The 112,658-nt window shown below is 71.4% G+C and carries 102 protein-coding genes and 4 pseudogenes (2 of these 106 only partly in view); 54 read left to right on the top strand and 52 right to left on the bottom strand.

Features of this window, described 5'->3' with window-relative positions; translation table 11 throughout:
• On the top strand, window positions 1–443 hold the end of the coding sequence (locus ACIBL4_RS02115; RefSeq protein WP_399405572.1) for an ABC transporter ATP-binding protein. Its footprint begins 1,258 nt before the window's first position; 443 of the gene's 1,701 nt are visible here — the last part of the coding sequence; its start codon lies off the left edge, out of view; its stop codon occupies window positions 441–443.
• An 83-nt stretch (window positions 444–526) separates the two neighbouring features.
• Here ACIBL4_RS02115 and ACIBL4_RS02110 read toward each other — a convergent pair whose 3' ends face one another.
• The gene (locus tag ACIBL4_RS02110) at window positions 527–1,624 is read right to left on the bottom strand and encodes an alpha/beta hydrolase-fold protein (RefSeq protein ID WP_399405570.1); all 1,098 of its coding nucleotides are present in this window, start codon (window positions 1,622–1,624) and stop codon (window positions 527–529) included.
• An 89-nt stretch (window positions 1,625–1,713) separates the two neighbouring features.
• Here ACIBL4_RS02110 and ACIBL4_RS02105 point away from each other — a divergent pair, with 89 nt between their 5' ends.
• Window positions 1,714–1,926, top strand: a complete 213-nt coding sequence (locus tag ACIBL4_RS02105; protein WP_399405568.1) for an MbtH family protein — start codon at window positions 1,714–1,716, stop codon at window positions 1,924–1,926.
• 7 nt (window positions 1,927–1,933) lie between these two features.
• Window positions 1,934–3,502 carry an amidohydrolase gene (locus ACIBL4_RS02100; protein WP_399405566.1) on the top strand — a complete coding sequence of 523 codons (1,569 nt, stop codon included), beginning with the start codon at window positions 1,934–1,936 and terminating at the stop codon, window positions 3,500–3,502.
• A gap of 73 nt (window positions 3,503–3,575) precedes the next feature.
• Here the strand turns inward: ACIBL4_RS02100 and ACIBL4_RS02095 are convergent, their stop codons facing one another.
• A complete protein-coding gene (locus ACIBL4_RS02095; RefSeq protein ID WP_399405564.1) occupies window positions 3,576–4,364 on the bottom strand; it encodes a DeoR/GlpR family DNA-binding transcription regulator in 789 nt (262 codons plus the stop codon).
• A gap of 507 nt (window positions 4,365–4,871) precedes the next feature.
• On the opposite strand from ACIBL4_RS02095, the gene ACIBL4_RS02090 reads away from it, so the two are divergent.
• Window positions 4,872–5,057 carry a hypothetical protein gene (locus ACIBL4_RS02090; protein WP_399405562.1) on the top strand — a complete coding sequence of 62 codons (186 nt, stop codon included), beginning with the start codon at window positions 4,872–4,874 and terminating at the stop codon, window positions 5,055–5,057.
• 78 nt (window positions 5,058–5,135) lie between these two features.
• Here ACIBL4_RS02090 and ACIBL4_RS02085 read toward each other — a convergent pair whose 3' ends face one another.
• Together ACIBL4_RS02085 and ACIBL4_RS02080 are read right to left on the bottom strand one after the other, a co-directional pair.
• Window positions 5,136–6,335 (bottom strand): threonine aldolase family protein, encoded by a 1,200-nt coding sequence (locus tag ACIBL4_RS02085; protein WP_399405560.1) that lies wholly within the window; start codon window positions 6,333–6,335, stop codon window positions 5,136–5,138.
• Window positions 6,332–6,796 carry a hypothetical protein gene (locus ACIBL4_RS02080; RefSeq protein ID WP_399405558.1) on the bottom strand — a complete coding sequence of 155 codons (465 nt, stop codon included), beginning with the start codon at window positions 6,794–6,796 and terminating at the stop codon, window positions 6,332–6,334. The genes ACIBL4_RS02085 and ACIBL4_RS02080 overlap by 4 nt, the downstream gene beginning before the upstream one ends.
• A gap of 81 nt (window positions 6,797–6,877) precedes the next feature.
• On the opposite strand from ACIBL4_RS02080, the gene ACIBL4_RS02075 reads away from it, so the two are divergent.
• Complete coding sequence (locus ACIBL4_RS02075; protein ID WP_399405556.1) at window positions 6,878–7,348, top strand: hypothetical protein; 471 nt, start codon at window positions 6,878–6,880, stop codon at window positions 7,346–7,348.
• Between the two features lie 365 nt (window positions 7,349–7,713).
• Here ACIBL4_RS02075 and ACIBL4_RS02070 read toward each other — a convergent pair whose 3' ends face one another.
• From ACIBL4_RS02070 to ACIBL4_RS02060, 3 genes and pseudogenes are all read right to left on the bottom strand, one after another.
• Window positions 7,714–8,118, bottom strand: a complete 405-nt coding sequence (locus tag ACIBL4_RS02070) for a type II toxin-antitoxin system PemK/MazF family toxin (RefSeq protein ID WP_399405554.1) — start codon at window positions 8,116–8,118, stop codon at window positions 7,714–7,716.
• Window positions 8,119–8,323: 205 nt separating this feature from the next.
• Window positions 8,324–8,974 (bottom strand): hypothetical protein, encoded by a 651-nt coding sequence (locus tag ACIBL4_RS02065; protein ID WP_399405552.1) that lies wholly within the window; start codon window positions 8,972–8,974, stop codon window positions 8,324–8,326.
• Window positions 8,975–9,138: 164 nt separating this feature from the next.
• Window positions 9,139–9,885, bottom strand: a pseudogene (locus ACIBL4_RS02060) (IS5 family transposase); the annotation flags it as partial.
• Between the two features lie 282 nt (window positions 9,886–10,167).
• Here ACIBL4_RS02060 and ACIBL4_RS02055 point away from each other — a divergent pair.
• From ACIBL4_RS02055 to ACIBL4_RS02045, 3 genes are all read left to right on the top strand, one after another.
• Complete coding sequence (locus tag ACIBL4_RS02055) at window positions 10,168–10,395, top strand: hypothetical protein (protein ID WP_399405550.1); 228 nt, start codon at window positions 10,168–10,170, stop codon at window positions 10,393–10,395.
• 83 nt (window positions 10,396–10,478) lie between these two features.
• On the top strand, window positions 10,479–10,736 hold the full coding sequence (locus ACIBL4_RS02050) for a hypothetical protein (protein WP_399405548.1): 258 nt from the start codon (window positions 10,479–10,481) through the stop codon (window positions 10,734–10,736).
• Window positions 10,737–12,164: 1,428 nt separating this feature from the next.
• Window positions 12,165–12,563, top strand: coding sequence for a hypothetical protein (locus ACIBL4_RS02045; RefSeq protein ID WP_399405546.1), 399 nt, complete (start codon window positions 12,165–12,167; stop codon window positions 12,561–12,563).
• Here ACIBL4_RS02045 and ACIBL4_RS02040 read toward each other — a convergent pair.
• Window positions 12,560–12,697 (bottom strand): hypothetical protein, encoded by a 138-nt coding sequence (locus ACIBL4_RS02040; protein WP_399405544.1) that lies wholly within the window; start codon window positions 12,695–12,697, stop codon window positions 12,560–12,562. The genes ACIBL4_RS02045 and ACIBL4_RS02040 overlap by 4 nt on opposite strands.
• A 610-nt stretch (window positions 12,698–13,307) precedes the next feature.
• Between ACIBL4_RS02040 and panD the strand changes: the two genes are divergently transcribed.
• Both panD and ACIBL4_RS02030 read left to right on the top strand, forming a co-directional pair.
• Entirely contained in the window at window positions 13,308–13,727 is a 420-nt protein-coding gene (panD, locus tag ACIBL4_RS02035) for an aspartate 1-decarboxylase (RefSeq protein WP_399405542.1), read from the top strand.
• A gap of 30 nt (window positions 13,728–13,757) precedes the next feature.
• Window positions 13,758–14,102: a GNAT family N-acetyltransferase gene (locus ACIBL4_RS02030; protein WP_399405539.1), complete on the top strand. Its 345-nt coding sequence runs from the start codon at window positions 13,758–13,760 to the stop codon at window positions 14,100–14,102.
• Window positions 14,103–14,666: 564 nt separating this feature from the next.
• On the opposite strand, the gene gndA is transcribed toward ACIBL4_RS02030, so the two are convergent.
• On the bottom strand, window positions 14,667–16,106 hold the full coding sequence (gene gndA / locus ACIBL4_RS02025; protein ID WP_399405537.1) for an NADP-dependent phosphogluconate dehydrogenase: 1,440 nt from the start codon (window positions 16,104–16,106) through the stop codon (window positions 14,667–14,669).
• A 371-nt stretch (window positions 16,107–16,477) separates the two neighbouring features.
• On the opposite strand from gndA, the gene ACIBL4_RS02020 reads away from it, so the two are divergent.
• Complete coding sequence (locus ACIBL4_RS02020) at window positions 16,478–17,719, top strand: transglycosylase family protein (protein ID WP_399405535.1); 1,242 nt, start codon at window positions 16,478–16,480, stop codon at window positions 17,717–17,719.
• On the opposite strand, the gene ACIBL4_RS02015 is transcribed toward ACIBL4_RS02020, so the two are convergent.
• Complete coding sequence (locus tag ACIBL4_RS02015) at window positions 17,709–18,905, bottom strand: DMT family transporter (protein WP_399405532.1); 1,197 nt, start codon at window positions 18,903–18,905, stop codon at window positions 17,709–17,711. The genes ACIBL4_RS02020 and ACIBL4_RS02015 overlap by 11 nt on opposite strands.
• Window positions 18,906–19,132: 227 nt before the next feature.
• Between ACIBL4_RS02015 and ACIBL4_RS02010 the strand changes: the two genes are divergently transcribed.
• The 8 genes from ACIBL4_RS02010 (at window position 19,133) to ACIBL4_RS01975 (ending at window position 29,263) form a co-directional block, all read left to right on the top strand.
• Window positions 19,133–19,870, top strand: a complete 738-nt coding sequence (locus ACIBL4_RS02010; protein WP_399405530.1) for a (2Fe-2S)-binding protein — start codon at window positions 19,133–19,135, stop codon at window positions 19,868–19,870.
• A 39-nt stretch (window positions 19,871–19,909) separates the two neighbouring features.
• On the top strand, window positions 19,910–21,061 hold the full coding sequence (gene glgA, locus ACIBL4_RS02005; RefSeq protein WP_399405528.1) for a glycogen synthase: 1,152 nt from the start codon (window positions 19,910–19,912) through the stop codon (window positions 21,059–21,061).
• 51 nt (window positions 21,062–21,112) lie between these two features.
• Window positions 21,113–22,333 carry a glucose-1-phosphate adenylyltransferase gene (gene glgC / locus ACIBL4_RS02000; protein WP_356922881.1) on the top strand — a complete coding sequence of 407 codons (1,221 nt, stop codon included), beginning with the start codon at window positions 21,113–21,115 and terminating at the stop codon, window positions 22,331–22,333.
• Window positions 22,334–22,455: 122 nt separating this feature from the next.
• Window positions 22,456–25,074, top strand: a complete 2,619-nt coding sequence (locus ACIBL4_RS01995; RefSeq protein WP_399405525.1) for a PA14 domain-containing protein — start codon at window positions 22,456–22,458, stop codon at window positions 25,072–25,074.
• Window positions 25,075–25,218: 144 nt separating this feature from the next.
• On the top strand, window positions 25,219–26,562 hold the full coding sequence (locus tag ACIBL4_RS01990; protein ID WP_399405523.1) for a wax ester/triacylglycerol synthase family O-acyltransferase: 1,344 nt from the start codon (window positions 25,219–25,221) through the stop codon (window positions 26,560–26,562).
• Window positions 26,563–26,667: 105 nt separating this feature from the next.
• Window positions 26,668–28,170 (top strand): SDR family NAD(P)-dependent oxidoreductase, encoded by a 1,503-nt coding sequence (locus ACIBL4_RS01985; RefSeq protein ID WP_399405521.1) that lies wholly within the window; start codon window positions 26,668–26,670, stop codon window positions 28,168–28,170.
• Window positions 28,171–28,552: 382 nt separating this feature from the next.
• Complete coding sequence (locus ACIBL4_RS01980; RefSeq protein ID WP_010037330.1) at window positions 28,553–28,726, top strand: hypothetical protein; 174 nt, start codon at window positions 28,553–28,555, stop codon at window positions 28,724–28,726.
• A 54-nt stretch (window positions 28,727–28,780) separates the two neighbouring features.
• Window positions 28,781–29,263, top strand: a complete 483-nt coding sequence (locus ACIBL4_RS01975) for a GNAT family N-acetyltransferase (protein ID WP_399405519.1) — start codon at window positions 28,781–28,783, stop codon at window positions 29,261–29,263.
• 12 nt (window positions 29,264–29,275) lie between these two features.
• Here ACIBL4_RS01975 and ACIBL4_RS01970 read toward each other — a convergent pair whose 3' ends face one another.
• The 3 genes from ACIBL4_RS01970 to ACIBL4_RS01960 form a co-directional block, all read right to left on the bottom strand.
• The gene (locus tag ACIBL4_RS01970) at window positions 29,276–29,695 is read right to left on the bottom strand and encodes a VOC family protein (RefSeq protein WP_399405517.1); all 420 of its coding nucleotides are present in this window, start codon (window positions 29,693–29,695) and stop codon (window positions 29,276–29,278) included.
• Between the two features lie 209 nt (window positions 29,696–29,904).
• Entirely contained in the window at window positions 29,905–31,248 is a 1,344-nt protein-coding gene (locus tag ACIBL4_RS01965) for an amidase (protein ID WP_399405515.1), read from the bottom strand.
• Window positions 31,249–31,357: 109 nt separating this feature from the next.
• Window positions 31,358–32,383, bottom strand: coding sequence for an alpha/beta hydrolase family protein (locus ACIBL4_RS01960; RefSeq protein WP_399405513.1), 1,026 nt, complete (start codon window positions 32,381–32,383; stop codon window positions 31,358–31,360).
• Between the two features lie 111 nt (window positions 32,384–32,494).
• On the opposite strand from ACIBL4_RS01960, the gene ACIBL4_RS01955 reads away from it, so the two are divergent.
• Window positions 32,495–32,968, top strand: a complete 474-nt coding sequence (locus ACIBL4_RS01955) for a carboxymuconolactone decarboxylase family protein (RefSeq protein WP_399405511.1) — start codon at window positions 32,495–32,497, stop codon at window positions 32,966–32,968.
• 34 nt (window positions 32,969–33,002) lie between these two features.
• Here ACIBL4_RS01955 and ACIBL4_RS01950 read toward each other — a convergent pair whose 3' ends face one another.
• Window positions 33,003–33,707 carry a FadR/GntR family transcriptional regulator gene (locus ACIBL4_RS01950; protein WP_399405509.1) on the bottom strand — a complete coding sequence of 235 codons (705 nt, stop codon included), beginning with the start codon at window positions 33,705–33,707 and terminating at the stop codon, window positions 33,003–33,005.
• Window positions 33,708–33,872: 165 nt separating this feature from the next.
• Between ACIBL4_RS01950 and ACIBL4_RS01945 the strand changes: the two genes are divergently transcribed.
• Genes ACIBL4_RS01945 through ACIBL4_RS01910 form a run of 8 tightly spaced genes read left to right on the top strand, consistent with a single transcriptional unit; the run spans window position 33,873 to window position 41,830 of the window.
• Window positions 33,873–34,946: a sugar ABC transporter substrate-binding protein gene (locus ACIBL4_RS01945; protein WP_399405507.1), complete on the top strand. Its 1,074-nt coding sequence runs from the start codon at window positions 33,873–33,875 to the stop codon at window positions 34,944–34,946.
• Complete coding sequence (locus ACIBL4_RS01940) at window positions 34,943–36,529, top strand: sugar ABC transporter ATP-binding protein (protein WP_399405505.1); 1,587 nt, start codon at window positions 34,943–34,945, stop codon at window positions 36,527–36,529. The genes ACIBL4_RS01945 and ACIBL4_RS01940 overlap by 4 nt, the downstream gene beginning before the upstream one ends.
• Window positions 36,522–37,547 (top strand): ABC transporter permease, encoded by a 1,026-nt coding sequence (locus ACIBL4_RS01935; protein ID WP_399405503.1) that lies wholly within the window; start codon window positions 36,522–36,524, stop codon window positions 37,545–37,547. The genes ACIBL4_RS01940 and ACIBL4_RS01935 overlap by 8 nt, the downstream gene beginning before the upstream one ends.
• A 36-nt stretch (window positions 37,548–37,583) precedes the next feature.
• On the top strand, window positions 37,584–38,927 hold the full coding sequence (locus tag ACIBL4_RS01930) for an L-fuconate dehydratase (RefSeq protein ID WP_399405501.1): 1,344 nt from the start codon (window positions 37,584–37,586) through the stop codon (window positions 38,925–38,927).
• Window positions 38,924–39,679 carry an SDR family NAD(P)-dependent oxidoreductase gene (locus tag ACIBL4_RS01925; RefSeq protein WP_399405499.1) on the top strand — a complete coding sequence of 252 codons (756 nt, stop codon included), beginning with the start codon at window positions 38,924–38,926 and terminating at the stop codon, window positions 39,677–39,679. Before ACIBL4_RS01930 ends, ACIBL4_RS01925 begins: the two co-directional genes overlap by 4 nt.
• Window positions 39,676–40,692 (top strand): aldo/keto reductase, encoded by a 1,017-nt coding sequence (locus ACIBL4_RS01920; protein ID WP_399405496.1) that lies wholly within the window; start codon window positions 39,676–39,678, stop codon window positions 40,690–40,692. Before ACIBL4_RS01925 ends, ACIBL4_RS01920 begins: the two co-directional genes overlap by 4 nt.
• Window positions 40,689–41,006: an L-rhamnose mutarotase gene (locus tag ACIBL4_RS01915; RefSeq protein WP_399405494.1), complete on the top strand. Its 318-nt coding sequence runs from the start codon at window positions 40,689–40,691 to the stop codon at window positions 41,004–41,006. The genes ACIBL4_RS01920 and ACIBL4_RS01915 overlap by 4 nt, the downstream gene beginning before the upstream one ends.
• The gene (locus ACIBL4_RS01910) at window positions 41,003–41,830 is read left to right on the top strand and encodes an amidohydrolase family protein (protein WP_399405492.1); all 828 of its coding nucleotides are present in this window, start codon (window positions 41,003–41,005) and stop codon (window positions 41,828–41,830) included. Before ACIBL4_RS01915 ends, ACIBL4_RS01910 begins: the two co-directional genes overlap by 4 nt.
• Here the strand turns inward: ACIBL4_RS01910 and ACIBL4_RS01905 are convergent.
• Window positions 41,818–43,239 carry a lipase maturation factor family protein gene (locus ACIBL4_RS01905; protein WP_399405490.1) on the bottom strand — a complete coding sequence of 474 codons (1,422 nt, stop codon included), beginning with the start codon at window positions 43,237–43,239 and terminating at the stop codon, window positions 41,818–41,820. The genes ACIBL4_RS01910 and ACIBL4_RS01905 overlap by 13 nt on opposite strands.
• Before the next feature lie 147 nt (window positions 43,240–43,386).
• On the opposite strand from ACIBL4_RS01905, the gene ACIBL4_RS01900 reads away from it, so the two are divergent.
• The 3 genes from ACIBL4_RS01900 to ACIBL4_RS01890 all read left to right on the top strand — a co-directional run bounded on the left by ACIBL4_RS01900 (window position 43,387) and on the right by ACIBL4_RS01890 (window position 47,583).
• On the top strand, window positions 43,387–44,532 hold the full coding sequence (locus tag ACIBL4_RS01900) for a DUF6777 domain-containing protein (RefSeq protein WP_399405488.1): 1,146 nt from the start codon (window positions 43,387–43,389) through the stop codon (window positions 44,530–44,532).
• A gap of 77 nt (window positions 44,533–44,609) precedes the next feature.
• On the top strand, window positions 44,610–46,697 hold the full coding sequence (locus ACIBL4_RS01895; protein ID WP_399405486.1) for a SpoIIE family protein phosphatase: 2,088 nt from the start codon (window positions 44,610–44,612) through the stop codon (window positions 46,695–46,697).
• A 22-nt stretch (window positions 46,698–46,719) separates the two neighbouring features.
• Window positions 46,720–47,583 carry an Fpg/Nei family DNA glycosylase gene (locus tag ACIBL4_RS01890; protein ID WP_399405484.1) on the top strand — a complete coding sequence of 288 codons (864 nt, stop codon included), beginning with the start codon at window positions 46,720–46,722 and terminating at the stop codon, window positions 47,581–47,583.
• Between the two features lie 43 nt (window positions 47,584–47,626).
• Here ACIBL4_RS01890 and ACIBL4_RS01885 read toward each other — a convergent pair whose 3' ends face one another.
• The 5 genes from ACIBL4_RS01885 to ACIBL4_RS01865 form a co-directional block, all read right to left on the bottom strand.
• Window positions 47,627–47,920: a PP2C family protein-serine/threonine phosphatase gene (locus tag ACIBL4_RS01885; RefSeq protein WP_399405482.1), complete on the bottom strand. Its 294-nt coding sequence runs from the start codon at window positions 47,918–47,920 to the stop codon at window positions 47,627–47,629.
• Window positions 47,863–48,426, bottom strand: a complete 564-nt coding sequence (locus ACIBL4_RS01880) for a PP2C family protein-serine/threonine phosphatase (RefSeq protein ID WP_399405480.1) — start codon at window positions 48,424–48,426, stop codon at window positions 47,863–47,865. Before ACIBL4_RS01880 ends, ACIBL4_RS01885 begins: the two co-directional genes overlap by 58 nt.
• A 515-nt stretch (window positions 48,427–48,941) precedes the next feature.
• Window positions 48,942–49,595, bottom strand: a complete 654-nt coding sequence (locus ACIBL4_RS01875; protein WP_399405478.1) for a zf-HC2 domain-containing protein — start codon at window positions 49,593–49,595, stop codon at window positions 48,942–48,944.
• Between the two features lie 151 nt (window positions 49,596–49,746).
• Window positions 49,747–50,259 (bottom strand): hypothetical protein, encoded by a 513-nt coding sequence (locus tag ACIBL4_RS01870; RefSeq protein WP_399405476.1) that lies wholly within the window; start codon window positions 50,257–50,259, stop codon window positions 49,747–49,749.
• Between the two features lie 151 nt (window positions 50,260–50,410).
• The gene (locus tag ACIBL4_RS01865) at window positions 50,411–50,956 is read right to left on the bottom strand and encodes a sigma-70 family RNA polymerase sigma factor (protein ID WP_381040206.1); all 546 of its coding nucleotides are present in this window, start codon (window positions 50,954–50,956) and stop codon (window positions 50,411–50,413) included.
• A 223-nt stretch (window positions 50,957–51,179) separates the two neighbouring features.
• Between ACIBL4_RS01865 and ACIBL4_RS01860 the strand changes: the two genes are divergently transcribed.
• Window positions 51,180–52,334: a CapA family protein gene (locus tag ACIBL4_RS01860; protein ID WP_399405474.1), complete on the top strand. Its 1,155-nt coding sequence runs from the start codon at window positions 51,180–51,182 to the stop codon at window positions 52,332–52,334.
• 15 nt (window positions 52,335–52,349) lie between these two features.
• Here ACIBL4_RS01860 and ACIBL4_RS01855 read toward each other — a convergent pair whose 3' ends face one another.
• Window positions 52,350–53,762 carry an amino acid permease gene (locus ACIBL4_RS01855; protein ID WP_399405472.1) on the bottom strand — a complete coding sequence of 471 codons (1,413 nt, stop codon included), beginning with the start codon at window positions 53,760–53,762 and terminating at the stop codon, window positions 52,350–52,352.
• Window positions 53,763–53,895: 133 nt separating this feature from the next.
• Window positions 53,896–54,357, bottom strand: coding sequence for a universal stress protein (locus ACIBL4_RS01850; protein ID WP_399405470.1), 462 nt, complete (start codon window positions 54,355–54,357; stop codon window positions 53,896–53,898).
• Between the two features lie 88 nt (window positions 54,358–54,445).
• On the opposite strand from ACIBL4_RS01850, the gene lysX reads away from it, so the two are divergent.
• The gene (gene lysX, locus ACIBL4_RS01845) at window positions 54,446–57,742 is read left to right on the top strand and encodes a bifunctional lysylphosphatidylglycerol synthetase/lysine--tRNA ligase LysX (RefSeq protein WP_399405468.1); all 3,297 of its coding nucleotides are present in this window, start codon (window positions 54,446–54,448) and stop codon (window positions 57,740–57,742) included.
• Between the two features lie 89 nt (window positions 57,743–57,831).
• The gene (locus tag ACIBL4_RS01840) at window positions 57,832–58,665 is read left to right on the top strand and encodes a polysaccharide deacetylase family protein (protein WP_399405466.1); all 834 of its coding nucleotides are present in this window, start codon (window positions 57,832–57,834) and stop codon (window positions 58,663–58,665) included.
• Between the two features lie 39 nt (window positions 58,666–58,704).
• Here the strand turns inward: ACIBL4_RS01840 and ACIBL4_RS01835 are convergent, their stop codons facing one another.
• Complete coding sequence (locus ACIBL4_RS01835; protein WP_399405464.1) at window positions 58,705–59,373, bottom strand: class F sortase; 669 nt, start codon at window positions 59,371–59,373, stop codon at window positions 58,705–58,707.
• Window positions 59,374–59,741: 368 nt separating this feature from the next.
• Here ACIBL4_RS01835 and ACIBL4_RS01830 point away from each other — a divergent pair, with 368 nt between their 5' ends.
• Window positions 59,742–60,233, top strand: coding sequence for a hypothetical protein (locus ACIBL4_RS01830; RefSeq protein ID WP_399405462.1), 492 nt, complete (start codon window positions 59,742–59,744; stop codon window positions 60,231–60,233).
• A 129-nt stretch (window positions 60,234–60,362) separates the two neighbouring features.
• Here the strand turns inward: ACIBL4_RS01830 and ACIBL4_RS01825 are convergent, their stop codons facing one another.
• The 3 genes from ACIBL4_RS01825 to ACIBL4_RS01815 all read right to left on the bottom strand — a co-directional run bounded on the left by ACIBL4_RS01825 (window position 60,363) and on the right by ACIBL4_RS01815 (window position 62,060).
• Window positions 60,363–60,917, bottom strand: coding sequence for a hypothetical protein (locus tag ACIBL4_RS01825; protein ID WP_399405460.1), 555 nt, complete (start codon window positions 60,915–60,917; stop codon window positions 60,363–60,365).
• A gap of 225 nt (window positions 60,918–61,142) precedes the next feature.
• A complete protein-coding gene (locus ACIBL4_RS01820) occupies window positions 61,143–61,907 on the bottom strand; it encodes a hypothetical protein (protein WP_399405458.1) in 765 nt (254 codons plus the stop codon).
• A 24-nt stretch (window positions 61,908–61,931) separates the two neighbouring features.
• Complete coding sequence (locus ACIBL4_RS01815) at window positions 61,932–62,060, bottom strand: hypothetical protein (protein WP_356922919.1); 129 nt, start codon at window positions 62,058–62,060, stop codon at window positions 61,932–61,934.
• 151 nt (window positions 62,061–62,211) lie between these two features.
• On the opposite strand from ACIBL4_RS01815, the gene ACIBL4_RS01810 reads away from it, so the two are divergent.
• The 4 genes from ACIBL4_RS01810 to ACIBL4_RS01795 all read left to right on the top strand — a co-directional run bounded on the left by ACIBL4_RS01810 (window position 62,212) and on the right by ACIBL4_RS01795 (window position 67,002).
• Entirely contained in the window at window positions 62,212–62,511 is a 300-nt protein-coding gene (locus ACIBL4_RS01810; RefSeq protein WP_399405456.1) for a hypothetical protein, read from the top strand.
• Between the two features lie 292 nt (window positions 62,512–62,803).
• On the top strand, window positions 62,804–63,781 hold the full coding sequence (locus ACIBL4_RS01805) for an SCO0930 family lipoprotein (protein ID WP_399405454.1): 978 nt from the start codon (window positions 62,804–62,806) through the stop codon (window positions 63,779–63,781).
• 267 nt (window positions 63,782–64,048) lie between these two features.
• Window positions 64,049–64,861 carry an SAM-dependent methyltransferase gene (locus ACIBL4_RS01800; RefSeq protein WP_399405452.1) on the top strand — a complete coding sequence of 271 codons (813 nt, stop codon included), beginning with the start codon at window positions 64,049–64,051 and terminating at the stop codon, window positions 64,859–64,861.
• Window positions 64,858–67,002, top strand: coding sequence for a putative bifunctional diguanylate cyclase/phosphodiesterase (locus ACIBL4_RS01795; protein ID WP_399405450.1), 2,145 nt, complete (start codon window positions 64,858–64,860; stop codon window positions 67,000–67,002). Before ACIBL4_RS01800 ends, ACIBL4_RS01795 begins: the two co-directional genes overlap by 4 nt.
• Before the next feature lie 31 nt (window positions 67,003–67,033).
• Here the strand turns inward: ACIBL4_RS01795 and ACIBL4_RS01790 are convergent, their stop codons facing one another.
• Window positions 67,034–67,648, bottom strand: a complete 615-nt coding sequence (locus ACIBL4_RS01790) for a TetR/AcrR family transcriptional regulator (protein WP_399405448.1) — start codon at window positions 67,646–67,648, stop codon at window positions 67,034–67,036.
• Between the two features lie 103 nt (window positions 67,649–67,751).
• Here ACIBL4_RS01790 and ACIBL4_RS01785 point away from each other — a divergent pair, with 103 nt between their 5' ends.
• A complete protein-coding gene (locus ACIBL4_RS01785) occupies window positions 67,752–68,363 on the top strand; it encodes a peroxiredoxin-like family protein (RefSeq protein WP_399405446.1) in 612 nt (203 codons plus the stop codon).
• A 19-nt stretch (window positions 68,364–68,382) separates the two neighbouring features.
• On the opposite strand, the gene ACIBL4_RS01780 is transcribed toward ACIBL4_RS01785, so the two are convergent.
• Complete coding sequence (locus tag ACIBL4_RS01780; protein ID WP_399405444.1) at window positions 68,383–69,267, bottom strand: LysR family transcriptional regulator; 885 nt, start codon at window positions 69,265–69,267, stop codon at window positions 68,383–68,385.
• Window positions 69,268–69,386: 119 nt separating this feature from the next.
• On the opposite strand from ACIBL4_RS01780, the gene ACIBL4_RS01775 reads away from it, so the two are divergent.
• The 5 genes from ACIBL4_RS01775 to ACIBL4_RS01755 all read left to right on the top strand — a co-directional run bounded on the left by ACIBL4_RS01775 (window position 69,387) and on the right by ACIBL4_RS01755 (window position 74,553).
• The gene (locus tag ACIBL4_RS01775; protein ID WP_399405442.1) at window positions 69,387–70,055 is read left to right on the top strand and encodes a succinate dehydrogenase; all 669 of its coding nucleotides are present in this window, start codon (window positions 69,387–69,389) and stop codon (window positions 70,053–70,055) included.
• 2 nt (window positions 70,056–70,057) lie between these two features.
• Window positions 70,058–72,007, top strand: a complete 1,950-nt coding sequence (locus tag ACIBL4_RS01770; RefSeq protein WP_399405440.1) for a fumarate reductase/succinate dehydrogenase flavoprotein subunit — start codon at window positions 70,058–70,060, stop codon at window positions 72,005–72,007.
• Window positions 72,004–72,753, top strand: coding sequence for a succinate dehydrogenase/fumarate reductase iron-sulfur subunit (locus ACIBL4_RS01765; protein ID WP_399405438.1), 750 nt, complete (start codon window positions 72,004–72,006; stop codon window positions 72,751–72,753). Before ACIBL4_RS01770 ends, ACIBL4_RS01765 begins: the two co-directional genes overlap by 4 nt.
• A gap of 217 nt (window positions 72,754–72,970) precedes the next feature.
• Window positions 72,971–73,738 carry a GNAT family N-acetyltransferase gene (locus ACIBL4_RS01760; protein ID WP_399405436.1) on the top strand — a complete coding sequence of 256 codons (768 nt, stop codon included), beginning with the start codon at window positions 72,971–72,973 and terminating at the stop codon, window positions 73,736–73,738.
• Window positions 73,738–74,553: a lysophospholipid acyltransferase family protein gene (locus tag ACIBL4_RS01755; RefSeq protein WP_399405434.1), complete on the top strand. Its 816-nt coding sequence runs from the start codon at window positions 73,738–73,740 to the stop codon at window positions 74,551–74,553. The genes ACIBL4_RS01760 and ACIBL4_RS01755 overlap by 1 nt, the downstream gene beginning before the upstream one ends.
• A 243-nt stretch (window positions 74,554–74,796) precedes the next feature.
• Here the strand turns inward: ACIBL4_RS01755 and ACIBL4_RS01750 are convergent, their stop codons facing one another.
• The 7 genes from ACIBL4_RS01750 to ACIBL4_RS01720 all read right to left on the bottom strand — a co-directional run bounded on the left by ACIBL4_RS01750 (window position 74,797) and on the right by ACIBL4_RS01720 (window position 83,248).
• Entirely contained in the window at window positions 74,797–77,145 is a 2,349-nt protein-coding gene (locus ACIBL4_RS01750; protein ID WP_399405432.1) for an ATP-binding cassette domain-containing protein, read from the bottom strand.
• An 11-nt stretch (window positions 77,146–77,156) separates the two neighbouring features.
• Window positions 77,157–78,155, bottom strand: coding sequence for an LLM class flavin-dependent oxidoreductase (locus ACIBL4_RS01745; RefSeq protein ID WP_399405430.1), 999 nt, complete (start codon window positions 78,153–78,155; stop codon window positions 77,157–77,159).
• A gap of 51 nt (window positions 78,156–78,206) precedes the next feature.
• The gene (locus ACIBL4_RS01740) at window positions 78,207–79,367 is read right to left on the bottom strand and encodes a GTP-binding protein (protein WP_399405428.1); all 1,161 of its coding nucleotides are present in this window, start codon (window positions 79,365–79,367) and stop codon (window positions 78,207–78,209) included.
• Window positions 79,368–79,371: 4 nt separating this feature from the next.
• Window positions 79,372–79,542, bottom strand: a complete 171-nt coding sequence (rpmF, locus tag ACIBL4_RS01735) for a 50S ribosomal protein L32 (protein WP_010043581.1) — start codon at window positions 79,540–79,542, stop codon at window positions 79,372–79,374.
• A gap of 102 nt (window positions 79,543–79,644) precedes the next feature.
• Window positions 79,645–81,240, bottom strand: a complete 1,596-nt coding sequence (locus ACIBL4_RS01730; RefSeq protein WP_399405425.1) for a cation acetate symporter — start codon at window positions 81,238–81,240, stop codon at window positions 79,645–79,647.
• Window positions 81,234–81,683, bottom strand: a complete 450-nt coding sequence (locus ACIBL4_RS01725) for a DUF485 domain-containing protein (RefSeq protein WP_399405423.1) — start codon at window positions 81,681–81,683, stop codon at window positions 81,234–81,236. Before ACIBL4_RS01725 ends, ACIBL4_RS01730 begins: the two co-directional genes overlap by 7 nt.
• A 356-nt stretch (window positions 81,684–82,039) precedes the next feature.
• The gene (locus tag ACIBL4_RS01720; protein ID WP_399405421.1) at window positions 82,040–83,248 is read right to left on the bottom strand and encodes a right-handed parallel beta-helix repeat-containing protein; all 1,209 of its coding nucleotides are present in this window, start codon (window positions 83,246–83,248) and stop codon (window positions 82,040–82,042) included.
• 736 nt (window positions 83,249–83,984) lie between these two features.
• Between ACIBL4_RS01720 and ACIBL4_RS01715 the strand changes: the two genes are divergently transcribed.
• Both ACIBL4_RS01715 and ACIBL4_RS01710 read left to right on the top strand, forming a co-directional pair.
• Entirely contained in the window at window positions 83,985–84,479 is a 495-nt protein-coding gene (locus ACIBL4_RS01715) for a hypothetical protein (protein ID WP_399405419.1), read from the top strand.
• Window positions 84,480–84,555: 76 nt separating this feature from the next.
• Entirely contained in the window at window positions 84,556–84,771 is a 216-nt protein-coding gene (locus ACIBL4_RS01710) for a hypothetical protein (protein ID WP_399405417.1), read from the top strand.
• Window positions 84,772–84,795: 24 nt separating this feature from the next.
• On the opposite strand, the gene ACIBL4_RS01705 is transcribed toward ACIBL4_RS01710, so the two are convergent.
• The 5 genes from ACIBL4_RS01705 to egtA all read right to left on the bottom strand — a co-directional run bounded on the left by ACIBL4_RS01705 (window position 84,796) and on the right by egtA (window position 89,519).
• Window positions 84,796–85,011, bottom strand: coding sequence for a dodecin (locus tag ACIBL4_RS01705; protein WP_399405415.1), 216 nt, complete (start codon window positions 85,009–85,011; stop codon window positions 84,796–84,798).
• 110 nt (window positions 85,012–85,121) lie between these two features.
• Complete coding sequence (egtD, locus tag ACIBL4_RS01700) at window positions 85,122–86,084, bottom strand: L-histidine N(alpha)-methyltransferase (RefSeq protein WP_399405413.1); 963 nt, start codon at window positions 86,082–86,084, stop codon at window positions 85,122–85,124.
• The gene (egtC, locus tag ACIBL4_RS01695; RefSeq protein WP_399405411.1) at window positions 86,081–86,872 is read right to left on the bottom strand and encodes an ergothioneine biosynthesis protein EgtC; all 792 of its coding nucleotides are present in this window, start codon (window positions 86,870–86,872) and stop codon (window positions 86,081–86,083) included. Before egtC ends, egtD begins: the two co-directional genes overlap by 4 nt.
• Entirely contained in the window at window positions 86,872–88,209 is a 1,338-nt protein-coding gene (gene egtB / locus ACIBL4_RS01690) for an ergothioneine biosynthesis protein EgtB (protein WP_399405409.1), read from the bottom strand. The genes egtC and egtB overlap by 1 nt, the downstream gene beginning before the upstream one ends.
• Window positions 88,206–89,519: an ergothioneine biosynthesis glutamate--cysteine ligase EgtA gene (gene egtA, locus ACIBL4_RS01685; RefSeq protein ID WP_399405407.1), complete on the bottom strand. Its 1,314-nt coding sequence runs from the start codon at window positions 89,517–89,519 to the stop codon at window positions 88,206–88,208. The genes egtB and egtA overlap by 4 nt, the downstream gene beginning before the upstream one ends.
• A 303-nt stretch (window positions 89,520–89,822) precedes the next feature.
• Between egtA and ACIBL4_RS01680 the strand changes: the two genes are divergently transcribed.
• Entirely contained in the window at window positions 89,823–90,665 is an 843-nt protein-coding gene (locus tag ACIBL4_RS01680) for a TIGR02452 family protein (RefSeq protein WP_399405405.1), read from the top strand.
• On the opposite strand, the gene ACIBL4_RS01675 is transcribed toward ACIBL4_RS01680, so the two are convergent.
• Entirely contained in the window at window positions 90,628–91,074 is a 447-nt protein-coding gene (locus tag ACIBL4_RS01675; RefSeq protein WP_399405403.1) for a type II toxin-antitoxin system PemK/MazF family toxin, read from the bottom strand. The two genes, ACIBL4_RS01680 and ACIBL4_RS01675, sit on opposite strands and share 38 nt — an antisense overlap.
• A 73-nt stretch (window positions 91,075–91,147) precedes the next feature.
• Window positions 91,148–92,572 (bottom strand): amidase, encoded by a 1,425-nt coding sequence (locus ACIBL4_RS01670; RefSeq protein WP_399405401.1) that lies wholly within the window; start codon window positions 92,570–92,572, stop codon window positions 91,148–91,150.
• A gap of 240 nt (window positions 92,573–92,812) precedes the next feature.
• Between ACIBL4_RS01670 and ACIBL4_RS01665 the strand changes: the two genes are divergently transcribed.
• A complete protein-coding gene (locus ACIBL4_RS01665; RefSeq protein ID WP_399405399.1) occupies window positions 92,813–94,201 on the top strand; it encodes a glycoside hydrolase family 43 protein in 1,389 nt (462 codons plus the stop codon).
• Between the two features lie 30 nt (window positions 94,202–94,231).
• Here the strand turns inward: ACIBL4_RS01665 and ACIBL4_RS01660 are convergent, their stop codons facing one another.
• The 4 genes and pseudogenes from ACIBL4_RS01660 to ACIBL4_RS01645 all read right to left on the bottom strand — a co-directional run.
• Complete coding sequence (locus ACIBL4_RS01660) at window positions 94,232–94,765, bottom strand: TerD family protein (RefSeq protein ID WP_399405397.1); 534 nt, start codon at window positions 94,763–94,765, stop codon at window positions 94,232–94,234.
• 114 nt (window positions 94,766–94,879) lie between these two features.
• Window positions 94,880–95,391 (bottom strand): annotated as a pseudogene (locus ACIBL4_RS01655) (sodium-independent anion transporter); the annotation flags it as partial.
• 93 nt (window positions 95,392–95,484) lie between these two features.
• Window positions 95,485–98,046, bottom strand: coding sequence for an ATP-binding protein (locus tag ACIBL4_RS01650; RefSeq protein WP_399405395.1), 2,562 nt, complete (start codon window positions 98,044–98,046; stop codon window positions 95,485–95,487).
• A 46-nt stretch (window positions 98,047–98,092) separates the two neighbouring features.
• Window positions 98,093–98,293 (bottom strand): annotated as a pseudogene (locus ACIBL4_RS01645) (winged helix-turn-helix domain-containing protein); the annotation flags it as partial.
• A gap of 59 nt (window positions 98,294–98,352) precedes the next feature.
• Here ACIBL4_RS01645 and ACIBL4_RS01640 point away from each other — a divergent pair.
• The 4 genes from ACIBL4_RS01640 (at window position 98,353) to ACIBL4_RS01625 (ending at window position 105,664) form a co-directional block, all read left to right on the top strand.
• A complete protein-coding gene (locus ACIBL4_RS01640; RefSeq protein ID WP_399405393.1) occupies window positions 98,353–98,835 on the top strand; it encodes a MarR family winged helix-turn-helix transcriptional regulator in 483 nt (160 codons plus the stop codon).
• A 110-nt stretch (window positions 98,836–98,945) separates the two neighbouring features.
• Window positions 98,946–100,787 (top strand): glycoside hydrolase family 15 protein, encoded by a 1,842-nt coding sequence (locus tag ACIBL4_RS01635; protein ID WP_399405391.1) that lies wholly within the window; start codon window positions 98,946–98,948, stop codon window positions 100,785–100,787.
• Between the two features lie 116 nt (window positions 100,788–100,903).
• On the top strand, window positions 100,904–102,019 hold the full coding sequence (locus ACIBL4_RS01630; RefSeq protein WP_399405389.1) for a hypothetical protein: 1,116 nt from the start codon (window positions 100,904–100,906) through the stop codon (window positions 102,017–102,019).
• A gap of 510 nt (window positions 102,020–102,529) precedes the next feature.
• The gene (locus ACIBL4_RS01625; RefSeq protein ID WP_399405387.1) at window positions 102,530–105,664 is read left to right on the top strand and encodes an ATP-binding protein; all 3,135 of its coding nucleotides are present in this window, start codon (window positions 102,530–102,532) and stop codon (window positions 105,662–105,664) included.
• Here ACIBL4_RS01625 and ACIBL4_RS01620 read toward each other — a convergent pair.
• From ACIBL4_RS01620 to ACIBL4_RS01610, 3 genes are all read right to left on the bottom strand, one after another.
• Window positions 105,645–106,463, bottom strand: coding sequence for an ABC transporter permease (locus ACIBL4_RS01620; RefSeq protein WP_399405385.1), 819 nt, complete (start codon window positions 106,461–106,463; stop codon window positions 105,645–105,647). The two genes, ACIBL4_RS01625 and ACIBL4_RS01620, sit on opposite strands and share 20 nt — an antisense overlap.
• Window positions 106,460–107,428: an ATP-binding cassette domain-containing protein gene (locus ACIBL4_RS01615; RefSeq protein WP_399405383.1), complete on the bottom strand. Its 969-nt coding sequence runs from the start codon at window positions 107,426–107,428 to the stop codon at window positions 106,460–106,462. Before ACIBL4_RS01615 ends, ACIBL4_RS01620 begins: the two co-directional genes overlap by 4 nt.
• 83 nt (window positions 107,429–107,511) lie before the next feature.
• Window positions 107,512–108,474, bottom strand: coding sequence for a glycoside hydrolase family 6 protein (locus tag ACIBL4_RS01610; protein WP_399405381.1), 963 nt, complete (start codon window positions 108,472–108,474; stop codon window positions 107,512–107,514).
• Window positions 108,475–108,772: 298 nt separating this feature from the next.
• Between ACIBL4_RS01610 and ACIBL4_RS01605 the strand changes: the two genes are divergently transcribed.
• A complete protein-coding gene (locus ACIBL4_RS01605; RefSeq protein WP_399405379.1) occupies window positions 108,773–109,786 on the top strand; it encodes a LacI family DNA-binding transcriptional regulator in 1,014 nt (337 codons plus the stop codon).
• Between the two features lie 156 nt (window positions 109,787–109,942).
• Here ACIBL4_RS01605 and ACIBL4_RS01600 read toward each other — a convergent pair.
• The 3 genes and pseudogenes from ACIBL4_RS01600 to icmF form a co-directional block, all read right to left on the bottom strand.
• A pseudogene (locus tag ACIBL4_RS01600) lies at window positions 109,943–110,694 on the bottom strand (carboxypeptidase regulatory-like domain-containing protein); the annotation flags it as partial.
• A 36-nt stretch (window positions 110,695–110,730) separates the two neighbouring features.
• Window positions 110,731–111,591, bottom strand: coding sequence for a 3-hydroxybutyryl-CoA dehydrogenase (locus ACIBL4_RS01595; protein WP_399405377.1), 861 nt, complete (start codon window positions 111,589–111,591; stop codon window positions 110,731–110,733).
• A gap of 55 nt (window positions 111,592–111,646) precedes the next feature.
• Window positions 111,647–112,658, bottom strand: partial view of a fused isobutyryl-CoA mutase/GTPase IcmF gene (gene icmF / locus ACIBL4_RS01590; protein ID WP_399405375.1) — the 3' end only. It continues 2,216 nt past the right edge of the window; 1,012 of the gene's 3,228 nt are visible here — the last part of the coding sequence; the start codon falls outside the window, past its right edge; its stop codon occupies window positions 111,647–111,649.

Raw genomic sequence — 112,658 nt, 5'->3', positions numbered from 1 at the left:
TCTTCGCGGGGACGCTCCGCTCGAACATCGACCCGTCCGGCACGAGCCGCATGGTCCCCGAGGCGGTCGAGGCGTCCATGCTGACCGACGTCGTCGCCCTGCACCGCGAAGGCCTCGACTACGCCGTCCGCGACCGCGGCGCCAACCTCTCCGGAGGACAGCGCCAACGACTCTCCCTGGCCCGCGCCCTGGCCGCCGACAGCGACGTGCTCGTCCTGCACGATCCGACGACGGCTGTCGACGCGGTCACGGAACAGCTCATCGCCCGCAACGTCGCGAAGCTGCGCCGGGGTCGCACCACCATCGTCCTCACCAGCAGCCCGGCCCTCCTGGACGCCGCCGACCGGGTCCTCGTCCTGGACGACGGGGTCGTCACGGCCGAGGACACGCACCGGAACTTGCTCGCGACGGACGAGAACTATTGCTCGGCGGTGGCTCGTTGACGCGCTCCTTCAGGGGCGCGGGGCTGTTTCGATTCGCGGCTCCGCCGCGCGGGCGCGACCAGCCCCCACCGCCCCGCAGACGACTACGGAGCCCTCAATGTCCAAGCGACATCCCTCAGCAGGGCATGCCGCCACCCCGCCCGATCATGCCCGGAGGCCGACCGTGAAACCCGCACGGCCGCCCCGGCCCGCTCGGCCAAAACCTCCACCGCTTCGCAATGCGGCAGCATCCGCGACTCGTGTTCCCCCACATCGAACGCGACCCGCGCCCCCGACAGATCAGCCCCCTCCCGCAGCCGCGCCGCGATCGCCCCACCCACCGGCCCCCCCAACGGATCCGCCGCACCCATCGCATCCGGCGTCCACCAGAACGACCCCGACTGACAGGCCACACGCGACACCAACTCCGGAAACTCCAGCGCCGCGTACACCGCACTCAACCCCCCGAGGCTCTGCCCGGCGACCACCAGTCGGTCAAGGTCGGCGTTCACGCCCGACTCCGTCACCAGCGGCAGCAGTTCGTCCCGGACCGCCTCCCACAGCTCGGGTCGGCACGCGAACTCCGCCTCCCTGTCCCTGGCCGGCAGAAAGACGAGCGTGACCGGCGGCATCTCCCCACGGGCGACCGCCGAGTCGAACGCGGTCATGGCCGGGTGCAGATACAGCCAGTCGTCCCCGTCGAGCAGCAGGACCACCGGCCCGCCACCACCCGCAGGATGCACTCGCACGGTCCGCCGCCCGGCCAGCCGTTCACCGGCCCAGCGGATCCGGGTACGGGGGAGGGGCAGCACACCCTCGGCGCCGACGGCGGGCCAGTGCGGCTGGGCCGGCGCGTCCGGCGTCGCGGCGATGGACCGGTCGCCGCCGGCCCCGACCCGGTTGAGCGGATCGGCGTACGCCTCCTCGCCCACGCGGAACTGGTACGTCACCCGCAGCCGCGCGGGCATGCGCACCTCGGCGTACCAGCAGTCCGTGTCTCCGAACCGGGCCAGCGGCACGGGCTCGGACCAGCTCTCGAAGTCGACGGTCGCCGCACCGGTCCCACGCCACAGGAAGAGGGTGGTCCAGCCGCCGCCGTCGGGTATCGACGCGGGTGACCGCGCGGCCGCCCAGAACGCGTCGGTGCCAGGTGTGCCGGGCAGTCCGAACGCGGCGAACGTGTCGTCCCCCACCAACCTCATGGACGTCTCCTTGTGGAGCGAAAAGGCAGAAGGCTAAGCTCACTTGCGATTAGGCGAGCCTAACCTAATGTTCACAGGAGGTACGGCACATGAGCACCAACCCCTTCGACGACGCCGACGGCCGTTTCCTCGTCCTCGTGAACGACGAGGGCCAGCACTCGCTCTGGCCGTCCTTCGCGGATGTGCCCGGGGGGTGGACCATCGCCTTCGGGGAGAACACCCGGGACGCCTGCCTGGAGTACGTCGAGGCCAACTGGACGGATCTGCGCCCCCGTTCCCTCGCCGAGTCCATGGACGCCTGACGCCCCGATGCTCTGCACCAGACTGACGAACGCCCGCTTCGTCACCATGGACCCGGCCCACCCCGTCGCCCGTGACCTGGGCATCTGGCGGGGCCGGATCGTCGGCCTGGACGAGGCCGTGACCTCGCTGCCCGCGCGGGAGGTGATCGACCTTCAGGGCGCCACCGTTCTGCCCGGGTTCATCGACGCCCATGTGCATCTTGCCTGGACGGGCTTCAAGCAGAACACGCCGAGCATCGCGGGCCGCACGCGGATCGACGACGTGCTCGCCATCGTGGCGGATGCCGTCCGCCGTACGGCTTCGCCCGACGCCTGGGTCAGCATCGCCGGCTACGACCAGCGGGCCCTGGGCCGCCATCTGACCGCCGCCGAACTCGACCGGGTGAGCCACGGGCGCAAGGTGTTCGTGCTGCACGACTCCGGACACGGCTGCGTCGTCAACACCGCGGTCCTGGACCGGCTCCCCGCCGGCATCCCCCACGACAACGGCTTCCTCGCCGAGGGCGCGATGGGCGCCGCCCGCGCACTGCGCCTGCCGTACTCCCAGGAGGAACTCGCCGAGGCCATCGGACGCGCCGCCCGGACCTGCGTCACCGAAGGCGTCACCGCCTGCGCCGAGGCAGGCATCGGCGGCGCCCTCTTCGGGCACAGTCCCGTCGAACTCGGCGCCTACCAACTCGCCCGCGAAAGAGGTCTGTTGCCGCTGCGAGTGCAGCTCATGGTCGCCGCGGACCGCCTGCGGCCCGTCGCCACGCACGAGGCCGACGGCATTCCCCGGGCCCTCGACCTCGGCCTGCGCACGGGCTTCGGCGACGACTGGCTCTCCGTCGGCGCCCTGAAGATCTACACCGACGGCGGGATGATGGCCCGCACCGCCGCGCTGAGCAGCCCGTACGAAGGGCTGGAGCACACGGGCCAGTTGCAGGACGACCCGGAGACGCTCACCGAGACGATCGTGGCCGGCCACCTCGCCGGCTGGCAGCTCGCCGTGCACGCCATCGGCGACCGCGCCGCCGACGTCGCCCTCGACGCCCTGGAACGGGCCCAGCGCCTCCGGCCCCGCCACGGCGTCCGGCACCGTGTCGAACACGCGGGCCTCATCCGCCCCGACCAGCTCTCCCGCATGGCGCGGCTCGGCGTGAGCGCGGTCGTCCAGCCCAACTTCCTGCGCTACTTCGGCGACGACTACGCGGCGATCATGGGCGAGGAGCGGGTGCCGTGGCTGTACCGGGGCAAGGCGTTCCTGGACCACGGCATCACCCTCGTCGGCAGCTCCGACCGGCCGGTCACCGACGGATCCCCGCTGCGCGCCGTCCAGTTCATGGTCGAGCGCGCCTCCGCGTCCGGCCAGCTGATCGGCCCCGACGAGGGCGTCACCGTGGAGGAGGCGCTGCGCGCCTACACTGTGGCCGGTGCCTACTCCTGCCACTGGGAGGACAGCGCAGGCAGCCTCTCCCCGGGCAAGCGCGCCGACCTGGTCGTGCTCGGCGACGACCCGCGGAGCGTCGACACCTCCCGCATCGGCGACATCGAGGTGGTGGCGACGTACGTCGACGGCACAGCGGCGGCCCGGTGACCGACGCGACGCCGGAAGGCGATTCCCGGCTCCGTGGAGCGCCACCTCGTCGCCGGCCGGACCGCGGGTGGTGTCAGGCGCGGATGACCTCCACGCCGGCCGCCGTGAACGCCTCGGTCAGCTCGTCCGAGGCGGCCTTGTCGGTGACCAGGACGTCGATGTCCTCCACCGGGCAGATGCGGGCGAAGGCCCGCCGGCCCAGCTTGGAGGAGTCCGCGACCGCGACGACCTGCTGCGCGCGGCGGGCCAGCGCCCGGTTGATGCTTGCCTCGCCCTCGTGGTGCGCGGTCGCCCCGTGCGTCACGTCGATGGCATCCACCCCGATGAAGACCTGGTCCAGTGCGATCTCCGCGAGCAGTTCGGTGGCCAGCGGACCGATCAGCTCGTAGGACGCCGGCCTGGCCACCCCGCCCGTCACCACGAGCTTCACATGGCGCCGTACGACCAGTTCGTTGGCGATGTTCAGGGCGTTGGTCACCACGGTGACCGCCGTCTCCGTGCTGCCGGAACTCAGGTCGGCTCGGGTGGCCAGCGCCCGCGCCACCTCGGTGGTCGTGGTGCCGCCGTTGAGCCCCACCACGGCGCCGGCCTTGACCAGCCCGGCGGCCGCGTTCGCGATCCGCTCCTTCTCCGGAGCCTTGCGCGCGGCCTTGTAACGCAGGGGCAGGTCGTAGGCGATCGCGTTGATCACGGCGCCGCCGTGGGTGCGGGTGACCATCTGCTGGCGGGCAAGCTCGTCGAGGTCGCGCCTGATCGTCGCGGCGGAGACCCCCAACTCCTCGGCAGCCGGTTCGACTTCGATCCGCCCGTCGCGCGTCAGCATCTCCAGCAGCGCGCTCCACCGGGCCTGCGGTGCCGCCATCTCTCACAACTCCCTGTCGACGATTTGCGCCACGATGTGCGCACTTCCATGGAACCACAGCGCTTGATTGCGTGTTTTATGGCCCTCAAACGAGCAAAATCCAGCACGTTCCGCACGCCCTCCCCGCTGCCGCTGTCTGCAGGAACCTCTTGGCTTCCTCAAGGGGAGATTGAAGTCGCCAGGGCGGGGGGCATGGTCCGGGCAACCGGTGCGCCTGGCCCGGTGAAGGGGGGAAGTGATCGTGACTGCTTTGATCGTGGTGGCCGTTGTCATGCCACTGATGGCTGTTCTGTGTACCTGGCTCGTGCGTCGGGCTTGGCGGCGTGCCTGGGCCGATCTGGGTTGGCAGGCGGCCGGGTACGGCCGGGGGAGTGGGCAGCGGTACGGGGCGGGGCCGGCGATCAGCGGTACGGGTGCGGCATCAGCGACAGCAGGCGTCGGCACGGCGTCCAGCAGCTCGTCCTGGTACGCCGCGGGTGACGCCTGCGACCCCTCGCCGTCCGGTTCGTGCGGCGGTTCCTCCTCCTGCTCCGGCAGCGACTCGTCATCCTGCGGCAGCTCGTCGTCCTGCGGAAGCAGTTCGTCGTCCTGTGGCAGCAGTTCGTCGTCCTGTGGCAGCAGTTCGTCATCCTGCGGCAGTTCCTGTTGACGGCTGGGGTGTGCCAGCAGGCCGGGCGGTGTCCGGCCTGCTGACCTGCACCTACGGCAGGGGCCTCGCGCGCCGCCTATCGCCCTGGGGTGCTCGCGTGCCCCCCGGGCTTCCGCCGCCGGCTACTTCGTCCCGCGGTTCGCGGAGAAGGCAGGCTCTTTCCCCAGCGCTTCGATCGTCTCTTCCATTTCGCGGACCTTGCGGCGCAGTCGCACCAGCTCCTCGCGCTCGGCCGTGGTCAGCGCGCCCGCCGACCCTTGGCCTCGCTCCGCCGCCAGCTCTTCCGCAATCGCCGCCGCGAACGCGTCCACGTCGCCCTCGGTGGTGTCGAAGGAGGTCATCCAGCGGACCTCACCGGCCTGCTCGTCCCAGGTGTAGAAGCGGAAACGCTTCTGGAGACGCTCGGTGACGGCCGGCGGCAGGACGGCGAAGACCTGGTTGGCCTGCACCGGGCGGGGGATCTCGATGCCCGGCAGTTGGCGCACCGCCTCGTACAGCCGCTGGGCCATCGCGTTGGAGCGGGCCGCCGAGCGCAGCCAGAGGTCGCCGCCCAGCAGCGCCTCGAACTGCACCGACATGAAACGCATCTTGGAGCCAAGCTGCATGCTCGTCTTGCGCAGGTGAGCCATGCCGCGCACCGCGTCCTCGTTGAGCACGATCACCGCCTCGCCGAAGAGCAGCCCGTTCTTGGTCCCGCCGAGCGAGAGGACGTCCACGCCGGAGTCGGTGGTCATCTCACGCAGGGACACGCCGAGGGTGGCTGCGGCGTTGGCGAGCCGGGCGCCGTCCAGGTAGACGAGCATGCCGAGGTCGTGCGCGTGGTCGCAGATCGCACGGATCTCATCAGGCGTGTAGCAGGTGCCGAGCTCGGTGGACTGGGCGATCGAGACGACCCTGGGCCGGGCCCGGTGCTCGTCCTCGAAGCCCCATGCCTGACGGTCGATCAGCTCAGGGGTGAGCTTGCCGTCCCATGCGGGCACCGTCAGGAGTTTGATCCCGGCGACCTTCTCGGGCGCCCCGCCCTCGTCGACGTTGATGTGGGCCGACTCGGCGCAGACCACGGCGTCCCAGCGGTCGAGCATGGTCTGCAGCGCGACCACGTTCGCGCCGGTGCCGTTGAAGACCGGGTACGTGTGCGCGGTGGGGCCGAAGTGGCCGCGCACCACTTCCTGGAGGCGCTCGGTGTAGACGTCGGCGCCGTAGCTGACCTGGTGGCCGCCGTTGGCCAGGGCGATCGCCGCAAGGATCTCGGGGTGCGCACCCGCGTAGTTGTCGCTGGCGAAGCCGCGCTCGTCCGGGTCGTGTCGTCGCTGTACGGTCATGGTGCTCGCCTACTTGTTTCGGTCGGACGGGTGTGACGCATGTGGTCCGGACGGGCGCCGGCCGGTCCGCTCAGGCCGGCGCCGGCTCCGTCCGCGCGCGGGCCTTCTCCAGGCCGCGCACCAACGGCGGCGCGGCGAGCCCGAGCAGGGCGAAGAGCGCCGCGAGGACCCAGCCAGCCGGTCGCCGCCGCGCCGACGACCAGGGAGGTCATCAGCCATGGCCCGGCGAACTGCTGGAGCCCGCGCCCCAGGGAGAACACCGCCTGGTACTCCCCCTGCCGGCCCGCCGGGGCGAGCCCGAAGGACAGGCCCCAGCTCGCCGACGCCTGGCACAGCTCGCCGAGGACGAGCACCAGCGCACCGCCCAGCAGGGCCGCGCTGTCCAGGAGCACGCCGTGGCCCCCGCTCACCGCGAAGACCAGGCAGGACGCCCTCAGCGCCCACCCCGCCCAGCGCAGCATACGTGCCGCTCCCGCCGGGGTACGCGCGCCCCTGCTGACGGCGACCCAGCGCGGCGCGTCATCCGCACCAGCACAGACCTCTTGGACGTGGTACAGGAGGCCCTTGAGGATGTGAGCCGGGCGCTTCCCTCACACTGCGAACTGCTATGGGACCGTACACCGGGCAAGAGCCCTCGAAAGCCGACCGCAGACAACCCAGCCATCCCGGATGAATGGCGCCCCAAACCCGAAGCAGCCCTGTGCGCCTACCTCACACACGAGCTGACTCTGCGGCTGGCCGGCCACCGTGTCGCGGTCAACCGGGAGGTGCTGATCCATCCCACCGATCCATACGGCGCGGGCGACCGCACCGACATTCTCGTCGAGGCGATGCCCTCACCGGGTGACGACGCCTACATCACTTCAAGCGGGTCCGTAAAACTGGTCATCGAGGTCAAGGGTGCCTGGAACGACGAAGTTCCGACGGCGCAAGATGAACAGCTGGCGGGCCGGTATCTGCCCGAAGCTGGAACGGATGCAGGCATCTACATCGTTGGCTGGTATCCGATCTAGCTTTGGAATGCCAAGAGGGACAGCCGCAAGACCCAGGCGAAAAAGCTCCATCCTGACACGCTCCTGGTCGATCTACGGGACCAAGCTGCGAGCCTCTCCAAGGCGGGCCCATGTCACCTTCGATCCATGGTGATCAACGTTGCGCGGCCGTACAGACAGCAGGTGTGATGGGCAGGGCTTGGTGCGGCGCTCCCGGAGCTGCGGGACGGGAACGGACGCAGTCATCTGAGGCGCAACCTCCAGGCGACGCCCAGCGCGTCCTCCCTAGTACTCCAGCCGTAGATCGTGATCTTGTTGCTGGAGTGCGGTGGAGAGAGGCCGCCGTCGGTCGTCGACGAGATCGAGCTGGGCGGCAGAGGCGTCCGCTACTCGAGTCCTTCGAGACGGCGGGCATCTTTGATCTCGCTGATCCTGGCAGCTGTCATCGGGGTCCACTCCCTCCTCTGTCCAGCGGCATGGAGGGCTTCTCCAACCTCGCTGAGCTTCGCGGAGGACAACACGCCCGCCCGCTCGATCAGGTCGTCCCGGGCCACGGTGGTCAGCCATGTGCACGGAGTAAAGCCTGGACGCGGGAACGCGAACCGCAGCACGCCTTTGAAGGGCAGTCCTTCCGGGGCTCCTACGGCCACTTCAACGCCCAGGCCGCTGATGTCGACGCCCGCTGGTGCAACGACCTGCATCGCCTGAAACCCGGATGGCTCCTCGTCCGAAAGCAGCACGACCGGGCGTCGCTCGTCGAAGTCGACCCACCAGACTTCGCCGCGTTGCATGTGTCCTCCTGGCACGAGACGGCGGGCGAACGCTGCGTGCCCCGTGCGGGACACGGAAGGGATGCGGCCCCGTCTTCGCACGTCGTGACCGAGGGGGCCGTGAAGACGGGTGCGGCCACCGGTGATCATCGGTGTGTGAAGACTGAATATCATGCGATGACCGCGCGTCACAGCGTAGACCCATACTCCAGTGCGGTTTCGTGATCTATCCAGCAGGTTCGTCGGCTGATCGTCGTCGGTAGTGGCTGCGTCGGGCTGTTGCCTGGTGGCGTCTGCGCCAGTTGGACCAGTGCAGCAGTCTGGTCGCGGAGGTGGCTGGTGTGTTGAACGCGACGGAGAGTAGGTGGCGGATCTCCGGGACGGTCACCGTGATCGGGTCGTTGCTGCGGGTGGGGTGGTGCGGATCGGCGGGCTGGCCCGTGGCTGTGCTGGCGGCGACGGCGGTCAGGAAGGCCAGGGCGAACATGGCAAGGGTGATGTGCCGGTGCCATAAGGTCCAGTGCCTGACCTGGTAGTGGTCGAGTCCGACCTGGCTCTTGGCGGCCTGGAAGCACTCCTCGACGCTCCAGCGGGTGCCGGCCACGCGGACCAGTTCCGCCAGCGTGGCCTCGGTGGGTGACCAGCATAGGTAGAAGGCGGGTTCACCGGTGGTCCGGTTGCGGCGGATGAGCAGGTGGCGGTGGTAGCCGGTGCCGATGTGGATCCAGGCCCAGTCGTAGTAGCGCGGGCCCTTCGCACCGATCCCGGCGCTGTGCCGCTGCCAGGCCGTGGCGGGCAGACGGCTTGCGAGGACATCGGCGCGGATGGGAGTGCGGCCTTGGTTGATCCGGACCCGGGTGGAACAGGCGACGGCCATCACGTAGCCGATGCCGCGTGTCTCCTGGGCGGTGCGCAGGTGCGGGTCCTGGCCGTAGGCTTAGTCGCCGGTCACCCAGGAAGCGGTGATGCCGGCGTCCAGCGCGGCCTCGATCATCTGGCCGGCCAGGCGGGGCTTGGTCGCGAACTTCACATCGCCGGGTATCCCGGCAGCCTGGCGATGGCCGACTCGGCAACCCAACGCACACGGCCCAGGCCCGAGCCATGTGGCTGTCCGCGCCGGGCGATCTTCGGGACGATGCCGCGCTCGCGCAGCCGACGGCGGTAGCTGTCATGGTCGTAGCCGCGGTCGGCATACAACGCCCGGGGCTTGCGCCGAGGCCGGCCCCGCTTGCCCCGCACCGGCGGCACCCCGTCGACCAGCGGCAGGAGCTGCGTGACGTCGTTGCGGTGCCCGCCCGTCAACGACACCCGCAGAGGGATACCGTGCGCCTCGGTCAGCACGTGGTGCTTCGAGCCCGGCCGTGCACGGTCAGCCGGACTCGGACCGGCTTTTGGGCTGCTTCGCCCCCGCTTGGCCTGCACATGGGAAGCGTCAACGGCGACGCGGGAGAAATCCAGGCGGTCCGCCGCCCGCAACCGGTCCAGCAGCACCCGCTGGGGTTCCTCCCACACCCCGGCCTCCTGCCACTCGGCCAACCGCCGCCAGCAGGTAGGACCGGAACCGAACCCCGACTCCTGCGGCAGGTACTCCCACTGGATGCCGGTGCAGAGGACGAACAGCACACCCTGCAGGGTCTTGCGGTCATCGATCCGCTTGCGTCCCGGATGGCGGAACCGCCGCTCATGCTTCGGCAGCAGCGGCTCGATCACCGCCCACAGCTCGTCACTGATCTCCCACGGCTTCCGCCGTGCCACGGGCCACTCCCACAAAGACGGAATCACTTCCATCTCCACCGTGCCACAGGAAGATCATTCTGCAAGGACCCCTAACTCCGCTGACACAAGCTTGCCGAGGCCGAAACCGGCGGCGTCACCTTCTACCGCACCCTCCTGCATCGGCTCAGCGGTGGCGACGTCGCCCACGACTCCGGACTGACGCGAGCCGGGCCGTCCCCACCGCCGCCAGCCGCGGCCTGGCACGGACCCCCTCACAGGGCGCCGCTCCGCCCGGGATATGGCCCGGTGCCGCACCGCCCGGCCTCTGGCTCTGCACGCTTACCGAGAGGATCTATGCCTTCATCCGAACTGGACCTACGCCTGGATGGCGATGCCGCCGACGAGCGGACCGAAGAGGCGTTCTGGCACGCGATTGCAATCGAGCAGGACATGCTCACCGCGCTCGCCGAACACCACACCCCAGACGGATCCGACAGCTGGTGTGTTAACTGCACCTTCTCTGGCTTGTTGAGTGGTGGAACTGAACGCCAGGGAGGCAGAGTTGCAGGAGCGACATCGTGAGCTGATCGAGGGGCGGGCCAGCGTGCCCCGTGTCGGCTCTGTCGTCGAGCTGGAGACCGTGCATCCCCGATATGCCGTCCTCGATGCCTCCGGCGTCGTCGTCGAACACGTTGCGTCGTACCTGCGCGAGCTCGATCATCCAGCCGTCCCTGCCGGGATTCAGGGCCAACAAGTTCACGGACTACGCCGAGCCGTTCCGAATCATTCAGAAGGACCCGCGGTTGGACGAGTTCTTCAAGACGGTCGACGCCCAGCCGCACCTGCACCTAATCCACCGCCGGCGGGCGAAGTTCGACCTCACTGCGCGCTCACCACGCAGGGCATCGCACTGGAACACCTGACGCCGTCCGCCCTGCTGCACTACTCGCTGGAGAACAAGCAGCTCGGCCTCACTCCCGGCGCCATCAATAACACCACCCGCTTCGCAGCCCTGGGCGCCTGGGAGATCTTGCATCGCATGGGGCACTTCCCGGCCGCCGACCCGGGCTCAACCACCTGGCCGTCCACGTCGAGGACGCCGCCGCCATCGAGAAGCTGGTCATCGAGGCGGCCCAGCACGGGTGGAGCCTGATGTTCCCCGAGCTCCACCCGCACGCCGGCGGAGACCAGCACTTCGCGGCCTACCTGGAGAACGACGACGGCTTCGAGGTCGAGCTCGTCGCGATCAACTCACCCAAGTGATGGTGAGCTCAACTGATCCACAGGTATTGACAATTACTCGTGATCGCAGCGGCTTAAAGCGCATGTACGAGGAGCGTCAGGATAGAGCCACGCAGGACCGTCCTGGCTGAACAGTGCACTGGCCCCCATCTGATGTCTCGAACGCTGTGGTACTTACCGTCGCCACGAGATACCTGGCGTCGATAGACTGTCATCTCCCAAGTTGCAGGGTGGACCGAGATGGCCATGCACCGAAGAGCCATACTCTTCAGCGTCGTTGTCGGAGTTGTGATCGCTTGCCTGTCGATCCTTTCGGCGACTGCGAGCCAGGACGCTCGTGACGGAGATGGGCAAGGGGGGCGGTTCGAGGTGACAGATGGCCAGGGACGCACTCCCTCGGCCAACCCTCGCACCGCCGGGGAGCGCGAAGCCTGGACTCAGGACGAGACGCCCGAACAGGCGCGGAGGCGAATTGATTACCTTCAGAGTCTTGAGTCGAGTCGTCCAAGCGGCAGTCGCTAAGCCCCGGCGATACAACGCTGAGGCGGTGCACCGCCAGTCTCTGATGACGCGAGTCCCAGCGGCGCCGCGATTGAGACAATTTCCCGGTGTGCTCGCGTACCGGGAGGGCGCGGGCTCGATGTGACGGCCCCTCCCCAGAGGTTGGCCAGTCGGCCCCAAGGGTGCTACTCAACACCAGTGGGCCACCCGCCTGACGTGCGGCCGGGTGAGTCGATCACCCGGCCCGCTTCAGTTGCCGACCGGGACGCCTGGCAGGTAATCGAGCCTGGTGAAGGCCGAGCGTTGCACCTCAGCACCAGACCTTGGCCGACGCCCGTGACCTGGCCGTAGCCAACGCTGCCACCCCTTGATCTCAATGCGCGGGCGGTCTGCGCCTTCTCCATGGTGATCTTGCAAACCCGAGCCATATAAGTCTGCGTGAATTCGATCAACCCTTCCGTCTTTGTGGCGCTCTTGTGTGAAGATCAGCTCGCGTCATCGGCATTTGCCTATGGCGTACTTCGGCTTGCCTGAAAAGTGTGGAGGGATTCCGCTTGCGAAGATCCAGAACGCTCGAGAACCGAAGATCGACATGGCTGACTGTGATCATGTTCTCCGTCCTGTTATCCCTGATGGCCCCTGCGGCTCACGCACGGGAAGAAGGGAAGCACGCCGGCCAGTTCACCGTCACAAACCTTGATGGGAGCCCCATCAAGTGGCCGGAAGCTCCGCACAACCTCAAGGAGCGCGCCAAGCGATCCCAGCAGGAGGCGCCAGCGCGACTCCTGAAGAGGAACAAGTATGTGGAGAATATCCAGCAAGACAAGGAATTCGGACCTCGGAGCGCGGGAGACTTCCCCTCCGCGTCGATGACGGACTGCTATAACGCTCCGTACGATGGCAGGACATTCCTCACCATGAGCCACTGGCAGTGGTGTAGCACATTCATCGGCAGCTACTCCTCCTACGAAAACCGACGCCGCGCCGGAACTGTGGCGCAGATCTAGTGGATCTTCTGCTGCTCCAGCCACTTGAAGACGTCGGTCTTCTTGTAAAGAACCTTGGCATTCCTGCCACGACCGAGCTTGTAGCCCTTCAGCCCCAGCTTCGACGCTTCTCCGCAGACCCAGCTGGTGGACATGCTGAGCAGCCTTGCAACCTCAGACGTGTCGATGAGGACAGGCTCCACTCGGCGGCCATCGCACGGCGGAATGGATCGGCGGGAGACTTCGTCGGCAGCGTCGCGGGGCTTCAAGGCCGGCTTGCTCCCTGACATCGGCCGGAAGCGCAATTGTGGCTTCGGCTCGACATTTGTTTCTCGAGGTTGGGTGGCGCCCGTCGTGTGCCATCGCCAAGCGTCACCGCGAGGGCGAAACAATGATCAGGAACATCTCCGGTTTGGCTAACCGGCGATGCGCGGCTATGTCGCGCGCCGCCGGATCAGACGACGGATCTTGTTCGACCTGATGGTCGGGTGGTCGAGCCCTGCTGTGGCGATCGTCACGAGAGTCTTCGGGGGCTGTTGCGTACCCTGATCGCGGCCGTTCGTGAGGGGCGGCCCCGGGGAGTGAGGGCGACCCCGGCCGCTCCTCCAGGCGCCTGATACATCGTCAGAAAAGTCAGCATTGGGTCAGCAGGAGTCCTGAAAAACCTAGGGAAAGCTGCCCGAGGATGCGACTCGTTGTAGGGTATGGAAACAGCCCTTGACCTGCAAAAACGCAGGCAGGGAGCCTACTTGTGGGAGTACCCCGATGTTGCGTACCATGTTCAAGTCCAAGATCCACCGCGCCACCGTCACCCAGGCCGACCTGCACTACGTGGGATCGGTGACCATCGACGCCGACCTGCTCGACGCCGCCGACCTCCTGCCCGGCGAGCTCGTTCACATCGTGGACATCACCAACGGCGCCCGGCTGGAGACGTACGTCATCGAGGGCGAGCGCGGGTCCGGCGTGATCGGGATCAACGGGGCCGCCGCCCATCTGGTCCACCCCGGCGATCTGGTGATCATCATCAGTTACGCCCAGGTGACGGACGCCGAGGCCCGGGCACTCACCCCCCGGGTCGTGCACGTGGACAGCGGCAACCGGATCGTGGACCTCGGCGCCGACCCGTCCGAGCCGGTACCTGGTTCGGACCAGCAGCGCAGTCCGCAGGCCGTCCGGGCCTGACCGGCGTAGAGGGGACAGGAGCGTGTCCATATGAGGGACCTGGTGATCCGCGACGACCGCGAGGCGGGCCGCCTGGAGGCGGTGTCCGGCGGTGAAGTCGTCGGCCGCGTCGAGTACTTCGTCCTCGACAGCCCCGAACGCGCGCTCGTGCCCGTGCACACGATCGTCGAACCGGCCCACGAAGGTCAGGGCATCGCGCGTGCGCTGGCGCGAGAGCTCTACGGCATCGCGGCCCGCGAGCACAGCGCCGTCGCCCCGCTCTGCCCCTATGTCGCCAAGTGGTCCGAACGCCACCCCGACGAGGCCCCACCGGCAGATCAGGCCCTCCTGTCCGCGGCGAAGGACTGGCTGGCCGAACACCCCGGCCGTTTCTGACTCCCGGATCCGGACTCCCGGATCCGGACTCCCGAGCCGGGACACGTGGTGCCCGGACCCGCCCCCCGCTACCTCCACCTGGCCGCTCCCCGTCCTGCGCGGGGGTGACTGGGGAAGGAGCCGACGGGTAGGCGGGGGAGTAGTCCAGAGCCGGAGTCGAGCGACTGGCTGGAGGACCTCATGACGAATCCGTATCCCGACCCCGTTCCGCCGGGGCCGACGCCGGGCCCCGAGCCCCAGCCCCCGGAGCCGCACCCCGATCCGGTGCCGAACCCGCAGCCGCCGCCGGGCCCGGAGCCGACCCCGCCGCCCCCGGCCCCGGTCCCGCCCCCGGGTCCGACGCCCCCCGGGCCGACTCCACCGACACCCCCGGGCCCCGACCCGGTGCCGGGACCCGACCCGTCCCCGATCCCGCCGGGACCGGAACCCGTACCGAACCCCGAACCGGGCCCGCCGCTGTCCTGAGCGGCGGCAGGAGAACCCGCACGAGAACGGGGCCGGTGGACAGCCGTCGCAGCTGTCCACCGGCCCCGTGCCGTTTCCGTCAGCGCGGAAGCGCCTGCGCTACGCGGAGACCTCCGACCGGTCCCCGCCCCACAGCGTGTGGAACGACCCGTCCCGGTCCACCCTCCGATAGGTGTGCGCACCGAAGTAGTCCCGCTGCCCCTGCGTCAGCGCCGCCGGCAGCCGCTCCGCGCGCAGGGCGTCGTAGTAGGCGAGCGCCGCGGCGAAACCGGGCGTCGGCACGCCCTGACGGGTGGCCGCGACCAGCACCTCGCGCCAGTCGTCCTGGGCGTCCGCGATCTCCCGCGCGAACGTCGCGTCCGACAGCAGGCTCGGCAGATCCGGCCGGGTGTCGTAGGCGGAGCGGATCCGGTCAAGGAAGGCCGCGCGGATGATGCAGCCGCCACGCCACAGCGCGGACACCGCACCGAGGTCGATGTCCCAGCCGTACTCGTCGCGCGCCGCGTCGATCTCGTGGAAGCCCTGCGTGTACGACACGATCTTCGACGCGTACAGCGCCTGCTCCACCCGGTCGGCGAAGGCTCGGGCCTCCGCCTCGCTGAGCGGCTTCGCCGTCGGGCCGGCCAGCCCGCGCGAGGCCTCGCGCAGCGCCGCGTGGCCCGACAGCGAACGGGCGAAGACCGCCTCGGCGATACCGGACACCGGCACACCCAGGTCGAGCGCGATCTGCACGGTCCAGCGGCCGGTGCCCTTCTGCTCGGCCTGGTCCACCACCACGTCCACGAACGGCTCGCCCGTCTGCGCGTCGACGTGCGAGAGCACCTCGGCCGTGATCTCGATCAGGTACGAGTCGAGGCGGCCCTGGTTCCAGGTGCGGAAGATCTCCGCGATCTGGGCGGGGGAGTACCCGGCGACATCGCGCAGCAGCTGGTACGCCTCGCCGATGAGCTGCATGTCCGCGTACTCGATGCCGTTGTGCACCATCTTCACGAAGTGCCCGGCACCGTCCGGACCGACGTGCGAGACGCACGGCGAACCGTCGGCCGCCTTGGCCGAGATCTTCTCCAGCATCGGGCCCAGCGAGTCGTACGACTCCTTCGGGCCGCCCGGCATGATGCTCGGCCCGTTGAGCGCGCCCTCCTCACCGCCGGACACTCCCATGCCGACGAAGTGGATGCCCTGCTCGCGCAGGTCGCGCTCCCGGCGCCGGGTGTCCGCGAAGTGCGCGTTGCCGCCGTCGATGATCATGTCGCCGGGCTCCAGCAGCGGGGCGAACTCCTGGATCACCGCGTCCGTCGGCTCACCGGCCTTCACCATCACGACCAGCCGCCGCGGCCGCTCCAGCGCGGCCACGAACTCCTTGGCGGTCTCGCACGCGACGAACTCCCCCTCCCCGCCGAACTCCTCGACCAGGGCGCGCGTGCGCGAGGGCGTCCGGTTGTGCACCGCCACCGTGTAGCCGTTGCGGGCGAAGTTGCGGGCGAGGTTGCGGCCCATGACCGCGAGACCCGTGACGCCGATCTGCGCTGTACTGCTCATTCGGTTGGCTCCTAAAGACCTCGGTATCGGTGCTGCGGACGGTGTCGACCAGCGTGTCCACCAGCGTCCACCAGCATGCCCCCGTCGCCCATCCTGACGTGCCGCTCCTACGTCCGCACGCGCGGGTCGTACGACGTCGCGCCCGCAGATACGCACAAGAGCCCCCGTCGCACTCACCCGAGGTACGCGTCCCCGCGTGCGCCGCACCCGCGCACCGGGTGACGTACACGGTGCACCGCCGAGGCGCACGACGCGCAACAGGGGCCTCATCCCGGCCATTTGGGCAACCGGGCGGCCGATAGCCGCCTTGTCCTGGCCGGTTCGCAGCGCTTACTTTTGCCCCTCCTGACGCATGTCTAGGGGGGCTCTCGATGGCCGTACGCGGCCGGCATCGCCGGCATCAGCCGAACAGGATCAACCGCGCCTCACTCACCGTCACGGCGGGCGGCGCGGGCATGGCGCTCCCGTTCATGGGCGCCGGCACCGCCCAGGCGGCGGACGTGGACACCTGGAACAAGGTCGCCGCCTGCGAGTCGAGCAACGACTGGAACATCAACACCGGCAACGGGTTCTACGGCGGGCTCCAGTTCACGCAGTCCACCTGGGAGGCGTACGGGGGCCGGGCCTACGCGGCGCGCGCGGACCTGGCCACCAAGAACCAGCAGATCGCCGTCGCCGAGAAGGTGCTCGACGGGCAGGGCCCGGGCGCCTGGCCGGTGTGCTCCGCACGGGCCGGACTGACCCGGGGCGGAGCCGAGCCCGACATCCGGCCGGCCGCCGAGGGCACGAGGAAGAGCGAGAAGGCGGACCGGAAGCAGAGGCCGAAGACCTCCATCGAGGACGTACGGCCGCAGTCCACGCCGCAGTCGCGGGCCGGCAGCGCCGAGATGTACACGGTGGTGCGGGGCGACACGCTCTCCGGGATCGCGGAGGAGCGTCAGGTGCGGGGCGGCTGGCGAGGTCTGTACGCCGCCAACCGCGCGGCCATAGGGGGCGATCCCGATCTGATCGTGCCCGGCCAGCGGCTCGCGCTGCGCGGCGAGGGCGCCACGAAGACGCGTCCCGCGCCCGAGCGTGCCGCGACCCCGTCGGCCGAGCCGTCGACGAAGAAGCCGGCGAAGAAACCGTCATCGAAAGCCCCGGACCGTGCCGAGGACCGTTCCAAGGCGGAGAGCAAGGAGCGCGCCGCACGGTCCACGGCCACCCGGGAAGGCCTGGTCGCCCCCGTCAACGCCTCCCTGGGGACGCCCTACCGCAAGGCGGGCTCGTCCTGGTCGAAGGGCTACCACACCGGCGTCGACTTCCCCGTGCCCACCGGCACGTCCGTGAAGTCGGTCGCCTCGGGCAGTGTCGTCAGCGCGGGGTGGGGCGGCTCGTACGGCTACCAGGTCGTGATCCGGCACGGCGACGGCCGCTACAGCCAGTACGCCCACCTGTCGGCGATCTCCGTGCGGGACGGGCAGACAGTGAGCGCGGGCCAGCGCATCGGCCGCTCCGGCTCCACCGGGAACAGCTCGGGCCCGCATCTGCACTTCGAAGTGCGGACGGGGCCCGGTTTCGGCTCGGACGTCGACCCCATCGCCTACCTGAGGGCCGGCGGCGTCAGGATCTGATACGCGTGCGGTGCCGGTCCACCGTGGGCATCGGCACGTACGGGATGCCGTAGGAGACAGCGTAGGAGAGCGGGCGTTCCCCGCTCTCGTACGCGACGTCCGGTCCTCCGGCCTCGGTCTCACCAGTACCGGCACCGGCAACCGCAGGCACCGGCACGTCCCCTGACGCCCCTCGGCCGGCCTCGGCACCCATCGCCCTGGGCGGCGCCCCCACGGCGACGGGCGGCGCACCCACGGTCCCGGGCAGCGACGCGCCCACGGGCTCGGGAAGCAGCGAGTCCACGGTCTCGGGAAGCAGCGCGTCCACCGGCGACCCGGCGACCTCCAGCCCGGCGGCTCCCGCACGCTCCGGCTGGGCGTGGGCGAGCCGTTCCGTCGTCAGCAGGATCAGGCCGCCCGCCGCCACCACGCCGCAGCTGAGGGCCAGCGCCGTGCCCGTCGTGCCGTAGCGGAAGGTTTCGCCGAACATCGTGATGCCGACCGCGGCCGCCACCACCGGGTTCACGACCGTCAGCGTGGCCAGCGGGGCCGCGAGGCCGGCACCCCGGTACGCGGCCTGCGACAGCAGCATGCCCGCCGTGGCCAGGACACCGATCACGGCGAGGGACGGCACGTCCGCCGCCGACACACCGCCGGTCCAGTCGACCGCGACGGTCTTGGTGAACACCGAGGACATGCCGAACGCGATACCCGAGGCCGTCGCCAGCAGCATGCTGCGGACCGCCGCGTGCCGGTGCGCGGCCCGGCCGGCGATCATCAGCGCCACGACCACACCCGCCGTGACCAGGGCCACGGCCACCCGCTGCGCCGTGTCCAGCGACCGCGCGTCGGACGCGGCGACCAGGGACAGCAGACCCGCGAGCCCCACCGTCGCCATGATCGCGCCCCGCCACGCCGTGGCACCGGCCCTGCGGCCGACGAACAGCGCAGCCATCGGCAGGGCCACCACGATGGTCAGCGCGCCGAGCGGCTGCACCAGACTGAGCGGACCGTACGCCAGCGCCACCACGTGCAGCAGACCGCCGAGGCCGTTCAGCGCGACCGCCGCCCACCAGCCCGGCCGCCGCAGCGGCGCGTACTGCTCGTCCGGCGAGGACTCCGCCACCCGCTCCTGCACGATCGCCCCGCCCGCGTAGGCGAACGCGGACACCAGAGACAGCAGCACGGACAACGCGAGGGCGCTCATCGGCTGCTCCTCTGCGTCAGGCGGGGGCGCTCGGCCCGGCGCGGCGAAAGGTGGGCTTTCATGACCAACACCCTGCCGTGTCCGGGTCTTCCCGTCGTCGTCCCTGAGCACTCATTGGGTCCTACTGCCGATGGAGTACGAGGGAACCCCCGTCATCCCCAGGGTGGGCGCCCCGGTCGGGGGTCACCGGGTCGCATCCCTTAGGGGCCTTGCTACTACTGATCTCCGTGGACCTCGACCCCGACCTTGCCGCGCTCCGCCCGCTCGGCGGCTACTTCGTGCTGCGCACGGGAGGAGCGGCGGCGGGGCCTCTTCCCACTCTCGCACAGGCCTATGCCTCCATGGCACCGGATGTATGCGGAAATCCCCTGATTTTCCGTGTCGGAAAGGTCGCGACCGCCCTGCAGGCCTCGGAGTTGCGCGTCGCGGCGTCCGTGGCCCACCTGGGACTCGCGGCCCGCCTCTGGTCCGTGGCACTCGGCTGCGCCGCGCTCTACGGCCGTGTCCCCGACCTCGACCCCCGGCTGCTGCACTGGGACGCCGACGCGGGCACCCCCGACGACCTGTGGCTCTCGGACGTACGGCCGCTCCCCGGGAACGCGCAGACCCTCGCGGACCTCATCCTTCACGGCCACCTCGACCCCCTCTCGGCCGCCCTGCGCGCCCACCACCGCCTCGCCCCGGGCCTGCTGCGGGGCAACGCCGCCTCCGCGCTGGCGGGCGCCGCCCGGGAACTCGACCGCTGGGCCCTGCGGCACGGCCGTGCGGACACCGCCGCCCGGGCCCGTTCCCTGACCGCGGAACTCCTCGCGCACCCCCTGCTGACCGGCGCCGGAACCCTCACCGGTACGGCCTTCCGGCGCCGCAGCTGCTGCCTCTACTACCGCGTGCCCGGCGGGGGCCTGTGTGGTGACTGTTGCTTCACACGGCCGCCCCGCTCTTCCCCACAGGCCCCATCTGGGTGACCATGAAAGGGAACGGCCGCTGAGAGCAGGGAGTTGCGGGTGCGCGTCGGACTGCTGACCCGGGAGTACCCGCCGGATGTGTACGGCGGTGCAGGCGTCCATGTGGAGTTCCTCGCCCGGGAGCTCAGACCACTGGTCGACCTCGACGTGCACTGCTGGGGCGAGGGCCGCACCGACGGCGTGCTGCGCCACCGCCCCTGGTCCGCGCTCGACGGCGCGAACGACGCGCTGCGGACGTTCTCCGTCGACCTGGCCATGGCCGCCGCCCTCGAAGGCCGCGAGCTGGTCCACACCCACACCTGGTACGCCAACCTCGGCGGCCACCTCGCCAAGATGCTCCACGGCATCCCGCACGTGATGACCGCCCACTCCCTGGAGCCCCTGCGCCCCTGGAAGGCCGAGCAGCTCGGCGGCGGCTACGAGCTGTCGAGCTGGGCCGAGCGCACCGCGATCGAGGCCGCCGACGCGGTGGTCGCCGTGTCGGGCGCCATGCGCGAGGACATCCTCGGCTGCTACCCGGCCCTGGACCCGGAGAGGGTCCACGTCATCCACAACGGCATCGACACGAGCCTGTACCGGCCCGACCACGGCACGGACGCCCTGGACCGGATCGGCCTCGACCGCTCCCGTCCGTACGTGCTGTTCGTCGGACGCATCACCCGCCAGAAGGGCGTGCCCCACCTTCTGCGGGCGGTGCGCGACATCGACCCGGCCGCGCAGGTCGTGCTGTGCGCGGGCGCACCGGACACGCCGGAGATCGACCAGGAGTTCCGCGAGCTGTTCGGGGAGCTGAGCCGGGTCCGGGACGGCGTGTTCTGGATTCCGAGGATGCTGCCGCGCCCGGAGGTGATCCAGCTCCTCACGCACGCCGCCCTGTTCGTCTGCCCCTCGGTGTACGAGCCGCTCGGCATCGTGAACCTGGAGGCGATGGCCTGCGGCACGCCCGTGGTGGCCTCGGCGGTCGGCGGCATCCCCGAGGTCGTGGACGACGGCAGGACGGGCCTGCTGGTCCCGCCCGGCGACGGCTTCGAGGCGGGACTCGCCCGGGCCATGGACTCCGTCCTGGGCGACCCGGCGGCCGCCCGGCGGATGGGTGAGGCCGGGCGGGAACGCGCGGTCGGCGAGTTCGGCTGGGACGCGGTGGCCCGCCGCACGGTCCGGCTCTACGAGGAGATCCTGAAACAGGCTTAGTACGAGCTGCTCAGGGGCAGGCATCGGGAAATCTGCGTGAGGGGAGCGGCCATGCGTCGTGGTGGTCCTTCGGTCCTGGGGATCGTGCTGGCGGGCGGAGAGGGCAAGCGTCTGATGCCCCTGACCGCGGACCGGGCGAAACCCGCGGTGACCTTCGGCGGTACGTACCGCCTGGTCGACTTCGTCCTGTCCAACCTGGTGAACGCCGACGTGCTGCGCATCTGCGTCCTGACGCAGTACAAGTCGCACTCGCTGGACCGGCACATCACCACCACCTGGCGGATGTCCAGCCTGCTCGGCAACTACGTCACACCCGTGCCCGCCCAGCAGCGCCTGGGCCCTCGCTGGTACCTGGGCAGCGCCGACGCGATCCTGCAGTCGCTGAACCTGATCTACGACGAGCGCCCCGAGTACGTGGCCGTCTTCGGCGCCGACCACGTCTACCGCATGGACCCCCGCCAGATGCTCACCCAGCACATCGACAGCGGAGCGGGCGTCACGGTGGCCGGGATCCGGGTGCCGCGCACCGAGTCCTCCGCGTTCGGCGTGATCACGCCGGGCTCGGACGGCCAGACGGTGGAGCGCTTCCTGGAGAAGCCGACGGACCCGCCCGGCCTGGCCGACGACCCCGAGATGGTCTTCGCCTCCATGGGCAACTACATCTTCAGCACGAAGGCCCTCATCGAGGCGCTCCAGCGGGACGCGGAGGACGAGCACTCCGTGCACGACATGGGCGGCTCGATCCTGCCCCAGCTCACCGACCGGGGCGAGGCCGCGCTGTACGACTTCAGCGCCAACCACGTGCCCGGCGAGACCACCCGCGACCAGGGCTACTGGCGGGACGTCGGCACGCTGGACGCCTACTACGAGGCGCACATGGACCTGATCGCCGAGCGCCCGGCCTTCAACCTGTTCAACCGCAGCTGGCCCATCTACACGCACTCGTACCAGCTCTCGCCGGCCCGCTTCAACGCCGGGGGCATCGCCAGCGAGTCCATCATCAGCGCCGGCTGCCTCATCCGCGGGCAGGTCACGCGGTCCGTGCTGTCGCCGGGTGTGGTGGTCGACCCCGGGGCCGTCGTGCAGGGGTCCGTGCTGCACGACAACGTGCACATCGGCCGGGGCGCGGTGGTGCGCGGCGCCGTGCTCGACAAGAACGTCGAGGTGCCGCCGGGCGCGACGATCGGCGTCAACCCGGAGCGCGACGCGGAGCTGTACACGGTGTCCAAGGGCGGCGTCATCGCCCTCGGAAAGGGGCAGCTGGTCACCTGACGAGGAGCGCGTCACCTGACGAGGAGCGCCCGGGGGACTTTGTCCTGCCTCTGGACGAAGAACGGAATCCGTGATGTTGTCATGCCGACTCCTGTCCATGACAACGTTGTTATGGAGGTTCCGTGCGTACCAGACGCCTCAGAGCCCGACTCGCGTTACTGCTCGCCGCGCTCCTCGCGCTCACCGGCCTGACCGCGGCACCCGCCCTCGCGGACGACCCGGCCGAGATCCACGGCCTCAAGGGCGAGTACTACACGCACTCCGCCCCCGGCGCCTTCGACTTCCACACCCTCAAGGCGACGACCTTCGACCAGGACCTCGACTTCGACAACCTGGAACCGCGCCTGAACTTCACCACCGGCCAGTCCGACGACGTCAGCGTCCGCTGGACCGGCAAGCTCGTCCCGGAGAAGACCGGCCCCCACACCTTCTCGGTCATCGGCGACAACGGCTTCCGCCTCTGGATCGACGGCAGGCTCGCCATCGACCACTGGGTCGACGACTGGGACCGCGAGCAGACCGCGCAGCCCGTCGAGCTGACCGCCGGCACGCCCTACGACATCAAGCTCGAGTACTTCGAGCACTACGGCGGCTCCAACCTCCACCTCCGCTGGACCCAGCCCGGCGGCGGCAAGGAACCCGTCCCGCAGTCGGCGTTCCGCCTCCCCGGCGGCTTCGACTACGACGGCGCCCTCGCGGCCACGGTCCAGCCCTCCGGCCGCACCCTCAAGCTCGACTTCGCCCAGCCCCTCGCCGCGCCCCCGGCGAGCTTCACCGACCACCTCAAGGCGGTGATCGGCGGCGCCGTGTGGCCCCTGGGCGCGGCACGGCCGGACCCGTCCGACCCCACGTCCCTCCTGGTCACCCTCGAGGAACCGGTCGTCGGCAACAAGACCGGCACGGCCCGCGGCACCGCCGACGTCCGCTACGACGGCCGGGGCGGCCTGACCGACGCCGACGGCAACGTTGTCAAGGAGTTCTGGACCAGCGGCCCCAACCGCTCGACCTACCAGCTGCGCACCCGCTGGGCCGACGAGGTCGGACCGGGCAACGCCCTCCCGGAGTACCCGCGCCCGCAGCTGACGCGGGACGCCTGGCAGAGCCTCAACGGCCGCTGGCAGTTCGCCGCCGCCGAACCGGGCGAGCAGCCGCCCGTGGGCAGGACGCTGAAGGAGCGCATCCTCGTCCCGTACCCGGTGGAGTCCCAGCTCTCCGGCATCGAACGGCACGAGGACCGCATGTGGTACCGCCGCACCTTCACGGTCCCGCCCGACTGGCACATCGGCTCCGGCAAGCGGCTCAAGCTCAACTTCGGAGCCGTGGACTGGCGCTCCGAGGTGTACGTCAACGGCACGAAGGTCGCCGAGCACGAGGGCGGCTACGACAAGTTCAGCGCGGACATCACCGACGCGCTCAAGCCAGGCCGTACCCAGGAGCTGATCGTCGGCGTCTACGATCCGACCGACGCCGCCTCCGGTGAGAACCCGCCGCTCGGCAAGCAGCGCCTGGACCCCAGCGGCATCTGGTACACCCCGTCCTCCGGCATCTGGCAGACGGTCTGGATGGAGCCGGTGGCCCGCGACCACGTCGACTCCCTGAAGCTCGTCCCCGACGTGGCCGGGGAGAAGCTGACCGTTCAGGTCCGGGGCGTCCGGGACGGCGTACCGATCACGGCGACGGCGTACGACGGCCGGCGCGAGGTGGCCACGGCGAGCGGCCGCACCGGCAGCCCGCTGACGCTGACCATCCGTGACCCGCACCTGTGGTCGCCCGACGACCCGTTCCTCTACGGCCTGAAGGTGAAGGTCGGCGCCGACCGCGTGGGCAGCTACTTCGGGATGCGCTCGATCGCCGTCGAGAAGGTCAACGGCGTCCCGCGCACGGTCCTCAACAGCGAGCCGGTCTTCATGATGGCCACCCTCGACCAGGGCTTCTGGCCGGACGGCCTGCACACCGCGCCCACCGACGAGGCCCTCGCCTACGACCTGAAGGCGCACAAGCGGCTCGGCTTCAACTCCGTCCGCAAGCACATCAAGGTCGAGCCGGACCGCTGGTTCTACTGGGCCGACCGGCTCGGGCTGCTGGTGTGGCAGGACATGCCCGCGATGACGGCCGGGGTGAACCCGAGCCCCGCCTCCCGCGCGCGCTACGAGCGCGAGCTGAAGGAGATGATCGACGAGCACGTCAGCAGCCCGTCGGTCGTCATGTGGGTGACCTTCAACGAGGGCTGGGGCCAGTACGACGTGGGCCGGATAGCCGAGCAGGCCAAGGCGTGGGACCCCACCCGGCTGGTCAACGGTCAGTCCGGGCTGAACCTCGGCGCCGACGGCGGCACCGGCGACATCATGGACGAGCACGGCTACCCGAGCCCGGCCCTGCCGCCCCGCCCCGACGGCGAGCGCGCTCTGGTCAGCGGCGAGTACGGCGGCCTGGGCCTCGCGGTGCCCGGCCACGCCTGGTCGGTCCAGCAGTCGTACGTCGACGTCGACCCCGCCACCTACACGGACGACTACCTGGCGAAGCTGGACGAGGTCCGGGCGCTGGTGTGCCGGGGCGGCAACGGGGCCGTGTACACCCAGATCGCCGACGTGGAGGGCGAGCTGAACGGCTTCCTGACGTACGACCGGGCCGTACTCAAACCGGACACCGCCCGGCTGAAGTCAGCCCACCAGGCGCTGATCCGTGACGCCTCCCGGGTGACTCCCACGGGGTGCCCGGCGCCGCGTCCTGTGCTGGACTGACCCCACATGCACCATAAGTCCCGCCCCTTTCATCGGGGCGGGACTTAATCTGCTGTTAACTGTACGTAGCCTGATCGTACTTGACCGTAATCGGCTGAGGGCGATTGACTGCTGGCCCACCCGTCGTCGACGCGAGGCAAGCCCTTGACTGCTGACCTGCTCGCTCCTCTCGACCTGGCGTTCTGGAACATCGAGTCCGCGGACCACCCGATGCACCTCGGCGCACTCGGGATCTTCTCGGCCCACTCGCCCGCCGCCGGTGCCCACGCGGCCGACCTGCTCGCGGCCCGCGCCGCCGGCGTGCCCGGACTGCGGATGCGGATCCGCAACGTGTGGCAGCCGCTGCCCGCCGCGCTGCGCCGGCCCCTCGCCTTCGGCGGCGCCGCCCGCGAACCCGACCCGGACTTCGACCCCCTGAACCATGTGCGGCTGCACGCCCCGACCGGTGACTTCCACACGGTCGCGGGCCGGCTCATGGGACGTCCGCTGAAGCGTGGCCGGCCGCCGTGGGAGGCCCATGTGCTGCCCGGCGAGGACGGGGTCTCCTTCGCGGTGCTGTTCAAGTTCCACCACGCCCTGGCCGACGGGCTGCGGGCGCTGACCCTCGCCGCGGGCGTCATGGACCCGATGGACATGCCCGCGCCCCGGCCCCGCCCGGCCGAGCCCGCGCGCGGCCTGGTGCCGGACGTGCGCGAGCTGCCGGGGATGGTGCGCGGCGCCCTGTCCGACGCCGCCCGGGCCCTCGACATCGGTGCCTCCGTCGCCCGCTCCTCCCTCGACGTGCGCTCCGCCCCCGCGCTCACCTGCGAGCCGAGCGGCACCCGCCGCACCGCCGGAGTGCTGCTCGACATCGACGACGTGCACCGCGTCCGCAAGACCGTCGGCGGCACCGTCAACGACGTCCTGATCGCGGTCGTCGCGGGCGCGCTGCGCCGCTGGCTCGACGAGCGCGGCGACGGCAGCGAGGACGTCGCGCCCCGCGCCCTGATCCCCGTCTCCAAGCGCCGCCCGCGCACCGCGTACCCGCAGGGCAACCGGCTCTCCGGTTACCTGATACGGCTTCCGGTGGACGATCCGGACCCGCTGGCCCGCCTCGCCTCGGTCCGCACCGCCATGGACCGCAACAAGGACGCCGGCCCCAACCGGGGCGCGGGCGCCGTCGCCCTGCTCGCCGACCACGTCCCGGCCCTGGCCCACCGGCTGGGCGGCCCTCTGGTCGGCCAGGCGGCCCGGCTCTGGTTCGACATCCTGGTCACCAGCGTGCCGCTGCCCAGTCTCGGCCTGAAGCTCGGCGGCAACCCGCTCACCGCCGTCTTCCCGTTCGCCCCGCTGGCCCCCGGCCACTCCCTGGCGGTGGCGGTCTCGACGTACCGGGGGAGCGTCCACTACGGGCTCGTCGCCGACGGCCATGCCGTGCCGGACCTCGACCGGCTCGCCGCGGCCGTCACTGACGAGGTGCGCACGCTGATCATCGCCTGCCGGTCCTGAATGGGGCGGGTTTGGCGGTGTGGCCCGCCGCTCGCGTAAAATTCGCCCTTCGAAAGCGGGCGCGACCGGCGCGCCACCACAGCAGAGCAGGGAACGACAGCGGCGATGACGGTGACAGAGGACGGCCCGCAGGCCATGGACGAGGCGAGCGGGCTCTCGTACGGACCCGGCATCGACCCGGAGCGGCTGGCCGTCTGCCTCAGCGTGCTCGAGGAGCTCGACAAGCTGGAGATCGACCACCCGGACGCCGTCGCCGTGCGCCGGGCCACCGCGGGCGTCTACCGCACGGTCAAGCAGCGCCGCCGCCAGGAGCGCCGGGCCGCCAAGACCGCCCACGACAAGGCGGTCACGGAGGCCACGGCAACCGGCTCCGCCCAGCGCATCGACGACGAGACCGAGGGCCTGCTGCCCTCCTCGCGCACCGAGGAGGGCCGGATCGCGGGGATACTCCAGCGCCCGCGCTCCTGCTACACCTGCAAGACCCGGTACGTGGAAGTCGACTACTTCTACCACCAGCTCTGTCCGGACTGCGCCCGCGTGAACCGCGAGAAGCGCGATGTCCGGGCCGACCTCAGCGGCAAGCGCGCGCTGCTCACCGGTGGCCGCGCCAAGATCGGCATGTACATCGCGCTGCGGCTGCTGCGCGACGGCGCGCACACCACGATCACCACGCGCTTCCCCAAGGACGCGATCCGCCGCTTCAAGGCGATGGACGACTCCGCGGACTGGATCCACCGCCTGGAGGTCGTCGGCATCGACCTGCGCGACCCGGCCCAGGCCGTGGCCCTCGCGGAGCAGGTCGCCGAGGCGGGCCCGCTCGACATCCTCGTCAACAACGCGACCCAGACCGTGCGCCGCCTGCCCTCCGCCTACGCGGCGCTGGTCGAGGGCGAGAGCGCCCCGCTGCCCGCCGGTGAGCTGCCCGCCCACCACGTCATCGGCGCGTTCAACTCCGGCGCGGTCGACGGCCTGGCCGCGCTGCCCCTGGGCACCAGCGGCCTCGACGCCCAGCAGGTCGCCGACCTCGCCCTGGTCGCGGGCAACGCCAGCGTCGAGCGGCACCTGGACGGCACGGCGATCGACGCGGGCGGGCTGGTCCCCGACGTCGTCGACTCCAACACCTGGGTGCAGACGATCGAGCAGATCTCCCCGGTGGAGCTGCTGGAGACCCAGCTGTGCAACTACACGGCGCCGTTCATCCTGATCAGCCGGCTCCGCCCGGTCATGGCCGAGGCCGCGAAGAAGGCGGCGAGCGGACGCGCGTACGTCGTGAACGTCTCGGCGATGGAGGGCGTGTTCGGCCGCGGCTACAAGGGTGCGGGACATCCGAACACCAACGCCGCCAAGGCCGCGATGAACATGGTGACGCGGACCAGTGCGCAGGAGATGTTCGAGACCGACGGGATCCTGATGACCTCGGTCGACACGGGGTGGATCACGGACGAGCGGCCGCACTACGACAAGCTGCGGCTCGCGGAGGCCGGGTTCCACGCGCCGCTGGACCTGGTCGACGGTGCTGCCCGGGTGTACGACCCGATCGTGCGGGGTGAGGCCGGGGAGGATCTGTACGGGGTCTTTCTGAAGGACTACGCGCCGGGCAAGTGGTAGGGCTTCCCGGCTTCCCGGCTCACGTCTGGAAACCGCCGGTGCGGGTCTACCCCGTTCGGGTGACCCGCAAAACGTCCTTCCGTGGGCAAATCAGTGCGTAAACCCGAGCTGAACACGGGGTGACGCGCGATCGTTACCGCTTGTTTTCAGCCCCATCGAGCGGGGGGCCGCTCATTTGGTTAACCTGAGGCGGACGGACAGCAGGACGGGACCCACACCCACGGTCCGTCATGGGACTAGCCGGTACACCACGGCCTGCGCTCCCGCGAGTTACCGGCGCCACCGCGTCCGAACTGCATTTGGATCAGACCCGAGCGGGCGTCAGGCGCAGAGCAGGATGGCGCACACGTCCCGAGGGTGACCGACACATAAGGAGTGCGCGGTGACACCGGAGAAGACGAATCGCGAGCAACGCCCCAAGGAACGCACGGAGCGCAAGGGCCGCCGGTCCGACGAGCTCGGCAGCCTCGACGTGTGGGCCCGTTCGGCCCCCATCCGCCTCGCGGGCTACGAGGAGGACCTCGCCGAGCCCCACATCCTGCCCAGCGTCGACTGACCGCGCGCGGCCCCTCCGCGTTCGCGAGCGCATGAGCGTGCCAGACTCACGCCCATGCTGATCAGGGAAGCAACGGCTGACGACTGGCCGCGCATCTGGCCGTTCTGGCACCGCATCGTCGCCGCGGGCGAGACCTACGCATGGGACCCGGGCACCTCCGAGGAGGAGGCCCGGGTCCTGTGGATGAATCCGGCGAAACGCGTCTACGTCGTCGAGGACGACGCCGGCAGTGTCGTCGCCTCCGCGTACCTCACCCCCAACTACGGCGGGCCCGCCGCCCGTATCGCCAACGCCGGCTTCATGGTCGACCCGGAGCGGGGCGGCCGGGGCTACGGCAGTGCCCTGGCCGAACACCTCCTGACCGAGGCCCGGGCCGCCGGCTACCGGGGCATGGTGTTCAACGCCGTCGTCGAGACCAACCCGGCCGTGAAGCTGTGGACCTCACTGGGCTTCACGATCCTCGGCACGGTGCCCGACGCGTTCGAACATCCCCGGCACGGCCTCGTGGGGCTGCACATCATGTACCGGGCGCTGTGATCCGGGCGGCCGTCAGGGACGGACGTACGGCCGCGTCATGATCTCCATGTTGTGGCCGTCCGGGTCGTCGAAGTAGGCGCCCCGGCCGCCGAAGAGGTCGTTGACCCGGCCGGGCTCGGTGTGGCTCGGGTCGGCGTAGTAGGTGACCCCCAGCGCCTCCAGCCGGGCGATCATGCTGACGAACTGGTCCTCGGGCACGAGGAACGCGTAGTGCTGCCCTTGGATCGGCTCGTCGCGCCTCTCGTAGTAGTCGAGGGTCACGCCGTTGCCCAGGTCGACCGGCAGGAACGGCCCGAAGGGAGCGCCCACCTTCAGGCCCAGGACCGCCGCCAGGAACTCCGCCGACAGTTGGCGGTCCGAGGCGAAGACGACAGTGTGGTCGAGACGGGCGACATTGGCCGGAAGTTCGGGTGTGTGCTGTGCGTGGGACATGAGTCTGAAAGGTCTCCGGGTCTCGGGATCCGTGGTGAAGCGCCGCAGCGGGCGCGAGGGGACGAGGACACGGAGACGGGAGGCGGGGCTCGTGCCCTCTCCGGCTCTCGGGCGGACCCGGGCGGGGTCACCCCCGCCGCGCTCACTCCGAGGCCGGGCGCCTCACTCGTGCATGGCCTAGGGCCGACCCGGCAGTCACCCGGCCGACTCTAGTTCATCGGCGCCGTACGCCGCCACGGATTACGTTCCTGCAACTGCTGGGCCACTTCCAGGAGTTGGTACTCCGTGCCGGGGCGTCCCACGAGCTGCACGGCGCAGGGGGCGCCGGAGGGGAGGGTTCCGCAGGGGACCGACATCGCGGGCCAGCCGGTCAGGTTCCACGGGGGCGTCAGCGGCGAGTAGTTCGTGTTCGCCAGGACGTTCATCAGCCAGCCCCGCTCGTGCCAGGGCGCGGCCTTGGGGGAGCGGCGGGCGAGGGCGGGGGTGAGCAGCACGTCGTACTCGGTGAAGAACGGCTCCAGCCGCCGGCGCAGTTGCTCCCGGGCCTCCCCGGAGCGCACCCTGCCCATGACGAGTCGGCCGAGTCTCGCGTGGGTCCGGGTGCGCCGGGTCAGCAGACGGGCGTCGAGGTGCTGGGCGTCCGCGGCGGTGCCTGCCGCCCAGTGGGCCAGTGAGGTCGTGGCGAGCGACATCGGGTAGGGCGGGTCGGCGCGCCGGACCTGGTGACCGGCCTTCATCAGCACCCCGGCCGCCTCCCGCGCGGCCGCCGCGTACGGCCGGCTGATGGTGACACCGGCGACCGGACTGCGCAGCGACACGGCGACCCTGAGGGGGCCGGGCTCGGCGCGGAGGGCGGGCTCGTCGTCCGCGAGCACCGAGAGCATCAGACGGGCGTCCTCGACGGTCGTGGCGAGCGGTCCGTTCTCCGACAAGCCGAACCAGCCGCCGTCACCGTCACCCGCCGGGACCACTCCGTGTCCCGGCTTGATGGTGACGAGGCCGCAGTTGGCGGCGGGTATGCGCAGCGAGCCCATGCCGTCGTTGCCGAGGGCGATCGGCACCATCCCGGCGGCGACCGCGGCGGCGCTGCCGCCCGACGAGCCGCCCGCCGAGCGCGTCGGGTCCCAGGGGTTGCGGGCGATGCCCAGCACGCCGTCCGTCGTGCCGAAGACGCACAGCTCGGGCACGTTCGTCAGACCCACGACCACCGCGCCCGCCGCCCGCAACCGGGCCACCGTCACATGGTCCCGGTCGGCCGGAGTGTCCGGTGTCGCGGCCGAGCCGACACGCGTGGACTCGCCGCGCACGGCGAGGTTGTCCTTGACGGCCACGGGCACTCCGGCCAGGGGCAGGCGGTCGAAGTCGCCGCGTGCGGCCACCTCCTCGGCCTCGGCCAGCGCCGCCTCGGCGCGCACGGTGCGGAAGGCCCCGACACGGCCGTCGAGCCGCTCGATCCGTGCGAGGTGCTCGGCGGCCACCTCGCGCGGGGTGACCCGCTTCTCGCGTACGGCGGCGGATATCTCGGCGGCGGTGCGGCCGGCCCAGGTGGTCACAGAGGCTCCCCGGAGTGGAAGGACGGGCTTACTGGCGAGTACGTAGGAGAACTCTGCACCGGCCGGGGGCGCACGTCGAGGCCCTCGGCGGCTCGATGATCCGAGCGGTTCAGCGCAAGTGGCGTGCGAAGAAGGTCTCGGTGAGGTCCATCGAGGCCGGCCACCGCGGACCGAAGGTGTGTCCCTCGCCGGCGTGGGTGCGCAGTTCCACGTCCTTGCCCGCCTTCTCGAACGCGGCCGCGACCTGCCGTGACCAGGTGAGGGGGCAGGTGTCGTCCGCCGTGCCGTGCTGGATCAGCAGGGGTTCGGTGACACGGTCGACGTACGTCAGGGGCGACACGGCGCGCCAGAACGCCGGGTTCTCCTCGGGCGTGCCGTGCCTGTCCTCGATCTCGGCCACGACGGGGTCGCCGTCGGGTCGCTGGAAGTGGTCGATGTTCTCCTCCGGGCGGGCACTCACCGGCGCGTACACCACCGCGGCGTCGAACAGGCCGGGCGCCACGACCAGGGTGTTGTACACGACCCCGCCGCCCATCGACCGGCCGAACAGGCCGATCCGGTCGCCGTCGATCTCCGGGCGCCCGGAGTCCCGCAGGGCCAGGGCCGCGCCGATGACGTCCTCGGTGTAGCCGAGGCGGAGGTCCACGTCGTTGTCCGGGTCGTCGTCGGAGCGGGCGTGGTTGCGGTAGTCGGTGTGCAGGACGACGTAGCCGCTGCGGGCCAGGCGGTCCTGTTCCCGGGGCATGCCCTGGCCGCTGACGTAGACGTCCGGGTCGATGTACCCGTGCGCCAGCACCAGCGCCGGGAACGGGCCCTTGCCCTCCGGGATGTTCATGATCCCGGAGATGGTCAGACCGTTCGCCTCGTACGTGACCGCGTAGCGGGTGTAGGCGGAGGTCCGGTCGAGCACGTTCCCGAGCCGCAGGTCGGAGCCGGTGTGCTCGCGCTGCATCAGGGCCGGGAGGGAGACGGGGTCGGCCGCGGTGGGGGAGGGCGTGGTGCGAGGCCGCTCGCTCGTGGCCCGGGTGGACGTCGGAGAGGCCCCGGGCGCGCTTTCGTCCCCGCCGCCGGTACAGCCGATCGCGACGGCCGCCAGCAGTCCGGCGGTGGCCCAGGCCGTGCCCCGCAGTCGCATACGGCCCATTGTCGCCCTGCGGGAGACGCACGTCACATTCCGTGATGTCACATCGGGCCGTGCCGCCGACTCATAAGGGCGTAAGCACCGACAACGACACAGGAGTTCACCATGAACGCGCGACTGGACGTCTTCGCCATCCCGAGCGCCGGCAAGGTCATCAAGCAGTTCATGTCCCTGGGGCGGCTGGTCGTGGACTCACCCCTGCCGGCCGCCACCCGGGAGCTGGTCTCGCTCCGGGTCAGCCAGATCAACGGCTGCGCGGTCTGCATCGACATGCACACCAAGGAGGCCGCGGCGGCCGGCGAGAGTTCCGTACGCATCAACCTGGTCGCCGCGTGGCGCGAGGCCACGGTCTACACCGAGGCCGAGCGTGCCGCTCTGGAGCTGGCCGAGCAGGCGACCCGGATCGCGGACGGCGCCGGCGGGGTGCCGGACGAGGTGTGGGAGCGGGCCGCCAAGCACTACGACGAGGAGCAGCTCGTCGCGCTGGTGACCCTGATCGCCTTCATGAACACGGCGAACCGGCTGAACGTCGTCCTCCAGCAGCCGGCGGGCGACTACCAGCCCGGTCAGTTCAAGTAGCCGCGGCACATAGGGTCCTGGGAACTGTCTGTCCCTAGGACCCGAGTTGTGCGCGCAGCCACTCCTCCACCTCGCCCACGTGCGCGGCCGCCGCCGTGCGGGCCGCCTCCGGGTCGCGGGCGGCCAAGGCGCGGTGGATCGCGGCGTGTTCGCGGCGGGTGCGGGCGAAGGCGCCCTCCTCCTGGTAGCCGCGCCAGACCCGGGCGCGGAACGTCCGCGACGACAGGCCCTCCAGGATCGCGGCCATGGTCTCGTTGCCCGCGGCCGCCGCGATCTCGCGGTGGAAAGCCAGGTCGTGGGCGAGGATCTCCTCCGGATCGTCCGTGGCGTTCATCGCCGCCAGGTGCTTCTCGACCTCGGCCAGCTGGTCCGCGGTGATCCGGGCGGCGGCCAGTGCCGTCGCCGTCGACTCCAGGATCCGCCGGATCTCCAGCAGCTCCACCAGACGCGGGCCGCGCGACAGGTCCGCCACGACCCCGAAGGTCTCCAGCAGGTCGCCGGCCTCCAACTGCGTGACGTAGATGCCCGATCCGTGCCGCGCCTCCAGCACGCCCAGCACCGTGAGCGCGCGGATCGCCTCCCGCATCGAGCTGCGGGACATGCCGAGCTGCGCGGCCAGGTCACGTTCGGTCGGCAGCCGCTGGCCCGGCTCCAGCCGGCCCTCGCCGATCATCGCCTTGATCCGCTCGATGGCGCGCTGCGTCACGGTGCCCTTCTGCGGGGCTGTCTCGTCGTCCACGCCATTCCTCCGATCACCGGCTGCGCGCAGTCTAATCGGCGAGGTGGTCGGACCACTACGCGCCAGAAGCACGAAAATCTGGTGCCGCAGGGTGTTCTGGCGGGCGAGTGGTCTGATAAGTATGCGGGCATCTGCTGGAACACCGGTCGATGGGAGCACCCTCGGATGCCCGGAAGCACAGTGCCCAAGCGCAACAGGTCCCGGATCGTCGGCACGGTGGCCCTGGCCGCCGGTGCCTGTCTCGTGCTCGCCGCGTGCGGCAGCACCAAGGACACCGGCGCCTCCAGTACCGGCGGTGGTGACGGCAGCGGCAAGGTCGGGGTCGTCCTGCCCCTGCTGACCTCGCCGTTCTGGCAGTCGTACAACGACTACGTGCCCAAGATGGCGAAGTCCGAGGGCGTGGACGCGATGAAGACCGTCAACTCCAACAGTGATCCCTCGCAGCAGATCACCGACATCAACAACCAGCTCAACCAGGGCGTCAAGGGCCTGGTCGTCGCGCCGCTGGACAGCGCCGCCATCGAGGCGGGCCTCGACCAGGCCGAGCGCAAGGGCGTGCCGGTCGTCGCCGTGGACGTGGCGCCCGACAAGGGCAAGGTCGCGATGGTGGTCCGGGCGAACAACGTGGCGTACGGCGAGAAGGCCTGCCAGTACCTCGGCGAGCACATCACCTCCGGCAAGGTCGTGCAGATCATGGGCGACCTCGCCTCGGTCAACGGCCGCGACCGCTCCGAGGCGTTCCGCGCCTGCGTGAAGAAGAACTTCCCGAAGCTGAAGGTCCTGGAGATCCCCGCCAAGTGGGAGTCCGACACGGCGGCCTCGAAACTCGACACCCTCCTCAACGCCAACCCCGACATCAAGGGCATCTACATGCAGGCGGGCGGCGTCTACCTCGCGCCCACCCTCCAGACCCTCAAGTCGAAGGGCATGCTGAAGAAGGCCGGACAGCCGGGCCACATCGCCATCGTCTCCAACGACGGCATCCCGCAGGAGTTCGACGCGATCCGCAAGGGCGAGATCGACGCGACCGTCTCCCAGCCCGCCGACGCCTACGCCAAGTACGGCATGTACTACATCAAGGCGGCGATGCAGGGGAAGACGTTCAAGCCCGGCCCGACGGACCACGACTCGACCATCGTCAAACTGCCCAGCGGCATCCTGGAGGACCAGCTGCCCGCGCCGCTGGTGACGAAGGACAACGTCGACGACCCCAAGCTCTGGGGCAACACGGTCGAATGAGCACCCCACGCACCCCACTGGCTGAAGCGCGGGGCGTCGTCAAGCGGTACGGCCCCACCACCGCCCTCGCCGACGGGCAGCTCACCGTCCTGCCGGGCGAGTCCCACGGCCTCGTCGGGCGCAACGGCGCGGGCAAGTCGACCCTCGTCAGGATCCTCACCGGCCTTCAGGCCCCCGACGAGGGCACCGTCCGCTTCGACGGCGACCCCGCGCCCCCGCTCACCGACCGCGACGCCTGGCGCCGCAAGGTCGCCTGCGTCTACCAGCACCCGACTCTCGTCCCGCAACTGTCGGTGGCCGAAAACCTGTTCATGGCCGAGCTCCACGCCGTCCGGCCGACGAGGCGGAATCGCAGCTCCGGCCGGGGGGCCGGGGGTTGGCCCCCGGATGAACGCAGTATCAACCGGCAGCCGCTCCGGCGCGGGTTCATCAGCTGGCGCCGCCTGCAGACCGAGGCGGCCCGGCTCCTCGACACCTGGGACGTGCGCGTCGACCCCGAGGCCCGCACCGCCGACCTCAAGGTCGAGGACCGGCAGATGGTGGAGATCGCCCGGGCCCTCAGCTTCGGCGCCCGCTTCATCATCCTCGACGAACCCACCGCCCAGCTCGACAACCGCGAGATCGAGCGGCTGTTCACGCGCATGCGCGCCCTCCAGGACTCGGGCGTCACCTTCCTGTTCATCTCCCACCACCTCCAGGAGGTGTACGAGGTCTGCCAGACCGTCACGGTCCTGCGCGACGCCCGCTGGATCACCACCGCGCCGGTCGCCGACCTGCCCCGCCAGGCCCTGGTGGAGGCCATGGCGGGGGAGACGACCGCCGAACAGGCCGAGCGGCGAAGGACCGTCGCGGCCGCCGGGCCCGTCCTCCTCGACGTCCACGGCCTCACCTCGCCGGCGTACCAGGACGTCGACCTCACCGTTCGCCGCGGCGAGGTCGTCGGACTCGCCGGATCCAGCGCCAGCGGCAAGATCGAACTCGCCGAGTCGTTCACCGGACTGCACACCCCCACCGGCGGGACGGCCCGGATCGACGGCGCCCCGCTGCCGTTCGGCGACGTCCAGGCCGCGCTGAAGGCCGGTGTCGGCTTCGTCCCCCGCGACCGGCACCACGAGGGCCTGGTGTTCGGCATGTCCATCGGCGACAACGCCACCCTCAGCGTCCTGGACCGGCTCGGCCGGTTCGGCTTCGTCGGCACCGACCGCAAGCGCGGTGTCGCCACGGCGCTGATCGACCGCCTCGACATCCACGCGGAGGGCCCCGACCAGCCCGTCTCGGACCTGTCCGGCGGCAACGCGCAGAAGGTCGTCATGGCCCGGGCCCTCGCCTCCGACCCACGGCTCCTCGTCCTCGTCAACCCGACCGCGGGCGTCGACGTGAAGTCCAAGGAGTCCCTGCTCGCCCGGGTGGACAGCGCCCGCGAGGACGGCACCGCCGTGCTCGTCGTCTCCGACGAACTCGACGACCTCAGGCGCTGCGACCGGGTCCTCGTCCTCTTCCACGGCCGTGTCGTCGCCGAGCACCCGGCGGGCTGGCGCGACCACGAGCTCATCGCCTCCATCGAAGGAGTGGACCATGGCTGACACCAAGGCCCCGCCGGTGAAGCCGGTGCTCGTGACCGGCACCGGGTCGGCGAGGACCGTGCTGTTGCGCAGGGCCCGCGAACTGGCCCTCGTACCGGCCCTGTTGCTCCTCATCGTGCTCGGGACGATCGTCAACGACTCGTTCCTCACCGAGCGCAACCTGATCTCGATCCTCGGTGCCTCCGCCGCGCTCGCGATGGTCGTGCTCGCCGAGTCCCTCGTGCTGATCACCGGCAAGTTCGACCTGTCCCTGGAATCGGTCGTCGGCATCGCCCCCGCCGTCGGCGCCCTGCTCGTGCTGCCCGCCGCCCAGTCCGGCTGGGGCACCGAACTCCCGGCAGCACTCGCGTTGTCGGCAGTCCTGGTCGCGGGTGCCGCCGTCGGCGCCTTCAACGGCGTCCTGGTCGTGAAGTTCAAACTCAACGCGTTCATCGTGACGCTCGCCATGCTGATCGTGCTGCGTGGCCTGCTGGTCGGCGCGACCAAGGGCAAGACGCTGTTCGGGATGCCCGACAGCTTCTACTCGCTGGCGACCACCACCTTCCTCACCGTGCCGCTGTCGGTGTGGCTCGCCGCGATCGCCTTCGCGGTGGCCGGGCTGGTCCTGAGGTACCACCGGGTGGGCCGCGCCCTGTACGCCATCGGCGGCAACGCGGACGCGGCCCGGACGGCGGGCATCCGCGTGGAGCGCGTCATGCTCGGCGTGTTCGTCGTCGCCGGCGTCCTCGCCGCCGTCGGCGGCATCATGCAGACCGGGTACGTCGGCGCGATCAGCGCCAACCAGGGCCAGAACATGATCTTCACGGTGTTCGCGGCCGCGGTGATCGGCGGCATCGCCCTCGACGGCGGCAAGGGCACCATGTTCGGCGCCCTGACCGGCGTGCTCCTGCTGGGCGTCGTGCAGAACCTGCTCACCCTCGCCCAGGTGCCGTCGTTCTGGATCCAGGCCATCTACGGCGGGATCATCCTGGTCGCCCTCATGATCGCCCGGGTCACCACCGGCCGCGCCCAGGACTGAACCGCCCGTCTCCGCACCCGACCCGAAAGGCCCTCCGTGTCCCCGACGCCCGCCCGCATCATCGCGGTCGACACCCACGACATCCGCTTCCCCACCTCGCGCGAGCTCGACGGCTCCGACGCGATGAACCCGGACCCCGACTACTCGGCGGCCTACGTCGTCCTGCGCACGGACGCCGCCGACGGGCACGAGGGGCACGGATTCGCCTTCACCATCGGGCGGGGCAACGAGGTGCAGGTCGCCGCGATCGAAGCGCTGCGCGGACACCTGACCGGCCGCTCCGTCGACGACCTGTGCGCCGACCCGTCCACTCTGAACCGCGACCTGATCGGCGACAGCCAACTGCGCTGGCTCGGCCCCGAGAAGGGCGTGATGCACATGGCGATCGGCGCGGTCGTCAACGCCGTGTGGGACCTGGCCGCCAAGCGCGCCGGCCTGCCGCTGTGGCGGCTGCTCGCCCAGGCCGAACCCGAATGGCTGGTCCGCCAGGTCGACTTCCGCTACCTCACCGACGCCCTCACCCCCGAGGAGGCCCTGACCCTCCTGCGCCGGGGCAGACAGGGCGCCGAGGAGCGCACGGCCCGGCTGCTGGAACACGGCTACCCGGCCTACACCACCTCGCCCGGCTGGCTCGGCTACGACGACGAGAAACTCACGCGGCTCGCGGACCGGGCCGTCGCCGACGGCTTCCGGCAGATCAAGCTCAAGGTCGGCGCCGACCTCGACGACGACATCCGCCGCTGCCGAGTGGCCCGGTCCGTCATCGGCCCGGACGTGCGCATGGCCATCGACGCCAACCAGCGCTGGGACGTCGACGAGGCCATCCGCTGGACCAAGGCCCTCGCCGAGTTCGACCCCTACTGGATCGAGGAACCCACCAGCCCCGACGACATCCTCGGCCACGCCGCGATCCGCCGGGCCGTCGCCCCCGTCAAGGTCGCCACCGGCGAGCACGTGCACAACCGGATCGTCTTCAAACAGCTCCTCCAGGCCGGCGCGCTCGATGTCGTCCAGATCGACGCGGCCCGTGTCGGCGGCGTCCCCGAGAACCTCGCGATCCTGCTGCTCGCGGCCAAGTTCGGTGTCCCGGTCTGCCCGCACGCGGGCGGCGTCGGCCTGTGCGAACTGGTCCAGCACCTGTCGATGTTCGACTACGTGGCCCTGACCGGAACCACCGAGGACCGTGTCATCGAATACGTCGATCATCTGCACGACCACTTCCTCGCCCCGGTCGTCATCAGCGAAGGTCGTTACACGGCACCCACCGCGCCGGGCTTCTCGGCCGCCATGCGGCCCGAGTCGCTGGCGCGGTACACCTACCCGGGCGGCGAGTTCTGGGCCGCCGACCTCGACGAACAGAAGAAGGGTCGGGCTGCATGAGCGACTTCGAGGGCATCAGGGCCCTGGTGACGGGCGGCGCCTCCGGCATCGGCCGGGCCACCGCGGAACTGCTGGCCGAGCGCGGCGCGCAGGTCGCCGTCCTCGACCTGGACCCGTCTCCGGTCGACAAGCCCCTGCTGGCCTACCGCGCGGACGTCAGCGACGACGCGTCCGTGCGCGAGGCCGTCGCGGCGGCCGTCGCCGGCCTCGGCGGGCTCGACGTCCTGGTCAACAACGCGGGCATCGGCGCCCAGGGCACCGTCGAGGACAACTCCGACGACGACTGGCACCGCGTCTACGACGTCAACGTCGTCGGTATGGTCCGCACCGCCCGCGCCTGCCTGCCCCACCTCCGCGCCTCCGCGCACGCGGCGATCGTCAACACCTGCTCCATCGCGGCCACCGCGGGCCTGCCGCAGCGCGCCCTGTACAGCGCCACCAAGGGCGCCGTGTACTCGCTGACCCTCGCCATGGCCGCCGACCACGTCCGCGAGGGCATCCGCGTCAACTGCGTCAACCCGGGCACGGTCGACACACCGTGGGTCGGCCGACTCCTCGACGCCGCTCCCGACCCGGCCGCCGAACGCGGCGCCCTGGAGGCCCGCCAGCCCACCGGCCGCCTGGTCGGCGCAGCCGAGGTCGCGGGCGCCATCGCCTACCTGGCGAGCCCCGTGTCCGGCGCCACCACGGGCACCGCGCTCGCCGTCGACGGCGGCATGCAGGGCCTGCGGCTGCGGCCGGTGGCCCGGTGAACCGGCTCGGCGGCAGCGGCGTCCGGGTCAGCGCCCTGTCCTTCGGCGCCGCCGCGATCGGCAACCTGTACACCGAGGTCGGCGAGGAACAGGCCCGCGAGGCCGTGGAGGCCGCCTGGCAGCGGGGCATCCGCTACTTCGACACCGCCCCGCACTACGGCCTCGGCCTGTCCGAACGCCGCCTCGGCGCCGCCCTGCGCGGCCACCCCCGCGAGCAGTACACGATCTCCACCAAGGTCGGCCGCCGCCTGGAGCCCGCGGACGGCACCGGCGACGACCTCGCCGGCGGCTTCGCCGTGCCCGCCACCCACCGGCGCGTCTGGGACTTCAGCGCCGACGGCATCCGCCGCACCCTGGAGTCCAGCCTGGAACGCCTCGGACTCGACCGGGTCGACGTCGTCTACCTCCACGACCCGGACGAGCACGCCGAGTGGGCCTTCCGGGAGGGCTACCCGACGCTGGAGAAGCTCCGCTCGCAGGGCGTGGTCGGGGCGATCGGCGCCGGGATGAACCAGGCGGAGATGCTCACCCGCTTCGTCCGCGACACCGACGTCGACGTGGTGCTGTGCGCCGGCCGCTACACCTTGCTGGACCAGAGCGCCCTCACCGGCCTGCTGCCCGCCGCCCACGAACGCGGGAAGTCCGTCGTCATCGGCGGTGCCTTCAACTCCGGCCTGCTGGCGAACCCGCAGCCGGGCGCGAAGTACAACTACACCGTCGCACCGTCCGACCTGGTCCAGCGGGCGCTGCGCCTGAAGTCCGTCGCCCACCGCCACGGCACCACGCTGCGCGCCGCCGCCCTGGCCTTCTGTGCCGCCCACCCGGCCGTCGCGAGCGTCCTCGTCGGAGCCCGCTCGGCACACGAAGTCCGCGACTGCGCCCACCAGTTCGCCGCCCGGGTGCCCGCCGGGTTCTGGCAGGATCTGCGCGCCAAGGGCCTGCTGCCCGCCGACGCCCCCGTCCCCGGTGAGGAGCCGTCCTCCACGACGGCCTCGGCCAAGGAGCCGTCATGAGAGTCGCCCTGCACACCAAGGTCCGCGCCGATCGCATCGCCGACTACGAGGCCGCCCACCGCGAGGTGCCCGTGGAGCTCACCGACGCCATCCGCGCCGCGGGCGCCACCTCCTGGACGATCTGGCGCAGCGGCACCGACCTGTTCCACGTCCTGGAGTGCGAGGACTACGCCCGTCTCCTCGCCGAGCTGGAGAAACTGCCGGTCAACGTCGCCTGGCAGGCTCGCATGGCCGAACTGCTGGACGTGGTGCACGACTACTCCGGCGACGGCGCGGACGCCGGCCTGCCCGTGGTCTGGGAGCTGCCGTCATGACCGTGGTCGACGCCCACCACCACGTGTGGGACCTGTCCGTGCGGGACCAGGACTGGATCGCGGAGGACAGCCCGCTCCGGGGTGACTTCACGATGGGGGACCTCGCACCCGAGGCCCGCGCGGCGGGCGTCGAGCGCACCGTCCTCGTCCAGACCGTCACCGTCGCCGAGGAGACCCCGGAGTTCCTGGCCCTCGCCGACGAGCACGAGCTGATCGCCGGGGTCGTCGGCTGGACCGACCTCACCCGCCCCGACGTGGCCGACGAGCTGGCCCGGCTGCGGGAACTGCCCGGCGGTCGGTACCTCAAGGGCATCCGGCACCAGGTCCAGGGCGAGCCGGACCCGGAGTGGCTGCTGCGTCCGGACGTGCGCCGGGGCCTGAACGCCGTGGCCGACGCGGGGCTGGTGTACGACCTGGTCGTGCTGCCCCACCAGCTCCCGGCCTGCACCAAGGCGGCCGTATCCCTGCCGCACCTCACCTTCGTCCTGGACCACTTGGGCAAGCCGCCCATCACCTCCGGCACCCTCGAACCCTGGGCGTCCGGCCTCCACACCCTCGCCGCGCTGCCCAACACCGTCTGCAAGCTCTCCGGCATGGTCACCGAAGCCGACATCGCGTCCTGGACGATCGACGACCTGCGCCCGTACGCCGACGCCGTGCTGGAGGCCTTCGGCCCGGACCGCCTGATGTTCGGCTCGGACTGGCCGGTGTGCACCCTCGCGGCCTCCTACGGCGAGGTGCTCGACACCGCACGCCGGCTGACCGGCCCGTCCGACCACGCAGAGATCTTCGGGGCGACCGCCACCCGCGTCTACGACCTCTGAACCACCCCGGTCAGCCGTGTCGGCGGCAGATACTCCCGTACGTACGTCCGCTCCCAGCACGCGCCCGTCTCCCGCAGCTCGCGCCAGGTCGTGTACCGGTAGCAAAACAGGCGGGCGCGCACGTACCGCGGGGGCTCGTCCGGCGGGAACGGCGAGTGGCGCAGCAGCTTCAGCGTGTCGCGGTCGTTCTCCAGCAGCCGTTCCACCAGGGCGCCGAACCACGACCCGGCGTACGCGGGGGAGAGGGCCGCGAACCACATCAGCCAGTCGAGGCGCAGATGGTACGGCGCGAACTGGCGCGGCCAGCGCCGGGGATCGCCGGGCTTGCCCTTGAACTCGTACTCCCGCCAGTCGGAGTCCTCGCGGGGCACGTCGTCGGCCGTGCCCTCGACGACCACCTCGTAGCGGACCCGGCTGACGCTGCCGAACGCGCCGTAGGTGTTGACCAGATGGAGCGGGTCGAAGGAGCGGTTCATGACCTGCCGGCGGGAGATCATGTTGCGGACCGGCTGGTAGCTGAGCCCCAGCAGCAGCGCGGCGAACGCGAGGACCACGACCTCGTACCAGAGCGGCGCCCCGGGCACCGACGGCGGATCGGTGGGGAACTGCACCGCCGACAGGGCCAGCACGATCGTGATCCAGTTCAGCCAGGAGAAGTTGCCCGACAGCACCAGCCACAGCTGGGTGACGATCATCAGCGCGGCGGCGGCCGACGCGACCGGCTGCGGGGTGAACAGCAGGAAGGGCACCACGAGTTGCGTGACGTGGTTCGCGGCCACCTCGACCCGGTGCAGGGGCCGGGGCAGATGGTGGAAGAACCAGCTCAGCGGGCCCGGCATCGGCTGCGTCTCGTGATGGTGGTCCAGGCACGTCAGCTTGCGCCAGCACTCGTCGCCGCGCATCTTGATCAGCCCCGCGCCGAACTCCACGCGGAACAGGATCCACCGCAGCAGGAACAGCACGACGACGGGCGGCGCCACCTCGTCATTACCGAGGAACACGGCGAGGAAGCCGACCTCCAGCAGCAGCGACTCCCAGCCGAACGAGTACCAGGTCTGTCCGACGTTGACGATCGACAGGTACAGCGCCCACGGCACCAGCCACAGCAGCATGCCGCCCCACAGGGGCAGAGCTGAGTCGAGCCCGGCCAGCAGAGCCGCCGACACCGCGCAGCCCGTCCACGCGCAGACGGCGAAGAAGCGGTCCGAGTAGTGCAGCTGGAACAGGCTCGGCGCCCGTTTGAAGGGCACCCGCTCGACGAACTTCGGCACCGGCAGCATGCCGCGTTCCCCGAGCAGCGCGCGGAACTGCAGCGCGGCCGTCAGGAACGCGACCAGGTACACGGCGGCCAGCGCCCGCTGGAAGACAAGCCGGCTCAGCCAGTAGTCGGATGCGGTGAACCAGTCCACGGCCGTGCGTTCCTCCCAGTGCGGCGCCGGACCCCGGTGTCACGCTCCGTGTGCCACCGCTCCGGTTGCGTAACCCGAGTGAGTGAAGCAAACAATAGTGACGAAGTGCCTATATGTGACATGTGACGAAGTGAGCTGGAGGACGAGGTGCGGACACCCACCGGGACCTTCGTCACGGCCTGCGCGCTCTTCGCGGTGGCGCTCCTCCTCTCCGGCTGCGGCGGCGACAGCGGCGGCGACGGCGACGCCGCGGGCACCCGCGGGGCACTCTTCCTCCGGCCGGCCGCGGCCCAGGGGCCGAACCCCTTCACGGACTCCACGGCCACCACGACGGCTACCCCGTCCCCCATCCCCCGAACGCCGGAGACGGCCGGCGCGGGCGACGCGGTCCCGGTCTCCGCCGACCTGAGCGGCCTGCGCTCGCTGTCCGGCGGAACACCCGGCCTGTACGGCGGAATCGAGCGGACCGGCAGCTGCGACGTCGCCCGGCAGATCGGCCACTTCGGCCGCGACCCGGCCAGGACGCGCGCCTTCGCCCGGGTCGCGGGCGTCTCCCCGACGTCCGTCCCGGACCACCTGCGCGGACTGACCCCGGTCGTGCTGCGCGCCGACACCCGCGTCACCGACCACGGCTTCCACACCGGCCGGGCCGTCGGTCACCAGGCCGTCCTCCAGGCGGGCACCGCCGTCCTGGTCGACGACCGGGGTGTGCCGCGCGTCCGGTGCGCCTGCGGCAACCCCCTCCGCCCTCCCGCGGCGCTGCGCGGCACGCCGGACACCAAGGGCACCCCCTGGCCCGGCTACCGGCCCGGCAAGGTCGTCGTGGTGACCCCCGCCCCACAGGCGATCACCACCTTCACGATCGTCGACGTCACCACCCGCACCTGGATCGAACGGCGCACCGGCCACGACGTACGCCACGACCGGGCCCTGCCGCCACCGGTCTGGGCGACGGACCCGCCGCCACCGGCTCCGGTGTCGTCGGCGTCACCGCCCCCCGTTCCGCGCGAGTCCGGCATCTCGGCGGACCCGGACAGCACGTCCCCCTGGGACGCGAGCTCCCCGCTCACCGTCACGGACGCACCACCGCCCGACGAGCCGGGCCCGCCACCCGACGAACCGTCCCCCGAAGACTCCGAAGAACCCGTCGGCCCCGACGCCGGCGAGGTCGGCGAGGTCGGCCCCGACGCCGTGCCGGACAGTCCCGATCCGCCCGACGGAGCCGGGCTGATTCCCGACGACCGGGCCGCCGACGTCATCCTCGGCAGCCCCACGGACGTCTTCGGTAACTGAGGGCCGCTTCGGCGGAGCGGCCCGTAAACTCAGCGCATCCGGTCGAAGAATCGGACGAATCCTGGCAAGGTGGGCCCATGGCTGATCGGGGAGTGAGCGCCCTGTCCGTCCCGGACGACTGGCCCGCCCACCCGGACCCGATCCTCGCGCTCAACCGGATGGGCAGCTTCGACTGGGATCTGGACACCGGCCTGATGCACATGGACGCCCAGGCCCACGAGGTCTTCGACGTGCGCCCCGACGAGTACGACGACCATCCCGAGACGCTCGCCAAGCGCGTCCCGCCCGGTGAGTCCCGGCGCCTGGACACCGCCGTCTCCCAGGCCCTGAAGGACGGCAGCGAGAACTACGGCGCCTACTTCCGCATCCGCCGTCGCGACGGCTCCCTGCGCTGGACCCACACCCAGGGCTACATCCGCCGCGACCACACCGGACGGCCCCGCCGCATCATCGGCATCGTCCGGGACGCCACCCCGGAACTCGCCGAGAGCGACGCCCGCAGCGACGAGGCCGCCCGGGGCGAGGCCCGCCGGCAGCAGACCAGCGTCGTCGAACTCACCACGGCCGCCCTCGCGCACGCCCGCACCGTCCAGGACGTCATCGACGTCCTCAAGGACACCCACGGCCTCACCCACCTGGGCGCCACCAGCCTCGTGATGGGCCTGGTCGAAGCGGGCCGCATCCGCCTGGTCGCCGAGGGCCCCGCGGACAGCTTCGTGCCCGGCACCCGCATCACCCGGATCGACGAGCCCTACCCGATGAGCGAGGCCGTACGGACCCTCGGCCCCTGCTTCATCGAGTCGCCGGAGGAGTTCGCCGAGCGCTACCCGATCCTCTGGCCGCACCTCACCGGCCTGAACATCACCTCGGCCGCCTATCTGCCGCTCATCGTCCAGGCACGTCCGATCGGCGCCATCGGCCTGCTCTACAGCGACCGGCGCGGCTTCACCCCCGAGGAGCGCAACATCCTCGTCGCCCTCGGCAGCAGCATCGCGCAGAGCCTCCAGCGGGCCATGTTCTACGAGCAGGAGATGGACCTGGCGCAAGGTCTCCAGCAGGCCATGCTGCCCCGGACCATCCCGAGCGTGCCCGGGGCCGACGTCGCCGTCCGCTACCGCGCCGCCACCATCGGCGGCTCCGTCGGCCGGGACATCGGCGGCGACTGGTACGACCTGATCCCGCTGCCCGGCGGCCGGGTCGGCGCCGTCATCGGCGACGTCCAGGGCCACGACACGCACGCGGCGGCCGTCATGGGCCAGCTGCGCATCGTGCTGCGCGCCTACGCCGCCGAGGGGCACACCCCGGCGACCGTGATGGCCCGCGCCTCCGTCTTCCTGCACGAACTCGACACCGACCGCTCCGCGACCTGCCTCTACGCGGAGGCCGACCTGTCCACCGGCGTGCTCCAGATGGTCCGGGCCGGCCACATCGATCCGCTCGTGCGGCACACCGACGGCTCCTGCCGCCGCGTCACCGTCCCGGGCGGCCTGCCGCTCGGCCTGTCCGCCGAGTTCGGCCGCCTCGACTACCCGGTGAGCACCGTGGAGCTGGACCCCGACGAGACGCTGCTGCTGTGCACCGACGGCCTGGTGGAGCAGCCCGGCGCCGACCTCGACGACGGTATGCGCACGCTCACCGCCCTCGTCGACACCGGCCCCGACGACGTACGGGACCTCGCCGACCGGCTCATCGACGTGGCCGCCGAGCGCGGCGGCGACGACGACGTGGCACTGCTCCTGCTGCGCCGGCGCGGCCCTGACACCCCGCGGTCCGGCCGGCGGCTCCAGCGGCACGTCGCCCCCGGCGACCCGGCGGCCCTGGCCGAGGCCCGGCACATGATCCGCACCGCGGTCGGCGTCTGGGGAGCCCGGGAGCGCGCCGACGACATCGAACTCGTCGCCGACGAGCTGATCACCAACGCCCTGATGCACACCGAGGGCTCCGCGATCGTCACCCTGCGGACCCTCACCGGCTCCGAGCGACGGCTGCGCGTCGAGGTCGAGGACTCCTCCAGCGCCCTGCCACGCCGCCGCGAGGCGGGCGAGTCGGGCGTCTCCGGCCGGGGCCTGCTGCTGGTCGAGCTGCTCACCGACGTGTGGGGCGTGGAGGCACGCGGCGGCGGCAAGGCCGTGTGGTGCGAGTTCGTGGTGCCCGGCCAGGACTGACCCCGCGTGGCACTCTGGTCTTATGCCGGAACTCCCCGAGGTCGAGGCGCTCAAGGACTTCCTCACCGAGCATCTCGTCGGCCACGAGATCGTACGGGTGCTGCCCGTCGCGATCAGCGTCCTGAAGACGTACGACCCGCCCCTGTCCGCGCTGGAGGGTCACGAGGTCTCCGCGGTACGCCGGTACGGCAAGTTCCTCGACATCAAGGCCGCGGACGGACCGCACTTCGTGACGCACCTGGCCCGCGCCGGCTGGCTGCACTGGAAGGACCGGCTGCCCGACGGCCCGCCCCGCCCCGGCAAGGGTCCCCTCGCGCTGCGCGTGGCCCTGGAGACCGGCGCCGGGTTCGACCTGACCGAGGCCGGCACCCAGAAGCGGCTCGCGGTGTACGTCGTGGCGGACCCGCAGGAGGTCCAGGGCATCGCCCGGCTCGGCCCGGACCCGCTGGCCGACGACTTCGACGAGCGGCGCTTCACGGAACTCCTGGCCGGTGAACGGCGGCAACTCAAGGGCGCGTTGCGCGACCAGGGCCTGATCGCGGGCGTGGGCAACGCCTACAGCGACGAGATCCTGCACGCGGCGAGGATGTCGCCCTTCAAGCTGGCCGCGTCCCTGAGCGAGGAGGAGACCGGTCGGCTGTACGCGGCCCTGCGCGACACGCTCACCGAGGCGGTCGAACGCTCCCGGGGCGTGGCGGCCGGCCGGCTGAAGGCCGAGAAGAAGAGCGGCCTGCGCGTGCACGGCCGCACCGGCGAGCCCTGCCCGGTGTGCGGCGACACCATCCGCGAGGTGTCCTTCAGCGACTCCTCGCTCCAGTACTGCCCGACCTGCCAGACGGGCGGCAAGCCGCTGGCGGACCGCAGGATGTCCCGGCTGCTGAAGTGAGCCGCGCAAGGGGGCCCGTGCCCGCCGGATCCCGTGCCCGCCCTCACCGGGGCGGGTGCGACCACTCGAACATGAGGATGGTCGCGTCGTCCCGCAGCCGGCTCGTGGACGAGTCGAGGATGGAGTGGATGAGGCGCCGCAGCGTCTCGGGCGCCAGCTCGCGCGCGGCCGTCGCCCGGATGATGTAGTCGGCGAACCGCTCCAGTCCGAACTCCGCGCCGTCGGACCCCCTGGCCTCGGTGACCCCGTCGGTGTACATCAGCACCCGGTCGCCCGGCCTCAGCGTGATCTCGTGCGTCTGCCGCTGCCGCCCGGCCAGCAGCGAGGGCAGCCCCATCGCGGCGGATCCGGCTCACCCCGCATCGCGTCGACGAGCAGCCGCTGGTCGCGGATGAGCAGCGGCGTGAGATGCCCGCAGTTGCTCCACCGCAGCGTCCCGGAGAGCAGGTCCAGCTGGGCCAGGACGCCCGTGCAGAACTGGTCGGGCAGCCAGTGCGCCAGCGCGTCGTCGACGCACTGCACGAGGTCGGGCAGGTCCGCCCCGGTCCGCCGGGCGTTGCGGCACGCGGCCAGCGCCACGGCCGTGGTGAGCCCGGAGGCCAGGTCGTGGCCCATGGCGTCGAGGACCGTGGCGTGCAGGGTCGTCTCCGTCAGGCAGTGGTCGAAGGCGTCGCCGCCGATCTCGCAGGCCGGTTCCAGCACGGCCGTGGACACGACGAGCCCGGTGCCGATCGTGCGGGGCGGCAGGAAGGCCCGCAGCATCTTTTCGGGCAGGGCCATCGGATGCGTGCGCGTACGCCGGACGAAGGAGTCCTGGGCCGCCCGGGCCGACGAGATCATCATGGCGAGCAGGGTGGCGAGAGCCCTGCCCCGGCGCAGGACGGCCGGCGTCAGCGACGGCGAGGACGCCGAGGCGTTCCGCGCCGTCCACGAGGGGGACCCAGGCGGTCATACCGCCCGCCTCGGAGTCCTCCACGCGCAGGGACCGGGTGCGGTAGGTCCAGCCGGCGAGCGAGTCGTCGACGAGCAGGGGCGGGGTGATGTCGCTGAGCGGGACGAGCCGGCGCTGCTGGATGTCGGCGAGGTAGACCACGGAGTGCTGCAGGCCCAGGGCCTTGGTGCAGCGGGCCGCCGCGGTGGTCAGGTCCAGGGCCGCGGTCTCCGGGTCGGCGAGGAACGCCTCCAGGCGGCCGTCCCCGGTCTCTGCCGTCGTCACCTCGTCTCCCCTCGCCGGGACCGCGGGCACCCGGGGCCTTCCGGCTGCGTCGTCCAGCAGTCTCATACCGGGGCGCACGGGGTGCCCGGCGACAGGGGCGTACGGACGACAGCACCTTCGCGGACGGAGGCAGGGAGACGGCCTACTGGGGCTGGAGCCTCACCAGGACCTCTCCGGACGCCGAGCGGACCTCGTAGCGGGCGGTCTCGTCGGGATGCTTGGAGGAGCTGGCCATCATCGTGCTGGGCCGGTCGTCGTGCCCGGGCCCGTGCCAGCTGGTCGCGGTCTCCTCGCTGCCGTCCCGGCCGACGATGACCAGGTGGCAGGGGCGGGGACCGGCCGCGTCCTTCACCTTCAGTTCGACCTGGCTGCCCGAGGCCTTGTCCTCGACCGTGACCTGGGCCCAGACACCCGACCGTGCGTCGGTCGCCGCGATCCGCACCGGCTCCTCGGCGCCGCCCCGCGCCATCATCGCTACGCCGGGTACCGATACGGCGATCACGACCGACGCGGCCAGGCCGAACAGCATGCGCCGGCGGCCGGCCCGGCGCCGCGTCGCCACCTCGGCCAGCAGCCGGTCCAGCATGCGCGGCCCGGGCTGGGCCATCGGGTGCACGAACCGTGGCGTCGTCCGCCGGTACAGCATCAACTGCCGTGTCGTCGGGCCGAATTCCGTCACCTCTGCGGCGCACCGAGGGCACTCCATGAGGTGGTCCTCGAAGCGGAAGGCTTCCGCCTCGTCCAGCACGCCGAGCGCGTAGGCGCCGACGTCGCGATGCCTTTCCAGGGACCTCATGCCGAATCCTCGTGCCGTTGGGTGCGGGTGGGGTTACTCCTTGCTCCCACCGGTACGGACCAGGCAGCGGAATCACTCAAGCCGGTGACACAATCGCAACCAAAGGATTCGGAGCGCTCCGGCCCGCGGATTGGTCCGGGGCCGCGGAAATCTAAAAAAGATGGATGGCGAGGTGTCCCAGCGGCAGTCCGAGCTGCCAGGCGGGCGTCCAGACCTTCGGCCCCTCGTCCTCCCCGGCCACCGGAGCGCCGCCCGGCACCGCGTTCAGATCGGGTGCGAGCAGCTCCGTCTCCTGGAGCCAGCGCCAGGCCTCCTCCGCGAGGTCCAGGTCCGGCGCGGGCCGGCCCGACTCCGCGGCCGCGGCGGCGAGCTCGGCGAGCCGCTCGCGCACCCACTCCTGCCACGGCTGGTCGTACGCCGTCAGTGACAGCCACGTCTCCAGCTGCGTGACGACCCGGATGCCGGACAGCTCTCCCTCGGTGTCGGAGAGGAAGATGGTCAGTGCCAGTGCGTCCCGCCCCGCGCGGAACTCGAAGGACGTCGGCGGCATCAGATCGCCGGTCCGCAGCAGCTCGTCGGCGATGTACTCGGCATACAACCACGCCATGGGGACGGTCAGTTCACCGTCCGCGCCGTCCGTGCCCTCTTCGCTTCTGTGCAGCATCCCTTCCTGCCTTCCTCCGCTACGTGCGCGTCGCCCGACACCGGGCCCCGGGGCGCCGGCGGCCCCATCCGGAACACGGATGGGAACAGCCGATTACTCAACCGGGGTCCTCAGCAAGGCGCTTTACGGAGGCTTGACTCGACCATTGGTTTCAGCGCAGGTCGGCGGCGTATCCCGGAAGCACCCGGCGCAGGGCGCGCAGCGCATAGTACGCGCGGGACTTCACGGTACCGGGCGGGATGCCGAGGGTCGCCGCTGCTTCCGCCACACTCGCCCCCTGGAAGTACACGAGCACCAGGACTTCACGGTGTTCCGGAGTGAGTGTCTTCACAGCCTGGCGGACGTCGAGCATCGCCGCGGCCCGCTCGGCGTGGTCGGAGATGACCCGCGCGTTCTCCAGCACCGCGTCGCCGACCTCGGCGGGACGCGCCTGCCGGGCCCGCCGGGCGTCGATCGCGAGCCGCCGCGCGACGGTCATCAGCCAGGGCCGTACGGAGTCGAAGTCGTCCGCGCGCAGGGCCTCGGGGTGCTGCCAGGCGCGCACCAGCGTCTCCTGCACCAGGTCCTCCGCGCGCTGCCGGTCGCCGTCGCAGAGCCGGAGCAGGAGTGCGAAGAGGGGCCGGCCGTGCTCCCGCTGCAGTGCGGCGAGCTCGTGCTCGGCGGTCGTCCCGTTCGTGAGAGTGGATCCGGCCGTCATGGCCGTATGCCACCGCAGGGCGCGACCGGGGGGACAGGCCACGTACCCGCCTGTGCGGCGGACGGTCGATCGCGTCGACGAACGGTTCGACGAACGGTCGGGACGTCCGTCCATGCGGGTGCCGGACGGGCTGAAGAGCGTGTCGGAGCCGCGTGGGGCGCTGTGTGCCTTCTTTCCTGTTCGTGTGTAAATACGACTACAACGCCCACAGTGGGGTGAATGGATGATCGCACGCAGTCGACAGGTGGCCCTGGCCCTGACCGTCGCCCTCGCCGCGGGGGCCGCCTGCCAGGCCCGCAGCCACGAACCGTCCGGCCACGGACGCCCGGCACCCTCCGCGGTGGGATCCCGCGGCTTCACACTGGTCGCCTCCGGAGACGTCCTCCCGCACAGCACGATCATCGACCGGGCCCGCTTCGACGCCGGAGGCACCGGCTACGACTTCCGGCCGATGCTCGCGGGGATCCGCTCCGTCGTCTCCCGCGCCGACGTGGCCCTGTGCCACATGGAGACCGTGTACGGCGCGAACGGCGAGTACACCGGCTACCCCACCTTCAAGTCCCCGCCCGAGGTGGCCCCGGCCCTCGCCGGCACCGGCTACGACGGCTGCTCCACCGCCTCCAACCACACCCTCGACGACGGCGCCGACGGCATCCGCCGCACCCTCGACGCCCTCGACCGCGCGGGCGTCCGGCACGCCGGCTCGGCACGCACCGAGGAGGAGGCCCGCACGGTGACGGTCCTGAGGGCCGGACCGGCGAAGGTCGCCCACCTCGCCTACACCTACGACACCAACGGCATCCCGCTCCCCGACGGGCAGCCCTGGGCAGTGAACCTCATCGACGAGGCCACGGTCCTCGCGGACGCCCGGGCCGCGCGCGAGGCGGGCGCCGACGTGGTCGTGGTCTCCCTGCACTGGGGCACCGAATGGCAGGACGCCCCCGACGAACGGCAGCTGACCCTGGCCCGGAGTCTCACCGCCGCGCGCAGCGGGAGCCGCCCCGACATCGACCTGATCCTCGGCACCCACGCACACGTCCCGCAGGCCTACGAGAAGGTCAACGGCACCTGGGTGATCTACGGCATGGGCGACCAGATCGCCGGCGAGATGACCAACCACCAGGGCGCCAAGGACCCGCGCGGCAACCAGTCCAGCCTCGGCCGCTTCACCTTCGCCCCGCCCGCACGGCCGGGCGGCCGCTGGGAGGTGACGAAGGCCGAGTTCGTCCCGCAGTGGTTCGACGTCGACGCCGGCCGGGTCGTCAACCTCAACCGGGCGATCGCCCAAGGCGCCGGTGTACAGGCCGTCCGCGACCGCATCCGCGACATCGTGCTCAGCCGGGGCGCGGCCGAGGACGGCCTGGTGATGGGGGAGTAGACGAGAACCGCCCGCTCAGCGCCGCGCCAGCTCCGAGCGCCGGTAGGAGTAGGCGAAGTAGATCACGAGCCCGATCGCGAACCAGACGGCGAAGCGCACCCACGTCTGCCACTGGAGGAAGGTGATCAGCCAGATCGAGAAGACGATGCCCAGCGCCGGTACCACCGGCATCCACGGCGTACGGAACGTGCGCGGCAGGTCCGGCTGCCGGTAGCGCAGCACGATCACCGCCGCGCACACCATCACGAACGCCAGCAGGATGCCGATGTTGGTCAGCTCGGCCGCCTCGCCGATCGGCAGGAAACCGGCGATGGCGGCCGAGGCGACCCCCACGATCCAGGTGACACGCGTGGGCACGTGCCGCGTGGGATGCGTCTTGGCGAACCACCTGGGCAGCAGCCCGTCACGGGACATGGAGAACCACACCCGGGTGACGCCCAGCATGAACGTGAACATCACCGTGAGGATGCCGATGATCGCGCCCACCGCGATGACGTCCGCCAGCCCGCTCAGCCCCACCGACTTGAACGCCGTCGAGAAGCCGCTCTCCTTGTCGATGTCCTTGTAGTCCTGCATGCCCGTCAGCACCAGACAGGCCGCCACGTACAGCACCATCGAGATGACGAGCGAGTAGACGATCGCCTTCGGCATGTGCCGCTGCGCGTCCTTGGACTCCTCGGCCGCCGTCGACATGGCGTCGTAGCCGAACACCGCGAAGAACACCGTCGCCGCGCCCGTGAACGCCCCGCCCACCCCGTACGGGAAGAACGGGTTGTAGTGCGCCGTGTCGATGTGGAACACGCCGACCCCGATCACCAGCAGCACGACCAGGACCTTCAGTACCACCACGACCGTCTCGAACCGGGCCGCGTTCTTGATGCCGAGGGTGAGCAGATACGCGATCAGCAGGCACAGCAGCGCCGCGAACAGGTCGACTCTGTGCCCGTCGCCGGTACCGGGCGCGCCCAGCATCCAGTTGGGCAGGTCGGCGCCCATCTCGCCGACCAGGAAGCTGAAGTAGCCCGAGATGCCGATCGCGACCACCGCCACGATCGCCGTGTACTCCAGCAGCAGGTCCCAGCCGATGAACCAGCCCGCGAGCTCGCCGAGCACTGCGTAGCCGTAGGTGTAGGCGGAACCGGCCTTCGGGATGAGCCCCGCGAACTCCGCGTAGGACAGGGCGGCCGCGGCACTCGCGACGCCCGCGATGAGGAACGAGACGAGCACGGCCGGACCCGCGGTGCCGTTGGCCACCGTTCCCGCGAGCGTGAAGATGCCGGCGCCGATGATGCCGCCGACCCCGATGGCGGTCAGCTGCCACAGCCCCAGGGACCGTTCCAGCTGGGTGCCCTTGCCGACTTCCGTCTCCTCGATCAGCTCGATGGGTTTGCGACGGAGAATCCCTTGTCCCATCCGGAGCCCGGCCATGCGCCTCACCTCTTCGCGATCGGCAAACGGCTGATGGCGGATCATGATGGCCCAGGCACCCCCGCGACGGAAGAGACCGCGCACGACCCCCGCCGACTCGGTGTACGAGAGGTTCCCGGGGGCGGCTCAAGGCCTACGGCACCACCGTCACCGGCCACCGGCCGGCCTTGACCAGACGCACCGCCACCGATCCGACGAACCGGTGGCCCGCCTGCTCGGACGCGCCCACGACCACCGCGTCCGCCTTGAGTTCGTCCGCCGCCTTCACCAGGCCGCCGTACGGGTCCCCGCGGAACGTGTGGAACTCCCAGCGGACCTCGAATATCCCCTTGAGCCGCTCGGCCGCGTCCCGGATGTACGCCACCAGGTCCTCGGCGATCTCGTCGGTCGTCTCGGCCACCGGCGCCCCGAGCGCCGCTCCCGCCGCCAGCACCGGCTGCACGTACACCACGGCGAGCAGCGCGTGCTGGCGGCGGGCCAGGCCGGCGGCGTAGGCCGCGGCCCGCAGGGACGAGTCGGAGCCGTCCACCCCGGCCACGATCACCTTCGGCCCGTCCGTGCCCCGTTCGAACTGAGGGGAGTGCTGTTCCGTCACGCCGCGAGGTTATCGGAGGCCACAGCTCCGGTCCGGGGGCGGGAGCCCTCGAGGGGCGAGAGGACGCGGGTGTTCCTAGAGTCGGAACATGAGCGCCTCCGCGGAGACCGGGACGGCCGAGAGGGACACCACGGGTCCGATACGGCCGTCCCGCCGCCGGGCCCACGGCTTCCTGAGCCGGGTGCCCGAGGCCTTCGCGGTCCTCTTCGGCGCCCTGGGCCTGTTCTGTGCCCTGCTGGCGGTCGTCCCGCCGCTGCGCACCGGCCTCCGCCCCCTCGTCCGCTTCCTCGACCTGCTGCTCGTCCCCGTCAGCGCCAACCTCGCCTACGCGGTCTTCCTGTTCCTGCTCGCCGCCGCGACCGGCGCCCGCAAGAAGATCGCCTGGTGGCTGGTCGTCGTCTACCTGGGCCTGCTGGTCCTGACCGACATCCTCGGCATGGCCGTCGGCGAGTTCGCCGAGTCCGTCCCGTCCTTCGTGGTCTGCGGCCTCGCCCTGGCCCTGCTGATCGTCGCCCGCGGCGAGTTCTACGCCGCCTCGCGCCGGGCCGCCGTACGCCGGGCGCTCGCCGTCCTGGTGGCCGGTCTTGTCGTGGCGATCCTGGCCGGCTGGGGCCTCGTCGAGGCGTTCCCGGACACCCTGCCCCGCGGCGAGCGCCTCGCCTGGGCCGCCAACCGGGTCCTGGGCGGTCTCGTGCCCGCGGGCAGCTTCGACGGCCGCCCGCCGCACGCCCTGTTCTTCCTGCTCGGCCTGTTCGGCGCGCTCGCCCTGCTGAACGCCGCCACCACCCTGTTCCGCTCGCAGCGCCTGGAAGCCGCCCTGCACGACGACGAGGAGGCCCGCATCCGCGCCCTCCTCGGCCGCTACGGCGACCAGGACTCCCTCGGCTACTTCGCCACCCGCCGCGACAAGGCCGTCGTCTTCTCGCCCAGCGGCAAGGCCGCCGTCACCTACCGCGTCGAGGCCGGGGTGTGCCTGGCCAGTGGCGACCCGGTGGGCGACCGGGAGGCCTGGCCGCACGCGATCGCCGCCTGGCAGGAGGTGGCCCGCCGGTACGCCTGGGTACCGGCCGTGATCGGCGCCTCCGAGGAGGGCGCCAGGGCCTTCGTCCGGGCCGGGCTCGGCGCGCTCCAGCTCGGCGACGAGGCGATCCTGCACGTCCGCGACTTCGACCTCGACGGCCGCGACATGCGCGTCACCCGCCAGGCCGTCAACCGGGTCCGCCGCCTCGGCGTCACCTGCCGGGTCCGCCGCCACTGCACCCTCTCCGAGGAGGAGATGCGGCAGATCGTCGAACGGGCCGACGCCTGGCGCGACACCGAGACCGAGCGCGGCTTCTCCATGGCCCTGGACCGGCTCGGCGACCCGGCCGACGGCGACTGCCTCCTCGTCGAGGCCCACGACGAGGACGGCCGTCTCCTGGCCCTCCAGTCGTTCGTTCCCTGGGGCAGGGACGGCGTCTCCCTGGACCTGATGCGACGTGACCGCACCGCACCCAACGGCGTCATGGAGTTCATGGTCGCCGAACTGTGCCACGCCGCACCGAAACTGGGCGTGCGCAGGATCTCGCTGAACTTCGCCGTCTTCCGCTCCGTGTTCGAGGAGGGCGCCCGCATCGGCGCCGGACCGGTGCTCCGCCTCTGGCGCCGCATGCTGCTGTTCTTCTCCAAGTGGTGGCAACTGGAGGCCCTGTACCGGTCCAACGCCAAGTACCGCCCCGAGTGGTACCCCCGCTTCCTCTGCTACGCGGACGCCGCCTCGCTCGCCCGGGTCGGCCTCGCCTCCGGAATCGCCGAGGGCTTCGTCTCCGTACCGTCGATGCGCACGTTGTGGGGAAGAGGAAGAGGGCACCCGAAGGGCGGACAGCGGCCCGTCACCACGCGCGGGCTGCCGTCGTTGGCGGCGCTCGGCCTCGCCGGAGGGGACGGGACCGAGCCCGCCGACCCCCTCGACGGCCTGCCCGACCAGGTCCGCGTCCGGCACCGCAAGCTCGACCGGCTGCGCGCCGCCGGCACCGACCCCTACCCCGTGGGCATCCCGGCCCCCACCCACACCCTCGCCGGCGTCGAGCAGGGCCAGGACGTCACCGTCGCCGGGCGGATCATGCTGGTCCGCGACTTCGGCGGCATCGTCTTCGTCGTCCTGCGCGACTGGTCCGGTGACCACCAGCTCGCCCTCACACGCGACCGCTCCGGACCCGCCCTGGACCGCTTCACCGCTGACACCGACATCGGCGACCACATCACCGCCACCGGCCGGGCCGGCGTCAGCGACCAGGGCGAGCCGACCGTCTTCGTCACCTCCTGGCAGCTCACCGGCAAGTGCCTGCGCCCCCTGCCCGACAAACGCCGGGGCCTGGCCGACCCCGAGGCCAAGGTCCGCCGCCGCTACCTCGACCTCGTCGCGAGCCCAGACGCCCGCGAGGTCGTGCGCGCCCGCTCCACCGCCGTCCAGGCGCTGCGCCAGGGCCTGCTGGAACGCGGCTACCTGGAGGTCGAGACACCGATGCTCCAGCAGATCCACGGCGGTGCCAACGCCCGCCCCTTCACCACCCACATCAACGCCTACGACCTCGACCTCCATCTGCGCATCGCCCCCGAGCTGTACCTCAAGCGGCTGTGCGTCGGCGGCCTGGAGAAGGTCTTCGAGCTGGGCCGCACCTTCCGCAACGAGGGCGTCTCCTACAAACACAACCCCGAGTTCACGATGCTGGAGGCCTACCAGGCCTTCGCCGACTACGACGTGATGCTCGACCTCGTCCGCGAACTGATTCAGGGCGCCGCGACCGCCGCCTTCGGCAGACCCGTCGCCCACAAGGACGGCACGGAGTACGACATCTCCGGCCAGTGGCCGGTCAAGACCGTCTACGGCGCCGTCAGCGAGGCCCTCGGCGAGGAGATCCACCCCGGCACCGGGCAGCCCGAGCTGCAGCGGCTCTGCGACCGCGCCGGCGTGCCGTACACCGCCGACGACGGCCACGGCGACATCGTCCTGGAGATGTACGAGCGGCTGGTGGAGGAGCGGACACAGCTTCCCACCTTCTACAAGGACTTTCCGACCGACGTCTCCCCGCTCACCCGGCAGCACCGCACCGATCCGCGCCTCGCCGAACGCTGGGACCTCGTCGCCTTCGGCACCGAACTGGGCACCGCCTACTCGGAGCTGACCGACCCCGTCGAGCAGCGCCGCCGCCTGACCGCACAGTCCCTGCTCGCCGCCGGGGGAGACCCCGAGGCGATGGAACTCGACGAGGACTTCCTCGACGCCCTCGAACACGCCATGCCGCCCACCGGCGGCCTCGGCATCGGCGTCGACCGGCTGGTCATGTTCCTCACCGGACTGACGATCCGCGAGACCCTGCCGTTCCCCCTGGTGCGCCGCCACTGACCCTTTTACCTGGGCCGTTCGGGTGAATCCATGCCGCCGCACCGGTGTTGCTCAGGTGCGTCGGCCTTCCGCCGGGCGACTGATGAGTCATGAAGAAGGATCAGTTGCTCACCCGCCGCCGGCTGTTGATCGCGGGCACCGGCGCCGTGGGAGCGGCCGCCACGGCCGGTGTGCTCACGGCGGTCACCGGGGAAGGCCCCGCCGGGTCCGTCCCGGCCGCGGGGCCCCAGCCCCGCCGCCCTCTCGGCTCCTCCGCGTACCGTCTCCAGCCCCTGACCGGATACGGCCCGCCGCAGGCAGCGCCCCGCCGGACCCTGGTACGCCGCGAACCGCTGCTGCGCGTCTCCGGACGCGGCCGGACCATGGTGCTGACCTTCGACGACGGCCCGGACCCCCGCTACACCCCGTCGATCCTCGACACCCTGGCGGAGTACGACGTGCGCGCCATGTTCTTCGTGTGCGGGGAGATGGCCGCCGACCACAAGGTGCTGCTGGCCCGGATGGCCGACGAGGGCCATGTCGTCGGGAACCACACCTGGTCCCACCCGCTGCTCACCCGCCTCACCCACCGGCAGATCCGCTCCCAGCTGGAACGCACCTGCGACGTCATCGAGGAGGCCTACGGCGAGCCCCCCGAGTGGTTCCGCGCCCCCTACGGCGCCTGGAACCGCGCCACCTTCCAACTCGGCGCCGAACTCGGCATGGAACCCCTCGCCTGGACGCTCGACACCCTCGACTGGACCACCCCCGGCACCCGGTCCATCGTCGACCGGGTCGAGAACGGCGCCGCCCCCGGTGTCGTGGTCCTCGCGCACGACGCCGGGGGCGACCGCTCGCAGAGCGTGCGGGCCCTGCGGCGCTATCTGCCCGAACTACTGGACTCCGGCTACCACGTCACCGTGCCGCGGCGGGACTACGCGTGAGACCGCAGTCGGGCCTTCGCCCGCGCGGCCGGGGAACGCTCAGCGCACCTCGACCAGGCGGGCGAAGGCGACGACGTTGCCCTCGTAGCCGTTCTGCTGGGAGAAACCGCCGCCGCAGGTGATGACCCGCAGTTCCGCCGCCCCCTTGGAGGCGTAGACACGGTCGCCGGGGAAGTTGCTCTTCTCGAACACCTCGATGCCGTAGATCTCGAACACGGCGGTCTTCGCGTCCTGCCGGGCGACCTCGACGCGGTTTCCCTTCTTCAGGGCCCCGAGCCCGTAGAACACGGCGGGGCCCTGCTGGTTGTCGACATGGCCGACGACGACCGCGGTGCCCTTCTCGCCGGGGGTGACGGCACCGGTGAACCAGCCGGCCAGGTTCGGGTCCTCCGGGGGCGGCGCGCCGACCCAGCCGTCCGCGTCCAGGCCCACGGGAATCATCGGCGCGTCGACCTGGATCGCCGGGATCCGGACCCGGTCCGGGAGGGCGTAGGGGAGGGGCTTGACGGACCCGGCGAACGTGGCCGCGGGCACGCGGCTGTCCGCCGCGGCCGCGGTCGCCGGCTGCGGCGGGCCCTCGTCGAATTCCCCCGAACCATTCCGGATGAGCGCGAGGCCGGTCAGCAGAACCAGCGCTATCACGCCCCACGGGGCGCGCTTCTTGCGCCGCGCCTCCTCTTCCGCCTCGGCCAGTTCGGACGCAGACATGGGCCATCCCCTCTCGACGCGGCCGTCGCCGTGTCGTTCGCGCATATCAGAACGCTAAGTGCCGCGCGCGAAACCGGCGACGGGGCGGGAGCGAACGGGTGGTGGGGGCCGTCCGCGGTGGTCACGGGCCGTCCGATGCTTCGAAGCCATGAGGTGCGCCATCCGAGTTGCCGCCGCGAGGAAATTTCCGACGGTCCGTGACCTGCGGTGATATCCGATTGCGCGGTTCCCCCGCGATGCCTTCTCTCACCAGGACGGACCATTCCCGAAATGCGGGTGCGGCCAAGGCAACTGACTGTCTTTCTGGGAGGCGCTTTCTCGCCGATCGACCGGGGACGGGTCCCGGGGCGTCTTCCGCGGAGGTTCACATGCGTAACACTCGTGCCCTGGCGGTCGCCGGCGCCGCGGTCGCCGCCCTCGGCCTCTCCGCCCCCGCGGCCGTCGCGTGGGACACACCCAGCAACATCGTCGTCCTGCCCAGTGTGATCGCCCGCGGCGGCCAGCTGACCATCACGGTCGACGGCTGCCGCCACGGTGGCACGGCCACCTCCAACGCGTTCACGATGCCGGCGACGCTCTCGCCCGTCTCCCACGCCAAGGGGGAGACGGCGAGGGGCACCGCCACCATCAGGAACAGCGCCCGCCCGGGGCCGTACGACATCACCGTCACGTGCAACGGCAGGAGCCTGACCAAGCCCCAGGCCTTCACCGTCATCGGCGGTGTCCGCGGCGGTGTCGGCGGCAGCAGCACCACCGGTGCGACCCCGACCGACATGGCCATCGGCGGTGGCCTCGTGGCCGCCGCGGTCGTCGGCGGTGGGGTGTTCTGGATGCGCCGCCGCGCCGAGCGCCGCGCCTGACGCCTCGCTTCACGCTCCTTGGACCCCTTCGACGAGCCGTCTCGCACGTGAACGGTCTTCGCCCCGGATCCCTCGACGGATCCGGGGCGAAGACCTGTGCGGTGGGTGCCGCGCGGTGCGCGGGGCCGGTCAGCCGGTGTCCTCGTCGGTGCGGCGGCGGGCGAAGTGGTAGGCCGTGCCCAGCGCGCCCGCGATCAGCGCGGCGCCGAGGCCGATCTCCTTGAGGTCGAGACCGCCGAGGGTGCCGCCCTCTCCGGCGTGCACGCCCTTCCACGGGTGGCGGGGGTGGTGCGGCGGGTGATGCCCGTGGTGGTGCGTGGGGTGGTGCGTCGGACGGCCGCCGGCGATGGTCAGGCGCGCGGTGCCGCTCGACTCGTCGCAGACGAACTCCACGTCGTACACGGCGCCGGGCTTGGCGTCCCAGTCGACCTGGGCCGACGCCCACGACTCCTCCGGCGGGATGACGACCACGTCGAAGACCGGTGAGGAGACCGCGGCCTCCCCCTCGCATGCTTCGTTGCGCTCCACCCGCAGCGTGACCCGGCCGCCCGCCGCGACGGTGGAGGGCTCGACGCTGAAGCCGAAATCGGTCTTGATGGCCGCGTCGGCGGCCGGCACGCAGGAGGTGAGGGCGCCGGCGCCCAGCAGTACGGCCGAGGCCGAGGCGACGCATATCGCGCGCATGGTGAATCCTCCGGGTCCCCGAGGAGCAACCGCGGACCTGTTCCGCTCACGTCAGAAATGCACCTCGATGCCCGAAACGCTAAGAACGTGCGCGCGGCGGCGCGATCGCAGTCGCGCGAATGGGGCACACGTGTGGGCCGCCAGGGTGAATCGCGTTGACGCGAACGGGGGACGGCGACGGTGTGTCGCGCGCCCCCCCGGCCGGGTTCCGTGATGCGTGTGCCGTCAGTCCCCGACCCCCGGGAACAGGTTCAGGAACGGTTCCGCCGAGGCGGTCACGCCCCTGCTGTAGGGCGAGTCGAAGTCCCAGATCAGGAACAGCAGGAAGGCGATCAGCGCCGAGAACAGCCCGGCGAGGATCAGTTCACGCGTCGTTCTGCGGATCTGGAGGACGAAGATCATCCCGATGGTGACGACGGCTCCGGCGATCAGCCCGAACCACACCACGCCCGGCATGGTCTCCCCGGTCGACTCCGACCGGGCGATCCGGGCCTGGCTGGCCGCGGTCACCTGGTCGACGAGCGGCTGGTAGGCCTGCGCCTCGAAGTCGGTCCTCGGTTCGTAGTCCGTGACGTCCTGGCGCACGCGCTCGAAGAGTTCACCGCCGCGCTCGGTGACCTGGTCCTGGTCGGCCATGGCGTCCCACTCGGTGGTGACGACGTGGCTCACGTACGTATGGATGTCCTCCCGGATGCGGTCGCGCACGTCGTCCGGGTAGACCCGGACCCGCTCCGAGATCTCGTGGAGCGCGGTGGCCTCCGCCTGGACGTGGTCCTGGGCGGCGCTGCGCCCCTCCCACACACCGGCGATCGCCAGACCCAGGACGATGGCGTACACCACGCCGATCCACATCGTCATGTACTCGATGACGTCCGGGGTCTCGCTGGGGTCCTCGTCGTCGGACGCCGTGCGGTGGCGTACGAGGGTGACGACGACCACCACGACACCGGCGGCCAGCATCGCGAGGGTGAGAACAAGCCATTCCGGCAAGAGATGCCTCCAGGGCTTCATGGATCAGCGCGCGCGCAGCGCGGCGACGGCGACCACCGCGGGCACCGTGACGAGCAGGACGAAGGTGAGCGGCGACATGGTGCGGCTCACCGGTCGTGGCCGCGGCGCGGCCCGGTACCGCGGGTAGTGCACGGGCGACGCGGACGGACGCGGGGTGGGTTTCGCCGACGGCTTCGGTGCCGGGGCGGGGGGCGGGGGAGGGGCCGGTCGAGGGGCCTGCCGGGGCGGTGGTGCCGGGCGTGGCGGGGGCGGCGGAGGCGGGGGCGGTGGCTCCGGTCTGACCGTGGGGGCCGGTTTCGGGGGCGGCGGCTTCGGAGTCGGTTTCGGCGGCGGGGGTTTCGGTGGCGGGGGCGGCGGGGGTGGCGGCGGCGTCGGGGTGGGCGTGGGCGTGGGGGGCGGTGTGGGTGTCGGGCACGGCGGCTTCGGCCAGGTCCTGCTTCCGGCGACCGCCACCGCCTCCGTGCCGTCCGGCCCCGTCGAGGCGTACGCGCAGGCGTCGGCCGCCGCCACTCCGGACGGTGCGCCGACGAGCGCCCACGTCAGCGTCGCCACCGTCAAGGCCTTTGCGGCGAGGGCGGATTGAGTCGATACGGGTCCATGCACGACGGAGATCATGAACCTTCTGCCGCCGGGACGTGCCGGAGCGCAAGGGGATTGCCCCGAAAGAGGGATATCCGGGCGCCGCCGGTTTGCCGGGAGGGTCGCCCGCGGCGCTTCCGGCCCGTACCCGTGTGCGGTGGCGGGCGGCGCCGTCACAGGCTCCGGAAAGAAATTTGGCCGGTGGTTGAACACAAACCCGCCCGCCATGCGTACTCATGACCGTGCGGCGGCGCAGCAGGGCGCTGCAACACCCTTGCGATTATGGGGAGTTGACGATGAAGACCTCCTGGCGGAGCGCCTCACTCGTGGCGAGCGCCGCGGCGGTCCTGGCGCTGACGACGGCGTGTGGTCAGGACAGCCCTCCGGCGGCCAGCCAGAACGTGGGTGCCTCGGCAGCGCCCGGGGACTACGGAAGCATCGGCACCGGGAACGGGGTCGCCGGCACCGCGGGCGGCCAGCAGGCCGCGCCGAGCCCTTCCAGCCCGTCCAACCCCGCGGGCAAGCTCTCCGTCGCCACCGCCGAGGAGGTCGGCAAGGTGGTGACCGACAGCCTGGGCCTCACCCTGTACCGGTTCGACCAGGACACGGACCAGCCGCCCAAGTCGAACTGCGACGGCGACTGCGCCAAGACCTGGCCGCCGGTGCCCGCGGACGACGCCGAGGCCGGCGAGGGCATCGACAAGTCGCTGCTCGGCTCGGTCACCCGCGCCGACGGCACCAAGCAGCTCACCGTCGCCGGCTGGCCGGCCTACCGCTACGCCAAGGACGTCAACGCCGGTGACGTCAAGGGCCAGGGCGTGGGCGGCAAGTGGTACGCGCTGGCCCCCGACGGCAAGAAGGCGCAGGGCGGCGGGGCCGGCGGCGGCGAGGAGGCCGGGGCGCAGCCCGGGCTGTCCACCCGCAACGACCCCAAGCTCGGCGAGATCGTCGTCGACAAGAACGGCATGACCGTTTACCGGTTCAAGAAGGACGAGGCCTGGCCCAAGCCCGTCTCCAACTGCACCGGCGAGTGCCTGGAGAAGTGGCCGCTCGTGGAGCCCGTCGACTACGCCGACACCAAGGGCATCCAGGAGAAGGGCTACATGGTCTTCGACCGGACCGACGGCAAGGGCAAGCAGCAGACGATCAACTGCTCGCCGATCTACACCTTCGCCGGTGACAAGGCTCCCGGTGACACCAACGGCCAGGGTGTCGGCGGCACCTGGTACGCCGTGCGGCCCGACGGCAAGCTGGTCGGCGCGTCGGAGAAGTAGAGAAACCTCCCCAGGGTTGATCGTCTCGTCCACCCGACGGAGCCGACCCGGTCCGCCCCTCCGTGACTCACGGAGGGGCGGACCGTTTTGACGTGCTCAAACACCGTTCGTCATGTGTTCGAAGGGTGTGCGTGCGGGTATCAATTCGGCACGTGCCGCAGGCAGTGACCGGGAACGGATGGTCAATTTCCGTTTCGGGTCGCTCCATTGGCGGGCGATCAGTAGCCTCTGCTCGAACACCGGATCGCCTACGCCTTGGAGAGATAGATGGAGCGTCCCGCCTGGGCCCCACGGAGCATCGACATCTCGGTGCCCAGCGTCTCCCGGATGTACGACTACTACCTGGGCGGATCGCACAACTTCGAGGTCGACCGGGAAGCGGCCCGCAGGGCCATGGAGTTCATGCCGGGGCTCCCCAAGATCATGCAGGCGAACCGGGCGTTCATGCGCCGCGCCGTGCGCTACGCGGCCGGCCAGGGCATCGGCCAGTTCCTGGACATCGGCTCCGGCATACCCACCTTCGGCAATGTGCACGAGGTGGCCCAGGCCGCCCGCCCCGGCGCGCGTGTGGTGTACGTCGACCACGACCCGGTGGCCGTGGCGCACAGCGAGGCGGTCCTGAAGGGCAACGACGACGCGGCCGTCGTCGCCGCGGACCTGCTCAAGCCCCGGGAGATCCTGCGCAGCCCCGAGGTGGAGCGGCTGATCGACCTGAATCAGCCAGTGGCGCTGCTCCTCGTTGCCATACTGCACTTCGTGGAAGACGAGGACGACCCGTACGGGGCGGTGGCCGAGCTGGGCGAGGCGCTCGCGCCCGGCAGCCTGCTCGTGCTCACCCATGCCTCGTACGAGGGCGTCCCGCTGCCGCCGGAGCGGGCCGGGGGCGCGGTGAGCGTGTACCAGGACATCCGCAACCCGCTGATCATGCGCTCGCGCGAAGAGATCGCGCGGTTCTTCAAGGGGTACGACATGGTGGAACCCGGACTGGTGGCGATGCCGCGCTGGCGGCCCGACACCGCACCGGAGGACGAGGATCCGTACGCGTTCTCCGGTTTCGCGGGCGTGGGGCGTACGGCGTGATCGCCGAACCGGACGGGCCGGAGGACAGACTGCGCCGGTTCGCGACGATCTGGAGCCGGGCCGTCTTCCCGGTCACCTCGACGTCGTCGACCCGGCCCGAGTTCGAGGAAGAACTGCTGCCGCTGGCCCGGCGGTTGAGCCGGGCGCTGCTGGCCCGCGCCTTCGACGCCGACGAGGGCAGGGCGGTGGGCGCCGCCCTCGTGGACGCGCACTGCACCGACCCGGAGGCGCTCAGCCGCACGCTGGACTGCGTGGACGCGTACCTCGTCCTGTACTGCGGCGGTGACGGCGACCGGGAGGACCTGCGCGCCCGCTCCGCACGCCTCCAGCACGCGATGGCCGCGGGCTTCGCGCAGGCGCTGCGCGAACGGACCCTGGCCGAACAGGAGGCCATCGCCCAGGCCGCCCTCCGGGCGCAGGGCGTGGTGGCGCAGGCCCTGCACGCGACCGAGGCCCGCTTCCGCGCCGTCTTCGAGGGCGCGGCCATAGGCATCGGCATGGCCGACCTCGACGGCAACATCCTCCAGGTCAACGGCGCGCTGCTGCGCATGTTCGGGGTCTCCGAGCAGGCGATGCGCAGCCGCAACGTCATGGAGTGGACCCACCCCGACGACGCGCCGCAGACCTGGCGGCTCTACGACGAACTCGTCCGCGGCGAGCGCGAGCACTACCACCTGGAGAAGGCGTTCTACCGCCCTGACGGAACGGTCCTGTGGACCAATCTGACGGTCTCCCTGTTGCGGGACGCCGACGGCTCTCCGCAGTACCAGCTCGCGCTCATGGAGGACACCACCGAGCGGCGGCTGCTCAACCTGAGGCTGCGCTACGAGGCCACGCACGACGCGCTGACCGGGCTGCCGAACCGTACCTTCTTCTTCGAGCGCCTGGAGAAGGCGCTGAGCGCCGGCAAGGGCCAGCGGTTCGGCCTGTGCTACCTCGACCTCGACGGCTTCAAGACCATCAACGACAGCCTCGGCCACGCGGCCGGCGACCGGCTGCTGGTGGAGGTCGCCGACCGGCTCCAGTCCTGCGCCACCGCACCCGGCGAGATGGTCGCCCGGCTCGGCGGCGACGAGTTCGTGGCCCTGACCACGGGCCCCGACACCCAGCGCGAGGTCGACGAGCTCGCCACGCGCATCATGAACGCGCTGCTCGCCCCGATCAGCGTCGACGGCCGGGAGCTGACGGTGCGCGGCAGCATCGGCATCGTCGAGGGCCCGGCCGGGGAGCGCAGCCCGGCGGAGGTGCTCCGCAGCGCCGACATCACCATGTACCGGGCCAAGTCGGCGGGCGGCAACCGCTTCGAACTCGCCGACCCGGAGGCGGACGCCCGCGCCATCACCCGGCACGGGCTGACCACGGCGCTGCCGACGGCCCTGGAGCGGGGCGAGTTCTTCATCGAGTACCAGCCGCTGGTCCATCTCGGCGACGGCAGTGTGCGCGGGGCGGAGGCCCTGGTGCGCTGGCTGCATCCGCAGCACGGGGTGCTCGGCCCGGACCAGTTCATCCCGCTCGCCGAACACACCGGGCTCATCGTGCCGTTGGGCCGGTGGGTCCTGGAACAGTCGGTGCGGCAGGCCCGCGAGTGGCGGGAACTGCACGGTGGGGCCGAGGCCGTGGGCCCGCTGCGGATCAACGTCAATCTCTCGCCCTGCCAGTTGACCCACCCCGGTCTGGTCCAGGACACCGTCGACATCCTGGAACGCACGGGCATCGAACCGGACGCCCTCTGCCTGGAGGTCACGGAGTCGGCGCTGATCGGCGCGGACGACGATCTGCTGAAGCCGCTGCGCCGCCTGGCGGAGATGGGCGTCGACATCGCCCTGGACGACTTCGGCACCGGCTACTCCAACCTCGCCAACCTGCGCCGCCTGCCGGTCAGCATCCTGAAACTGGACCGCTCCTTCACGCGGAGCATGCAGCAGTTCCCGGCCGACCCCGTCGACCTGAAGATCGTCGAGGGGATCGTCTCGCTGGCCCACAGCCTGGACCTCGCGGTCACCGTGGAAGGCGTCGAGACGGGGGCCCAGGCCGAGCAGCTCCGCATCCTGGGCTGCGACACGGCCCAGGGCTGGTACTACGCCCGCCCGGGCCCGCCGGACAGGTTGCACGAGCTGGCACTGGCGGACGCGACGGGCTGACCCAACCGGTGGACCGCTGCGAGGTGCCGGGTCAGGTGCCCAGCCCGCGCAGCAGCAGCGCGAGACCGCCCAGGAACTCCCGGTCGGCACTGACCTTCCGGGCGTTGCGGGCGGTCTCGGTCATGTGCGGAAAGGCGTCGGGCGGCAGCTCGGTGATGGCGACCGTGCCCTCGCCGGCCAGGGGGCCGAGGTGCTCCAGCTGGATGGCGCCGATGACGTACCCGAGCAGGCCCCGCAGCGCGACCACCCGCTGTTCGCAGTCGAATCCGGCCTCCGTGAGCACGCCGAGCACGGACTCCGACCAGCGCAGCCCGGCAAGGGACCGGTGCCGGTGGGTGACGGTCAGGGGCACGATCTCAGGATGGGCGGCCACGGCGTCGCGCAGCCGGCGCACCAGCACCTCGACGCGCTCCTGCCAGGACACCTCGGGGCCTGGCGGCTCGGTGTCCACGGTGCCGAGCACGAGGTCGACGACGAGCCGTTCCAGCTCCTGCCTGTCGTCCACGTACCGGTAGAGCGCCATCGTGCTCATCCCGAGTTCCTTCGCGACCGAGCGCATGGACAGCCCGGTGAGCCCGTCGCGGTCGATCACGGCGAGGGCGGCCGAGGCCAGCCGGGCATGGCTGAGTGAGCGGGGGCGTGGCATGACGACGTTCAGCGTACGCCATACACCAACCTTGTTAGGCGTACGACATACGCCTACACTCGGTAGGAGTACGCCGTACGCCTACGAAGGGACACTCATGCTCATGCGCAGGCCCACCCGGCCGGTGGAGTCCGGCTCCACCGTCACCGGACGCCGGCTGGCCACCGTCTCCGGCGACCCCGTCGCCGTCCCCGATCCCGAGCGCCTGGTCCACCTCCAGTTCCGGCGGTTCGCCGGCTGCCCGGTGTGCCATCTGCACCTGCGGTCGGTGGTCCGCAGGCACGCGGAGATCGAGGCCGCCGGCATCCGTGAGGTCGTGGTCTTCCACTCGCCTGCCGAGGAGCTGCGCCGGTACACCGCCGACCTGCCCTTCGCGGTCGTCGCCGACCCCGGCAAGCGGCTGTACGTCGAGTTCGGCGTCGAGTCGGCTCCCCGTGCCCTGCTCGGCCCGCGCGCCTGGGGGCCGGTCGCCAGGGCGGTGCTGCGCGGCGGGTGGGAAGTCTTCCGCGGCCGGGAACGGCTCCCCGCGACCAGCCAGCCCGGCGGCAGGCTCGGCCTGCCCGCCGACTTCCTCATCGGCCCCGAGGGCCGGGTCATCGCCGCCAAGTACGGCGAGCACGTCTACGACCAGTGGCCGGTCGACGAGCTCCTGCGCCTGGCGTCCTCCCACCGGCCGGCCGTCGGTCACCCCCCGGCGCGGCAGCCGCAGCCGTAGGCCGGGACCCGCGGGCGCCTCACCGCTCCAGCAGCATCCGCTGCAACTCCCGGGCCGCTCGCGGCGGAGCCACGTCGCTGCGGTGCGCCAGGGCGATGGTCCGGTGCAGACCGGGACGGTCCAGGGGCGTCACCCTCAGTCCACGGCCGGAGCGCGCGGCCACCATCCGGGGCACGACGGCAACTCCCAGCCCCGCCCGCACGAACCCCAGCACCGCGTCCATCTCCCCGCCCTCCACCGCGAAGTCCGGCTCGAACCCCTCCGCGCGGCACGCCGCCACGGTCAGTTCGCGCAGGTCGTAGCCGTGCCGGAACATCACCAGGCGCTCGCCCTCCAGGTCGGCGACGCGCACGGTACGCCGCCCCCGGCCGGGCTTCGGCGCGTCGGGGGAGGAGACCACGACCAGGTCCTCGCGCAGCAGCTCCACCGTGGTCAGCGCCGGGGACGGCGTCGGCAGGGGCAGCACCACCAGGGCCAGATCCAGCGCGCCGCGTGCCAGCTCCCGCACCAGGTCGTGCGAACCGCCTTCCTCGATCAGCAGCCGGATGCCCGGGTAGCGGTCGTGGAAGGCGCGCAGCACGTCCGGCAGCAGGCCCGTGCACAGACTGGGCGTGGCGCCGAGCCGCACCCGTCCCCGCCGCAGTTGCGCCAGCTCCAGCACCTCGTGCCGGGCCGTGTCCGCGTCGGCCAGGATGCGCCGGGCCAGCGGGAGCAGGGCTTCCCCGGCGTCCGTGAGCGTGATGTTGCCCCGGGCCCGCAGGAACAGGTCCGCGCCCAGCTCCCGCTCCAGTGCCTTGATCTGCTGTGACAGCGACGGCTGCGCGACATGGACCAGATCGGCGGCCCGGGTGAAGTGCCGGGTCTCGGCGACGGCCACGAAGTACTGGAGCTGGTGGAACTGCATCCTCTTACGATAGCCGCAGCCTATGGAATCAAGCCGCACCATGTCTTGGACCGATCGGCTCGGCGTCCGTAGCGTGCTGTGACATGGCTCTGGCAACGCGGACGGACCGACGGCCGTCCATGGCACGCACCGTGTGGGACTCCACCCTCGGCAAGAAGACCGTGATGGCGGTCAGCGGGCTGATCATGCTGCTGTACCTGGTCGTCCACATGATCGGAAACCTGAAGATCTTCTTCGGGGCCGGCGAGTTCGACCACTACGCCCACTGGCTGCGCACCGTCGGCGAGCCGTTCATGCACTACGAGTGGACGCTGTGGCTGATCCGCGTCGTGCTGGTGGTCGCCGTCGTCGCGCACGCCGTCTCCGCGTACCAGCTCAGCCGCCGCGACATCAGGGCGCGGCCCAGCAAGTACGTCCACAAGAGGCCGCGGGCGAGCTACGCGACGCGCACCATGCGGTGGGGCGGGGTCATCCTCGGGCTGTTCATCGTCTGGCACATCCTGGACCTCACGACCGGCACCGTGCACCCCGGCTTCCGGCCCGGCCACCCGTACCAGAACGTCGTGGACACCTTCTCCACCTGGTACGGCAACGTCATCTACATCGTCGCGATGCTCGCGCTCGGCCTGCACATCCGGCACGGCTTCTGGAGCGCCGCCCAGACCCTCGGCGCCGGCAGCCGCACCCGCGACCGGGCCCTGAAGACCGTCGCAAACGTCCTCGCGCTGCTGCTCACGGCCGGTTTCATCGCCGTACCCGTGGGCGTCATGACCGGAGTGGTGAGCTGAAGATGACTTCCTACGCCGACTACGCGACCGGTGAGCCGGTCGTCGACACCAAGGCGCCGTCCGGGCCCATCCACGAGCGCTGGGACAAGCGGCGCTTCGAGGCCAAGCTGGTCAACCCCGCCAACCGGCGCAAGCACACCGTCATCGTCGTCGGCACCGGCCTCGCCGGCGGCTCCGCCGGAGCCACCCTCGCCGAACAGGGCTACCACGTCGTCCAGTTCTGCTACCAGGACTCCCCGCGCCGCGCCCACTCCATCGCCGCGCAGGGCGGCATCAACGCCGCGAAGAACTACCGCAACGACGGCGACTCCGTCCACCGGCTGTTCTACGACACCGTCAAGGGCGGCGACTTCCGGGCCCGCGAGTCCAACGTGCACCGCCTCGCGCAGATCTCCGTCGAGATCATCGACCAGTGCGTGGCCCAGGGCGTGCCGTTCGCCCGCGAGTACGGCGGCCTGCTCGACACCCGCTCCTTCGGCGGCGTCCAGGTCTCGCGGACCTTCTACGCCCGCGGCCAGACGGGACAGCAGCTGCTGCTCGGCGCCTACCAGGCCCTCAGCCGGCAGATCGCCGCGGGGAACGTCGAGATGCACCCGCGCACCGAGATGCTCGACCTGATCGTCGTCGACGGGCGGGCGCGCGGGATCGTCGCGCGGGATCTCATCACCGGCAGGATCGACACGTACTTCGCGGACGCCGTCGTCCTCGCCAGCGGCGGCTACGGCAACGTCTTCTACCTGTCGACGAACGCCATGAACTCCAACGCGACCGCGATCTGGCGGGCGCACCGGCGCGGCGCGTACTTCGCCAACCCCTGCTTCACCCAGATCCACCCCACCTGCATCCCGCGCACCGGCGACCACCAGTCCAAACTGACGCTGATGAGCGAGTCCCTGCGCAACGACGGCCGCATCTGGGTGCCGAAGGCCAAGGGCGACAACCGCCCGCCGAACGAGATCCCCGAGGACGAGCGCGACTACTACCTGGAGCGCATCTACCCGTCCTTCGGCAACCTGGTGCCGCGCGACATCGCCTCCCGCGCCGCGAAGAACGTCTGCGACGAGGGGCGGGGCGTCGGCCCCGGCGGACAGGGCGTCTACCTCGACTTCGCCGACGCGATCGAGCGCATGGGCCGCAAGGCGGTCGAGGCCAAGTACGGCAACCTCTTCGACATGTACCAGCGGATCACCGACGAGGATCCGTACCGGGTCCCCATGCGGATCTATCCCGCCGTGCACTACACGATGGGCGGCCTGTGGGTCGACTACGACCTGCAGACCACCATCCCCGGCCTGTTCGCGATCGGCGAGGCCAACTTCTCCGACCACGGGGCCAACCGGCTCGGCGCCTCCGCGCTGATGCAGGGACTGGCCGACGGCTACTTCGTGCTCCCGGCGACCATCAACGACTACCTCGCCCGCAACCCGCTGGGGGACCGGGTCGACGCCGGCCACCCGGTCGTCCAGGAGGTGCTGGCCGAGACCGAGGACCGGCTCAACCTGCTGCTGTCCGTCGACGGCGACCGCACGCCCGACTCCTTCCACCGCGAGGTCGGCGAACTCATGTGGGAGTTCTGCGGCATGGCCCGCACCGACTCGGGGCTGCGCAAGGCGCTGGAGCGCATCCCGCAGATCCGTGAGGAGTTCTGGCGGCGCATCAAGGTCCCCGGCACCGGCGAGGAGTTCAACCAGTCGCTGGAGAAGGCCAACCGCGTCGTCGACTACCTGGAGCTGGCCGAGCTGATGTGCCTCGACGCGCTGCACCGCGGCGAGTCCTGCGGCGGCCACTTCCGCGAGGAGTCCCAGACGCCCGACGGCGAGGCCGCCCGGAAGGACGACGAGTTCGCGTACGCGGCCGCCTGGGAGTTCAACGGCACCGGCGAGGCTCCGACCCTGCACAAGGAAGACCTGGTCTTCGAGTACGTCCACCCCACCCACCGGAGCTACGCATGAAGCTCACCCTGCGCGTCTGGCGGCAGAAGAACGCCGACGCCGAAGGCGCCATGTCCACGTACGAGGTGGACGGCATCTCGCCCGACATGTCGTTCCTGGAGATGCTCGACACCCTCAACGAGGAGCTCATCCTCAAGGGCGAGGACCCGGTCGCCTTCGACCACGACTGCCGCGAAGGCATCTGCGGCGCGTGCTCGCTCGTCATCAACGGCGACGCGCACGGGCCCGAGCGGACGACCACCTGCCAGCTGCACATGAGGTCGTTCAAGGACGGCGACACGATCGACATCGAGCCGTGGAGGGCCTCCGCCTTCCCGGTGATCAAGGACCTGGTCGTCGACCGGTCGGCGTTTGACCGGATCATCCAGGCCGGCGGGTACATCACCGCGCCGACGGGTGCGGCGCCCGAGGCGCACGCGACGCCGGTGCCGAAGCCGGACGCCGACTTCGCCTTCGAGCATGCCGAGTGCATCGGGTGCGGGGCGTGTGTCGCGGCGTGCCCGAACGGGGCGGCGATGCTGTTCACGTCCGCCAAGGTCAACCATCTGAACGTGCTGCCGCAGGGGGCGCCCGAGCGGGAGACGCGGGTGCTGGACATGGTGGCGCAGATGGACGAGGAGGGGTTCGGGGGGTGCACGCTCGCCGGGGAGTGTGCGACGGCCTGTCCCAAGGGGATTCCGCTGATGTCCATCACCAGCATGAACAAGGAGTGGCTGCGGGCTACTCGGCGGGTGGGTAAGCGGTAGTACGCCGGGTGCGGGTGTGTGGGGGCTTGGCCCGCCCACGCGGCGGAGCCGCATGTCGGCACAGCCCCGCGCCCCTGGAAGCAGGGCGCTGCACTTCTGGCATTCAATCTCCTGGCATCCGCGCTCCTGGCAGTGGTCACGCGGTGGTCAGTCGGCATGGGCACAACAGTGGGTGGCGGCACCGCTCGCCGCCCCGGCCCGTGACCAGGAGAGAGCCATGACCGGCGTACTGACCGTCGACCGCCCCGCGCAGCCCACGGCCCCCACCCGCTACACCGTCGCCCTCGCCCGGACCGAGGAGGACGTGCGTGCCGCGCAGCGGCTGCGGCACGATGTCTTCGCCCGGGAGCTGGGCGCCCTGCTGGCCGGCTCCCAACCGGGGCTGGACGTCGACCCGTTCGACGCGTACTGCGACCACCTGCTCGTCCGCGAGGAGACCACCGGCCAGGTCGTCGGCACGTACCGGCTGCTGCCGCCGGAGCGCGCGGCGGTCGCCGGGCGGCTGTACTCCGAGAGCGAGTTCGACCTGGGCTCCCTCGCCGGGATCCGGCCCGAGCTCGTCGAGGTCGGCCGCTCCTGCGTGCACCCCGACCACCGCGACGGTGCGGTCATCAGCCTCATCTGGGCCGGGATCGCCCGCTATATGGTCGACCGGGGCCACGAGTGGCTCGCCGGCTGCTGCTCCGTCCCGCTCGCCGACGGCGGCGCCCTGGCCTCCGCCACCTGGGACCGGGTGAGCGCCAAGCACCTGTCGCCCAAGGAGTACCGCGTCCGGCCGCTGCTGCCGTGGGTCCCGGGCCCCGCGCCCGCCGCCCGCGTCGAACTGCCCGCCCTGCTGCGCGGCTACCTGCGCCTCGGTGCATGGGTGTGCGGCGAACCGGCCCACGACCCGGACTTCGGCGTCGCCGATCTGTACGTGCTGCTGCCGATGAGCCGGGTCAACGCGCGCTACCTGCGGCACTTCCTGTCCCTCGTGCCCGCCTGATGAGTGCCTGGCTGCCCACCGCGCCCTGCACACCGCGGGCCTGTGTCGAGGTGCCGGCGGGGGTGCCGGCGCGGGCCGTGCCGCGTGCGGTGCTGCGGCTCACCGGGGTCGTCCTGCTGCTGCTCGCGGGGATCGCGCTGTCGCCGCTCGGCGCCCGGACACCGGCGTCCCTGATCCGGCGGTGGTGCCGGTGGATCGTGCGGGCCGCGGGGGTCCGGGTCCGCGTCACCGGCGCCGCCGTCCCCACCGGCGGACTGCTGCTGGTCGCCAACCACATCTCCTGGCTGGACATCCCGCTGCTCGCCGCCGTACGCCCCGCCCGGATGCTGGCCAAGACCGAGGTGCGGCGGTGGCCCGTCGCCGGGCCGCTGGCGGCCCGCGGCGGCACCCTGTTCATCGACCGGGACCGGCTGCGGGCGCTCCCGGACACCGTCGCCCGGATCGCCCGGGCCCTGCGCGAGGGCGCCGCCGTCGCGGCCTTCCCCGAGGGCAGCACCTGGTGCGGCCGGGCCCAGGGCACCTTCCGCCGGGCCGTCTTCCAGGCCGCCCTGGACGCCGGGGTGCCGGTCCAGCCGGTCCGGATCCGCTACCGGCTCACCGGCGGAACCACCACCACGGCCCCCGCGTTCGTCGGCGACGACACCCTGCTCGCCTCCCTGTGGCGGGTGGCGACGGCCCGCGGCCTGGTCGCGGAGGTCGAGGTCCGCACCCCCATCCCCCCGGGCACCTGCCCCGACCGCCGCTCCCTGGCCCACTCCGCCCAACCACAGGAGACGGCGGCGCCGGCGTGGACGCACACGGTGCTGGTGGCGTAGGGCGCGTACCGGTCCGGCGGGAGTCCGTGTCCGGCCCGCAGCGGGCTCGGTGAGCGGATCGCCCTGGCGCTCGCCGCGACCGGCCACGGCGGCGGCGCGGGGACCGCGGTGTGCCGAGGCCGTTCCTCTTCGGCCGCCGCGAGGGGCCAAGGGGCATGCGTGGTGCCGAGGGGGTCGCCCTCCCGCGGAGGCTGCCCGTTCCCGCCTGGCGGCAGGGGCGGGACGGTCGTTCCTCGACCGGCCTCAGCCCGCCCCGGACAGCGTGCGGACGAGATATGGCGCTGTCCTGCTCTGCCCGGACCGCGCCACCTCCGCCGGCGGTCCCGCCGCCACGATCCGGCCGCCCGCGTCGCCGCCGCCCGGGCCGAGGTCGACGACCCAGTCCGCGCGCGCGACGACGGACATGTCGTGTTCGACGACGATCACGGTGTGCCCGGCGTCGACGAGGCCGTGCAACTGGCGCATGAGGACGTCCACGTCGGCCGGGTGGAGGCCGGTCGTGGGCTCGTCGAGGAGGTAGAGCGTGTGCCCGCGACGGCCGCGCTGCAGTTCGCTCGCCAGTTTGATGCGCTGGGCCTCGCCGCCGGAGAGCTCGGTCGCGGGCTGGCCGAGGCGCAGGTAGCCGAGGCCCACGTCCAGCAGCGTGCCCAGGCTGCGGGCCACGGCCGGGGTGTCGGCGAAGAACTCCGCCGCGCTCTCCACCGTCAGATCCAGCACCTGCGCGATGTTCCGCCCCCGGTACGTCACCTCCAGCGTCTGAGGGTTGTACCGGGCCCCGCCGCAGTCCGGGCAGGGCGCGTACGTGCTCGGCAGGAACAGCAGCTCCACGCTGACGAACCCCTCGCCCAGGCAGGTCTCGCAGCGCCCGCCCGCCACATTGAAGGAGAACCGGCCGACGCCGAAGCCCCGTTCCCGCGCCCCGTCGGTGGCGGCGAACACCTTGCGCACGACGTCGAAGAGACCCGTGTACGTCGCGAGGTTCGAGCGCGGGGTCCGTCCGATCGGCTTCTGGTCGACCGAGACCAGCCGGCCCACCCCGGCCGTGTCCTGCGTGATCTCCCCGATGAGCGTGGACTTGCCGGAGCCGGACACCCCGGTGACCGCGGTGAACACGCCGAGCGGGAACTCGGCGGACACACCGCGCAGGTTGTGCCGGGTGATCGGGCCGGTCTTCAGCCGGCCGCTCGGCTCGCGGACCGCGCGCGCCGGGGCGGGGGAGCGGTCGAACAGGTAGCGGGCCGTCGCCGACTCCTCGACGGTCGCCAGCCCGGCGACCGGGCCGCTGTGCAGCACCCGCCCGCCGTGCTCGCCCGCGTGCGGACCCACGTCCACCAGCCAGTCGGCACCGCGCACGACATCGAGGTGGTGCTCGACCACGAACACCGAGTTCCCGGCCGCCTTCAGCCGCTCCAGCACACCGAGCAGCGCCTCGGTGTCCGCCGGGTGCAGCCCGGCCGACGGCTCGTCGAGGACGTAGACGACACCGAACAGGCCGGAGCGCAACTGCGTGGCAAGACGCAGGCGTTGCAGCTCGCCCGCGGAGAGGGTGGGGGTGGGCCGGTCGAGGCTGAGGTAGCCGAGGCCGAGTTCGACGATCGGCGCGATGCGCGAGGTGAGGTCGTCGGTGAGGACGCGGGCGGTCTCCGACGTCGCGTCGAGCGCGGCGGCCAGCTCCACCAGCGGCAGCGCCGCCAGCTCGGCGATGGTCCGGCCGCCGAACGTCACCGCCAGCGCCTCGGGCCGCAGCCGGCTGCCACCGCAGGCAGGGCAGGGCGCGCTGGTGAGGAACCGCTCGGCCTTCGCCCGCAGGGTCGGGCTCTTGGAGTCGGAGAAGGTCTTCATCACGTACCGCCGGGCGCTCATGTACGTGCCCTGGTACGGCCGCTGGATCCGGTCCGCGTCCCGCACCGGGTGCACGGTGACCACCGGCTGCTCGTCCGTGAACAGGATCCACTCACGCGCGTCGGCGGGCAGCTCCCGCCACGGCCGGTCCACGTCGTACCCGAGCGCGTCGAGGACGTCCCGCAGGTTCTTGCCCTGCCAGGCGCCCGGCCACGCGGCGATCGCGCCCTCGCGGATCGACAGCGACGGGTCGGGGACCAGCAGCTCCTCGCTCGTACGGTGCACCCGGCCGAGCCCGTGGCACTCCGGGCAGGCCCCGGCCGCCGTGTTGGGCGAGAAGGCGTCGGAGTCGAGGCGCCCGGCGCCGGGCGGGTAGGTGCCGGCCCGGGAGAACAGCATGCGCAGCGAGTTCGAGAGGTTGGTGACGGTGCCGACCGACGAGCGCGAGGTGGGAGCCGCGCGGCGCTGCTGGAGCGAGACGGCCGGCGGCAGACCGGTGATCTCCCCGACCTTCGGGGCGCCGACCTGGTGGATCAGCCGGCGCGCGTAGGGCGCGACCGACTCGAAGTAGCGCCGCTGCGCCTCCGCGTAGATCGTGCCGAACGCCAGCGACGACTTGCCCGAGCCGGACACGCCGGTGAACACCGCCAGCACGTCCCGGGGAATGTCGACGTCGACGCCCTTGAGGTTGTGCTCGCGGGCGCCGCGGACACGGACGTACGGGTCGTGGGGGCCGTGTGGGTCGTGCATGGGCAACGACTCTAACCGGAGGCGATCGCGGCCAGCCGCCGGTAGGAGTCCAGCAGCGCCTCGCGGTCGTACGTGCTGGTGGTGACCAGGACCTCCTGTGCCCCCGTCTCCTCCAGCACCGTCTCCAGTTCGTGCGCGACCTGCTCCTCGGTGCCGGCGATGTGCCCGTTCAGCCCGGACTCGTAGAAGCCGCGTTCCTTGGCGGTCATGCTGAGCGCCTCGACGCGTTCCGCGGGCGGCAGGGGCGGGAAGGCGCCGTGGGTACGGGAGTACGCCATGGACCAGGCTTCGGGGATCAGCAGCCGCCGGGCCTCCTCGGGTGTGGCGGCCACGGCGACCGTGCCGGAGATGACGACGTAGGGCTCGCTCGCCCAGGCCGAGGGACGGAAAGCGTCGCGGTAGTGGTCGATGCCACGCCGCATCTTGTCCCGGTTCCTCAGGTCGCCGATCACCATGGGCAGGCCCAGGCGGGCCGCGATGCCGGCGCCCTCGCCCATGGCCAGGACGAACGGCGGCACGGCCAGTCCCTCGGCGGGCCGGGCGTGCACCCCGGTCGGGGAGGTGCCCCGGAACCACCCGAGCAGCTCCCGCAACTGCCCCTCGAAGTCCTCGGCGTCCTCCTTGTCACGGCCCAGCGCCCTGCGTACCCCGTCCGTGAAGCCGACGGACCGCCCCAGACCCATGTCGATCCGCCCGGGGAACAGCGACTCCAGCACCCCGAACTGCTCGGCCACGACCAGCGGCCGGTGGTTGGGCAGCATCACCCCGCCGGTGCCGACCCGGATCGTCCGCGTCGCGGCGGCGACGGCCGCCGCGAGCACGGTCGGTGCGGAACCGGCGACCCCGGGCACCCCGTGATGCTCCGAGACCCACAGCCGGTGGTACCCGAGCTTCTCCAACTCCCCGGCCAGCCGCACGGTGTCACGCAGCGCCTCGTGGTGCGTGTGCCCGTCGCGGGTGCGGGAGCGGTCGAGGACGGAGAAACGGGTCGAGGCGATCAGGGAGCTCACACGGGGTTCAACGCGTGCGAGGCCATGGCATTCCCGGCACCGCGCCCGCCGCTACGCCGCGTGCTCGTGGTCGCACGCCTCGTCGATGCCGTACGTGTCCCAGGCGGGGAACGGGTCGTCGGCCGAGGGGGCTGCTTCGCCGGGCGCCGCGAGGCAGCAGGTCAGGGCGGCGTGCAGGGCCGTCGTGTCCAGGCCCGTCCCGATGAACACCAGCTCCTGCGCGTGCGAGGTGTCGGTGTCGCGGGCCGCTGACGGCTCGAAGCGGGCGACGGAGCCGGCCTGTGACCACAGGCCGGTCACGTGCGGGCGGCTCGCCAGGGTGAAAAAGCCCTTGGAGCGCAGGATCCGCCCGTAGGCACCGGTGTCCAGTTCCTCCGTGACGAACGTCCACAACCGCCCTGGGTGGAAGGGGAGTTCGGAGCGGAAGACGGTGGAGGAGATGCCGTACTCCTCGGTCTCGGGGACGTGGTCGCCGTTGAGTTCCCGGACCCAGCCCGGCGCCTGCTGGGCGCGTTCCAGGTCGAACAGGCGGGTGCCGAGCACCTGGCGGAGGTCCACCCGGCCGTGCGTCGCCGGGACCAGCCGGGCGAGCGGGTTCAGCCGGGTCAGGGCCGCCCGCAGCCGGGCCGCCGCGTCCTCGTCGACCAGGTCGAGCTTGTTGAGGACGAGGACGTCGGCGAACTCGACCTGATCCACGAGCAGATCGCTGACCGTGCGCTCGTCGTCCTCGTACGGGGCGAGCCCCCGCTCGGCGAGGTCGTCGCCGCTGTCCAGCTCGGTGAGGAAGTCGGCCGCGTCGACGACCGTGACCATGGTGTCCAGCAGGGCCACGTCGTCGAGGGTGGCGCCGTCGTCACGGGCGACGGCGAAGGTGGCCGCGACGGGCATGGGTTCCGAAATGCCGGAGCTCTCGATGAGGAGATGGTCGAACCGGCCCTCGCGGGCCAGCCGGTCCACCTCGTCCAGCAGGTCGTCGCGGAGCGTGCAGCAGATGCAGCCGTTGGTCATCTCGACCAGGCGTTCCTCGGTCCGCGACAGGGCGGCATCGCCGCCGCGCACCAGGGCCGCGTCGATGTTGACCTCGCTCATGTCGTTGACGATGACGGCGACGCGCAGACCTTCGCGATTGGCCAGGACGTGGTTGAGCAGCGTGGTCTTGCCCGCCCCGAGGAATCCGGAGAGCACGGTGACGGGCAGACGTTCGTACGACACGGTGTCAGCCCTCGGGGCGCAGCAGGCCGCGCTCGTAGGCCTTGACCAGGTTCTGCGGTACGAGGTGACGGACGCCGTCGACGGTGACCGGGACCAGCGTCGGCGTGGCGGCCTTCCACTGGGCGCGGCGGTGACGGGTGTTGCTGCGGGACATCTTCCGCTTCGGGACAGCCATGGGACTCCTCCTCGGTGGGCAGGCACCGAGGACGCTACATGAAAATGGATCCCATTAACAATCCGTCCCGGATGCCCGGTCACCGATGGCCCGTCCAGTGCGTCAGTCGTCGGCGCCCACGAGCATCCGCACCTCGAACTCCTCGTGCGTGGTGCTCTCCTCGGCCGGGCCCTTGTCCAGCACCGTCCCGAGCCAGCCCAGCAGGAAGCCCACCGGGATGGAGACGATGCCGGGGTTCTGGAGCGGGAACCAGGCGAAGTCGACCTCGGGGTAGAACGAGGCCGGGGCGGAGGAGACGACGGGGGAGAACACGGCGAGCAGGACCGAGCAGAGCAGGCCGCCGTAGAGACTGAGCAGTGCTCCCTTCGCTGTGAAGCGGCGCCAGAAGAGGGTGTAGATGATCGTCGGCAGGATCGCGGACGCCGCGATGGCGAAGGCGAGGAACGCCAGCGTCGCCGTGTTCGCCCCCCAGGCGACGAGAGCGAGCAGGATGCCGAGGATGCCGATGACCGCCCCGGTCAGCCGGGCGACGGTCAGCTCCTCCGTCTCGCTCGCCCGGCCCTTGCGGATCACCTCGCCGTACAGGTCGTGCGCGAGGGACGAGGCCGCGGCAAGGGTGAGACCCACCGCCACGGCGAGCAGGGTCAGATACGCCAGGCAGGTCAGCAGCGCGGTCAGGACGCTGCCGCCCAGCTCGTGCGCGAGCAGCAGGACGGAGGCGTTGCCGGTGCGGTCCGTGCTCTCGATGGCGTCCCGGCCGAGGAGCGCCGTGGCGCCGAGGCCGAGGATGCCGGCCCCGAAGCAGACCGCGCCGACCAGGCCGATGGCCCACACCACGGAGCGGCGCAGGACGCTGGTGCTGCGCGGGGCGAGCAGGCGCATCAGTACGTGCGGCAGGGCGGCGAGGCCGAGGACGATGGCCAGTTCGAGGCTGAGGAAGTCCAGCTTGTTGCTGACGGTGCCGCCGTAGCGCAGCCCGGGTTCAAGGAAGCTCAGGCCCGTTCCGCTGCGGTCGGCAGCCCTTTCGAGCAGCGCGTTGGGGTTCCAGTCGAAGCGGTACAGCACCCAGCCCGCGGTGAACAGCACGCCCACGATCAGCATCACGGCCTTGATGATCTGGATGACCGTCGCACCGGGCATGCCGCCGAGTGAGGCGTAGAGGATCACGAAGGTACCGATCACGACGACGCACAGGGTGCGGGTGGTGTCGCTCGGCGCGCCGGTGAACTGGGTCAACAGGGCGACACTGCCGACCAGTTGGGCCACCAGGTAGAGGGTCGTGATGGCCAGGATGCAGACGGCCAGCGCCACCCGGACCGGCCGCTGCTGCCGGGGCAGGCGCAACGCCACCGTGTCGCCCAGGGTGAACTTCCCGGTGCGTTGCAGGGGTTCGGCGATGAGCAGCAGCACCATCATCCAGGCGACGGTCGTGCCGCCGAGGTACATCAGCCCGTCGTACCCGGTGAGGGCGACCAGTCCGGTGCTGCCCAGCAGGGTGGCCGCGGACAGGTAGTCGCCGCACATGGCGAGGCCGTTGCGCAACGGCGACATGGCGCGGTTGCCGAGGTAGAACTCGCTGATCTCGTCGCGCTGAGGCGCCGTCAGCAGTGCCGTGAACAGGGTGATCACGACCACGGTCAGGAACAGGACGAACGTCAGCTGGAGGCTGCTGTCGTCGATGGCGGCGAGCGTCACCACGTGCGGAACCCCCTCGTGCCGTGCTGGGCGGGCTGCCCGGCCCCTTGAGGGGGCGCCGCCGCCGAGCGGGCGCGGCGGCTGTCGTTCTCGTGCTGCCGGGACCTCAGGCCGCGGGCGAGTGGATCGACTCGGGTACGCATGTGCCGGACGTAGCACCACGCGGTCACGCCCATGATGACGAACTGGCCGAGGCCGAGGGTCAGCCCGATCGTGAGGTGGCCGAACAGCGGCTGGTTCATCACCGCGGGCACAAAACTCGACAACAGCACATACAGCAGGAATCCGCCGACCGACAGGATCGTCGCCCGGGTGCCGAACCGGCGCTGCGCGCGACGCAGAGAGTGAAATTCTGGATGATCGGAAATACGAGACGGCGGAGTGTGTTCGAAGTGCGGAAGCGGAAATGTGGGAGTGTCATCCCGTCGCGGTGGAAATTCGGGCACAGGCGCACCTTCTTCGCTGCTTCGTGCCCCGCACTCGACCCCTTCGAGTCAGTGGTCTCGTCCGGCTTTCGCGCAGGGTGGAGGGACGCCGGGCGCACTGCGGGGGTGCGGGCTCTGTGGGGGTCTCGTGAAACCGAAAAAATCGCTGTTCGGATTCACGCGGACTGCCTCGGGGTTCTGTGTGGAGATCCCCGGCCAGCCCCGCCCACGGGTGGGGGCGAGGCTGAATGCGGAGTATGTCAGTGCGACGCTTGAGCCATCAACTGTGAGGGGCAATTGATGGTTGTTCATGGCTCGTTCACGCCACAGTTGAAGGTGGGCGGTAAGTAGTACGGACCATTTCTCCCCCGGGCTGGTCAGAAGCGGGCGCCGACGGCGGTGCCGGACCGGGGGACGAGGAACGCCGGCGCCTTCGGCAGCGAGCCGTCCGCCGCACGAGGGCCGGTGAGCGGGGCCGGGTCGGTGCTCAGGACAGAGGCGGCGTTCCAAGTCCCGCCGACGTTCCAGGAGTTGCCGCTGGCGACCGTCCCGGACCCGACGGCCGCCGGGCGCTGGTCCGCGACGGAGAGGTTGCCGGTGAGCCTGGCGGTACCGCCCGAGACGTCGGCGTCGAAGCCCGTACCGGCGTTGGTGAACGTGGAGTTGCGGCTCAGGGCGAGGGCGCCCGGGTTGCCGTTGTCGGTGAATCCGTGCTTGGCGTTCTTGAACGCGACGCTGCCCCGGATCGTGTGGGCCACGGCCGGGGCCGGGCTGCCGCCGCCGAGTTTGAAGCCGTTCCCGTCGCCCGCGAAGTCGGGGAAGTTCCAGCGGTTGAAGCCGTTGCCGTACGCCACCGTGTTCTCGATCGTGACCGGGGAGGTGAACTTCCAGGCGTCGAAGCCGTCGTCGACGTTGTTCCACAGCCGGGCGCCGCGCACGACGTTGCCCGAACCGCTGCCCTCCTTGATGGCGAGGCCGTCGGCGCTCTCGCCGTTCTTGCGGGGGTCGCGGTTGCCGTAACTGTCCAGGTTCAGGATCTCGTTGTCACTGGAGGCGCCCTGGAGCTGGAAGCCGGACTCGTAGTTGTCGTGGGTGCTCAGGCGCGCGAAGACATTGCTGTCGCAGCCGTCGCAGTACACGCCGTACGGGCCGTTGACGATCTCCAGGCCCGAGATCCGCCAGTGCGACGCCTCCATGTGCACCGCCCCGCGCTCGGCACGCGGGATGCTGCCGCCGACCGGGGTGTGGCCGGCGGGCAGCTTCTCCCCGTCGACGACCACACGCTCGCCCTGGTGGGCCGCGAGGGTGATGGGCTGGGATGCGGTGCCCGAGGTGGTGATGGTGATGTTGTCGGTGAGGGCGTACGTCCCGCCGCGCACGCTGATGGTGTCGCCGGGCCTCGCCAGGTCCACCGCCCGCTGAATCGTCCTCAGAGGCCGGTCGAGCGTGCCCGGGCCGGAGTCGTCCCCGCCGGGCGCCACGACCAGGGTCGTCCCCGCCGCGACCGCCGGCCCCACCGGCCCGCCCAGCGTCATGGCCACGACGGCCCCCGCCACCGCCACCGACCAGATCCTCGCGTTGCGCATACGGCCTCCTGCCTGTACCTGAGTGTGTGTCGCAGACCAGTGGCCGCCCGGGGGGTGAAGGTTGCCGGGGTACGGGATGTGGGCGGGGTCACGAACTGCGGGCACACAGCGAAGCTGCCGGACATCGCCGGCGGGGCGGCGGAGGTGCCGGGCATGGGCACGGCATCCCTCGTCGGAACTGGGGCCCGGGCGGGGAACGGGGCTCTGCCCCGGCTGGGGGCATGACCCGGTTCCAGGGGACTGGCATATGGACGCCGGGAGGGGGACTGGGCGCAGGGGACGGCCTGGCGCTCCCGCGGACGGGGAGCCGGGCAGCGGCCCGCGCCTGGGTGTCGGTGGGGCGTGGGCGCAGCCCCGTTCCCCCGGCCGGGGGAGGCGGCGCGGGCCGGGGGGCGTGCCGGCTCTGGGCGTGGTGCGGCGTTGCCGCCTGCCAGGGCCCGGGCAGGGGTCTCGTCGCCGTTGGTGGGCCGTGGTGCGGGCGGGGAATGGACTTCGGTGCCGCTTGGCGTCCGCGTGGACGGGGGGCCGGGCAGTGGCCCGCGCCTGGGTGTCGGTGGGGCGTGGGCGCAACCCGTTGCCCTGGGCCGTAGTGCCGACGCGCGGGCCGGGGGGCGTGCCGGCTCCGGGCGTGGTGCGGCGTTCCCGCCTTGCCAGGGCCCGGGCAGTGGGCCCGTCGCACACGGTCAGCCACCCGGGGCGGACGGCGAGGACCGCCGGACGGCCTAGGGTGGACAGCGTGAGTGACGATCGCCGTGCGGACCCGCTGGCCGTGTTCGACCTGGACAACACCCTCGCCGACACCGCGCACCGGCAGCGGTTCCTGGAGCGCAGGCCGCGGGACTGGGATGGGTTCTTCTCGGCGGCGCCCCAGGACCCGCCGCTCCCGGAGGGCATCGCGCTGGTCAAGGAGAGCGCGCGGGAGTGCGAGATCGTCTACCTCACCGGCCGGCCCGAGCGCTGCCGGCGCGACACGCTCGACTGGCTCGCCGCTCAGGAACTGCCCGAGGGGCGCGTGTACATGCGGCGCGACGCCGACCGCCGGCCCGCCCGGTTCACCAAGCTGGAGATCCTGCGGCGGCTCGCCCGCACGCGTGAGATCCGCGTCCTCGTGGACGACGACGAACTGGTCTGTGAGGACGCCCGGCGCGCGGGCTTCACCGTCGTACGGGCCGACTGGGCGGCCAGGTCCGCCGAGCTGAAGGTGGCGCAGGAGCGGGAAGGGCGCACCTGAGAGTTCGCGTCGGCGGAGTGTTCACCTCCGCCGGGTGTCCCCGGGCACAGGGGACAGCGGACATACGGGGGATGCCATGAAGGGACGTCGCGGGGGCGCGCTCGCGGCAGCCGCACTCGCCGGCGCCGCACTGCTCACCGGCTGTGCGAAGCCCGGCAGCGGCCGGGCCTGCACGGGTGTGGCGATCGTCGACTCCGGGGACGGCGACCGGGAGGTGAGCCGCATCGACTGCGACTACCCGCCGGAGGGCAGACAGCCGGGCCGCTCCGCCTCGGCACCCCTGCCGGACTGAGCCGGCCGTTCGCAGCGCGGCGGGTTACTCGGACTCCTCCAGCCGGAAGCCCACCTTCAGCCCCACCTGCCAGTGCGCGATCTGCCCGTTCTCGAGCTGCCCGCGCACCTGCGTCACCTCGAACCAGTCCAGGTTGCGCAGCGTCTGCGAGGCCCGGTCGATGCCGTTGCGGATGGCCTCGTCGACGCCGTCGGGGGAGGTGCCGACGATCTCCGTGACCCGGTAGGTGTGGTTCGACATGCCGCTGCTCCTCTTCAGTGACGGGTGTCACACGTGACTCCACCGTGCCCCAAACGGCGGCGAAGCGCGAGACGTCGTCTCCCGCCCCGCCGCCAGGCGGCGCAGGGACGTCAGCGCACCACGCTCAGCGACAGCGCGAACCGGCCCGCCTCGTCCGTCCACCAGTGGGCCAGGTCCAGCCCCGCCGCGAACAGTTCGCTCCGCACACCCTCCTGCCGGAACTTGGCCGACACCTCGGTGCGCAGCTCCTCGCCCGCCGCGAAGTCGACCGCGAGGTCGAGCGCCGGAACCTTCACAGTCTGCGCCGTACGGGAGCGCAGCCGCATCTCGATCCACTCGTGCTCGGCGTCCCACAGGGCCAGGTGGTCGAACGCGGCCGGCTCGAAGTCGGCGCCCAGCTCCCGGTTGATCACCGTGAGCACGTTCTTGTTGAACGCGGCCGTCACCCCGGCCGCGTCGTCGTACGCCCGGACCAGCACCTCCTCGTCCTTGACCAGGTCCGTGCCCAGCAGTAGGGCGTCGCCCTGGGCGAGCAGGGCCCGCACGGACGCCAGGAACGCGGCGCGCTCGGCCGGCAGCAGGTTGCCGATCGTGCCGCCGAGGAACGCCACCAGCCGGGGCCCCGGCGTCTCCGGCAGCGTCAGTTCCGCGGTGAAGTCGGCGATGAGCGCGTGCACGTCGAGCCCCGGCCGCTCTGCGGCGAGTGCCTGCCCGGCCTGGGTGAGGGCGCTCTCGCTGACGTCGACGGGGACGTAGGTGCGCAGGTCCGTCAGCGCGTCGAGCAGATGCCGCGTCTTCTCCGAGGAGCCGGAGCCGAGCTCGACCAGGGTGCGGGCCCGGGTCGCCGCGGCGATGTCGCCCGACCGCGCGACGAGGATCTCCCGTTCGGCGCGCGTCGGGTAGTACTCGGGCAGTTCGGTGATCTTCTCGAAGAGGTCGCTGCCGTGCGCGTCGTAGAACCACTTCGGCGGCAGCGTCTTGGGACGGCCGGTCAGACCCCGGTGGACGTCGGCGCGCAGCGCGGCGTCCGTGGCGTCCTCGGGCAGTGTGCGGGTGAGGTGGAACGGGCTCACGTACGGGGCTCCTTGGGTGAGGCGGGCACGAAGGTGTCGGCCGGCTCCTTCAGCGGCGTGAGCAGCACGTCCGTGCGGCTCGCCGCGAGCAGCGTGCGGTCGGGCACCTCCTGCCAGTGCGGATCGTCGTCGTAGGGCTCCGAGGCCACGACGGTGCCGCCGCCGGGCCGGGTGAGATACCAGAGGGTGTCGCCCCAGGCGGTGGCGGTGACGGTGTCGCCGTCGGTGAGCAGGAGGTTGAGCCGGGAGCCGGGGGCCGCGGCGGCGACCTCCAGGACCGTGTCGGCCAGGGCCTGACCCTGCTCGTCGCCGCTCCTGAGCCGGGCCAGGACCAGGGCCCACACGAGCGCCGAGTCGTTGCGGGCCTCCAGCGACAGCAGGTCCTCCGGCGGCAGCGTGCGGGACACGGGCGCCAGCGATCCGGGCCAGCCCTTGACCGCCCCGTTGTGGCTGAACAGCCAGGTCCCCGCCGCGAACGGCGCCGCCGCGGCCTCCGCGTCCGCGCCCGACAGCGTCGCGTCGCGCACCGCGGCGAGCAGTGCCGTGGACCGTACGACCCGGGCGAGATCGGCGAACGACAGGTCCGCCCAGATCGGCCCGGCCCGCCGGTAGCGCGCCGGCACCGGATCGCCCTCCGCGTACCAGCCCACGCCGAAACCGTCGGCGTTGACCGTCCCGTACCGCTGCCGCCGGGGCGCCCACGACTGCCGGTACAGGCCGTGCGGGGGCTCCACGAGGAACCGGCCGAGCGGCTGAGCCGGTCCCACGTACGCCACATGACGGCACATCAGACGTCCTCCGAGCGGGCCGTGCGGAACCCGGAGAAGATCTGCCGCCGGATCGGGTGGTCCCAGTTGCGGAACGTGCCCCGGCAGGCCACCGCGTCCACGGCGAACGAACCGCCGCGCAGCACCTTGTAGTCGGACCCGAAGAAGACCTCCGAGTACTCCTTGTACGGGAACGCCCTGAACCCCGGATAGGGCAGGAAGTCGCTCGCCGTCCACTCCCACACGTCGCCGATCAACTGCCGTACGCCGAGCGGTGACTCGCCGGCCGGGTAGCTCCCGGCGGGCCCCGGACGCAGATGCCGCTGGCCGAGGTTGGCGTGCTCGGGCCCCGGGTCGGCGTCGCCCCACGGGTAGCGCATGGAGCGGTCGCCGGCCGGGTCGTACCGGGCCGCCTTCTCCCACTCGGCCTCCGTGGGCAGCCGGCGTCCCGCCCAGCGTGCGTAGGCGTCGGCCTCGTACCAGCACACGTGCAGCACCGGCTCGTCCGGCGGTACGACCTCGGTGACGCCGAAGCGCCGCCGCAGCCACTGCCTGCCGTCCCGCCGCCAGAACAGCGGGGCCGTGAGGGAGTTGCGGCGGATGTGGGCCCAGCCGTCCGCCGTCCACCAGCGCGGGTCGTCGTAGCCGCCGTCATCGATGAAGGCCTGGTACGCGCCGTTCGTCACCGGCGTGGTGTCGATGTAGAAGGGCGCCACCTCGCGCCGGTGCGCGGGCCGTTCGTTGTCCAGGGCCCACGGCTCGTCGGAGGTGCCCATCGTGAACGGGCCGCCCGGAACCAGGACTTCGGACGGGCCGGTGAACAGCGGCACCGGTTCCGGGTCGGGCGCGGTCAGCGCCTGCGGACCCCGGCGTAGCTGATGGGTGATCAGCATGGTCTCGTCGTGCTGCTGTTCGTGCTGCGCGATCATCCCGAAGGCGAACCCGGCCTCCGTCAGCCGCGTCCCGTGGAACGCGGCCTTCTCCAGCACGTCCAGGGCGCGGCCACGGACATCGGCCGCGTACGTGCGTGCCTCGGCGGGCGACAGCAGGGGCAGCTTGGGCCGCTCGGCCCGCGGATGCTCGAACGCGTCGTAGAGGCCGTCGATCTCGGGCCGTATCGCCTCGTGTCCGGCGACGGCCCGCAGCAGCCACTGCTCCTCCTGGTTGCCGATGTGCGCCAGGTCCCACACGAGCGGCGACATCAGCGGCGAGTGCTGCGCTGTCAGGTCCGGGTCCTCGACGCAGCTCGTCAGCAGGGTGGTGCGGTCGCGGGCGAGAACCAGCGAGGCGACCGCCCGCTCGCGCAGGACCTCGGGGTCGGTGGTGCCGGGGTCGACGGCCGGGCTGGTGTCGGTCATGAGCGCGGGTCCTTCCCGTGGGCGCGACCGTCCGTGCCGCGCTGTCGGTCGAGCAGGTCGTCGGCGGGGCAGCGGCCCAGGACGACATGGCGGTCCAGATGGGCCGTGACGGCCTCGACGACCTCGGGCCCGGCGCCGAGCCGGGGCAGGGCCTCCAGCGCGGCCGTGAAGCACGTGACGGCCACCTCGCGCAGTTCGGCGTCGGCCAGCCCGTTGCGGGCCGCGTCGACCCACAGCGGGTTGTGCGGCGCGGCCAGCCCGAGGGTGCGCTCGGCCAGCGGCTTCACGGCGCGGTAGGCGGTCTCGGCGGCCTCCGGGTCGTCGAACAGCGCCGCCGTCACGGCCAGCGGCACGATCCAGCCGTCGTCACCGGGCTGCGCGTCGATCATGCGCAGTTCGAGATGGCCGCGCGGCCTGACCGGCGGGAACAGCGTCGTGACGTGGTAGTCGAGGTCCTCCCGCGTGGGCGGCCTGGGCACGCCCGTGCGGATCCACTCGCGGAAGGTGAGCCCCTCCGGGACGTCCCAGGGCCCGCCGTCGCGCCGCACGCACATCACCGGGGAGTCCAGCACGTGCCGGGCCCAGGCGCCGCGCGGGTCGGCGTCCAGGGGCGGTCCGCCCGCCCGGCCGGCGCCGATCCGGGTCCACATCAGCTGCCGGGTGGACAGCCAGCCGGTCGGCCGGTGACCGGCGAGCGGGGAGTTGGCGAACACGGCCACCAGGACCGCGCCCAGGTGATGGGCCAGCCACCAGCGCCGCACATGGCCGAGGGGCCCGGGCTCCTCGTGGCCGGCGTCCACGCACACCTGCACGGAGGCGGAGGCGCACATCATGGCGCGGCCGGAGGGGCCGTTGCGGTCGAGGCAGGCCTCCATGGCGTCGTAGCGCGGTGCGCGCAGGAACCGGCGGGGTTCGTGCCAGGGATCGTGGCCCAGGCCGACCAGCGTGAGGCCGTGTCCGCGCAGGACCGCGCGGACGGCGTCGAGGTCGGCGGAGACGGTGGCGATGACCTCCATCAGCGAGTCGGCGGGGGGCGAACTCAGCTCCAGCTGGCCGCCGGGCTCCACGGTGAGCGCCGACCTCAGGGACAGGGGCCGCAGTGCGGCGTAGGCCGCGTCGAGTCGTTCGGGTGTGACGGGGAGCTGCGGTGCGCGCAGCTCGTGGACGAGCCATTCCACCTCGACGCCGAGGCGGCGCGGCGGGCCGGTCTTGAAGCAGATGCCGCGGACCAGAGCTTCGACCTCGGCTTCGGACAGGGCGGTGTGCGGCTGGGTACAGCCACCCGCCGGGGCAGTGGGCGCATCGGACATGTCGGGATCCTCCTGAGATTCCACCATGCCACCGGTTCGGGCACTTCGGCGGCCCGGGCCGGGATCACTCGTCCCACCCAAGTCCCTCGTGTCGCTCGGCACAAGGGGGCGTACCGGGGCGTTCCGGGGCGGCCATCCGGGCCGGCCGGGCGTTTCCCGGTGCTTTCCCCGGTGTTCTCCCCGGTGTTCTCCCGTGGCGAAAACTGCGTTGCACCGCACGTCCGGCATCACCCACCATGCCTGCGTGAGCACGACAAGACCGACGCGCAGGCACGCGGTCACGGCGCACACGGGGGTGGCGCCGTGAGCGCGCGCCTGCGCGGCGTCGCGCAGCAGACCGAACAGATCGTGGCGGCGGGCGCCTACCGGGCGCCGGACGGGCGCGAGGTGTCCCTCGCGGCCCAACTCCGGGCGGCCCGCGAGGGCACGCGCATGTACGGTCCGGAACCGGTGCCGGTGCCCGTGCCCTCCGTTCAGGTGACTCGGACGCTGGCCGAGGTCACGGGCGAGAGCAGCCTGGAGGCCGCCCGCCGGCTCGGCGGACACGTGGCGGTACTGAACTTCGCCTCCGCCCGCAACCCCGGCGGCGGTTACCTCAACGGCGCCCAGGCCCAGGAAGAGGCCCTGTGCCGGGCCTCCGCGCTGTACACCTGCCTGCTCCGGGCCAGCGCGTTCTACGACCACCACCGCGCCCACCGTGACCCGTTCTACACGGACCGTGTCATCCACTCACCCGGCGTGCCCGTCTTCCGCGACGACCGAGGCCGCCTGCTGGACGAGCCGTACACCGCCGGCTTCCTGACCGCGGCGGCGCCCAACGCGGGCGTGGTCCACCGCACGGCACCCGAGCGGGCCCCCGAACTGCCGCGGGCGCTGGCCGTCCGCGCCGAACGGGTCCTGGAGACGGCCGCCGCCCACGGCTACCGGCGTCTGGTGCTGGGCGCCTGGGGATGCGGCGTCTTCCGCAACGATCCGGCGCAGGTCGCTGGGGCGTTCCGGACGCTGCTGGAACCCGGCGGGCGCTTCGCGGGGGCCTTCGAGCACGTCGTCTTCGGGGTGCTGGACCGGACGCCCGGCGCCGCGGTGCGGGGCGCCTTCGAACAGGCTTTCAGTTCCAGCCGTAGCGTTCCCGCAGCCGGTGCCTGACGAGGTTGAACCGCATACGGTCCAGGGCGCAGGCCTCCCGGCGCATGCCGTCCTCGTGCAGACGCAGGACCCGGTCCACATCGACCCACGACTCGCGGCCCGACCGGTCCCACGGTCCGCTGCCGATCGGCACCCACTCCCGATCGCCGTCATGCCGCTTGCTGGACAACTGCACGGCGAGGAACGTCCCCGCCGGCTCGCGGGCGACCACGAGCACCGGGCGGTCCTTGCCGCGCCCGTCGTTCTCCTCGAAGGGCACCCACGTCCAGACGATCTCGCCGGGGTCGGGGTCGCCGTCGTGCGCGGGCGAGTACTCGGTGCGCACCCGGCCCACCTCGCGCGAATCGGCCTGAGTGGTGGCGGAGGGGCCGAAGCGGCCCGGGACGTTTTCATCGGTAAACGCGGTCACGCGGGCACCCTAGACGCTGCTCCCATGCACCCGGCCACCGACCGGTCCGCCCGGCGAAACCCCGCACGGTCGCTCAGGCGGCGGCCGAACGTTCGGCGACCGGCGGCGCAGGCCACTTCTCGTGCCACCGCAGCTCCGCCTCCAACTGCGCGGCCACCTGCACCAGAAGCGGTTCGCTGTTCGCCGGGCCCAGCAACTGGGCCCCGACGGGCAGACCGTCCGCCGTGAAACCGGCGGGTACGTTGACGCCCGGCCAGCCCAGCACGTTCCACGGCCAGGCGTACGGGCAGGCGGCGATCATCGCCCGGTCGGTGGCGAAGCCGCTGAGTTCCAGCAGGGCGCCGATCCGGGGCGGGGGAGCGGCGGTGGTGGGCGCGAGGACGACGTCGTACGAGGTGAAGAACCCGCCGATACGGCCGTGCAGGACGGTCTCGGCCCGCCGGGCCGCCCGCAGCGGTGCCCCGCCGAGCAGCCGCCCCAGCCGCGCCGCTCCCAGGGTGCGCCGGTCCAGGAGTGCCGGGAAGGGCGCCTCGGCCACCCGCTCGGCGATCCCGGCCGTCGCGCGCGGCACGAAGGTCAGCCCGATCCGCCCGTACGGTGGGTCCGCCTCCTCGACCGTGTGCCCCAACGCCGCCAGCCGCTCGGCGAGTTCGACGACCCGCGTCCGCACCTCAGGCAGAAGCCGGGCGGGCACGGCCGTGAACGGCGGTTTGAGGGCGAGCGCGATGCGCAGCCGCCCGGGGTCGCGGCCGACGGCCGCCGACGCGTCGACGGCCGGGGGCCGGTGCGGGTCCAGCGCGTGGTTGCCGCTCGCCGCGTCCAGCAGCAGGGCCGCGTCGGCGACCGTACGGGCCAGGGTGCCGTTGACGGTGATGCCCTGGAAGGACTCGCCGCGCGGCCAGGTGGAGACGCGGCCGCGCTGCGGCTTGATGCCGACCAGATGGGTCCACGCGGCCGGGATCCGCACCGAGCCGGCCCCGTCCGAGCCGAGCGCGGCGGGCACCAGACCGGCGGCGACCGCGGCGGCCGAACCGCCCGAGGAACCACCCGGCGTATGGGCCGTGCTCCACGGATTGCGCGTGGCGCCGAAGGCCGGCCCCTCGGTGAAGGGCCACTGCCCGAACTCACAGGTGTTGGTCTTGCCGACGATCACGGCTCCGGCCGCGCGCAGCCGCCGCACCGCCTCGCCGTCCTCGGCGACCGGCGGGAACTCCCCGCAGCAGCCGAAGGCGGTCGGCTCACCGGCGACGTCCATGTCGTCCTTCACGGCGACGGGCACCCCGAGCAGCGGCCTGCGCACACCCGCGGCGAGTTCCCGGTCGGCGGCCTCGGCCTCGGCGAGAGCCGCCTCCGCCCGGACGATCCGGAAGGCGTTGATGCTGCCCTGTGTGGCCTCGATCCGCGCCAGCGTCCGCTCGACCAGCGCCCGGGACGTCACATCCCCGGCGGCCAGCGCACGGGCGGTCTCCGCCAGGCCTGCGGGACGGTCGAGCGTCATACGGACACCTCCGGAAGCAACCTCTCTACCGAACGGTAACGTCCGATGGCCGACGGCGGAACGCCGACGACGGAAGTGCAAATCCACCCACTGGCCACATCTACCTCACTGGGCTCTTCCGCTCCTGTTCAAACCATTGACGCCTCTCCGCCTCGCCCTTACTTTCTGATCCCTCACGTCTGATCGAGTTGCCGAACCTTGTTCGGTATATCGATCCCTGTGTCTCAGGGAGAGCCGCCCGTGACCTCACACCCCGCCGCCCCGTCCCGCCGTACGCTCCTGCGCGCCCTGGCAGCCCTGCCCGCCACGGCGGTGCTCCTGGGCGAGGCGCCCGGACTGCTCGGCAGCGCCCTGGCCGCCGCGCCGCCGAACGGCTCGGCCACCCGCTACACGATCGTGCCGTTCCTCGACAGCGACGACGGGACGGTCAACGTCTACCAGTCGGACGACGCCACCGACTTCCGGCTGCTGCGCTCCTCCGCGTACACACCACCCGCGAACCGGATCCGCGACGCGAGCGTCATCAGACACACCGACGGCTACTACTACGTCACCTACACCACGCACACCTGGCAGGACACCAGCAGGACCATCGGTTTCGCCCGCAGTTCCGACCGTGTCAACTGGACGTTCCTGTACGACTACACCGTCCCCGTCGCGAACCTCTCCCGCGCCTGGGCGCCCGAGTGGTTCGTCGACAGCGACGGCAGCGTCAGCGTCATCGTGTCCTGCTCCACCACGAACGACGAGTGGATCTTCACGCCGTATCTGCTCAGGGCCACCAACTCGGCCCTGACGGCGTGGAGTACACCGGTCGCGCTCGCGGGCATCGGCGCCAACCACATCGACACGTTCATCGTGAAGATCGGCTCGACCTACCACGCCTTCCCGAAGAACGAGACGACGAAGTACATCGAGTACGCCACCGCCTCGAACCTCACCGGCCCGTACACGATCCGCAGGACGGGCGACTGGGCGGGCTGGGGCAGTTACCGCGAGGGTCCGGCGCTGGTGCGGCTCGACAACGGCGGCTGGCGCATCTTCTTCGACGGCTACGGCGACCACAGCTACTACTACTCCGACAGCTACGACACCTTCGTCACCTGGACGGCACCGGCCGCGCTCCCCGGTATCTCCGGTACGGCCCGGCACTTCACGGTCGTCAAGGAGACGGTCTCCGGCGGCCCGAGTCTCGCCCGCAACACCACCCGCTCCTTCCGGTCGGCCAACTACTCGACCCGCTACTGGCAGCAGCAGTCCGGGCTCCTCAACCTGCCCGTGGTCAGCGGCTCCAGCACCACCGCCGAGAAGCAGGCCGCCACCTTCACGGTCGTCGCCGGCCTGGCCGACGCGAGCGGCTGCTCCTTCCGCGACGCGGCCGGCAACTACCTGCGCCACTGGGACTTCCGCGCCCGCTTCGACCCGAACGACGGCACGAGCACGTTCGCCAAGGACGCCACGTTCGTCCTCCGGACCGGCACGGCATCGGGCGCCGTCCGCTTCGAGTCGTACAACTACCCCGGGCACTACCTGCGCCACTACGCCTACCAGCTCCGCGTGGAACGCGCCGACGGGACGGACCTGTTCCGCCAGGACAGCTCGTTCGTGCCGGTGGCTGCCTGGGCGTGACCTGCACCGCTGCTGACCCGGGCTCCGCGGTCAGGGCTGTGGGGCGCCACCCATCTCCGCGGTGAAGACCGTGGGGTCACTGTCGAACCCGCGGACCATCTCGTGGAACTCCCATGCCCCGGAGGGAAGCCGGGTGAACTCCGCGACTGTCGCTGCGGTGGATGCGGAGACCTGCGCGAAGTCGTCCTTCAGAAGCTCCTTGTAGCCCTCGACGACCAGCACTCCAGCGTTCGACATGTCACCGAAGGTCTTGGGACCGCTGTTCTGGTGGATCGCTACGCCCACGACCACCCGTGCGAAGGAGGAGGCGAGGCGATCGAGTTCCAGGGTCATCACTTCGACGTAGCCGAAGCCCTGGCCGGTCTGGCTGTGCCGGCTCATGTTGATGGTGCCGTCCGGTGAGCGGCTGTCGAAGTGGACGACGTACACCGGCCGCCCGTAGGGGGCCTCCGCCGAGTAGGTCGTGGCGATGATGTCGAGATGGTGGGGCGGCTGATTCCAGGGACTCGGGTCCCATTTGAGCCGCACCTCGGCCTTCCCTACGTACTGCCTGTCGCTGCTCACCGGATCGCTGCCTCTCCCACGTCAAGCCATCACGGGGTGGTTGCCCCCATGGTCAAGTATGGCTCTCGGTCAACCTGTTGAAGCCTTGGGCGGCCCGCGTGGGCCTGATAGGCGTCAGTGGCTGCCGGTGAGTTCGCCGCTGAGCCTTTCGTGGATCTGGGCGCTCGGCTTGTTCAGGCCGATGATCTCGACGCTCTTGCCGCGCTGGGCGTACTTGGTCTCGATGGCGTCCCAGATATGGGCGGCACGACGACGCCGATGGCGAGGTTGTCGGTGGCGACCACGCAGGCGACGGTGATGACCATGACGGTGATCTCCCCGGCGGGCATCCGCTTGGGGGTCTTCGGGGCGACGGTGTGCCAGTCGAAGGTCGCGAAGGACACCATCACCATCACCAGGGCAGCCCGAAGACGATGCACAGCACCATCAGGAAGGAGCCCGCCAGAAAGGTGGACAGGCGGGTGCGCGCCGGACACCTTCACATTGATCATTGTCTGGCCGATCATCGCCGGCCGGCTCCGGCATGGTCGATCGGCGCTGCGGGACACATCCGGCAGGCCCGGTACCGGCAGGGAGGACGGCAGGTCGCCCCTGCCGCCCACAGCCGGCACCGCGATGCCGGCGGACCGGCCAATCCTGCGCTGTCGCGCCTGGTGGATCAGGGAATCCGTACGGTCCTGAAGCACGGTCGGCTCCGGCCTCTCCCGACGGATCGACACTCAGACGGCACTGACCGCCTTCGAGGTGTCGGGTCCGTGCGGGACGGGTGGGCGACCCGCAGCCGACGGGAGGCTGAGCACCATGGTGAGTCCGCCGCCCGGTGTGTCCTCGGCGTCGAGGGTGCCGCCCATCGTCTCCGCGAAGCCGCGCGCCACCGCCAGGCCGAGGCCGACGCCGGCGCCGCGCGGGGCGTCGCCGTACCGCTGGAAGGGCTCGAAGATACGGGCCTTGGCCTCGTCGGGGACGCCCGGACCACGGTCCACCACGCGGATCTCCACCCGGTCGGTGATGGCGCTCGCCGAGACGAGCACCGGCTCACCGGGCGGGCTGTACTTGACCGCGTTCTCGACGATGTTGGCGACCGACCGTTCCAGCAGCCCCGGGTCCACGGAGACCATCGGCAGTGTCTCGGGGAGGTCCAGCTCCACGCTCTCCTCGGGGTCCGGTATGCCGCCCAGCGCCATCGGCACCACCTCCTCCAGGTTGATCTCCCGGATCAGAGGAGCGACGGTGCCGGTCTGCACCCGGGACATGTCGAGGAGGTTGCCCACGAGGTGGTCCAGGCGGTCTGCGCCCTCTTCGATCCCGGCGAGGAGTTCGGCCTGGTCCTCCTCGGACCAGTCGACGTCGTCGGACCGGAGCGAGGTGACCGCGGCCTTGATCGCGGCCAGCGGGGTGCGCAGGTCGTGGCTGACGGCGGCCAGCAGGGCGGTGCGGATGCGGTTGCCTTCGGCCAGTTCCTTGGCCTGGTCGGCCTGGTGCTGCAGGCGTTGCCGGTCCAGGACGACGGCGGCCTGGGCGGCGAACGCCGCGAGCACCCGGCGGTCCTCGGCCGGCAGGACGCGGCCGGACAGGGCGAGGGCCATGTGATCGCCGACGGGCATGTCGACGTCGGCGTCCTCAGGGCGCGTCATGGGGCGGCTGTCTCCGACGCCGGCCGTGACCGTCCACGGGGCGACGTCCGATTCCCGTTCCATCAGCGCGACCGAGTCCATGCTGAACGTCTCGCGGACTCGTTCCAGCAGCGCCTCCAGACTGGTCTCGCCGCGCAGCACACTGCCCGCCAGGAAGGAGAGGATCTCTGCCTCGGCACGGAGCCGGGCCGCCTGGTGCGTACGACGGGCCGCCAGGTCGACGACCGAGGCGACGGAGACGCCGACCGCGAAGAACACGGCGATGGCGACGATGTTCTCCGGATCGGAGATCGTCCAGGTGTGGACCGGCGGCGTGAAGTACCAGTTGAGCAGCACCGAGCCGGCAGTCGCCGAGGCCAGGGCGGGCAGCAGCCCGCCGAGCAGGGCGGCCCCGACCGTCAGGGCCAGGAACAGCAGCACGTCGCTGGTCAGGTCCGGCCCGGTGCCGATGTGCGTGAGGACGAAGGCGAGCAGGAGCGGGCCGAGTACGCCGACCAGCCACCCCCAGATGATGCGGGCACGGCCCAGCCGGGCGCCGCGCGCGATCGGCAGTCCGCGGCCCTTGGCCACCTCGTCGTGGGTGACGATGTGGACGTCCAGGTCCGGGCCGGATTCGCGGGCCACGAGGGCGCTCACGCCGGGGCCGAACATGTACTGCCAGGACCGGCGGCGGCTGGCGCCGAGCACTATCTGGGTCGCGTTCACCCCGCGCGCGAAGTCCAGCAGTGCGGTCGGGATGTCGTCGCCGACGACATGATGGAAGGTGCCGCCCAGGTCCTCCACCAGGGTGCGCTGGACGGCCAGTTCCTTGGGCGAGGCCGACGTCAGGCCGTCGCTGCGCGCGATGTAGACGGCCAGCACCTCGCCACCGGCGCCCTTCTCGGCGAGGCGTGCGGCGCGGCGGATCAGCGTACGCCCCTCGGGACCGCCCGTGAGACCGACCACGATCCGCTCGCGCGATCCCCAGATCTTCGATACGCCGTGCTCGCCCCTGTACTGCTGCAGGTATTCGTCCACCCGGTCGGCCACCCACAGCAGAGCCAGCTCTCGCAGGGCGGTGAGGTTGCCGGGCCGGAAGTAGTTGGAAAGGGCCGCGTCGATCTTGTCCGGCTTGTAGATGTTGCCGTGCGCCATCCGGCGGCGCAGCGCCTCGGGTGACATGTCGACCAGTTCGATCTGGCCGGCGCGGCGTACCACCTCGTCGGGAACCGTCTCCTTCTGCCGTACCCCCGTGATCGACTCGACGACGTCGCCCAGCGACTCCAGATGCTGGATGTTGACCGTCGAGACGACGTCGATGCCTGCCTCGAGCAGTTCCCCGACGTCCTGCCACCGCTTGGCGTTACGGGAGCCGGGGATGTTGGTGTGGGCGAGTTCGTCCACGAGCGCGACCTGCGGGCGGCGTGCGAGGACGGCGTCGACGTCCATCTCCGTGAACGTCGTGCCCCGGTACTCCAGCTGCTTCCTCGGTACCTGCTCCAGGCCGTGCAGCATCACCTCGGTGCGTGGCCGGTCGTGGTGCTCGACGAAGGCGACCACGCAGTCGGTGCCCCGCTCGATACGGCGGTGGGCTTCGGACAGCATGGCGTAGGTCTTGCCGACGCCGGGTGCCGCGCCGAGGTAGATCCGAAGCTTGCCGCGTGCCATGGACTGGTCTCTGGGTTTCCTTGCGGGGGTGGATTCGGGGAGGTGGTCAGGCCTCGAAGCGGTAACCCGTGCCGGGCTCGGTGATCAGGTAGCGCGGATGGGAAGGGTCCGTTTCGAGTTTGCGCCTGAGCTGGGCCATGTACACCCGAAGATAGTTGGTCCTGTTTCCTGAGGACGGTCCTCAGACCTCCTGCAGGAGCCGCTTCTGTGTGACCGGACGGCCCGGGTTGGTCACCAGGAGCTCCACTCCGACATGTAAACAACCATAGTTGTGCAACCGGTGTTGTTCAATGGCAGAGTGGGCCCATGCAGCAGCCACTCGACCCATACGACCTCGACACCGGCACGCTCGCCCTCTTCGCGGGCTTCGCCGCCACCGCCGCCGTCCAAGACGAACTCGCCGCCCACGGCTTCTCCGACCTGCGCATGTCCCACGGCTACGTCTTCCAGCACCTCCTCCACGCCCAGCCCACCATCGGCGATCTCGCCGAGAAGCTCGACATGACCCAGCAGGGAGCCTCCAAAACGGTCGCCGAACTCGAACGCCTCGGCTACACCGAACGCCTCCCGGACCCCCGCGACGCCCGCATCCGCCGCGTCACGCTCACCCCCCGCGGCCACGAAGCCGTCGCCGCCGCCCGCCATGCCCGGGCAGCACTGGAAGAACGACTCCGGCAGCGCTTCGGCACCACGGCCCTCGACGCCGCCCGCACCCTGCTCGCCGACCTCCTCGACGACCTCGGAGGCACTGCGGCCGTCCAGCGCCGCGAGGTCAGGCCGCCCCGCTAGGGGGTGTGCGGCGAGTCGGGGGATCTCGAGTCCCCGACCAGCGGTACATCGTGCAAACCGCCGCACTCGGCGCCTGATCCGGTCCGCCCCCGGTGGGTACAGAGTCACGCATGAACGAGTGGTCGCCGGCGCCACACGAGGGGTACCTGCCGATCGAGGACCACGGCCTGATCGGCGACGGCCGGGGGTGCGCCCTGGTGGGCCGCGATGGCGCCATCAGCTTCATGTGCGTCCCGCGGTTCGACGCCCCGCCCCTGTTCTGTTCGCTGCTCGACCGGCACCGCGGCGGTTCCTTCCTGCTGGCACCAGAGGGACTGCGGCTGAGCCGCCAGCACTACATGGAGGACACCGGCGTCCTCGTGACAGAACTGCGTGCGGACACCGGAGTCGTCGAGATCACCGACGCGTTCCTCCTGCAGCCAGGTGCGCGGTTGGAAGTGGACGCCCCCGTCGGAACAGGGGAGCTGGTCCGGCACGCGCGCGTCACACAGGGCTCTGTCGATCTGGCAGTGGCGGTGCAGCCACGGGGTGAAACCCACGTCGAGCGTCAGGCCGCGGGCTGGCACCTGACGTGCCCCCGGCAAGCCCTGAAGCTGCACCTGACCGCCTCGCGGCCACTGCCCGGTCCCCGGTGCACCCTGTCCCTGAACCAGGGCGAGGACTTCTGGTTCCGTATGCGCTGGAGTGAACGACGGGGCGCCGACTCGGGGCGATCAGTATCCCAGTCCATCGACGGCACCGTACGGGCGTGGCGCCGCTGGTCGGCTTTCGTAGTGGACGACACTCCCCGCACTGACCTGGTACGCCGCTCGGCCATCACCCTGAAGCTCCTCGACTACGTCGAGAACGGCGCCATCGTCGCCGCCGCGACGTCCTCCCTGCCCGAACGCATCGGAGGCGACCGGAACTGGGACTACCGCTACGCGTGGATCCGTGACGCGGCGTACACCGTCTTCGCCCTGCGCCGCATCGGCCTTCCCGACGAGGCCGGGGGCTTCCTCGACTGGGCGCTGACCGCCGCCTGGCGGGAGGGGCGGCTGCGCGTGCTGTACGACGTGGACGGCCGGCCACCGCCGCCGGAAGTGATCGACGAGGAGCTGGAAGGCTACCGCCGCTCCGCACCCGTACGGTGGGGAAACGCCGCCGCCGAACAGCTCCAGCACGACGTCTATGGAGAACTGCTGGACTGCGCCTTCCAATGGGCGGCCACAGGCCGGACCTTGAGCGCCGGCCTCTGGCACCGACTGGCAGGCCTGGCCGAGCAGGCCCGCACCGCTTGGAGGAGACCGGATCACGGCATCTGGGAAGTACGCACCCACGGACGCCCGTTCACCTACTCGGCAGCGATGTGCCAGGTGGCGCTCGACCGTGCCGCACGACTCGCCACCCGCCTGAATCTCCCGTACGACGCCTCCACGTGGGCTGCGGAGGCCCGCCACCTCGCCGGGCGGATCATCCACGACGCCTGGGATGAGCACACGCACTCCTTCACAGAGCACCTCGGCGCAAGAGGCGGCCTGGACGCCTCCCTGCTCGCCCTGCCCCTCAGACGCGTCCTCCCCGCCGACCATCCCCGCATGATCGCCACCACCCAGGCGATCACCGAACGCCTCGGCGCGGGCGACGGCCTGCTGTACCGCTACCTGCCGCAGGACTCACCCGACGGCATCCAGGAGCCCGAGGGCGCCTTCCTGCTGTGCAGTTTCTGGCTGGTGGACAACCTCGCGGGCCAGGGGCGCGTCGACGAAGCGTCCGAGCTGTTCGAGCAGCTGTGCTCCTACGCCAGCCCGCTCGGCCTGTTCGCCGAACAGATCGACCCCGCAGACCGCTCCTTCCTCGGCAATTTCCCGCAGGCACTCAGCCACGTCGGGCTGCTGTCCAGTGCCGTCGTCCTCGGCCGCACGCAGCGCGGCGTACGCCCGGAGCTCTCCACTCACGCGTGGTTTCGGTGACGGCAGCGGTCCGGGGGCCTTGGCATCGGCTCAGGCAGGTGTCCGCTACACCCCCGGCTGACCCCCGCTCGACCTGGGCTAACGTATGCCGTCCCGAACAAAGAACGGAACACGGTATGGCGCACCAGGGGTGGGGACCGCAGGGGTCGAACGGGCCGCAAGGACCGAACGGTCCGCAGGGGCCGTACGGTCCCTACGGCTGGGGCGGCTGGCAGCCGCCACCGCCCAGACCGGGCGTGATACCGCTGGCACCGCTCGGGCTCGGGGCCGTCTACAGCGGTGCGTTCTCGACGATGGGGCGGTACGCGCGGCAGTTGTTCGGCGCGATGGGCGCGGGCCTCGCCCTGCTCCTCGCCGCGGCGGCCGGCGCGTTCGCGGTGGCCTACCTCAGCGTCGAGGACGACTGGAAGGTACTGATCCACGCCGACGAACCGACCTGGGCCATGGCAAGGCCGATCGCCATCTCCGTCGTGGTGGCGTACCTGGTGCTCATGCTGCTCACCCTGCTGGTGAACTCGTTCCTCTCCGCTGTCAGCCCGGTGGTCCTGGAACACGCCGTGCTGGGCCGGCGCACCACCTTCGGTGCGGTATGGCGCCGCGCCTGGGCCCGTACACCGTCGGTGCTCGGCATCACACTCCTCATGTATCTGCTGATCGCGATCCCGATCGCCCTCTTCTTCCTGGTCTGGGTCAGCCTGATCGCCCTGCTGGTGGCGGCCGAGAGTCCCCTGATGGCGCCAGGGCTCGTGTTCTTGCTCGGGCTGCTGATCCTGCCCTTGGTGATGTGGCTGGTGGTGTGCTTCTCGTTCGCGCCCGCCGCCGCGGTCCTTGAGTCGGCCGGCCCGGTCACCGCCCTGAAGCGTTCGTTCCGGCTGGTCCGCGGTGCCTGGTGGCGCACGTTCGGCATCCTGTTGCTCACCTGGGCCATGGTGGCCGTCGGAGGGTGGGTCGTGCAGATCCCGCTGCTGTTCGCCGGTCCGCAGCCCTCGTACGACGCCTACGGCCCGTCCGACGAACCGCCCTCCGACATCGGCGAGTTCTTCACCCACGTGTACGGCGACGCGCTGCCCGGCCTGTGGACCTATCTGATCCTCACCGTCGTCGTCGCGCTGGTGGTCCAGCTGCTCGCCACCGCCTTCACACAGATGGTCAGCACTCTGCTCTACATCGACCAGCGCATCCGCCGCGAAGGCCTGGGCGAGAGCCTGGCCCGGGCGGCCGGCCACCAGTAGACCGGCACGCGGAGGCCCAGGAGGCACAAGAGACAGGAAGCACACGGAAGGGCGGCCGGGCACCCAGCGGTACGACCACCGGGCCGCCCTGATGGGCACCCTCACGGTCTTCGCCACGGGTCAGGTTCACCGGCCGCCCCCGGCCCGGTGCTCGGGGCGTCCGCTCCGGACGGCCGGACGACGCAGCGCACTGGCTGTGTTCACCGCTCGGCGGACCGTGGGACCGGCCAGCTGGGCGCCATCTGCGAGATGGCCTACCACCAGGGCGTCGACCTGTACTGCTACGACGACAACCGCTTCTTCAAGGCGGCCCAGTACATCGCCCGCGATCTCCGACCACGGCCGCGTGGGCATCCGCCCCGTGTGGGTGATGCTCGGCGGGCGGCGGCAACTACGGCCCCAACAGCGGCGGTTACGACCAGCTCCGCTTCGGCACGCTGACCGCAGCCTGCGAGGTTCCAGCGGTGCGCGAGGAGACGGCGGGGCGGGTGCCTTGGCTAATCTGCACGCGTGACCACCGACCTCACCCTCCTGCCGCGTGTCGCCCATCGCGGACAGGAGATCACCGCGCCCCGGCTCCGCGGCCTCCTCGCGCTGCTCGCCGGCGACCTGCGCACGGGCTGCAGCACCGAGCGCCTGGTGGCCGGGCTGTGGCCGGACCAGTTGCCGGAGCGGCCGACGAAGGCGGTGCAGGTCCTCGTGTCCAGGGCGCGGGCGCAGCTGGGCGCCGACGTCATCGCGAGCACGCCGACCGGATACCGGCTCACCCTCGCCGAGGACCAGGTCGACAGCTCCGCCCTGCTGCTGCACGCCGCCGCGAGCGCGGACCGGGCCAGGGCCGGGGACCACTCCGGATCGCTGGCCGCGGCCGAGGCCGGACTCGCGCTGTGGGAGGGCACCCCTGACGAGGCCGGTGACACCGAGGACCCCGTGGCCGTGTTGCGCGCCGAGCGTGCCCCCGTCCGCGGCACGCTCGTCCGCGCGCGGGCGCTCGCACTCGCCCGCCTCGGACGGCACGCGGAGGCGGCCGGGCCGCTGGCCGTGGCAGCAGCGGAGCATCCGCGCGACGAGGAGATACTCGTCGAGCTGCTGCGCGTCGAGGCGGCGACGGCGGGCCCGTCCGCCGCGCTGGCGCGGTACGAGGCGTACCGCCGTGAGCTGCGCCAGACGCTCGGCACCGATCCGGGCCCCGGGCTCAAGGCCGTACAGCGGGAGCTGCTGCGCGGCGAGGCGCCGGTGGTCAGGCACGGCGTACCGCACGAGCCGAACCCGCTGCTCGGCCGGGACGAGGACATCGCGGAGGTGGAGCGGCTGCTGCGGGCTTCCCGCGCCGTCACGGTCGTCGGCCCCGGCGGCCTCGGCAAGACCCGGCTCGCGCACGCCGTCAGCCGCCGGGCCGAGCAGCAGGTGGTGTATTTCGTGCCGCTCGCCGCCGTCACCGCGGACGAGGACGTGGCCGCGGAGGTGGCCTCCGCGCTCGGCGCGGGGGAGAGGCGGCCCGGCGCCGTGGGCGGCCACACCCCGGCCGACCCGGTGTCCGGCATCCTCGGCGTGCTCGGCTCCGGGCCCGCTCTGCTGGCGCTGGACAACTGCGAGCAGGTCGTCCAGGGCGCCGCCGGCCTCGTACAGGCCCTGGTCTCGTCCTCGAAGGACCTGCGGGTGCTCGCCACCAGCCGGGCCCCGCTCGGCCTCACGTCGGAGGCGGTGTACGCGCTGCCGGAGCTCGGTCTCGACACCTCGGTCGAGCTGTTCACACAGCGGGCCCGGGCCGCCAGGACCGGTGTGGAGCTGCCGCCGGACGCGGTGGCCGAGCTGTGCCGCCACCTCGACGGGCTGCCGCTCGCCGTGGAGTTGGCCGCGGCCCGGGTGCGGGTGCTGTCGGTACCGGAGATCGCCCGCCGCCTCGGCGACCGGTTCGCGCTGCTGCGCGGCGGGGCACGGGACGCACCGGAACGCCACCGCACACTGCACGCGGTCGTGGAGTGGAGCTGGAATCTCCTCGACGAGGAGGCCAGGGCGGCGATGCGCACGCTGTCCGTCTTCCCCGGTGGCTTCTCCGGTGAGGCGGCGGAGCAGGTGCTCGGCGAGGACGCGCTGTTCCTGCTGGAGCAGTTGGCCGATCAGTCGCTGCTCACCGTCGCCGAGACTCCGGCCGGTGTGCGGTTCAGGATGCTGGAGACCGTACGGGAGTTCAGTGCGGTCCGGCGCGCGGAGGCGGGTGAGGAGGAAGAGACCATCGGCCGGTTTCTCGCCTGGGCGCGGGACTTCGGGGTCACGCACCACGACTGGCTCTTCCGCTCGGAACCGCTGACCGCCTGGGAGCTGATCAGAGCGGAGCAGGACAACCTCGTCCTGGCCCTGCGGCACGCCCTGGCCCGTACGGACAGCCCCACCACCGCCGCTCTCACGGCCGTCCTCGCCGCCCTGTGGTCCACCGGCTCCCACTACCCCCGCCTCGTCTCCCTCGCCGCGGACACCGGCCCGCCGCTGTCGCACTACCACCCCGAGCCCGAATACGTCGAAGTCGCCCGGGCCGCCGCGGTGTTCTGCACGGCGAACCTGTTCATGGGCTACGGCCCGGTCGCCGTACGCCATCTCGTCACCCTCAGGCGGCTGCCCCCGGCCCCGCCGGACACGCTGGTGCGGGCCATCGCCACAGTGCTGAGCACGGTCCCTGAGATGCTGCCGCCCGACTACGAAGCGCTGCACAAGCTGTGCGGCAGCGAGCAGCCGCTGCTCGCCGGCATCGCAGAGTGCGTCGCCACCTACGTCTGGGAGTCGGAGCAGGACATCGACCGCGCGCTCGCCTCGGCGCGCCGGATCATCGCCGAACTGACGCCGGTCGACAACCCGTTCCTTCAGCTCATGGGCCACGCCCGGCTGAGCGAGCTGTGCATGCAGACGGAGCAGGGCGAGGAAGCGTACGGGCACCTCCAAGCGGCGCTCGAGGTGCTGCCGCGACTCGGCGACGAGCACGACTTCATCGGCGTCCGCTGGGGCCTCGTCCTCGCCTGCCTGCAGCGCGGCGACGCCGACGAGGCCGAGTACTGGCTGCGGCAGGCGGAGGTCGCCGGCACCACGCAGCAGGACAACTACGGCATGGACCTCCTCGGGCGCGCCGAGATAGCGCTCGCCCGCGGACTGACGGAGGTCGGGCTCGGCTTGTGGCGCAGCGCCGTTCAGCCGCTGCCCGCGGTCGGCTCGGTACACGGCGGCGACCCCTTCTTCGACCGGTGGGCGCTGCAGATTCTTTCGGTGGCCGTGACGGCGCACGCCCACGCCGGCCGTCTCGAACTCGTCTCGGAGCCTGTCGGCCGGCTGCGGCAGGGGCTGCGGACCCTGCTCTCCGGTCCGCCCGGCTCTCCGATGGAACTCCCCGTGATCGGGACGGTGTTGCACGCCCTCGGTATGGCGGGGCTCGCGTCCGGCGACACCACCGGCGTACGGATGATCGCGCTGGCCGAACGGCTGCGGGTGATGCGTGACTTCCAGCCGACGATGTCGGCGGACCGCGCCCGGAAGGCGGCCGAGGAGGCCGACAGGGCGGCGTACGCCGACGCGGTGTCGGAGTACGCCGCCCTGGGGCGGGGCGAGTTGCGGGAGGCGGCCCGCGCGGTCATGCCGGTTACTTCGGGTCGCGGTTGAACAGCGAGGTCGACCAGCGGTAGCCGAGCGCGGTCAGGCCGACGCACCAGACGAGCGCGATCCACCAGTTGTCGCCGATCTCGGTGCCGAGCAGCAGGCCGCGCAGGGTCTCGATGGCCGGTGTGAACGGCTGGTACTCGGCGATCGGCTGGAACCAGCCCGGGATCGCGTCGATGGGGACGAAGGCGCTGGAGATGAGCGGCAGCAGGATCAGCGGGTATGTCATGTTGCTCGCCGCCTCGGGGTTCGGGCTGGCCATGCCCATCCCGACCGCGATCCAGGTGAGTGCCAGGGTGAACAGCGCGATCAGTCCGAACGCCGCCAGCCACTCCAGGGCCGTGGCGTCGGTGGACCGGAAGCCGATGGCCACGGCGACGGCACCGACGAGGACCAGGCTGGCGAGCACCTGCAGCACGCTGCCGACGACGTGCCCGATGAGCACGGACCCGCGGTAGACCGCCATCGTACGGAAGCGGGCGATGAGGCCCTCGGTCATGTCCATGGAGACGGAGATCGCGGCCCCGATCACGGTGGAGCCGATGGTCATCATCAACAGGCCCGGGACGAGATAGGCGATGTAGTCGGAGCGGTCGGCGCCGCCGCCACCGATGCCCGTGCTCATCACGCCTCCGAAGACGTAGACGAAGAGCAGCAGCAGCATGATCGGCGTGAGCAGCAGGTTCAGGGTCATCGACGGGTAGCGCCGTACGTGCAGCAGGTTGCGACGCAGCATCGTGTTCGAGTCGCGGACGGCGAGGGAGATCCGCGTCGGGCGGGCAGGAGCCAGGGGGGCGCTCATCGGACGGTCTCCTTGGGCTGGTCGGGGACGGTGGTGTCGCCGGTCAGGGCGAAGAACACGTCGTCCAGGTCGGGGGTGTGCACAGTCAGCTCGTCCGCCTCGATGCCGGCCGAGTCCAGCCAGTCGAGGATGGCGCGCAGCTCGCGCTGGCTGCCGCCGCTGGGGATCTGCAGCGACAGCGCCTCGTCGTCCCTGGTGGTCTCGCGCAGGGCGACGGCGGCGGACCGGTACGCGGCCGGGTCGGTGAACCGCAGCCGCACGTGCCCGCCCGGGACGAGCCGCTTCAGCTCGTCGGCGCTTCCCTCGGCGGCGAGCTTGCCGTCGCTCAGCACCGCGATGCGGTCGGCGAGTTCGTCGGCCTCCTCCAGGTACTGGGTGGTGAGGAAGACGGTGACGCCGCCGGAGACCAGCTCGCGGATGATGCCCCACATGGTGTGGCGGCTGCGCGGGTCGAGGCCGGTGGTCGGCTCGTCGAGGAAGATGATCCGCGGGTCGCCGACCAGTGTCATGGCGATGTCGAGGCGGCGCTTCATGCCGCCCGAGTACGTGGAGACGGGCTTCTTCGCCGCCTCCACCAGGTCGAAGCGCTCGAGGATTTCGGCCGCGGTACGGCGGCCCTCGCTGCGGGAGAGGTGGTGCAGGTCCGCCATGAGGAGCATGTTCTCCTCGCCGGTGATCAGCCCGTCCACGGCGGAGAACTGCCCGGTGACACCGATCGCGGCCCGCACCGCCTGCGGCGCGGTGGCCAGGTCGTGGCCGCCGACGTGCAGCTCGCCGGCGTCGGCGGTGATGAGGGTGGAGAGGATCTTCACGGCGGTGGTCTTGCCGGCGCCGTTCGGACCGAGCAGGGAGAACACGGTGCCCGTCGGCACCGCCAGGTCGATGCCGTCGAGGACCGTCTTGTCCCCGTACGCCTTGCGCAGCCCTTTGGCCGCGATGGCAAGTGAGCGGGATGTCGTCGTCATGCCGCAGAGGTTGCGGCACGGCGCATTCAGCCCGGTTTCAGGGTGCTTTCAGCTCCCTGAAACCGGGCCATGGGAGTCCGGGATCAGTAGCCGTAGATCATCTTGTAGGCGACCTCGGGGAGGAACTGACCGGCCGAGGAGCCGCCTCCGACGCCGCAGTTGCCGTCGGACTCGCCCGGCACCTTGATCCACAAGAGCATCTCGGCGCCTCCGCCCAGCTGGGTGGGGGTGCCGATGCGGCGGCCCGAGGGGTTGCACCACTGGCCGTTGGAGCCGTTGCCGTTGCGGCTGGTGTCCACGACGAACGGCTTGGTGTAGCCGTAGCGGGAACTCAGTTCACGGTTGACCGCGTTGCCGTAGGCGGTGTTCTCGGCGGTGGCGATGTAGTTGGAGATGTTGAGCGAGAAGCCGTGGGCCTGTCGGAGTCCGGCTTCGTGGAGGCGCCGGGCCATGGTCGCCGCGTCGGCCCAGCGCGGATTGCCGGCGTCCATGTAGACCCAGGTGTTGGGGGCCTGGCGGTTGAACTCGGCGAGGGCGCCGGTCAGCATGCTTTCGCGTTCGTCGATCTGGGCCTGGGTCATGCAGCCGTAGTCCCCGAGGGAGTCCGGCTCCAGGATGACGACGGCCGGGCGGTTGGCGATACCGCCGGCGAACTGCGCGATCCAGCTCCGGTAGGCGGACGGCGAGGAGGCCCCGCCGGCGGAATGGCCGCCGCAGTAGTCGCGGTTGTAGATGTTGTAGGCGACGAGGAGGGGGAGCTTGTCGACGCGGTCCGCCGCTCCCGCGTACCCGCCCGTGGCGGTGCCGATGGTGCCGCTCCAGGAGCCGAACCAGCGGGCCATCGGGGTGTTGGCGATGGAGGCGTTGATGGCGCCGGCCCGGCCGTCACCGGGGTTGGCGGCGGTCCACCTCTTCGCGCTGGAGTCGGGGTCCACGTAGAACCCGCTGGTCATGCCGGTCGGGTCGGCGGCGTGGGCGGACGGTGCGGCGGCGAACGCCAGCGGCAGAGCGAGCAGGGCTGCGGCCAAGGCGCGGAGTCTGCGCATGACTGAACCTCGATTTCCTGGCAGGGGGACGTCGCACGCTCTCGTCCCGAGCGTGCGACCTGAGCAGGAGCGGTGTGACGACCGGATCTTGGGAGCGCTCCCATTGGAAGCGGTCCCAACAACAGTGGAAAGTCGTCGGGGTGTGTTCGGTATGGTGTGGCGGGGTAGTTGAGGTGTCAAGAGCCGATGCTCAATGCGATGCGTATGGCGAGAACACGCCTTGATGAAGCCTTGGACTGGAAGCGATCCCAGTCCTGTGAGGGTCGAGAACTCTCCCTGAGGGAAAGGCTCGTGGTCCATGGCACAAGCCGCGCCGCGCCGGCAGCCGACGCTCGACGAGGTGGCCGAACGCGCCGGTGTCTCCCGCTCCGTGGCCTCCCGCGCCCTCAACAACGCTCCGCATGTCAGCCGTGCCAAACGGGAGGCGGTCGAACGGGCCGTCCGGCAACTCGGCTATGTGCCCAACCCGGCCGCCCGTGCCCTGGCCACGCGTCAGACGGGAGCGGCCGCCCTGGTCGTCTCGGGAGAGGATCCGTCGATCTTCGCGGATCCGTTCTACGCCCAGGTGATCGTGGGGGCGTCGACCGCTCTGGAGGAGGCCGACCTGCATCTGATGCTGTGCCTGGCCGCTTCCGACCGGGGCCGCAAGCGGGTGGAGGAGCTCTTCCGGACCAAGGGCGCCGACGGCGTCATGCTGATGGCGCTGCGCGAGGACGACCCGCTGGCCGGTATAGCCGAGGAGGCGGAGATGCCCGTCGTGTTCGGAGGGCGCCCGGTCGGTTCGACTCCCCGGTGGTACGTGGACGTCGACAACGTCGGCGGAGCGCGCGAGGCGACCGAGTACCTCGTGTCACGCGGCCGGACTCGCGTGGCCGCGATCTGCGGGCGTCTGGACACCGAGGCCGGGCGGGCCCGGTACCGCGGCTACCGGGACGCCTTGCTGGCGGCCGGGCTCGATCCGTTGCCGCCGCAGGAGGGGGACTTCACCGAGCCCAGTGGAGCCGCCGCCATGGCCGTCCTGCTGGCGCACCATCCCCACCTGGACGGGGTGTTCGCCGCCAACGACAACATGGCGGCGGGCGCGCTGCGCACGCTGCGCTCGGCCGGCCGGGCGGTCCCCGCCGACGTCGCTGTGGTCGGCTTCGACGACCTGACCGTCGCCCAGGTCGCCGATCCGCCCCTCACCACCGTCCATCAGCCCATAGCGGCTCTCGGGCGGGAGATGGCGCGCATGCTCGTCACGGTCGTCAACGGACACGACCCCACCCCGTTGATCCTGCCCACGCGGCTGGTCGTCCGGTCGAGCGCCTGACGGGCCTGACGGACGAGTATGACGGCCGCCCAGGGCACGCTCGCCGAAGCCCGCCGGCGCTCGGCGGGACGCCCGGCCCGGGTTCACCGCCGGCCCGGGTCTCTCACCGCCGGGCCGGGCGCGCTTCCGCTCTCGGCGCGTCCGGCCCGGTGACTGTCACTGGCCCGGGTGGGAGAGCTCGATGTCGTGGCTCTCCACGCCCGAGCCGCGCACGGTCAGGGTGGGGACCTTCGGAGGGTAGCCGGCCGCCATCACCGTGTACTCGCCCCCGTCCAGGTCGGTGAAGGCGTAGCCGCCGTCCTCGCCGGTGGTCGTGGGGGCCACCACGTTGTCGGCCGCGTCGACGAGCGTGACCCGCGCATCGCCCAGCGGCCGGCCCGCGGCGTGCACCACGCCCTGCATCCGCAGGAGTACAGTTCGACCTCGGTCCTGGTGACGCCCCGCGCGGCGATCTCGACGGGCAGCGCGACCGGCCGGTAGCCGGATGCGGTCACCGCGAGGGTCAACTGGCCGGGCACCAGCTCGGCGAAGCCGAACGTGCCGTCCGCGTCGGTCAGCCCGGCGGCGAGCACGTCGCCGCGCACGTCGGCGGCGACCACCATGGCGCCGGAGACCGGCTCCTGGTGATCCGCCGACCTGACCGTGCCGGCCAGGCCGCTGGTGCCGGAGAGCAGGATGTCGTACGGGACCGGCTCCTCGCCGACCACCACCGTGGAGGCCTGTGGCTGGTAGCCCTCGGCGGAGGCGATGAGCACGTAGCTTCCCGCGCCCGGCGCGTCCACGGTGTACGAACCGTCCGGGTGGGCCACCACGCGGCCCTCCTGCCGCCCGCCGAGCGAGATCAGGGTGACCGACGCCCGCGGCACGGCTGCCGACTCGGCGCCGCTGACGTGGCCGCTGACCAAAATGCGGATCTGCCTAGGGTTGGCCCCCACGCGCGTCGTTCAGGCGTCGTAAGTGTGGAAGCCCCGGCCGCTCTTGCGGCCGAGGTGGCCCGCGGCGACCATGCGGCGCAGGAGGGCCGGCGGGGCGTACAGCGGCTCCTTGAACTCCTCGTACATCGACTCGGCCACGGCCTGGGCGGTGTCGAGGCCGATGAGGTCGAGCAGCCGCAACGGCCCCATGGGGTGGGCGCAGCCGAGTTCCATGCCCCGGTCGATGTCCTCCGGCCGCGCGGCGCCCGACTCCACCATCCGTACCGCGCTCAGCAGGTAGGGCACGAGGAGGGCGTTGACGACGAAGCCGGAGCGGTCGGGCGCCTGGATGGCCTGCTTGCCCAGCTGCTCGGCGAAGCCGCGGGTGCGCCGCACGGTGTCCGCGCTGGTGGTGAGGGCGGGAATGAGCTCCACCAGCTGCTGCACGGGCACGGGGTTGAAGAAGTGCATGCCGATGACCTGCGCGGGCCGCTCGGTGACGACCGCGAGATCGACGATGGGGATGGAGGAGGTGTTGGTGGCCAGGACCGCCGCCGGGTCTTCGACCACCTTGTCGAGGGTGCGCAGGACGTCCGTCTTGATGTCGCGGTTCTCGGCGACCGCCTCGACGACGAACTGGCGGTCGGCCAGGTCGCTGAGGTCGTGGGTGAAGGAGAGCCTGGCGAGGGCCTGGTCCCGCTGCTCCTCGCCGAGCTTGCCACGCCGTACGCCTCGGTCGAGTGAGGCGGTGAGCCGGCGGCGGCCTGCCTCCAGCGCGTCCGGTGTGGCCTCGGCGACTCGGACGTCGATGCCGCTGCGGGCCGCGACTTCGGCGATGCCGGAGCCCATGAGGCCGCATCCGACCACGCCGATGCGAGTAACGGGATCCATCTGAGGTCCTATCTGGTGAGGCGCTGCGGGGTGGTTTCCGGGCTACGGGGCTGGGTCAGACGTTGCGGCGGTACTGGCCGCCCACCTCGAAGAAGGCCTCGGTGATCTGCTGGAGCGAGCAGACCCGGGTGGCGTCCATGAGGACGGCGAAGACGTTGTCGCCGCTCGTCGCCGCGCGCTTGAGAGCGGCAAGGGCGTCGTGGGCCTGGTCGCGGTGGCCGGCGTGGAAGTCCCGCACGCGCTCCAGCTGGGACTGCTTCTCCTCCTCGGTGGCCCGGGCGAGTTCCAGCTCCTGGGGCCGGCTGTCGCCGCCGGGGCGGAGGAAGGTGTTGACGCCGATGATGGGCAGGGAGCCGTCGTGCTTGCGCTGCTCGTACAGCATCGACTCGTCCTGGATGCGGCCCCGCTGGTAGCCGGTCTCCATCGCGCCCAGCACACCGCCGCGCTCGCTGATCCGCTCGAACTCCTGGAGGACGGCCTCCTCCACCAGGTCCGTGAGTTCGTCGATGATGAACGATCCCTGGAGGGGGTTCTCGTTCATCGCCAGGCCCCACTCGCGGTTGATGACCAGCTGGATCGCCAGCGCCCGCCGCACCGACTCCTCGGACGGGGTGGTGACGGCCTCGTCGTAGGCGTTGGTGTGCAGCGAGTTCGCGTTGTCGTAGATGGCCGTGAGGGCCTGGAGGGTGGTGCGGATGTCGTTGAAGTCCATTTCCTGGGCGTGCAGGGAGCGTCCGGAGGTCTGGACGTGGTACTTCAGCTTCTGACTGCGTTCGTTCGCCCCGTACTTCTCCTTCATCGCGACGGCCCAGACCCGGCGGGCGACCCGGCCGAGGACGGAGTACTCGGGGTCCATGCCGTTGGAGAAGAAGAACGACAGGTTCGGGGCGAAGTCGTCGATGTGCATGCCCCGGGCCAGATAGGCCTCGACGTAGGTGAAGCCGTTGGCGAGGGTGAAGGCGAGCTGGCTGATGGGGTTCGCGCCGGCTTCGGCGATGTGGTAGCCGGAGATGGACACGGAGTAGAAGTTGCGGACCTTGTGGGCGATGAACCACTCCTGGATGTCG

The organism is Streptomyces sp. NPDC050416, from assembly GCF_044458845.1.
GTDB lineage: Bacteria > Actinomycetota > Actinomycetes > Streptomycetales > Streptomycetaceae > Streptomyces.
The sequence above is the reverse complement of the archived record's forward strand: the minus strand, read 5'-3'. Positions and strand labels throughout refer to the sequence as shown.

Excerpts from the sequence above, each read along its gene's own strand:
- ACIBL4_RS02110 (WP_399405570.1), bottom strand. The coding sequence starts at position 1,624 with ATGAGGTTGGTGGGGGACGACACGTTCGCCGCGTTCGGACTGCCCGGC.
- ACIBL4_RS02105 (WP_399405568.1), top strand. The coding sequence starts at position 1,714 with ATGAGCACCAACCCCTTCGACGACGCCGACGGCCGTTTCCTCGTCCTC.
- ACIBL4_RS02100 (WP_399405566.1), top strand. The coding sequence starts at position 1,934 with ATGCTCTGCACCAGACTGACGAACGCCCGCTTCGTCACCATGGACCCG.
- ACIBL4_RS02095 (WP_399405564.1), bottom strand. The coding sequence starts at position 4,364 with ATGGCGGCACCGCAGGCCCGGTGGAGCGCGCTGCTGGAGATGCTGACG.
- ACIBL4_RS02085 (WP_399405560.1), bottom strand. The coding sequence starts at position 6,335 with ATGACCGTACAGCGACGACACGACCCGGACGAGCGCGGCTTCGCCAGC.
- ACIBL4_RS02080 (WP_399405558.1), bottom strand. The coding sequence starts at position 6,796 with ATGCTGCGCTGGGCGGGGTGGGCGCTGAGGGCGTCCTGCCTGGTCTTC.
- ACIBL4_RS02070 (WP_399405554.1), bottom strand. The coding sequence starts at position 8,118 with ATGCAACGCGGCGAAGTCTGGTGGGTCGACTTCGACGAGCGACGCCCG.
- ACIBL4_RS02065 (WP_399405552.1), bottom strand. The coding sequence starts at position 8,974 with ATGGCCGTCGCCTGTTCCACCCGGGTCCGGATCAACCAAGGCCGCACT.
- ACIBL4_RS02055 (WP_399405550.1), top strand. The coding sequence starts at position 10,168 with ATGCCTTCATCCGAACTGGACCTACGCCTGGATGGCGATGCCGCCGAC.
- ACIBL4_RS02050 (WP_399405548.1), top strand. The coding sequence starts at position 10,479 with ATGCCTCCGGCGTCGTCGTCGAACACGTTGCGTCGTACCTGCGCGAGC.
- ACIBL4_RS02045 (WP_399405546.1), top strand. The coding sequence starts at position 12,165 with ATGTTCTCCGTCCTGTTATCCCTGATGGCCCCTGCGGCTCACGCACGG.
- ACIBL4_RS02040 (WP_399405544.1), bottom strand. The coding sequence starts at position 12,697 with ATGTCCACCAGCTGGGTCTGCGGAGAAGCGTCGAAGCTGGGGCTGAAG.
- panD (WP_399405542.1), top strand. The coding sequence starts at position 13,308 with ATGTTGCGTACCATGTTCAAGTCCAAGATCCACCGCGCCACCGTCACC.
- ACIBL4_RS02030 (WP_399405539.1), top strand. The coding sequence starts at position 13,758 with ATGAGGGACCTGGTGATCCGCGACGACCGCGAGGCGGGCCGCCTGGAG.
- gndA (WP_399405537.1), bottom strand. The coding sequence starts at position 16,106 with ATGAGCAGTACAGCGCAGATCGGCGTCACGGGTCTCGCGGTCATGGGC.
- ACIBL4_RS02020 (WP_399405535.1), top strand. The coding sequence starts at position 16,478 with ATGGCCGTACGCGGCCGGCATCGCCGGCATCAGCCGAACAGGATCAAC.
- ACIBL4_RS02015 (WP_399405532.1), bottom strand. The coding sequence starts at position 18,905 with ATGAGCGCCCTCGCGTTGTCCGTGCTGCTGTCTCTGGTGTCCGCGTTC.
- glgC (WP_356922881.1), top strand. The coding sequence starts at position 21,113 with ATGCGTCGTGGTGGTCCTTCGGTCCTGGGGATCGTGCTGGCGGGCGGA.
- ACIBL4_RS01985 (WP_399405521.1), top strand. The coding sequence starts at position 26,668 with ATGACGGTGACAGAGGACGGCCCGCAGGCCATGGACGAGGCGAGCGGG.
- ACIBL4_RS01975 (WP_399405519.1), top strand. The coding sequence starts at position 28,781 with ATGCTGATCAGGGAAGCAACGGCTGACGACTGGCCGCGCATCTGGCCG.
- ACIBL4_RS01970 (WP_399405517.1), bottom strand. The coding sequence starts at position 29,695 with ATGTCCCACGCACAGCACACACCCGAACTTCCGGCCAATGTCGCCCGT.
- ACIBL4_RS01960 (WP_399405513.1), bottom strand. The coding sequence starts at position 32,383 with ATGCGACTGCGGGGCACGGCCTGGGCCACCGCCGGACTGCTGGCGGCC.
- ACIBL4_RS01955 (WP_399405511.1), top strand. The coding sequence starts at position 32,495 with ATGAACGCGCGACTGGACGTCTTCGCCATCCCGAGCGCCGGCAAGGTC.
- ACIBL4_RS01945 (WP_399405507.1), top strand. The coding sequence starts at position 33,873 with ATGCCCGGAAGCACAGTGCCCAAGCGCAACAGGTCCCGGATCGTCGGC.
- ACIBL4_RS01940 (WP_399405505.1), top strand. The coding sequence starts at position 34,943 with ATGAGCACCCCACGCACCCCACTGGCTGAAGCGCGGGGCGTCGTCAAG.
- ACIBL4_RS01935 (WP_399405503.1), top strand. The coding sequence starts at position 36,522 with ATGGCTGACACCAAGGCCCCGCCGGTGAAGCCGGTGCTCGTGACCGGC.
- ACIBL4_RS01925 (WP_399405499.1), top strand. The coding sequence starts at position 38,924 with ATGAGCGACTTCGAGGGCATCAGGGCCCTGGTGACGGGCGGCGCCTCC.
- ACIBL4_RS01915 (WP_399405494.1), top strand. The coding sequence starts at position 40,689 with ATGAGAGTCGCCCTGCACACCAAGGTCCGCGCCGATCGCATCGCCGAC.
- ACIBL4_RS01910 (WP_399405492.1), top strand. The coding sequence starts at position 41,003 with ATGACCGTGGTCGACGCCCACCACCACGTGTGGGACCTGTCCGTGCGG.
- ACIBL4_RS01895 (WP_399405486.1), top strand. The coding sequence starts at position 44,610 with ATGGCTGATCGGGGAGTGAGCGCCCTGTCCGTCCCGGACGACTGGCCC.
- ACIBL4_RS01890 (WP_399405484.1), top strand. The coding sequence starts at position 46,720 with ATGCCGGAACTCCCCGAGGTCGAGGCGCTCAAGGACTTCCTCACCGAG.
- ACIBL4_RS01885 (WP_399405482.1), bottom strand. The coding sequence starts at position 47,920 with ATGGGGCTGCCCTCGCTGCTGGCCGGGCGGCAGCGGCAGACGCACGAG.
- ACIBL4_RS01880 (WP_399405480.1), bottom strand. The coding sequence starts at position 48,426 with ATGATGATCTCGTCGGCCCGGGCGGCCCAGGACTCCTTCGTCCGGCGT.
- ACIBL4_RS01875 (WP_399405478.1), bottom strand. The coding sequence starts at position 49,595 with ATGAGGTCCCTGGAAAGGCATCGCGACGTCGGCGCCTACGCGCTCGGC.
- ACIBL4_RS01870 (WP_399405476.1), bottom strand. The coding sequence starts at position 50,259 with ATGCTGCACAGAAGCGAAGAGGGCACGGACGGCGCGGACGGTGAACTG.
- ACIBL4_RS01865 (WP_381040206.1), bottom strand. The coding sequence starts at position 50,956 with ATGACGGCCGGATCCACTCTCACGAACGGGACGACCGCCGAGCACGAG.
- ACIBL4_RS01860 (WP_399405474.1), top strand. The coding sequence starts at position 51,180 with ATGATCGCACGCAGTCGACAGGTGGCCCTGGCCCTGACCGTCGCCCTC.
- ACIBL4_RS01855 (WP_399405472.1), bottom strand. The coding sequence starts at position 53,762 with ATGGCCGGGCTCCGGATGGGACAAGGGATTCTCCGTCGCAAACCCATC.
- lysX (WP_399405468.1), top strand. The coding sequence starts at position 54,446 with ATGAGCGCCTCCGCGGAGACCGGGACGGCCGAGAGGGACACCACGGGT.
- ACIBL4_RS01840 (WP_399405466.1), top strand. The coding sequence starts at position 57,832 with ATGAAGAAGGATCAGTTGCTCACCCGCCGCCGGCTGTTGATCGCGGGC.
- ACIBL4_RS01835 (WP_399405464.1), bottom strand. The coding sequence starts at position 59,373 with ATGTCTGCGTCCGAACTGGCCGAGGCGGAAGAGGAGGCGCGGCGCAAG.
- ACIBL4_RS01830 (WP_399405462.1), top strand. The coding sequence starts at position 59,742 with ATGCGTAACACTCGTGCCCTGGCGGTCGCCGGCGCCGCGGTCGCCGCC.
- ACIBL4_RS01825 (WP_399405460.1), bottom strand. The coding sequence starts at position 60,917 with ATGCGCGCGATATGCGTCGCCTCGGCCTCGGCCGTACTGCTGGGCGCC.
- ACIBL4_RS01805 (WP_399405454.1), top strand. The coding sequence starts at position 62,804 with ATGAAGACCTCCTGGCGGAGCGCCTCACTCGTGGCGAGCGCCGCGGCG.
- ACIBL4_RS01800 (WP_399405452.1), top strand. The coding sequence starts at position 64,049 with ATGGAGCGTCCCGCCTGGGCCCCACGGAGCATCGACATCTCGGTGCCC.
- ACIBL4_RS01790 (WP_399405448.1), bottom strand. The coding sequence starts at position 67,648 with ATGCCACGCCCCCGCTCACTCAGCCATGCCCGGCTGGCCTCGGCCGCC.
- ACIBL4_RS01785 (WP_399405446.1), top strand. The coding sequence starts at position 67,752 with ATGCGCAGGCCCACCCGGCCGGTGGAGTCCGGCTCCACCGTCACCGGA.
- ACIBL4_RS01780 (WP_399405444.1), bottom strand. The coding sequence starts at position 69,267 with ATGCAGTTCCACCAGCTCCAGTACTTCGTGGCCGTCGCCGAGACCCGG.
- ACIBL4_RS01775 (WP_399405442.1), top strand. The coding sequence starts at position 69,387 with ATGGCACGCACCGTGTGGGACTCCACCCTCGGCAAGAAGACCGTGATG.
- ACIBL4_RS01770 (WP_399405440.1), top strand. The coding sequence starts at position 70,058 with ATGACTTCCTACGCCGACTACGCGACCGGTGAGCCGGTCGTCGACACC.
- ACIBL4_RS01765 (WP_399405438.1), top strand. The coding sequence starts at position 72,004 with ATGAAGCTCACCCTGCGCGTCTGGCGGCAGAAGAACGCCGACGCCGAA.
- ACIBL4_RS01760 (WP_399405436.1), top strand. The coding sequence starts at position 72,971 with ATGACCGGCGTACTGACCGTCGACCGCCCCGCGCAGCCCACGGCCCCC.
- ACIBL4_RS01755 (WP_399405434.1), top strand. The coding sequence starts at position 73,738 with ATGAGTGCCTGGCTGCCCACCGCGCCCTGCACACCGCGGGCCTGTGTC.
- ACIBL4_RS01750 (WP_399405432.1), bottom strand. The coding sequence starts at position 77,145 with ATGCACGACCCACACGGCCCCCACGACCCGTACGTCCGTGTCCGCGGC.
- rpmF (WP_010043581.1), bottom strand. The coding sequence starts at position 79,542 with ATGGCTGTCCCGAAGCGGAAGATGTCCCGCAGCAACACCCGTCACCGC.
- ACIBL4_RS01720 (WP_399405421.1), bottom strand. The coding sequence starts at position 83,248 with ATGCGCAACGCGAGGATCTGGTCGGTGGCGGTGGCGGGGGCCGTCGTG.
- ACIBL4_RS01710 (WP_399405417.1), top strand. The coding sequence starts at position 84,556 with ATGAAGGGACGTCGCGGGGGCGCGCTCGCGGCAGCCGCACTCGCCGGC.
- ACIBL4_RS01705 (WP_399405415.1), bottom strand. The coding sequence starts at position 85,011 with ATGTCGAACCACACCTACCGGGTCACGGAGATCGTCGGCACCTCCCCC.
- egtC (WP_399405411.1), bottom strand. The coding sequence starts at position 86,872 with ATGTGCCGTCATGTGGCGTACGTGGGACCGGCTCAGCCGCTCGGCCGG.
- egtB (WP_399405409.1), bottom strand. The coding sequence starts at position 88,209 with ATGACCGACACCAGCCCGGCCGTCGACCCCGGCACCACCGACCCCGAG.
- egtA (WP_399405407.1), bottom strand. The coding sequence starts at position 89,519 with ATGTCCGATGCGCCCACTGCCCCGGCGGGTGGCTGTACCCAGCCGCAC.
- ACIBL4_RS01670 (WP_399405401.1), bottom strand. The coding sequence starts at position 92,572 with ATGACGCTCGACCGTCCCGCAGGCCTGGCGGAGACCGCCCGTGCGCTG.
- ACIBL4_RS01650 (WP_399405395.1), bottom strand. The coding sequence starts at position 98,046 with ATGGCACGCGGCAAGCTTCGGATCTACCTCGGCGCGGCACCCGGCGTC.
- ACIBL4_RS01640 (WP_399405393.1), top strand. The coding sequence starts at position 98,353 with ATGCAGCAGCCACTCGACCCATACGACCTCGACACCGGCACGCTCGCC.
- ACIBL4_RS01635 (WP_399405391.1), top strand. The coding sequence starts at position 98,946 with ATGAACGAGTGGTCGCCGGCGCCACACGAGGGGTACCTGCCGATCGAG.
- ACIBL4_RS01630 (WP_399405389.1), top strand. The coding sequence starts at position 100,904 with ATGGCGCACCAGGGGTGGGGACCGCAGGGGTCGAACGGGCCGCAAGGA.
- ACIBL4_RS01620 (WP_399405385.1), bottom strand. The coding sequence starts at position 106,463 with ATGAGCGCCCCCCTGGCTCCTGCCCGCCCGACGCGGATCTCCCTCGCC.
- ACIBL4_RS01615 (WP_399405383.1), bottom strand. The coding sequence starts at position 107,428 with ATGACGACGACATCCCGCTCACTTGCCATCGCGGCCAAAGGGCTGCGC.
- ACIBL4_RS01610 (WP_399405381.1), bottom strand. The coding sequence starts at position 108,474 with ATGCGCAGACTCCGCGCCTTGGCCGCAGCCCTGCTCGCTCTGCCGCTG.
- ACIBL4_RS01605 (WP_399405379.1), top strand. The coding sequence starts at position 108,773 with ATGGCACAAGCCGCGCCGCGCCGGCAGCCGACGCTCGACGAGGTGGCC.
- ACIBL4_RS01595 (WP_399405377.1), bottom strand. The coding sequence starts at position 111,591 with ATGGATCCCGTTACTCGCATCGGCGTGGTCGGATGCGGCCTCATGGGC.